Origin of the sequence: Streptomyces sp. NPDC006925 (genome assembly GCF_042869575.1) — a bacterium.
Taxonomy (GTDB): domain Bacteria; phylum Actinomycetota; class Actinomycetes; order Streptomycetales; family Streptomycetaceae; genus Streptomyces.
Genome location: NZ_JBIAGB010000013.1, coordinates 1 through 115,343 on the forward strand (window position 1 = coordinate 1; position 115,343 = coordinate 115,343).

At 72.6% G+C, this 115,343-nt stretch carries 96 protein-coding genes, 3 tRNA genes and 1 pseudogene; 76 read left to right on the forward strand and 24 right to left on the reverse strand.

From position 1 onward, the window contains the following. A partial coding sequence (locus tag ACFYNS_RS18695) for a hypothetical protein (protein ID WP_388603926.1) occupies nt 1-612 on the forward strand: 612 nt, incomplete at its 5' end. Between the two features lie 88 nt (nt 613-700). Here the strand turns inward: ACFYNS_RS18695 and ACFYNS_RS18700 are convergent. From ACFYNS_RS18700 to ACFYNS_RS18710, 3 genes are read right to left on the reverse strand one after another with little or no spacing between them, the layout of a single operon-like run. Beyond that, nucleotides 701-1,453, reverse strand: coding sequence for an AIM24 family protein (locus tag ACFYNS_RS18700; protein ID WP_360295441.1), 753 nt, complete (start codon nt 1,451-1,453; stop codon nt 701-703). Between the two features lie 18 nt (nt 1,454-1,471). Next, nucleotides 1,472-2,158, reverse strand: a complete 687-nt coding sequence (locus ACFYNS_RS18705; protein WP_360295444.1) for an AIM24 family protein — start codon at nt 2,156-2,158, stop codon at nt 1,472-1,474. Between the two features lie 11 nt (nt 2,159-2,169). Continuing rightward, nucleotides 2,170-3,942, reverse strand: coding sequence for a TerD family protein (locus ACFYNS_RS18710; RefSeq protein ID WP_388603928.1), 1,773 nt, complete (start codon nt 3,940-3,942; stop codon nt 2,170-2,172). A gap of 764 nt (nt 3,943-4,706) precedes the next feature. Here ACFYNS_RS18710 and ACFYNS_RS18715 point away from each other — a divergent pair. The 4 genes from ACFYNS_RS18715 (at nt 4,707) to ACFYNS_RS18730 (ending at nt 11,555) form a co-directional block, all read left to right on the forward strand. Next, nucleotides 4,707-7,007: an MMPL family transporter gene (locus ACFYNS_RS18715; RefSeq protein WP_388603930.1), complete on the forward strand. Its 2,301-nt coding sequence runs from the start codon at nt 4,707-4,709 to the stop codon at nt 7,005-7,007. Further along, nucleotides 6,964-7,728, forward strand: coding sequence for a hypothetical protein (locus ACFYNS_RS18720; RefSeq protein WP_388603933.1), 765 nt, complete (start codon nt 6,964-6,966; stop codon nt 7,726-7,728). Before ACFYNS_RS18715 ends, ACFYNS_RS18720 begins: the two co-directional genes overlap by 44 nt. A gap of 268 nt (nt 7,729-7,996) precedes the next feature. After that, the gene (locus ACFYNS_RS18725; protein WP_360295456.1) at nt 7,997-8,191 is read left to right on the forward strand and encodes a hypothetical protein; all 195 of its coding nucleotides are present in this window, start codon (nt 7,997-7,999) and stop codon (nt 8,189-8,191) included. 118 nt (nt 8,192-8,309) lie between these two features. Next, entirely contained in the window at nt 8,310-11,555 is a 3,246-nt protein-coding gene (locus ACFYNS_RS18730; RefSeq protein WP_360295458.1) for an AAA family ATPase, read from the forward strand. Between the two features lie 55 nt (nt 11,556-11,610). Here ACFYNS_RS18730 and ACFYNS_RS18735 read toward each other — a convergent pair. The 3 genes and pseudogenes from ACFYNS_RS18735 to ACFYNS_RS18745 form a co-directional block, all read right to left on the reverse strand. Continuing rightward, a pseudogene (locus tag ACFYNS_RS18735) lies at nt 11,611-11,697 on the reverse strand (DUF6191 domain-containing protein); the annotation flags it as partial. Nucleotides 11,698-11,707: 10 nt separating this feature from the next. Next, on the reverse strand, nt 11,708-12,865 hold the full coding sequence (locus tag ACFYNS_RS18740) for a PQQ-dependent sugar dehydrogenase (RefSeq protein ID WP_388603936.1): 1,158 nt from the start codon (nt 12,863-12,865) through the stop codon (nt 11,708-11,710). 183 nt (nt 12,866-13,048) lie between these two features. Beyond that, nucleotides 13,049-14,044, reverse strand: coding sequence for an aldo/keto reductase (locus tag ACFYNS_RS18745; protein ID WP_360295461.1), 996 nt, complete (start codon nt 14,042-14,044; stop codon nt 13,049-13,051). 237 nt (nt 14,045-14,281) lie between these two features. Between ACFYNS_RS18745 and ACFYNS_RS18750 the strand changes: the two genes are divergently transcribed. From ACFYNS_RS18750 to serA, 6 genes are all read left to right on the forward strand, one after another. Then, nucleotides 14,282-15,259, forward strand: coding sequence for a 2-hydroxyacid dehydrogenase (locus tag ACFYNS_RS18750; protein ID WP_360295464.1), 978 nt, complete (start codon nt 14,282-14,284; stop codon nt 15,257-15,259). A gap of 261 nt (nt 15,260-15,520) precedes the next feature. Continuing rightward, on the forward strand, nt 15,521-18,910 hold the full coding sequence (locus tag ACFYNS_RS18755; protein ID WP_388603939.1) for a putative bifunctional diguanylate cyclase/phosphodiesterase: 3,390 nt from the start codon (nt 15,521-15,523) through the stop codon (nt 18,908-18,910). Nucleotides 18,911-19,174: 264 nt separating this feature from the next. Further along, on the forward strand, nt 19,175-21,037 hold the full coding sequence (locus tag ACFYNS_RS18760) for an acetolactate synthase large subunit (RefSeq protein WP_360299754.1): 1,863 nt from the start codon (nt 19,175-19,177) through the stop codon (nt 21,035-21,037). A 27-nt stretch (nt 21,038-21,064) separates the two neighbouring features. Next, nucleotides 21,065-21,589 carry an acetolactate synthase small subunit gene (gene ilvN, locus ACFYNS_RS18765; protein ID WP_019355759.1) on the forward strand — a complete coding sequence of 175 codons (525 nt, stop codon included), beginning with the start codon at nt 21,065-21,067 and terminating at the stop codon, nt 21,587-21,589. Nucleotides 21,590-21,667: 78 nt separating this feature from the next. After that, nucleotides 21,668-22,666 (forward strand): ketol-acid reductoisomerase, encoded by a 999-nt coding sequence (gene ilvC, locus ACFYNS_RS18770; RefSeq protein WP_360299757.1) that lies wholly within the window; start codon nt 21,668-21,670, stop codon nt 22,664-22,666. 395 nt (nt 22,667-23,061) lie between these two features. Further along, entirely contained in the window at nt 23,062-24,651 is a 1,590-nt protein-coding gene (gene serA, locus ACFYNS_RS18775; RefSeq protein ID WP_075002453.1) for a phosphoglycerate dehydrogenase, read from the forward strand. 221 nt (nt 24,652-24,872) lie between these two features. Here the strand turns inward: serA and ACFYNS_RS18780 are convergent, their stop codons facing one another. After that, entirely contained in the window at nt 24,873-26,105 is a 1,233-nt protein-coding gene (locus tag ACFYNS_RS18780; protein WP_360299759.1) for a helix-turn-helix domain-containing protein, read from the reverse strand. A 252-nt stretch (nt 26,106-26,357) separates the two neighbouring features. On the opposite strand from ACFYNS_RS18780, the gene ACFYNS_RS18785 reads away from it, so the two are divergent. The 3 genes from ACFYNS_RS18785 (at nt 26,358) to ACFYNS_RS18795 (ending at nt 29,471) form a co-directional block, all read left to right on the forward strand. Then, nucleotides 26,358-27,284 carry a proline dehydrogenase family protein gene (locus tag ACFYNS_RS18785; protein WP_360299762.1) on the forward strand — a complete coding sequence of 309 codons (927 nt, stop codon included), beginning with the start codon at nt 26,358-26,360 and terminating at the stop codon, nt 27,282-27,284. 67 nt (nt 27,285-27,351) lie between these two features. Further along, on the forward strand, nt 27,352-28,983 hold the full coding sequence (gene pruA, locus ACFYNS_RS18790) for an L-glutamate gamma-semialdehyde dehydrogenase (RefSeq protein ID WP_360299765.1): 1,632 nt from the start codon (nt 27,352-27,354) through the stop codon (nt 28,981-28,983). A gap of 359 nt (nt 28,984-29,342) precedes the next feature. Then, a complete protein-coding gene (locus ACFYNS_RS18795) occupies nt 29,343-29,471 on the forward strand; it encodes a hypothetical protein (protein WP_019355765.1) in 129 nt (42 codons plus the stop codon). A 107-nt stretch (nt 29,472-29,578) separates the two neighbouring features. On the opposite strand, the gene ACFYNS_RS18800 is transcribed toward ACFYNS_RS18795, so the two are convergent. After that, complete coding sequence (locus ACFYNS_RS18800; protein ID WP_388603942.1) at nt 29,579-31,195, reverse strand: purple acid phosphatase family protein; 1,617 nt, start codon at nt 31,193-31,195, stop codon at nt 29,579-29,581. A 150-nt stretch (nt 31,196-31,345) separates the two neighbouring features. Here ACFYNS_RS18800 and ACFYNS_RS18805 point away from each other — a divergent pair, with 150 nt between their 5' ends. From ACFYNS_RS18805 to cimA, 4 genes are all read left to right on the forward strand, one after another. Further along, nucleotides 31,346-32,413 carry a 3-isopropylmalate dehydrogenase gene (locus ACFYNS_RS18805; protein WP_388603944.1) on the forward strand — a complete coding sequence of 356 codons (1,068 nt, stop codon included), beginning with the start codon at nt 31,346-31,348 and terminating at the stop codon, nt 32,411-32,413. A 371-nt stretch (nt 32,414-32,784) separates the two neighbouring features. Further along, nucleotides 32,785-33,891, forward strand: a complete 1,107-nt coding sequence (locus tag ACFYNS_RS18810; protein WP_075002459.1) for a branched-chain amino acid aminotransferase — start codon at nt 32,785-32,787, stop codon at nt 33,889-33,891. Nucleotides 33,892-34,057: 166 nt separating this feature from the next. Next, the gene (locus ACFYNS_RS18815) at nt 34,058-35,704 is read left to right on the forward strand and encodes an alkaline phosphatase D family protein (protein WP_360301089.1); all 1,647 of its coding nucleotides are present in this window, start codon (nt 34,058-34,060) and stop codon (nt 35,702-35,704) included. Nucleotides 35,705-36,033: 329 nt separating this feature from the next. Beyond that, nucleotides 36,034-37,692: a citramalate synthase gene (cimA, locus tag ACFYNS_RS18820; RefSeq protein ID WP_360301086.1), complete on the forward strand. Its 1,659-nt coding sequence runs from the start codon at nt 36,034-36,036 to the stop codon at nt 37,690-37,692. 18 nt (nt 37,693-37,710) lie between these two features. Here the strand turns inward: cimA and ACFYNS_RS18825 are convergent, their stop codons facing one another. The 4 genes from ACFYNS_RS18825 to ureB all read right to left on the reverse strand — a co-directional run bounded on the left by ACFYNS_RS18825 (nt 37,711) and on the right by ureB (nt 42,175). Further along, a complete protein-coding gene (locus tag ACFYNS_RS18825; protein ID WP_360301083.1) occupies nt 37,711-38,349 on the reverse strand; it encodes a TetR/AcrR family transcriptional regulator in 639 nt (212 codons plus the stop codon). Nucleotides 38,350-38,485: 136 nt separating this feature from the next. After that, on the reverse strand, nt 38,486-39,523 hold the full coding sequence (locus ACFYNS_RS18830; RefSeq protein ID WP_360301080.1) for an agmatine deiminase family protein: 1,038 nt from the start codon (nt 39,521-39,523) through the stop codon (nt 38,486-38,488). A gap of 142 nt (nt 39,524-39,665) precedes the next feature. Further along, nucleotides 39,666-41,381 (reverse strand): urease subunit alpha, encoded by a 1,716-nt coding sequence (locus ACFYNS_RS18835; protein ID WP_360301077.1) that lies wholly within the window; start codon nt 41,379-41,381, stop codon nt 39,666-39,668. Beyond that, entirely contained in the window at nt 41,378-42,175 is a 798-nt protein-coding gene (ureB, locus tag ACFYNS_RS18840; protein WP_388603949.1) for an urease subunit beta, read from the reverse strand. The genes ACFYNS_RS18835 and ureB overlap by 4 nt, the downstream gene beginning before the upstream one ends. A 181-nt stretch (nt 42,176-42,356) precedes the next feature. Here ureB and ACFYNS_RS18845 point away from each other — a divergent pair, with 181 nt between their 5' ends. The 3 genes from ACFYNS_RS18845 to ACFYNS_RS18855 all read left to right on the forward strand — a co-directional run bounded on the left by ACFYNS_RS18845 (nt 42,357) and on the right by ACFYNS_RS18855 (nt 46,052). Next, nucleotides 42,357-43,853 carry a cytosine permease gene (locus ACFYNS_RS18845; protein WP_388603951.1) on the forward strand — a complete coding sequence of 499 codons (1,497 nt, stop codon included), beginning with the start codon at nt 42,357-42,359 and terminating at the stop codon, nt 43,851-43,853. Nucleotides 43,854-44,100: 247 nt separating this feature from the next. Beyond that, nucleotides 44,101-45,723, forward strand: a complete 1,623-nt coding sequence (locus ACFYNS_RS18850) for an acyl-CoA carboxylase subunit beta (protein WP_360297164.1) — start codon at nt 44,101-44,103, stop codon at nt 45,721-45,723. 74 nt (nt 45,724-45,797) lie between these two features. After that, the gene (locus tag ACFYNS_RS18855; protein WP_360297161.1) at nt 45,798-46,052 is read left to right on the forward strand and encodes an acyl-CoA carboxylase epsilon subunit; all 255 of its coding nucleotides are present in this window, start codon (nt 45,798-45,800) and stop codon (nt 46,050-46,052) included. Nucleotides 46,053-46,190: 138 nt separating this feature from the next. Here ACFYNS_RS18855 and ACFYNS_RS18860 read toward each other — a convergent pair whose 3' ends face one another. After that, nucleotides 46,191-46,379 carry a hypothetical protein gene (locus ACFYNS_RS18860; protein ID WP_388603953.1) on the reverse strand — a complete coding sequence of 63 codons (189 nt, stop codon included), beginning with the start codon at nt 46,377-46,379 and terminating at the stop codon, nt 46,191-46,193. Nucleotides 46,380-46,963: 584 nt separating this feature from the next. Here ACFYNS_RS18860 and ACFYNS_RS18865 point away from each other — a divergent pair. The 13 genes from ACFYNS_RS18865 (at nt 46,964) to ACFYNS_RS18925 (ending at nt 60,877) form a co-directional block, all read left to right on the forward strand. Further along, nucleotides 46,964-50,986, forward strand: coding sequence for a nitrate- and nitrite sensing domain-containing protein (locus ACFYNS_RS18865; protein ID WP_388603956.1), 4,023 nt, complete (start codon nt 46,964-46,966; stop codon nt 50,984-50,986). A 9-nt stretch (nt 50,987-50,995) separates the two neighbouring features. Beyond that, the gene (locus ACFYNS_RS18870) at nt 50,996-51,409 is read left to right on the forward strand and encodes a roadblock/LC7 domain-containing protein (protein ID WP_026004490.1); all 414 of its coding nucleotides are present in this window, start codon (nt 50,996-50,998) and stop codon (nt 51,407-51,409) included. Nucleotides 51,410-51,476: 67 nt separating this feature from the next. Then, complete coding sequence (locus ACFYNS_RS18875) at nt 51,477-51,890, forward strand: DUF742 domain-containing protein (protein WP_019355780.1); 414 nt, start codon at nt 51,477-51,479, stop codon at nt 51,888-51,890. A gap of 49 nt (nt 51,891-51,939) precedes the next feature. Further along, a complete protein-coding gene (locus tag ACFYNS_RS18880; RefSeq protein ID WP_388604105.1) occupies nt 51,940-52,542 on the forward strand; it encodes an ATP/GTP-binding protein in 603 nt (200 codons plus the stop codon). Nucleotides 52,543-52,907: 365 nt separating this feature from the next. After that, nucleotides 52,908-56,090, forward strand: a complete 3,183-nt coding sequence (locus ACFYNS_RS18885) for a nitrate- and nitrite sensing domain-containing protein (RefSeq protein ID WP_388603959.1) — start codon at nt 52,908-52,910, stop codon at nt 56,088-56,090. Nucleotides 56,091-56,100: 10 nt separating this feature from the next. Next, nucleotides 56,101-56,514 (forward strand): roadblock/LC7 domain-containing protein, encoded by a 414-nt coding sequence (locus tag ACFYNS_RS18890; protein WP_037785233.1) that lies wholly within the window; start codon nt 56,101-56,103, stop codon nt 56,512-56,514. Between the two features lie 94 nt (nt 56,515-56,608). After that, entirely contained in the window at nt 56,609-57,346 is a 738-nt protein-coding gene (locus ACFYNS_RS18895) for a DUF742 domain-containing protein (RefSeq protein WP_360297148.1), read from the forward strand. Beyond that, nucleotides 57,327-57,923 carry an ATP/GTP-binding protein gene (locus tag ACFYNS_RS18900; protein WP_026004493.1) on the forward strand — a complete coding sequence of 199 codons (597 nt, stop codon included), beginning with the start codon at nt 57,327-57,329 and terminating at the stop codon, nt 57,921-57,923. The genes ACFYNS_RS18895 and ACFYNS_RS18900 overlap by 20 nt, the downstream gene beginning before the upstream one ends. 215 nt (nt 57,924-58,138) lie before the next feature. Then, nucleotides 58,139-58,921: a fumarylacetoacetate hydrolase family protein gene (locus ACFYNS_RS18905; RefSeq protein WP_360297146.1), complete on the forward strand. Its 783-nt coding sequence runs from the start codon at nt 58,139-58,141 to the stop codon at nt 58,919-58,921. Beyond that, complete coding sequence (gene gltX, locus ACFYNS_RS18910; RefSeq protein ID WP_388603961.1) at nt 58,914-60,401, forward strand: glutamate--tRNA ligase; 1,488 nt, start codon at nt 58,914-58,916, stop codon at nt 60,399-60,401. Before ACFYNS_RS18905 ends, gltX begins: the two co-directional genes overlap by 8 nt. A 165-nt stretch (nt 60,402-60,566) precedes the next feature. Beyond that, nucleotides 60,567-60,638: transfer RNA gene (locus tag ACFYNS_RS18915), tRNA-Gln, on the forward strand. A gap of 47 nt (nt 60,639-60,685) precedes the next feature. Then, nucleotides 60,686-60,758 (forward strand) — tRNA-Glu (locus ACFYNS_RS18920). A gap of 46 nt (nt 60,759-60,804) precedes the next feature. Then, nucleotides 60,805-60,877: transfer RNA gene (locus ACFYNS_RS18925), tRNA-Glu, on the forward strand. A 117-nt stretch (nt 60,878-60,994) separates the two neighbouring features. Here ACFYNS_RS18925 and ACFYNS_RS18930 read toward each other — a convergent pair. Both ACFYNS_RS18930 and ndgR read right to left on the reverse strand, forming a co-directional pair. Beyond that, a complete protein-coding gene (locus ACFYNS_RS18930; RefSeq protein ID WP_388603964.1) occupies nt 60,995-61,222 on the reverse strand; it encodes a hypothetical protein in 228 nt (75 codons plus the stop codon). A 343-nt stretch (nt 61,223-61,565) separates the two neighbouring features. After that, nucleotides 61,566-62,288 (reverse strand): IclR family transcriptional regulator NdgR, encoded by a 723-nt coding sequence (gene ndgR / locus ACFYNS_RS18935; RefSeq protein ID WP_075002474.1) that lies wholly within the window; start codon nt 62,286-62,288, stop codon nt 61,566-61,568. 166 nt (nt 62,289-62,454) lie between these two features. On the opposite strand from ndgR, the gene leuC reads away from it, so the two are divergent. The 4 genes from leuC to ACFYNS_RS18955 all read left to right on the forward strand — a co-directional run bounded on the left by leuC (nt 62,455) and on the right by ACFYNS_RS18955 (nt 65,931). After that, a complete protein-coding gene (gene leuC, locus ACFYNS_RS18940; RefSeq protein WP_388603966.1) occupies nt 62,455-63,879 on the forward strand; it encodes a 3-isopropylmalate dehydratase large subunit in 1,425 nt (474 codons plus the stop codon). A 30-nt stretch (nt 63,880-63,909) separates the two neighbouring features. Then, entirely contained in the window at nt 63,910-64,503 is a 594-nt protein-coding gene (gene leuD / locus ACFYNS_RS18945) for a 3-isopropylmalate dehydratase small subunit (RefSeq protein WP_360297137.1), read from the forward strand. 398 nt (nt 64,504-64,901) lie between these two features. Then, nucleotides 64,902-65,156: a hypothetical protein gene (locus tag ACFYNS_RS18950; RefSeq protein WP_388603968.1), complete on the forward strand. Its 255-nt coding sequence runs from the start codon at nt 64,902-64,904 to the stop codon at nt 65,154-65,156. A 124-nt stretch (nt 65,157-65,280) separates the two neighbouring features. Beyond that, nucleotides 65,281-65,931 (forward strand): HU family DNA-binding protein, encoded by a 651-nt coding sequence (locus ACFYNS_RS18955; protein ID WP_360297132.1) that lies wholly within the window; start codon nt 65,281-65,283, stop codon nt 65,929-65,931. A 642-nt stretch (nt 65,932-66,573) separates the two neighbouring features. Here ACFYNS_RS18955 and ACFYNS_RS18960 read toward each other — a convergent pair. Both ACFYNS_RS18960 and cofC read right to left on the reverse strand, forming a co-directional pair. Continuing rightward, the gene (locus tag ACFYNS_RS18960; RefSeq protein ID WP_075002479.1) at nt 66,574-66,777 is read right to left on the reverse strand and encodes a hypothetical protein; all 204 of its coding nucleotides are present in this window, start codon (nt 66,775-66,777) and stop codon (nt 66,574-66,576) included. A gap of 9 nt (nt 66,778-66,786) precedes the next feature. Continuing rightward, complete coding sequence (cofC, locus tag ACFYNS_RS18965; protein WP_388603970.1) at nt 66,787-67,428, reverse strand: 2-phospho-L-lactate guanylyltransferase; 642 nt, start codon at nt 67,426-67,428, stop codon at nt 66,787-66,789. A 280-nt stretch (nt 67,429-67,708) separates the two neighbouring features. On the opposite strand from cofC, the gene ACFYNS_RS18970 reads away from it, so the two are divergent. The 3 genes from ACFYNS_RS18970 to ACFYNS_RS18980 all read left to right on the forward strand — a co-directional run bounded on the left by ACFYNS_RS18970 (nt 67,709) and on the right by ACFYNS_RS18980 (nt 70,828). Beyond that, a complete protein-coding gene (locus ACFYNS_RS18970; protein ID WP_360296047.1) occupies nt 67,709-68,563 on the forward strand; it encodes a lysophospholipid acyltransferase family protein in 855 nt (284 codons plus the stop codon). Then, a complete protein-coding gene (locus ACFYNS_RS18975) occupies nt 68,560-69,594 on the forward strand; it encodes an NAD(P)H-dependent glycerol-3-phosphate dehydrogenase (protein ID WP_388603972.1) in 1,035 nt (344 codons plus the stop codon). The genes ACFYNS_RS18970 and ACFYNS_RS18975 overlap by 4 nt, the downstream gene beginning before the upstream one ends. A 97-nt stretch (nt 69,595-69,691) precedes the next feature. Further along, nucleotides 69,692-70,828, forward strand: a complete 1,137-nt coding sequence (locus tag ACFYNS_RS18980; protein WP_360296042.1) for a D-alanine--D-alanine ligase family protein — start codon at nt 69,692-69,694, stop codon at nt 70,826-70,828. A gap of 144 nt (nt 70,829-70,972) precedes the next feature. Here the strand turns inward: ACFYNS_RS18980 and ACFYNS_RS18985 are convergent, their stop codons facing one another. Together ACFYNS_RS18985 and ACFYNS_RS18990 are read right to left on the reverse strand one after the other, a co-directional pair. Further along, nucleotides 70,973-71,503: a DUF3515 domain-containing protein gene (locus ACFYNS_RS18985; RefSeq protein ID WP_388604108.1), complete on the reverse strand. Its 531-nt coding sequence runs from the start codon at nt 71,501-71,503 to the stop codon at nt 70,973-70,975. Between the two features lie 25 nt (nt 71,504-71,528). Next, nucleotides 71,529-71,762: an Lrp/AsnC family transcriptional regulator gene (locus ACFYNS_RS18990; RefSeq protein WP_019355801.1), complete on the reverse strand. Its 234-nt coding sequence runs from the start codon at nt 71,760-71,762 to the stop codon at nt 71,529-71,531. 304 nt (nt 71,763-72,066) lie between these two features. On the opposite strand from ACFYNS_RS18990, the gene ACFYNS_RS18995 reads away from it, so the two are divergent. Together ACFYNS_RS18995 and thiD are read left to right on the forward strand one after the other, a co-directional pair. Further along, nucleotides 72,067-73,035: a thiamine-phosphate kinase gene (locus ACFYNS_RS18995; RefSeq protein ID WP_360296059.1), complete on the forward strand. Its 969-nt coding sequence runs from the start codon at nt 72,067-72,069 to the stop codon at nt 73,033-73,035. Nucleotides 73,036-73,048: 13 nt separating this feature from the next. After that, nucleotides 73,049-73,867 (forward strand): bifunctional hydroxymethylpyrimidine kinase/phosphomethylpyrimidine kinase, encoded by an 819-nt coding sequence (gene thiD, locus ACFYNS_RS19000; protein WP_360296039.1) that lies wholly within the window; start codon nt 73,049-73,051, stop codon nt 73,865-73,867. 236 nt (nt 73,868-74,103) lie between these two features. Here thiD and rpmB read toward each other — a convergent pair whose 3' ends face one another. Continuing rightward, nucleotides 74,104-74,289, reverse strand: coding sequence for a 50S ribosomal protein L28 (gene rpmB / locus ACFYNS_RS19005; protein WP_016470082.1), 186 nt, complete (start codon nt 74,287-74,289; stop codon nt 74,104-74,106). A gap of 307 nt (nt 74,290-74,596) precedes the next feature. Between rpmB and ACFYNS_RS19010 the strand changes: the two genes are divergently transcribed. The 9 genes from ACFYNS_RS19010 to mutM all read left to right on the forward strand — a co-directional run bounded on the left by ACFYNS_RS19010 (nt 74,597) and on the right by mutM (nt 83,905). Continuing rightward, nucleotides 74,597-76,270 (forward strand): DAK2 domain-containing protein, encoded by a 1,674-nt coding sequence (locus tag ACFYNS_RS19010; RefSeq protein ID WP_388603975.1) that lies wholly within the window; start codon nt 74,597-74,599, stop codon nt 76,268-76,270. A 147-nt stretch (nt 76,271-76,417) separates the two neighbouring features. Further along, entirely contained in the window at nt 76,418-78,622 is a 2,205-nt protein-coding gene (gene recG, locus ACFYNS_RS19015) for an ATP-dependent DNA helicase RecG (RefSeq protein WP_388604111.1), read from the forward strand. 75 nt (nt 78,623-78,697) lie between these two features. Next, the gene (rsmD, locus tag ACFYNS_RS19020) at nt 78,698-79,297 is read left to right on the forward strand and encodes a 16S rRNA (guanine(966)-N(2))-methyltransferase RsmD (RefSeq protein WP_360296029.1); all 600 of its coding nucleotides are present in this window, start codon (nt 78,698-78,700) and stop codon (nt 79,295-79,297) included. A gap of 53 nt (nt 79,298-79,350) precedes the next feature. Then, nucleotides 79,351-79,830 (forward strand): pantetheine-phosphate adenylyltransferase, encoded by a 480-nt coding sequence (coaD, locus tag ACFYNS_RS19025; RefSeq protein ID WP_360296027.1) that lies wholly within the window; start codon nt 79,351-79,353, stop codon nt 79,828-79,830. 158 nt (nt 79,831-79,988) lie between these two features. Then, nucleotides 79,989-81,077 carry a cell division initiation protein gene (locus tag ACFYNS_RS19030; protein ID WP_388603978.1) on the forward strand — a complete coding sequence of 363 codons (1,089 nt, stop codon included), beginning with the start codon at nt 79,989-79,991 and terminating at the stop codon, nt 81,075-81,077. Nucleotides 81,078-81,278: 201 nt separating this feature from the next. Then, nucleotides 81,279-81,836: a YceD family protein gene (locus tag ACFYNS_RS19035; RefSeq protein WP_388603981.1), complete on the forward strand. Its 558-nt coding sequence runs from the start codon at nt 81,279-81,281 to the stop codon at nt 81,834-81,836. A 2-nt stretch (nt 81,837-81,838) separates the two neighbouring features. Next, complete coding sequence (rpmF, locus tag ACFYNS_RS19040; protein ID WP_016470089.1) at nt 81,839-82,012, forward strand: 50S ribosomal protein L32; 174 nt, start codon at nt 81,839-81,841, stop codon at nt 82,010-82,012. Nucleotides 82,013-82,031: 19 nt separating this feature from the next. Further along, nucleotides 82,032-82,919, forward strand: coding sequence for a ribonuclease III (rnc, locus tag ACFYNS_RS19045; RefSeq protein WP_360296021.1), 888 nt, complete (start codon nt 82,032-82,034; stop codon nt 82,917-82,919). A 98-nt stretch (nt 82,920-83,017) separates the two neighbouring features. Next, entirely contained in the window at nt 83,018-83,905 is an 888-nt protein-coding gene (gene mutM / locus ACFYNS_RS19050) for a bifunctional DNA-formamidopyrimidine glycosylase/DNA-(apurinic or apyrimidinic site) lyase (RefSeq protein ID WP_360296018.1), read from the forward strand. A gap of 157 nt (nt 83,906-84,062) precedes the next feature. On the opposite strand, the gene ACFYNS_RS19055 is transcribed toward mutM, so the two are convergent. Beyond that, entirely contained in the window at nt 84,063-84,395 is a 333-nt protein-coding gene (locus ACFYNS_RS19055) for a hypothetical protein (protein ID WP_360296015.1), read from the reverse strand. A 141-nt stretch (nt 84,396-84,536) separates the two neighbouring features. Further along, on the reverse strand, nt 84,537-85,421 hold the full coding sequence (locus ACFYNS_RS19060) for a CAP domain-containing protein (RefSeq protein WP_388603984.1): 885 nt from the start codon (nt 85,419-85,421) through the stop codon (nt 84,537-84,539). 222 nt (nt 85,422-85,643) lie between these two features. Here ACFYNS_RS19060 and ACFYNS_RS19065 point away from each other — a divergent pair, with 222 nt between their 5' ends. The 4 genes from ACFYNS_RS19065 (at nt 85,644) to ACFYNS_RS19080 (ending at nt 92,003) form a co-directional block, all read left to right on the forward strand. Continuing rightward, nucleotides 85,644-85,976: an acylphosphatase gene (locus ACFYNS_RS19065; protein WP_360296053.1), complete on the forward strand. Its 333-nt coding sequence runs from the start codon at nt 85,644-85,646 to the stop codon at nt 85,974-85,976. A 311-nt stretch (nt 85,977-86,287) separates the two neighbouring features. Continuing rightward, a complete protein-coding gene (locus ACFYNS_RS19070; protein WP_019355816.1) occupies nt 86,288-86,494 on the forward strand; it encodes a hypothetical protein in 207 nt (68 codons plus the stop codon). 252 nt (nt 86,495-86,746) lie between these two features. Next, on the forward strand, nt 86,747-90,325 hold the full coding sequence (smc, locus tag ACFYNS_RS19075) for a chromosome segregation protein SMC (RefSeq protein WP_388603986.1): 3,579 nt from the start codon (nt 86,747-86,749) through the stop codon (nt 90,323-90,325). 238 nt (nt 90,326-90,563) lie between these two features. Continuing rightward, nucleotides 90,564-92,003: a sugar porter family MFS transporter gene (locus ACFYNS_RS19080; RefSeq protein WP_360296004.1), complete on the forward strand. Its 1,440-nt coding sequence runs from the start codon at nt 90,564-90,566 to the stop codon at nt 92,001-92,003. A 101-nt stretch (nt 92,004-92,104) separates the two neighbouring features. Here the strand turns inward: ACFYNS_RS19080 and ACFYNS_RS19085 are convergent, their stop codons facing one another. Further along, nucleotides 92,105-93,124, reverse strand: a complete 1,020-nt coding sequence (locus ACFYNS_RS19085; protein WP_388603989.1) for an LLM class flavin-dependent oxidoreductase — start codon at nt 93,122-93,124, stop codon at nt 92,105-92,107. Between the two features lie 108 nt (nt 93,125-93,232). Between ACFYNS_RS19085 and ftsY the strand changes: the two genes are divergently transcribed. Continuing rightward, complete coding sequence (ftsY, locus tag ACFYNS_RS19090) at nt 93,233-94,465, forward strand: signal recognition particle-docking protein FtsY (RefSeq protein WP_388603991.1); 1,233 nt, start codon at nt 93,233-93,235, stop codon at nt 94,463-94,465. Between the two features lie 135 nt (nt 94,466-94,600). On the opposite strand, the gene ACFYNS_RS19095 is transcribed toward ftsY, so the two are convergent. After that, nucleotides 94,601-95,332: a bifunctional DNA primase/polymerase gene (locus tag ACFYNS_RS19095; protein ID WP_360303747.1), complete on the reverse strand. Its 732-nt coding sequence runs from the start codon at nt 95,330-95,332 to the stop codon at nt 94,601-94,603. A gap of 353 nt (nt 95,333-95,685) precedes the next feature. Here ACFYNS_RS19095 and ACFYNS_RS19100 point away from each other — a divergent pair, with 353 nt between their 5' ends. From ACFYNS_RS19100 to ACFYNS_RS19190, 19 genes are all read left to right on the forward strand, one after another. Beyond that, a complete protein-coding gene (locus ACFYNS_RS19100; protein WP_388603994.1) occupies nt 95,686-97,254 on the forward strand; it encodes a hypothetical protein in 1,569 nt (522 codons plus the stop codon). Nucleotides 97,255-97,514: 260 nt separating this feature from the next. Then, nucleotides 97,515-98,840, forward strand: a complete 1,326-nt coding sequence (locus ACFYNS_RS19105; protein WP_360297294.1) for an ammonium transporter — start codon at nt 97,515-97,517, stop codon at nt 98,838-98,840. Continuing rightward, nucleotides 98,837-99,175: a P-II family nitrogen regulator gene (locus ACFYNS_RS19110; protein ID WP_360297291.1), complete on the forward strand. Its 339-nt coding sequence runs from the start codon at nt 98,837-98,839 to the stop codon at nt 99,173-99,175. The genes ACFYNS_RS19105 and ACFYNS_RS19110 overlap by 4 nt, the downstream gene beginning before the upstream one ends. Nucleotides 99,176-99,315: 140 nt before the next feature. Next, nucleotides 99,316-101,919: a [protein-PII] uridylyltransferase gene (locus tag ACFYNS_RS19115; RefSeq protein WP_388604114.1), complete on the forward strand. Its 2,604-nt coding sequence runs from the start codon at nt 99,316-99,318 to the stop codon at nt 101,917-101,919. A gap of 123 nt (nt 101,920-102,042) precedes the next feature. Then, nucleotides 102,043-103,602, forward strand: coding sequence for a signal recognition particle protein (ffh, locus tag ACFYNS_RS19120; protein WP_360297285.1), 1,560 nt, complete (start codon nt 102,043-102,045; stop codon nt 103,600-103,602). 32 nt (nt 103,603-103,634) lie between these two features. Next, nucleotides 103,635-104,156, forward strand: coding sequence for a GNAT family N-acetyltransferase (locus tag ACFYNS_RS19125; protein WP_239502222.1), 522 nt, complete (start codon nt 103,635-103,637; stop codon nt 104,154-104,156). A gap of 356 nt (nt 104,157-104,512) precedes the next feature. Then, complete coding sequence (locus tag ACFYNS_RS19130) at nt 104,513-105,181, forward strand: hypothetical protein (RefSeq protein ID WP_360297280.1); 669 nt, start codon at nt 104,513-104,515, stop codon at nt 105,179-105,181. A 244-nt stretch (nt 105,182-105,425) separates the two neighbouring features. Further along, the gene (rpsP, locus tag ACFYNS_RS19135) at nt 105,426-105,878 is read left to right on the forward strand and encodes a 30S ribosomal protein S16 (RefSeq protein WP_360297278.1); all 453 of its coding nucleotides are present in this window, start codon (nt 105,426-105,428) and stop codon (nt 105,876-105,878) included. Between the two features lie 2 nt (nt 105,879-105,880). Continuing rightward, nucleotides 105,881-106,120, forward strand: coding sequence for an RNA-binding protein (locus tag ACFYNS_RS19140; protein ID WP_276477624.1), 240 nt, complete (start codon nt 105,881-105,883; stop codon nt 106,118-106,120). Nucleotides 106,121-106,262: 142 nt separating this feature from the next. Then, entirely contained in the window at nt 106,263-106,886 is a 624-nt protein-coding gene (gene rimM / locus ACFYNS_RS19145; RefSeq protein ID WP_360297275.1) for a ribosome maturation factor RimM, read from the forward strand. After that, complete coding sequence (gene trmD / locus ACFYNS_RS19150) at nt 106,883-107,785, forward strand: tRNA (guanosine(37)-N1)-methyltransferase TrmD (RefSeq protein ID WP_360297272.1); 903 nt, start codon at nt 106,883-106,885, stop codon at nt 107,783-107,785. The genes rimM and trmD overlap by 4 nt, the downstream gene beginning before the upstream one ends. Before the next feature lie 208 nt (nt 107,786-107,993). Next, nucleotides 107,994-108,344 carry a 50S ribosomal protein L19 gene (rplS, locus tag ACFYNS_RS19155; protein WP_075002508.1) on the forward strand — a complete coding sequence of 117 codons (351 nt, stop codon included), beginning with the start codon at nt 107,994-107,996 and terminating at the stop codon, nt 108,342-108,344. A 44-nt stretch (nt 108,345-108,388) separates the two neighbouring features. Beyond that, complete coding sequence (gene lepB, locus ACFYNS_RS19160) at nt 108,389-109,105, forward strand: signal peptidase I (RefSeq protein WP_388603999.1); 717 nt, start codon at nt 108,389-108,391, stop codon at nt 109,103-109,105. Between the two features lie 472 nt (nt 109,106-109,577). After that, nucleotides 109,578-110,567 (forward strand): signal peptidase I, encoded by a 990-nt coding sequence (lepB, locus tag ACFYNS_RS19165; protein WP_360297306.1) that lies wholly within the window; start codon nt 109,578-109,580, stop codon nt 110,565-110,567. Continuing rightward, entirely contained in the window at nt 110,461-111,528 is a 1,068-nt protein-coding gene (lepB, locus tag ACFYNS_RS19170) for a signal peptidase I (RefSeq protein WP_388604118.1), read from the forward strand. The genes lepB (ACFYNS_RS19165) and lepB (ACFYNS_RS19170) overlap by 107 nt, the downstream gene beginning before the upstream one ends. 86 nt (nt 111,529-111,614) lie before the next feature. Next, nucleotides 111,615-112,352 carry a signal peptidase I gene (gene lepB, locus ACFYNS_RS19175; RefSeq protein WP_360297263.1) on the forward strand — a complete coding sequence of 246 codons (738 nt, stop codon included), beginning with the start codon at nt 111,615-111,617 and terminating at the stop codon, nt 112,350-112,352. A gap of 39 nt (nt 112,353-112,391) precedes the next feature. Next, nucleotides 112,392-112,715 carry a DUF2469 domain-containing protein gene (locus tag ACFYNS_RS19180; RefSeq protein ID WP_019355837.1) on the forward strand — a complete coding sequence of 108 codons (324 nt, stop codon included), beginning with the start codon at nt 112,392-112,394 and terminating at the stop codon, nt 112,713-112,715. Nucleotides 112,716-113,141: 426 nt separating this feature from the next. Continuing rightward, the gene (locus ACFYNS_RS19185) at nt 113,142-113,498 is read left to right on the forward strand and encodes a YraN family protein (protein ID WP_360297303.1); all 357 of its coding nucleotides are present in this window, start codon (nt 113,142-113,144) and stop codon (nt 113,496-113,498) included. Beyond that, a complete protein-coding gene (locus ACFYNS_RS19190; protein ID WP_360297260.1) occupies nt 113,498-115,111 on the forward strand; it encodes a YifB family Mg chelatase-like AAA ATPase in 1,614 nt (537 codons plus the stop codon). Before ACFYNS_RS19185 ends, ACFYNS_RS19190 begins: the two co-directional genes overlap by 1 nt. Nucleotides 115,112-115,343: the final 232 nt, after the last annotated feature.

Consider the following 115,343-nt stretch of genomic DNA (forward strand, 5'->3'; position numbering starts at 1 on the left):
CAGGGATCTCGACAATCCACATTCTCGCTGGTCAGAGGCACTTTCTGCTTATGTGATCACCCATCGGACACCACGCCTCGTGAAAGCCGGAGGCTCATCGACCGACAGGTCGCCGTGCTGGGCTGCGAGGCAGCGGTCGGGTTCGACTACTCGGGGGTGGTCACCGGGGAACGCTTCACTGTGGCTCCTCGCGATTCGGTTGTACGGGAAGTGAGCGACCTGCTCCGTTATTTCGACCTTGTCATGCTCCACCACGACCACAACGAGCGGGGCAAGGTGGAAGCAGTGCGGGAAGAGCTTGCCGGTGACGCGTCTCGAATCGTCCCGCTGGTACCCGTGAGGGAGACCGAGGCATGGATGCTGACCGACCCGGAGGCCCTACGCGAAGCCGCGCCCACGCGCGACACGGCCTGGCAAGTACCGCACGACGTGGAGAAAGTCGCCGATCCCAAAGCCGTTCTGAACGACGCGCTCGGCCGTCGCCGCGACGCTGAACGGGACTTCGACCGGCTGGGACAGACTGTGGCCCTGGAGAGCCTGACCAAGGTCTCCGCGTACCGCCGCTGGGTCTGCGACCTGCGTGCGGCGATGGAGCAGCAGCGCTTCTTGTGAAGGTCGGCCGCCCCGGCGTGCGGGTGCACACGAGGGCGGCCGACGCCGCCGGGCGCGCTTTCGGCGTAGAAGGGCCCGTCCAACACCCTCAGTTGGTGAAGATGTTGCCCTGGTTGTGGCCGCGGGCCCCCTGGGCGCCCATGCCGTACTGGGCGCGCAGCCCGCCGCCGAGTTGCGCGTGCTGCGGCGGAAGCAGCTCGCTGGGCTGCACGAGGGCGTAGCCCTGGCCCATGAAGGAGAGCTCCCAGCCCTCACCGGTGCTGCCGCGGCGGCGCCAGACGCCCTGCGAGGAGGTCTGGGCCTGCATCTGCACCCGCAGCCCGCTGGACCAGGCGACGACCGCGTCCGAGTCGGCGTTGACGTAGGTGTCCGGGGTGACGTTCAGCAGCAGCGGCTGTCCTGAGGTCATCAGCGCCACCTTGCCCTGCCCGGTGATGTTGAGGTTGTAGGCCCCGGTGCCGGAGATACCGAACTGGCTGTCCACCGAGATCACCTCGTGGTGCAGCGTGGAGTCCATGGCCAGGACGTAGGCCGCGTCCACGGTCAGCCCGTCCCGGTCGATGTCCACCACATGGACGTACTGCGCCAGGTTGGCCAGGAAGACCGTCCCCTGGCCGGAGCAGCGCATCAGCGGCACCTGCTCGCGGAAGGAGCCGCGGTGCCCGCCGCGCGCCTGGTACTCGGCGTCGAACTCCAGCAGCCCCTGGTAGGCGACCATGGCGCCCTTGCGGGCCAGCACGTCGTCATGGCCCCCCAGTTGCACCCGCAGCAACTGCGGGTTCTGCACCGCGTAGCGGTCCTCGGTGGCGACCTCGGCGTATCCGAAGAGCGAACTCTGCACGGCTGTTCTCCTTCCCCCTCAGCCCCGGACCCGGATGCGGTCGGTGCTGTCCTCGCTCGGCTGGACCACCACGAAGCCCTGTCCGGAGAAGGCGATCTGGTACGCCTCGCCGCTGCCCCGGCCGATGAGCGCTCCGGCCTTCATGCTGCGCTTGCTCTTCATCTTCAGCCCGCTGGACCAGGCCACCAGTGCGTCCGGGTCGACGTAGGTCTCGTCCTCGCCGCGCCCGCAGTCCACGACCACGGGGGTGCCGCGCGAGGTCAGGGCCGCCCAGCCGGTGCCGCGGACGGAGACGTTGAACAGTCCCTGACCGGCGAACTTGGCGAGCCCCTTGACCCGCTCGACGCCCCACTGGAGGTGCGCGTCGAAGGCGAGCAGGTTGGTGCCGTTGATCGACAGCGCCTCCTCGGCGAGGTTGACGCAGACCACGTCGGCGCCGTAGTCGGCCAGGTAGAGCAGGCCGTCGCCCCGGCAGAGCATGAGTGGGTTCTGCTCGCCGGTCAGCCACTGGGAGGCCATCTGGCGGACGGCGGGCGGATTGGCCTCGTACTGCACGAAGCCCTCGTAGGCGACCATCGAGCCCGGCCGCGCGAACAGGTCCTGGCCCGACTGCATGGCCACCTTGACCATGTGCGAGCCGTGGTTCTCCATGCGTGCTGCCACGGGAGCGGGCGCGAAGCCCGCGAGCGGTGCCGGCTGGTTCATGACGGGCTCCCCTAGACCTCGTACGGCTGGACGACGATGAAGTTGCCGGGTGCCCCGCGGAACTGGAGGTTCACGGTCTCCCCGCTGTGCCCCGGATAGGCGTTGCGGTGCAGCCGCACCTGGCTGGTGACGATGACCTGTGCCGCCGCCGACCACGCCACGACCGCCTGCGCGTCGGCGAAGGTGGTGGGGGTGACGGGGAGGACGACGGGGGTCCCCCGGGTCTTGACGACCACGGTGCCGGTTCCGCTGAACTGCATCGTGAACAGCGCGCCCCCGGGGATGCCGTGGCCCTCGATCCGGCGCACCTCGTGGTGCAGCGACTCGTCGAAGGCGAGCACGTTCTCGGCCGAGACGCACAGTCCGTCGCCCTGCAGCTCGACGGGGTGGACGTGTGCCGCGTCCTCGGCGAAGAAGACCTGCCCGCGACCGGTGCAGCGCATCAGCTGCATCTCCTGGCCGGTCGCGTTGCCCACCACGCGCCCGGTGAAGCCGGCGCCCTTGTAGGAGAAGTCGACCTTCCCCTGGTAGAGCACCATGCTGCCCTGTTTGGCGAGCACGGGCCGGCCGTCGACGCCGATGTCCGCGCGGACGAGGGAGGGGTTCTGCAGGGTCCAGCGCTGGCCGTTGGGCGCCTCGTGGAACTTCTGCAGCACCGCACCGATGCCCGCGGCCGGGCCCTGCGGCACCTGAGGGGCGCCGTAGCCGCCGGGTTGCTGCTGTGCGAACGGGTTGGAGAGCTGCTGTCCGCCGGGCGGCCCCGGCTGCTGCGGGGGCGGCGGCTGGTGCTGCTGGTAGGGCTGAGGTGCTTGAGGTGTCTGTGGGGCCTGAGGTGCCTGGGGCATTCCACCGGGGGCGAACTGCGCTCCGCCGGGCGGCCCCGGCTGCGGGGGTGGCGGCGGCGGACCGCCGTGCTGCTGCTGGAGCGGACCCACCACGGTCGGGGCGCCGTGGATGTCCGGAGCGGACGGCGGGGGTGACTGGGGTTGCTGGGGTGGCTGAGGAGGTTGCGGCTGCTGCGGTGCCTGCTGCTGCGGCAGCTGCGGCTGCTGCGGGACCGCTTGGGGCTGCGGAGCCTGCGCCGACGTGGACGCCGGTGCCGGTGCCGGTGCCGGTGCGGGTGCGGGTGCGGACGCGGGGCCCGCCGGAGGGGCGAACCCCGGAGCGGGCTGCGGCGGCGGAGCGCCTCCGTCCGGCGGCGCGAAGCCCGGCACCGCGCCGGCCCCGGGAGCGCTCTCCTCCTCCTCCTGCTCCTCCAGCACCTCGCCGCCGAAGTGCTGGAGCAGTGCGTCGAGCCCGCCGTCGAACCCCTGGCCGATCGCGGCGAACCGCCAGACGTCGTCCTTCCGGTAGATGTCGCCCAGCATCACGGCGCGCTCGGTGCTGAACTCCGAGCCGTCGAAGGGGTAGCGGGCCACCTCCTCGCCGCCCGCCACCAGGCGGATGTAGCCGGGGCCGATCCCGGACATCTGCCCGGCCCCGTCGAGGGACGCCGTGAACGACAGCCGCTGCACCTGCGCGGGAACCCGCTCCAGCGTCACCCGGAAGGACTCGGTGTCCCCGGCCTGCGCACCCAGCAGCTGCAGGGACTCCTCGGGTGAGGCGGGCTGGTTGAAGAAGACGAAGTAGCGGTCGTCCGAGAGCTGCTCCTGCCCGTCCAGCCCGAAGCAGCTGATGTCGAAGGAGAGACCGGCTCCGGCGATCTGCACTCCCACGTACAGATCCGTACCGGCCGTCAGGTCACTGATCCTGGCCTTGTGGCCGCGTTGGAATTCCCTGGACATACGTAACGACCGTCCCCCATCCCGTGTGGTGCGTGCGCCGGGCCTTCCGGCCTCCTGCGGACCGCCCGACCTCCACGAGGGGATCGCCGGACGGCTCCCACAGGCTAATGGGTACCGACGACGGCGGTACCGGTCGAGTTCCCCCGGCGTTCTCGGCGCGCGGCGCACGCCGGGCTTGCGTGGATTCGTGCCGGGCTCGCGATTCCCGGTGCCGCGCCGCACGCCCCCGCCGCGCCGTCCCCCCGCGCCGGGCCTCGCGCCGTCCCCCCGCGCCGGGCCTCGCGCCGTCCCCCGCGCCGGGCCTCGCGCCGGGCCTCGCAGTACCGGGCGCGGGCGGACGCGTCCGGCACGGCGAGCTCCGGCACGGCCCGGACCGTCGGGCCGGCTGTGAACGAGGTGTTCGGCGGCCCGGCGGATCCCGCGCGGCGACCCGGCGCCTTCCCGGGACCGTGTTCCGGAGCTGTTCCGGTCCGGGCGCCGCCCCTCGGCTCCGGAGCGCCGCGGAGGAGCGGAGGAGGCGCCGACCGAGCGGTGAGGACGCGGCTACGTGCTGAGACAGGGAGCCGGGCCGCTGTGGGTATCGCCACAAACACCGCAATCGATCTCTCCGGGATGGCACGCTGCAGAGCACGGTCCTTGAGGTGAGGTGTTCTGCCGCCTCGGACCGCCGCTCCCGGCCGACGGCCGGGAGGCCCGATGCGGCGGACAGGAGTCGACGCGCTCCGTTCCCCGCCCGTACGACACCCGGGAGCAGGCGACCGCCCGTGACCGCTCTTGCCCGCTGGTGCCTGAGGCGCCGCCTCCTCGTCCTGCTGCTCTGGCTCGCCGCGCTGGCCGGTGCCGTGACGGCCTCCTCGCTTCTCGGCAGCGCCTACTCCGACGACTACGGTGCCCAGGGCACCGAGTCCGGCCGGGCGGCGGAGCGGATGGAGAGCGCGTTCCCCGACCGGGGCGGAGCCGGTGACACGATCGTGTGGCACTCGGAGCAGGGCACGGTGCGCGCCACGGCCGTCCAGGATCGGATGACCGAGGCGCTGCACGAGGTCGAGGGCCTGCCCGGTGTCGAGTCCGTGGAGTCGCCCTACGGCGCCGGGGGCGGTGGCGCGATCAGCCCCGACGGCCACACCGCCTATGCCGCTCTCACCTTCGAGGGGCCCACCGACGAGCTGGGCGGGCAGACCGTGCAGCGCGTCCTGGACACCGTCCAGGAGGCATCCGGGGACGGCCTGCAGGTCGAGGCGGGCGGCTCGGGCGTGGCGGTCGCCGAGGCCCCCACGGCCCACCTCGCCGAGGGCATCGGACTGGCGGCGGCGGCCGTCGTCCTCTTCCTCGCCTTCGGCTCGCTCGCCGCCACGGCGCTCCCGCTGATCACCGCGGTCGTCGCCGTGGGCACCGCGACGGCCGCTACCGGGCTGCTCAGCCGGCTGATGACCGTCGCCGATTTCGCGCCCATGCTGGGCATGCTCATCGGACTGGGCGTCGGCATCGACTACGCACTGTTCATCGTCACGCGGCACCGGCGCGGGCTGCGTGCCGGACTGCCGGTGGTCGAGGCCGCACGCCGCGCGGTGACGGTCTCGGGACGTGCGGTGGTCTTCGCGGGGGCCACGGTCTGCATCGCGTTGCTGGGCATGTTCATCCTGCGGCTCGGCTTCCTCAACGGAGTGGCGATCGCCGCCTGCCTGACCGTGCTGCTGAGCGTGGCCGCCTCCGTCACCCTGCTGCCCGCCCTGCTCGGCTTCATCGGCATGCGCGCCCTCAGCCGCCGGGAGCGCCGTCAGCTCATCGAGCGCGGTCCCCGTCCCGACCGCCCGACGGGCTTCGCCATGCGCTGGTCCGCCTTCGTCGAACGACGACCCAAGCTGCTGGGCGGGGTCGCGGCGCTGCTGATGGCCGTGCTGGCGCTGCCCGCACTCGGACTGCACCTGGGCACCTCGGACCAGGGCAACGATCCGGCGGCCAGCACCACGCGCAAGGCCTACGACATGCTCGCGGACGGATTCGGGCCGGGCACCAACGGTCCGCTGACGCTGGTCGGCGAGCTGGACGGGGCCGGCGACAAACTGGCCTTCGACCACCTGCGCGGCGACATCCAGCACACCCCCGGTGTCGCCCAGGTCAGCGGGCCCGAGTTCAACGGCAGCGGCGACACCGGAGTGATCACGGTGGTGCCCGACAGCTCCCCGCAGTCCCGGTCCACCTCCGACCTGGTGGACCGGCTGCGCGGGGACGTCCTGCCGAAGGCCGAGGAGGGGTCGACGATGGAGGTCCTGGTCGGCGGGTCCACCGCGGGCCACGACGACTTCGCGGACATCATCGTCGGCAAGCTCCCGCTGTTCGGCGGCGTGGTCATCGGCCTCGGCTCGCTGCTGCTGCTGGTGGCCTTCCGGAGCATCGGCATCCCGGTCAAGGCGGCGGTGATGAACATCGCGGCGGTCGCCGGAGCCTTCGGCGTGGTGGTCGCCGTCTTCCAGTGGGGCTGGGGCAGCGAACTGCTCGGGCTGGGCAGCGCGGGCCCCATCGAGCCCTTCCTCCCGGTCATCATGATCTCGGTGCTGTTCGGGTTGTCCATGGACTACCAGGTCTTCCTCGTCAGCCGGATGTACGAGGAATGGCGGCTGACCGGCGACAACCGGCGGGCGGTGCGGGTCGGCCTCTCGGAGACCAGCAAGGTGATCAACTCCGCGGCTGTGATCATGATCTCCGTCTTCGGCGGGTTCGTGCTCAGCGGCGACCGGCTCATCGCCATGTTCGGCATCGCGCTGGCCGCGGCGGTGGCCCTGGACGCGTTCGTCCTGCGCACACTGCTGGTACCGGCGCTGATGCACATGCTCGGGGGCGCCAACTGGTGGCTGCCCAAGTGGCTGGACCGGCGGCTGCCGCGGCTGAGCATCGAGCCGGACATCGAGCCGGACCCGAGTTGCGAGGAGGAGGCGCCCGTGACCACTCCCGTACCGGTGGTCGGGCAGCGTTCCAGCTCTCTCATCGGTCTCTCAGAAACCGCCCCTACCGTGGCCGCCCATGGCTACCGAAAGCACCAGGACCACGCAGAACACGACCGATAGGTCCCCGGACGAGGAACCGGCCGACGAGGCCGCAGCGGCGGAACAGCGCAGTCCGGCGGCCGAGGAGAAGGGCGGGCGCGGCCCGCAGCGCGACGGCAAGAAGTCCCAGCAGGAGGCGCAGGAGGACGCGGCCCTCCCGACCGCCGCCGGGGCCGGGGACGGGAAGGAACCCGACGCCACCGCGGACGCTCCCGACAGCGACACCGACCGTGACGACCTCGGAGGTGGCGACGACGGCGGCAACGGGGAGGACGGCGGCAACGGGGACGACGGCGGCGACCCGCAGGCCGCGGACTCCGCGTCCGGCCGACGCCAGGACTGGGCAGGCGGTGCGGTGGCCGTTCTCAGCGCCGGGCTCGGCCTCGCCTCGCTGACCGGCACCTCGTTCAGCGACATGCTGCGCGAGCGCAAGAGCCTCATCGGCCAGATCGAGAGCAGCGCCCAGGGGTCCGGCGGCTCCGCGTCCGACCAGGTCAACGCCCTCTACGGAGCGCCCTGGCACGCGGCGGCCGTGGTCAACGGGATCTTCGCCGTGCTGGCCGTCGCGGTCGGCGCCCTGCTGCTGGCGGCACTCACCGGCCGGAGCCGGGCGCGCGGCTGGGTCAAGGCCGTAGCGCTGGGCGGGGTGCTGCTCGGCCTGGTCGGGCTCCTCGTCGCCGGAGGCATGTACTTCGACCTGTTCGCCGCGCAGCCCGAGGTCCCCGCTGCGCCCGGCCAGTGAGCCCTGGGTCCTGCGGCCCGGGCCGGTGAGCACTCGGTGTCCCCGTGGTCTCCCTCGCTCCCGGCCGGGGCCCGGACCCCGTTCCCGCCCCGTTCCGGACCGCGGACCCAGTGCGCGGTGCCTCCGTCTAAGGCCCCACGGGCGACCCGCTCCGGGGTCCTAAGGCCCCCGGAGGGTCAGAACCGGGCAGTTGCCCGATGTGCCGGAACCCCCTCAGAGAGGACTGTGGAAGCACAGTTCGCAACCACTCCCCGAGGGGGCCATCGAGATGCTGTACGACCTCAACTACATCCACCACCAGAGCCGGATGGACGACCTGCGCCGCGAGGCCGAGCACGAGCGCCTGGTCCGCGCGGCCAAGGCGGCACGCCGGGAGCGGGGCCGCGCGGGTGCGCGTTCCCGGCTCGGCCGCAGGAGCCGGGACCGGGGCGAGGGCGAGCGGGTGTGGGTCCCGGCCGCGTGAGCGTGTCGCACGCCGCCCGCGGCAGGGGTGCCGCGTGCGGCGGACCGGCGGCCGGCCACCGTGCGGCCGTGCCCTGGGCGTTCGCTAGCGGTGAGGCCGCGCATAAGGCAGATGCCTTATGACGGTGCCGGATGCGATGCTGAGTGACGTGCCCCTGCAAACCGGTGTCAGTCCCGTATTCGTCGGCCGTACCGCCGAACTGACCGCACTCACCACTGCCCTCACCCGCGCCGGTACGGGCGCTCCCCAAGCACTCCTCCTCGGCGGTGAGGCGGGCGTGGGCAAGACCCGGCTGCTGGAGGAATTCCTCACCCGGGTCCGCGCTGCCGACGGGGCCACCACCCTCGGCGGCTGCCTGGAACTGGGCGCGGACGGCCTCCCCTTCGCGCCCTTCACCACGGCGCTGCGCGGACTGCGCAGCGCCGTGCCGCCCACCGCGCTGGCCGCCGCCGTCGAGGGCCGCGAGACCGAACTGGCCCGGCTGCTGCCGGACCTGGCGGTGCCAGGACCGGCTACGTCGCAGCGCGAGGAGTACGACGACGGCGCCGACGGCGGACGCGCCAGGCTCTTCGAGGCCACGGCCCAGCTGCTGGAACGACTGGCCGCCGACCGTACCCTCGTCGTCGCCCTCGAAGACCTTCAGTGGGCCGACCGCTCCACCCGGGAACTGCTCGGCTACCTCTTCCGCTCCGTACGCACCTGCCGGCTCGTGCTGCTGGCCACCTACCGGACGGACGACATCCACCGCCGCCACCCGCTGCGCCCCTTCCTCGCCGAGCAGGACCGGCTGCGGACCGTGCTGCACCTGGAGCTGCCCCGGCTGACCCGCAGCGAGGTGCGCGACCAGATCGCCGGCATCAAGGGCACCGAGCCCGCCGGGGAGCTGGCCGAGGAGATCTTCTGCCGCTCCGAGGGCATTCCCTTCTTCGTCGAGGAGCTGACGGCCACCGAGGCCGCCTGCGCCATCAGCAACTCGCTGCGCGACCTGCTACTCGTCCGCGTCGAGGCACTGCCCGAACCCGCCCAGCGTGTGGTGCGGCTGGCGGCGGGCGGCGGCTCGGCCGTGGAGCACGCCCTGCTGGCCGCGGTCGCCGGGCTCGGCGAGGACACGCTGCTGGAGGCGCTGCGCTCGGCGGTCGGCGCCAACGTGCTGCGCCCCACCGCCGACGGCTCCGGCTACCTGTTCCGGCACGCCCTGCTGCGCGAGGCGGTGCGGGAGGACCTGCTCCCCGGCGAACTGGCCCGGATCAGCCGCCGCTACGCCGAGACGCTGGAGGGCGAGCCGTCCCTGGTCCGGGCCGAGGAGCGGCTGGCGCGCCTGGCGCACTACTGGCACCGCGGCCGGGACGCGGCCAAGGCGCTGCCCGCGGCGCTGTCCGCCGCCTGCGAGGCCCGGGACCGGCACGCGTACGCCGAGGAGCACAGCCTGCTGGAGCGGGTCATCGAGCTGTGGGACGAGGTGCCCGAGGAGGACCGGACCGCCCTGCCCGCGCTGCGGATCCCGCGCACCTTCCCGAGCGCGGACGCCCCGGAGGACCCCGACAGCCACCGGGTTCCCGCCTTCCGGCCGCCCGGCTTCCTCGAAGTGCTGGCCGAAGCGCTCGTCGCCGCCCGGGTCAGCGGTGACGTGGCGCGGGCCAAGGTCCTCGCCCGCCGAGCGCTGGCCCGGCTGGACGAGGCGAAGGACCCGCTGACGGCCGCCTGGTTCCAGCTCAAGAGCGGGCTGCTGCTGGAGGACATGGGCAAGGGCGACGGCTGGGCGCAGATCGCCAAGGCCCAGGAACTGGTCCGCGGGCTGCCGCCGTCGGCGGTCCACGCGGAGGTGCTCTCCAGCGCCGCGAGCTGGGGCATGATCCACCGTCCCGGGCGGGAGGCGCTGGCGACCGCCGTGCGCGCGGTCGAACTGGCCCGGGTGGTGGGCGCCACCACCATCGAGCTGGACGCCAGGGTCACCCTCGGCACCCTGCTCGCCGAGTCGGGCGACCTGGAGGAGGGGCTCGCCGAACTGGCCCGGGCGCGGGACGAGGCGGACGAGGCCGGCGTCACCAGCGTGATGACCTGCGCCGCCATCAACATCGCCGTGGAACTGGAGGCGGTGGGGCGCTCGGCGGAGGCCGCCGAGGAGGCCGCCGGAGCCGCCCGCGTCGCCCGGGACCGCGGGCGCCCCAACTCCTACGCGGGAGCCCTCGCCGGACAGGCCGAGGCGCTGCTCTCGACCGGGGACTGGCAGCGGGCGGAGGATCTGCTCGAACGGGCCGCGGCGGCGGCCCGCGTGGCCGACGTACGCGCCTGGGTGGCGCTGCTCCGCGCCCGGCTGGCGCGCGACCGGGGAGACCTCCCCGGGCTGGAGTCGGCCGTCGAGGAGGCCGCGGCCACCATGGGGTCGTCCCCGGCGGGCGAGCCGCAGCGGATGGTGGCGCTCCGGCTCTTCACGATGGCGCTGGCCGCCGAGCGGGGCGAGGTCGCCGCGGCCCGCCGTGAGCTGGCGACCGCCCTCCAGGAGGGCTTTCCGCCGGGCACTCACCCGTACGCGTGGGCGCTGCTGTACGCGGCCGCGTCGTACGAGGCGGAGCTGCGCGGCCTGCCGGACGCCGAGCGGGGGCGGGGCGAGGTGCTGGCCGAACTGCACCGCGCGGCCCGCAGGCTGCCCCGGCCCGCACCGGTGTGGGAGGCGTACGCGCTGCTGCTGGAGGCCGAGCTGAAGCGGGCGGCGGGGGACGGCGATCCGCGGGCCTGGGAGGCGGCGGTGCTGGCATGGGAGCCGGTGGACCGCCCCGGGCCGCTGGCCCGTGCCCGGCTGCGCTGGGCCGAGGCGCTGCTGGAGGACGCGGACGCGCGGCGTGGCGACTGCCCGGCCCCGCGGGAGCTGCTGGGGCAGGTGCATTCCGCCGCGGTACGACTGGGCGCGGCGCCGCTGCGGGCCGAGGCCGAACAGCTCGCGGCCCGCGCCCGGATCGTGCTCGGCGGCGGCGCGGACTCCGGCCGCCCGGCGGCCGACCGGCCGGCATCCGCGCCCGCCGACCCGGCGGAGGCGTTCGGGCTCACCCGGCGCGAGCGCGGCGTGCTGGAACTCGTCGCCGAGGGCCGCAGCAACCGGCAGATAGCCGAACGCCTCTACATCGCCCCGAAGACGGCGAGCGTGCACGTCTCCAACATCCTCGCCAAGCTGGGCGTGGCCACCCGCGGCGAGGCGGCGGCCATGGCGTTCCGGCTGCGGCTGGTGAGCCCGAAGGGGCTCAGCTCCGCGGCGGCTCCGGACGGGGACGCCACGGCGGACGCTCCGCGGACGGCGGCTGCTCCGGGCGCCGCAGTGTCCCCGAGGGCTCCGGCCGCCGCTCGATCCGTTGCTCGGGTGGACGGATGAGCGCCCGGCCGGAGGACAGGTCGATCGGCCCCTTGCCGGGGTCGCCGACGCCCTCCTGAACCCGGGTGTGCTCCAGCCGCCGCTGCTCGTCGTCCGTGTGCTTGCTGCCCGGTGTGAACAGCTCCTGCATCAGGTTGAACATCTGACCATCCTCAATGCACCTCGAGTCGCAGGATGCGGTCGTCCCCCTTCTCCGGCGAGCCGCGTCCGTCCGTCTCGCTCGTGACCAGCCAGAGTCCGTCGCCGCCACCGCTGCTGCGGTCCGCGACCACCGTCCGGAGCCGTCCGTACTTCCCCTTCAGGAACGCCTGGGGGGCGGCGGCGGGTTCCCCGCCCTTGAGCGGGATCCGCCACAGCCGCTCCCCGCGCAGCCCCGCCATCCACACCGACCCCGCGGCGACGGCCAGTCCGCTGGGGGACGCCTCGTCCGTGCGCCACTGCTCGACGGGGTTCTCGAACCTCTTGTCGTCGCTCCTGCCCTCGGCGTCCGGCCAGCCGTAGTTCCCGCCCGGCTCGATCAGATTGAGTTCGTCCCAGGTGTCCTGCCCGAACTCGGAGGCCCACAGCCGCTTGCCGCGGTCCCAGTCCAGGCCTTGCACATTGCGGTGCCCCCGGGAGTAGACGACCGAGTCCGGGTCGGGGCTGCCGTGCCCCGCGGGTTCGCCCTCGGGCGTCATCCGCAGGATCTTGCCGCCCAGCGACTTCTCGTCCTGGGCGAGTCCGCCGTCGCCGGACTCGCCGGTTCCGGCGTAGAGCATCTTGTCCGGGCCGAACGCGATCCGCCCGCCGTTGTGGATCTGCCCCTTGGGGATGCCCTTGAGGATGGTGTCCGGTGCTCCGAGCTGGTCCCCCGGCTCCTTCGCGGGGTCGTAGAGCATCCGCACGATGCGGTTGTCGGACGCGGAGGTGAAGTAGGCGTAGACCATCTTCCCGGCTTCCGCCCCGTCCGGCGGGACGGCCAGTCCCAGCAGCCCGCCCTCGCCGCCCGGCTCCACCCCGGGAACGGTGCCCACCTCGGTCTTCTTGCCGCTGTCGCCGTCGATGCGCAGGATCTTGCCGGTGTCCCGCGAGGAGACCAGCAGATCCCCCCCGGACAGCGGTGCCAGTCCCCAGGGCGAATCGAGCCCCGTCGTGAGCGTTTCGACCACCTTCACCGAACCCTTGGCGGGGGCGGCGCTCGGCGACGGTGCCGCGGCCGAACCGCTCCGCCCGTCCGAGGGCTCGTCCCCGCCACCGCCCCCGCCGGAACATCCCGCGCTCAGCGCCAGCGCGCAGACCGCAACGATGCGCAAACCTGCCGTACGTCTCACGTTTCGGCTCCTCGTCCTCGACCGGTGTCCTCGACCGGTGTCCTCGGGGAGAGTCCTCGGCCGGCCCTCGGTCAGTCCTCGACTAGCGGACTCCTCAGGGGACCACATCCTCTCCCGGCCGCGCCGCCGGGGCGCGGGTCGTCCCGCCGGATTCTCCGCCCGGCGCCGGAGCGGCCCGACGGGTCAGTCCCAGGAGCCCTGCGCGGCGGGGAGCCCGTCGACCTCGGCCAGGTCCTCGGCGGTCAGCGCCAGTCCGGCGGCGCGTGCGTTCTCGGCGGCCCAGTGCGCCTTCTTGGTGCCCGGCACGGGGATCACGTGCCGGCCCTGCGCGAGCACCCAGGCGAGGCCGACCTGCGCCGGGGTGGCGTTGCCGTGACGCCGGGCCACCCGGCGCAGTCCGGCCACGATGGGCTGGTTGGCGGCCATCATCTCGGCGGTGAAGCGGGGGTGCCGGGCGCGCACGTCGTCCGGCTCGAAGCCGCCCCCGGTGGTGAGCGCGCCGCTCAGGTAGCCGTTGCCCAGCGGCATGGCGGCGAGGAACCCGACACCGCGCGCCTCGCACCAGGGCAGCAGGGTCTCCAGCGCCTCGCGGGACCAGACCGACAGTTCGGCCTGCACCCCGCTCACCGGGAACACCTGCTGGACGCGTTCGAGCTGCCGTATGGTCCCGTCGTGGATACCCGCGTGCGCGCGTCGATCCGCGCGGGCGCCCACGGCGCAGAAGCCCAGCGCGCGTACCTTGCCTGCCGTCACCAGCTCGGCCATCGCACCCCAGGTCTCCTCGATCGGTACCTCGGGATCGGCCCGGTGCAGCTGGTAGAGGTCGATCACGTCGGTCTGCAGCCTGCGCAGCGAGGCATCGCAGGCGCGCCGCACGTAACCGGGGCGGCCGTTGGCGACGATGTGCTGCTCACCCACGAGCAGTCCGCACTTGGTGGAGACGAACGCCTCCGCGCGCCGCTCCTTGAGCGCGCGCCCGATCAGCAGCTCGTTGGTGAAGGGGCCGTACATGTCGGCCGTGTCCAGCAGCGACGTCCCCGCGTCCAGTGCGGTGTGAACCGCCCGCAGCGAGCTGTCGCCGCGCTGCTCGGAAGTGGAATAGGCCCAGCTCATCGGCATGCAGCCGAGGCCGACGGCGCCCACGCCGAGCGCCGCCGCGCCGATTGTCCTGCGCTCCACCTGGTACCCGCTCCCTCCCGGACGGCCCCCAACGTAACGGTTGCCTCCGGCGCCACACACGTTCGCTCCCACCACAGCTTCCCCCGAGCTCCGTCCGTTCCGCCGAGTCCGCCGAGTCCGCCGAGTCCGTCCAGCACCCCGGCGTCTCTCGCCGCTTGCCGGCGTTCCCCGGCGTTCCGCGAACTCCGGACGGGAGGTGCCCCGGATCCGCCGGCGCGGTGCGACTAGTCTCTCCCCATGGTCGATGCGAAGGAGATCTGGCTCGCGCTCCCGCCGGAGAGCGTCGAGGGCCTCCCGGACAACCTGACGTACCGGTACTGGGCCGGGGAGCAGGAGTTCCCGGCGGACCCGGCCGACTGCGCCTTCTACGTCGTGCCCTATTCGGTGCATGCCGAGGTCGCCGTACGGCCGCTCGCGCGGATGACGGGGGTGCGGGTCGTCCAGACCCTCACCGCGGGAATCGACCACATCGCGCCCGCCATCCCGCGCCTCCCCACCGGAACACGCGTGTGCAACGCCCGCGGCGTGCACGACGCGAGCACCGCCGAGCTGGCCCTCGCACTCACCCTCGGATCCTTGCGCGACCTGCCCGGATCCGTCCGCGCGCAGGACCGCGGCGTCTGGCGGTCCGCCTTCCACCCGGCGCTCGCGGACCGCACCGTGCTGATCGTCGGATACGGCGCGGTGGGCGAGGCCGTCGAACGGCGGCTGCTGCCCTTCGAGGTCGCCGCCGTGCACCGGGTCGCCCGCTCCGCGCGGCAGGCGCCGCTGGGGCCGGTACGGCCGCTGCGCGAGATCGGCGAACTACTGCCGCAGGCGGATGTCGTGATACTGGCGACCCCGCTCACCGAGCAGACCCGCGGCCTGGTGGACGCGGACTTCCTCGCCCGGATGAAGGACGGGGCGCTGCTGGTCAACGTCGCGCGCGGGGCCGTGGTCGACACCGCGGCGCTGCTCGCCGAGACCGGCACCCCGGCCTCGGCCCCGGGTGCGGAGGACGGCGTTCCGGGGCGGCTGCGGGCGGCGCTGGACGTGACCGACCCGGAACCCCTCCCGCAGGACCACCCGCTGTGGCGGGTGCCCGGTGTGCTGATCACTCCGCATCTCGGAGGGCCGACTTCCGCCTACTATCCCCGCGCCAGGAGACTCCTCGCCGCGCAACTGAGGCGCTGGGCGGCCGGTGAGGAGCTGGCGAACACGGTGGCCGTGGCGTAGGGCCCGTAAACCCCCCGAGGCCGCGAGAGGCAACGCTACGGATCCGTATGACTGCACCCTGTACCGAGCTTCCCTCTTATGGTTACGTTCCGTATTGGGACTATGTCCCTGAGTGACGAACCTGGTGTATCGTCCCGATCGGGGGGCGAAACCCGGACACGAGGGGGGCGACGGGCGAATGTACGATCAACGGACGAACTGCCGTGCGGGCCGCGGGGACGGCGCCCGCGAACATTCCAACTCTCCAGCGGATTTCCCGCGTTGCGGGGCTCCGGCGCAGGTGTCCCGGAACGGCCGGACGGGCGCGGCAACGCGACCCCCGTCTCCACGGGTGGCGCGATGACCACCCACGAAGCGGCCCCCAGGCGGGGCCCGTGCTGGACCGGCACACCGACCGCCCGCCCCACCGGCACTGCCCGGAGCGAGGCACCGCCGCCCGCGCCGCACCCCGCGTATCCACCGCACCCGCGGCAGCGGCGGCACCCCCGGCCGACCTCGGCGGCCCGCCCGTCGCGGACCGTGCCACGGACCCGAGCGGCGACACCGACGCTGCCGCCCACCGCCCGGCCGCGCGGAGGAGGCTCCGACAGCGGCGGACGCAGCACACTGCTGCCGCAGTTGGCCCTCATCGTGGTCTGCGCCGCCTACGCCGTGGGCGCGGCCTTCGGCTGGGGGTCCGAGACGGTCGCCGTCCTCATGGGCGACTTCGGACTCAGCGTCGCCGCGCTGCTCGCCGGTGGCTCGTGCCTGTGGTACGCGCGCATCCAGCGGCGGGAGGCGGCCGGCCATCTGTCCGCCCCCGCCCGCGCCCGGTTGGAGGCCAGCCGCCCGGCCTGGGTGCTCTTCGGCCTCTCCTCGCTGATGGCGGGGTTCGGCAACGCGGTGTGGGGCTGGTACGAACTGGTGCTGCACCAGGCGGTGCCGCGCCCCTCGCTCGCCGACTTCTGCTTCCTGCTGTTCGCCCCGCCGGCCATCGTCGGGCTGCTGGTGCTCGCCAAGCGCCCGGTGACCCGCGCCGGCTGGGTCTGCCTCAGCCTCGACGCCTGGCTCATCGGCGGCTCGCTGCTGACCCTCTCCTGGTCGCTCGCCCTGGCCCACACGGCCTACTGGGAGGGGGACTCGGTCGCCAGGGCAGCGCTCAACCTGGCCTATCCGCTGCTCGACATCGTGCTGGTCAGCATGGTGCTGGCGCTGCACTTCCGGCGCTCCTCGGCGCACCGCAGCGCCATCAACACCGCCATCGGTGCGCTCGCCCTCACGGTGCTGTGCGACGCGCTGTTCACCTCCCCGATGCTGCGTGAGCACTACTCCTCGGGGCAACTGCTGGACGCCGGGTGGTTCGCGGGCTCGCTGCTGCTGGCCTACGCACCCTGGGTCGGCCGGGCGCGCAGGAGCCGCGGTGCTGCGGCGTCCGACGCCGCCGCGCAGCAGCCCCTGGCCGCCACCGACCGGCAGGCCGAGGCCCGGGCCACCAACCCCAGCCGCCCCATCTCGGGATCGCTCAGCGCGCTGACCCCCTACCTGGCGGCGGCCGTCTGCACCCTGGGCATCCTCTACAACTCGGTGGACGGCCGCGACATCGACCGCGTCGTCCTCTACACCGGCTGCACGGTCGTCCTCGCGCTGGTGCTGCGCCAGGGCATCATGCTGCTGGACAACATCACGCTGACGAAGGAACTGGCGCAGAAGGAGAACCACTTCCGCTCCCTGGTCCAGGGCTCCAGCGACGTCATCATGATCACCGCGGCGGCGGGCGCGCTCCGCTACGTCTCCCCCGCCGCGGCCGGGGTCTACGGGCGCAGCGCCGAGGACATGGTGGGCTGCGAGCTCTCCTCCCTGGTGCACCCCGAGGACCTGGGCCAGGTGAACCACGAGCTGCGCCGCTTCCTGGCCACCTCCGCCGACCGGGAGTCCAGCACCCGCGTCGAGTGCCGGTTCCGGCACGGCGACGGGCACTGGCTCAATGTCGAGTCCACGGTCAACCGCTACCAGGGCGGGCTGATCTTCAACAGCCGGGACGTCACCGAGCGGGTGCGGCTGCAGGCGCAGTTGCAGCACAACGCCTCTCATGACGCCCTCACCGACCTCCCCAACCGGGCGCTGTTCACCGAGCGGGTCCGGCAGGCCATCGGCGGTCGCCGCGGGGGCGACTGCGGTACCGCCGTGCTCTTCATCGACCTGGACGGCTTCAAGGCGGTCAACGACACCGTCGGCCACCAGGCGGGCGACGAACTCCTGGTGCAGGCGGCACGGCGGCTGCACGACTCCGTGCGCTCCGGCGACACCGCGGCCCGGCTGGGCGGCGACGAGTTCGCCGTCCTCATCCGCGGCGACGGCGAGCCGGGGCGGATGCCGGACGCCGAGCGCGAGCTGCGCATCCACGACATCGCCGACCGGCTGCGGGTCACGCTCTCCGACCCGTACCGCGTCGAGGGCACGGAGCTGCGGGTCGCCGCCTCCATCGGCATCGCCTTCGCCGAGCCCGGCATCACGCCCGGTTCCCTGATGCGGAACGCGGACCTGGCGATGTACCGCGCCAAGCAGGCGGGCAAGGGCCGGGTGGAGCTGTACGCGCCGCAGATGCAGGCCGAGGTGGTCAAGCGGGCCGAGCTGGCGGCGCGGCTGCGCAGCGCGCTGCACGACGGCGAGTTCGCGCTGCTGCACCAGCCGATCGTCGAGCTGGCCAGTGGCAAGATCACCGCCATCGCGGCCGAGGCCCGCTGGCGGTCGGCCCAGGGGATCCTGTTCACCCCGGCGGAGTTCCTGCGTACCGAGGGCGCCTCGGCCCGGGAGGCGCGCGGGGCCGGTGGCGAGCGGGCCGCCGAGGTGAGCCGATGGCTGCTGGAGGAGGCGGTGCAGCAGGCCGCCGCCCGCCAGCGCGCCGGGTACGGCGCCCCGGTGACCGTGCGGCTGCCCGCGCGGCGGCTGACCGAGCCGGGTATGGAGCCGCGCAGCATCGGCGCCCTGCTGGCCCGGCACGGGCTCGCGGCAGCACCGGGCCCCACCGGCGGTACCGCCCTGGGCGCACCCGCGGCCAACGCGGGGGTGCCGGGTGCGCCGGGTGCGCTGATCCTGGAGCTGTCGGACAGCGATCCGCGGATCCCGCTGGACGAGCTGGAGCGGCGGCTGACGGCGCTGCGTCGGCTCGGGGTGCTGATCTCGCTGGACGGCTTCGGCAGCGGTTATGCGGCGATCTCCGCGCTGCGCAGGCTGCCGGTGGACATCCTGCGGCTGGACCGGGGGCTGACGGACGGGATCCTGGAGTCCACCCGGCAGCGCAAGATCACCTCCGGGCTGCTGCGGATCGCCGGGGACCTGGGGCTGACCACCGTCGCGGAGGGGGTCGATCTGCCGGAGCAGGCCACGTTGCTGCGCGAGATGGGCTGCACCCACGGCCAGGGGGCGGTCTTCTCCGGTCCGCTGGACGAGCACCGGCTGCGCACCGCGCTGGCCCGCGGGGTCTACGCGGTGCCCGAGTCCACCCGCAGCGGCGGGGTCTCCGGGTACGGCGAGGAGCACCCGGAGGGCCGGGGCGCGGCTGTGACGGTGTCGGCGACGGTGCCCCTGGCGCGCGGCGCGGGGGCACTGCCGGTGGGGCAGGAGGGTGCGTCGGACCCGTTGACGCACTCGCCCGCCTCGCCCAAATGCTGAGACGGCCGTCCCACTCACTTGACACTCGGGGCTTGACGGGGAGAGGGTCAGTGCCATGCGCACCCGAATTCTCGTACTTGGACAGCGCGTCGGCTGACCGCGGGACCCATCCGATCCCGCGTCCACCAGCGGCGCGCTCCCCTCGCTTGCCTCACGGCACGGGGGGTTTTTTGTTGCACCAGCACCTGAGCACGAACCAGCGGTGAACCGAAGAAACCGCCCAAAACGAGCGTCAACCCTCACTCTCCGAGAAGAGATAAGCCGATGACCGATCAGGCCACCGGGGCCCCGAAACCGCAGCCGCGGGCCCGCAACAGCGGACAGTCCAACTCCGTGCCGGCCCAGGCAGCCCCCCGCATCACGGGCGCCCAGTCCCTCATCCGCGCTCTCGAGGAAGTCGGCGCCGACACCGTATTCGGCATCCCCGGCGGCGCCATCCTGCCCGCCTACGACCCGATGATGGACTCCTCCCGGGTCCAGCACGTCCTGGTCCGGCACGAGCAGGGGGCCGGGCACGCGGCCACCGGCTACGCGCAGGCCACCGGCAAGGTCGGCGTCTGCATGGCCACCTCGGGGCCCGGAGCCACCAACCTGGTCACCCCGCTCGCCGACGCCCACATGGACTCCGTGCCGCTGGTCGCCATCACGGGGCAGGTCGCCACCTCCCTGATCGGTACGGACGGCTTCCAGGAGGCCGACATCTGCGGCATCTCGATGCCGGTCACCAAGCACAACTTCCTGGTCAAGGACCCCGACGACATCCCCAGGACGATCGCCGAGGCGTTCCACATCGCCTCCACCGGCCGTCCGGGCCCGGTGCTGGTCGACATCGCCAAGGACGCGCTCCAGGGGGAGACCGCCTTCCAGTGGCCGCCCACCACCGAGCTGCCCGGCTACCGGCCGGTCACCAAGCCGCACGGCAAGCAGATCCGGGAGGCCGCCAAGCTGCTGGCCGAGGCCCGCCGCCCGGTGCTCTACGTCGGCGGCGGCGTCCTGAAGGCCGGCGCCACGGCGGAGCTGAAGGTGCTCGCCGAGCTCACCGGCACCCCGGTGACCACCACGCTGATGGGCATCGGCGCCTTCCCCGACAGCCACCCCCAGCACCTGGGGATGCCGGGGATGCACGGCACCGTCGCGGCGGTCACGGCACTGCAGAAGGCCGACCTGATCATCGCGCTCGGAGCCCGCTTCGACGACCGGGTCACCGGCAAGCTGGACTCCTTCGCCCCGCACGCCAAGATCGTCCACGCGGACATCGACCCCGCCGAGATCGGCAAGAACCGGGCGGCGGACGTGCCGATCGTCGGGGACGCCCGCGAGGTGCTGGCCGACCTCGTCGTCGCCCTCCAGGCCGAGGCGGCCGAGCACCCCGACCGGCGCGGTGACCGCTATGCCGAGTGGTGGACCCTGCTGGACCGCTGGCGCACGACCTACCCGCTGGGCTACGACCTGCCCGAGGACGGTTCGCTGGCTCCGCAGCAGGTCATCCAGCGGATCGGGGAACTGGCACCCGAGGGCACCATCTTCGCCGCGGGCGTCGGCCAGCACCAGATGTGGGCGGCCCACTTCGTCACCTACGACCAGCCCGCCACCTGGCTCAACTCGGGCGGACTGGGCACCATGGGCTACGCGGTCCCGGCGGCGCTGGGCGCCAAGGTCGGGATGCCCGACCGCGCGGTGTGGGCGATCGACGGCGACGGCTGCTTCCAGATGACCAACCAGGAGCTGGTCACCGCCGCCCTCAACGGTGCGCCGATCAAGGTCGCGATCATCAACAACGGAGCGCTGGGCATGGTCCGCCAGTGGCAGACCCTCTTCTACAACCAGCGCTACTCCAACACCGTCCTGCACAGCGGTGAAGAGGGCGAGCCCGGCCGGGGCACCCGCGTGCCCGACTTCGTCAAGCTCGCCGAGGCCATGGGCTGCGTCGGCATCCGCTGCGAGGACCCCGCCCAGCTCGACGCGGTCATCGAGAAGGCCAACGCCATCAACGACCGGCCCGTCGTCGTGGACTTCATCGTCCACGAGGACGCCATGGTCTGGCCGATGGTGGCGGCCGGCACCTCCAACGACGAGGTCATGGCGGCCCGCGGGGTCCGTCCCGACTTCGGCGACAGCGACGACTGACCGGGAAAGAACGGAAGGCACCGAACGATGTCCAAGCACACGCTCTCCGTGCTGGTGGAGAACACCCCCGGCATCCTGGCCAGGATCGCCTCGCTCTTCTCCCGCCGCGGCTTCAACATCGACTCGCTCGCGGTGGGTGTCACCGAGCACCCCGACATCTCGCGCATCACCATCGTGGTGAACGTCGAGGACCTGCCGCTGGAGCAGGTCACCAAGCAGCTCAACAAGCTGGTCAACGTCCTCAAGATCGTCGAGCTGGAACCCGCCTCCGCGGTCCAGCGCGAACTCGTCCTGGTGAAGGTCCGCGCGGAGGGCGAGACCCGCTCCCAGATCGTGGAGATCGTCCAGCTGTTCCGCGCCAAGACCGTCGACGTCTCCCCGGAAGCCGTCACCATCGAGGCCACCGGCAGCGCCGACAAGCTGGAGGCGATGCTGAGGATGCTGGAGCCGTACGGCATCAAGGAACTGGTGCAGTCCGGCACCATCGCCATAGGGCGCGGCGCCCGCTCCATCACCGACCGGAGCCTGCGTGCGCTGGAGCGCACGGCCTGACCCCGCCCCCGACCCCTCCGCCCGCCCGGCCGTCATAGGTTGGGCAGCACCCATCATCAGCACAAGGAGAAACCCCAAGTGGCCGAGCTGTTCTACGACGACGACGCCGATCTGTCCATCATCCAGGGCCGCAAGGTCGCGGTCCTCGGATACGGCAGCCAGGGCCACGCCCACGCGCTGTCCCTGCGCGACTCGGGCGTCGACGTCCGGGTCGGCCTGCACGAGGGCTCGAAGTCGCGTGCCAGGGCCGAGGAGCAGGGCCTGCGGGTGACCACCCCGGACGAGGCGGTCCGGGAAGCGAACGTGGTCATGGTCCTGGTCCCGGACCCGCTCCAGGCCAAGGTCTACGAGGAGTCCATCGCCCCCCACCTCGAGGACGGCGACGCGCTCTTCTTCGGCCACGGCCTGAACATCCGCTACGACTTCATCAAGCCCCCGGCCTCGGTGGACGTCTGCATGGTCGCCCCGAAGGGCCCGGGCCACCTGGTCCGCCGCCAGTACGAGGAGGGCCGCGGCGTGCCGTGCATCGCGGCCGTGGAGCAGGACGCGAGCGGCGGTGCCTTCGCGCTGACGCTGTCCTACGCCAAGGCCATCGGCGGCACCCGCGCGGGCGTCATCAAGACCACCTTCACCGAGGAGACCGAGACCGACCTCTTCGGCGAGCAGGCCGTGCTCTGCGGCGGTACGGCCGCGCTGGTCAAGGCGGGCTTCGACACCCTGGTCGAGGCCGGCTACCAGCCGGAGATCGCCTACTTCGAGTGCCTCCACGAGCTGAAGCTGATCGTGGACCTCATGTACGAGGGCGGCCTGGAGAAGATGCGCTGGTCCGTCTCCGAGACCGCCGAGTGGGGCGACTACGTCTCGGGTCCGCGGGTGATCAACGACCAGACGCGGGCCGAGATGAAGAAGATCCTCGGCGACATCCAGGACGGCTCCTTCGCGAAGAACTGGATGGCCGAGTACAACGCCGGTCTGCCCCGGTACAACGAGTACAAGAAGGCCGACGAGGAAGGCCTGCTGGCCACCACGGGCAAGAACCTGCGCTCCCTGATGAGCTGGGTCGACGAGGAGAAGTGACCCTCGTCCGGCGGTGAGCAGCCGTCCCGGCCGCGCCCGCGCCTCCGCGGAACCGGAGCGCACCCGCGGCCGGGACGGGCACGTCCGCGTCCGGGGTTCCGCACGGACCCCCGGGCGCGGACGCGCAGCGCGACGGGCGGGCGCCGGGTGCGCCCGCCCGGAGCGGAATCCGCCGGAATCCACCCGAACCCGTCCCGCCCCACGCGCCGGGTGTTCCGTTCCGCGGCCCCGAGGGCACGATCAGGGGCGGAGGCCCGCCCCGCAGGCGGTGTGGACCGATCGGCCACATCGGGGCGGTGCCCTCGATAGACTGCGGGTCCACAGGCTCACAGCGTCGTGCGTCTGCTCCTCCCGCCCCGCAGGGAAACGCGCCGTCCCAAGAATTTGGAGACCACGTGAGCAAGCCCGTAGTACTCATCGCCGAAGAGCTGTCGCCCGCGACCGTCGAAGCGCTGGGGCCGGATTTCGAGATCCGGCAGTGTGACGGCGCCGACCGGGGCGAACTCCTCCCCGCTCTCGCCGATGTGGACGCCGTTCTCGTCCGCTCCGCCACCAAGATCGACGCCGAGGCCGTGGCCGCGGCGCACAAGCTCAAGGTGGTCGCCCGCGCCGGAGTCGGACTCGACAACGTGGACGTGCCCGCCGCCACCAAGGCGGGCGTGATGGTGGTCAACGCCCCCACCTCCAACATCGTCACCGCGGCCGAACTGGCCTGCGGCCTGCTCATCGCCACGGCCCGGAACATTCCGCAGGCCAACACGGCGCTCAAGAACGGCGAGTGGAAGCGCAGCAAGTACACCGGCGTGGAGCTGAGCGAGAAGACGCTCGGCGTGGTCGGCCTGGGCCGGATCGGTGTGCTGGTGGCCCAGCGGATGTCCGCTTTCGGGATGAAGGTCGTCGCCTACGACCCGTTCGTGCAGCCGGCGCGGGCCGCGCAGATGGGCGTCAAGCTGCTCTCGCTGGACGAGCTGCTGGCCGTCTCGGACTTCATCACCGTCCACCTGCCCAAGACCCCGGAGACCCTCGGACTCATCGGGGACGAGGCGCTGCACAAGGTCAAGCCGAACGTGCGCGTGGTCAACGCGGCGCGCGGCGGCATCGTCGACGAGGAGGCGCTGGCGGCGGCCATCAAGGAGGGCCGGGTCGCGGGCGCGGGGCTGGACGTGTACGCCTCCGAGCCGTGCACCGACTCCCCGCTCTTCGCCTTCGACCAGGTCGTGTGCACCCCCCACCTGGGGGCCTCCACCGGTGAGGCGCAGGAGAAGGCCGGTATCGCGGTCGCCAAGTCGGTGCGGCTGGCCCTGGCGGGTGAGCTGGTGCCCGACGCGGTCAACGTGCAGGGCGGGGTGATCGCCGAGGACGTGCGCCCGGCGCTGCCGCTCGCCGAGAACCTGGGCCGGATCTTCACCGCGCTGGCCGGCGAGGTCGCCGTCCGGCTGGATGTGGAGGTGTACGGCGAGATCACCCAGCACGATGTCAAGGTGCTGGAGCTGTCCGCGCTCAAGGGCGTGTTCGAGGACGTGGTGGACGACACGGTCAGCTACGTCAACGCGCCCCTGTTCGCCCAGGAGCGCGGGGTCGAGGTGCGGCTGACCACCTCCAGCGAGTCCGCCGAGCACCGCAACGTGGTGACCGTGCGGGGCACCCTCGCCGGCGGCGAGGAGGTCTCGGCGTCGGGCACGCTGTCCGGCCCCAAGCACCTCCAGAAGCTCGTCGCCATCAATGAGCACGGTGTGGACCTCGCGGTCGCCGATCACATGGCGTTCCTGCGCTACAGCGACCGGCCCGGTGTCGTCGGCACCGTCGGCCGCGTCCTGGGCGAGGCGGGCGTCAACATCGCGGGCATGCAGGTCTCCCGCGCCGAGGAGGGCGGCGAGGCGCTCGTCGCGCTGACCGTCGACGGCACCATCGGCGCCGCGGCCCTCTCCGAGATCGCCGACGAGGTGGGCGCCACCCACGCCCGGGCGGTCAACCTGACCGAGTGACGCGGGCCCCGCGCCAGGGGCCCACGCAGGCAGAACGGAAGGGCCGCACGGAGACCGCGTGCGGCCCTCCGTCGCGTCCGGGCCCGCACCCCCTCCGGTGCCCGACCTGCCTTCGCGTCGGGCGCTGTCGCGGGTACGGGCACCGCGAACGCCGGCCGCCGGGGCCCTGGCCCTGTTCCGGTCCCGTCCGGCGCCCTCGTGGCAGCAGGGCCGCGGGGAGGTCACAGCCGGGCGGCCTTGAGCGCCATGTGCAGGAGCAGGCGGTCCTCGCCCTCGTCCAGGTCGAGGCCGGTGAGGCGTTCGACCCGGGAGAGGCGGTAGTAGAGGGTCTGCCGGTGGATGCCGAGCGCTGCGGCGGCGCGGCCCGCCTGGCCCGCGCAGTCGAGGTAGACCTCCGCGGTACGGGCGAGCTCGCGGTGGGTGGCGCGGAGAAGGTCCTGCACAGCGGGATCGGGTGCGGTGCCAGCGGTGCGGGGGATGCCGGTGAGCATCCGATAGGGCCCGATGGCGTCCCACTCGGCCAGGGCGCCCGGCCGGGGTTCGGCCGCCGCGGCGCGGGCCGCGGCACGGGCTTCGTACCAGGCTCCCGACAGGTCCGACAGCCCGCTGCGCGGGCTGCTCAGCCCGGCGGTCGGTGCCGGAGCCCCGGTCTCCGGGTCGGCGCTCCCGGCCCGGCCCGGCGCGCGCAGCAGCCGGTCTGCCGCCGACCGGGCCGCCTCCAGGCCGTGCGGGGTGCGCAGCCGCACGAGCGTGGCCAGCGCCCCGTCCCGCACGCACTGGGCCGCGAGCCGGGGGAGGGTGGCGGGGAGCGGTCCGCGGACCGCGGTCGCGTCCTCCTCCGGCCAGGGCAGCACCGCCACCAGCACCAGTGGCCCGTACGCGGTCTCGCCCAGTGCCGTCCGCAGCCCGGCGACGGCCTCGTCCCGTGCGGCCCCGCCGCGCTCGGCCAGGGCGGCGTGCAGCAGTTCCCCGGTCTGCTCCTCGGCGCGGGAGTCCGCGGCCAACTGGGCGCCGGTGCGCTCTGCGACCGCCATCGCCGCGGCCAGCCGGGGGTCGGTGAGTTCCAGCGTGCCGTCGTCCAGCAGCCAGATGTAGCCGTGCACGACGCCGCGGTCGCGTACCGGCAGGCAGATCCGGCCGTGCACCAGGCCCGCGGCCGGGTCCGGCGGCACCTCCTGGCCGGAGGCCGGGGGAGGGATGCGCACGGGGCCGCTCGCCCGGGCGATGCCGTAGCTCTCGAAGAAGGCGCGCACGGCGGGGGTGGAGCGCCGCTGGAGGATGGTGCGGGTGCGTACCGAGTCGAGCGCGGGGCCGCCGTTCTGCCCCTCGTCGCCGTCGGCACCGCCCTCGTGCGCCCCGAAGGCGATCAGCGAGAAGTCCCGGCTCTCCAGCGTGGCCGGGGTGCCCAGCAACTGGGAGACCTCGTCGATCAGCGCCTGGTAGTCCTCGCGCATGCCGTGGCCTCCTGTGCCTCGCGCCGTGCCGTCTGTCCCTCGCGGCCGTGCCGTACCGCGCCGCCGCAGCGGCCCGCGTGTCCCGTCGGTCCATTCTCATACATCTGTCTGAGAGCCGGGCCACGGACGCGTGACACCTGTCGATGGCCCCGGTGGTGGAGCGATCCTTAACTTCTAGGTGGCTTCCGCGTCACGCCTCCGCTGCGCGTGCGCCATCGAGCCACCCGCAAGAAGACTCCGTGGAGGTGCCCCGTGCTGGGACCCGTGCTCCTCGCCGCCGCGCGCAGCGACAGCATCCGCCGCCTCGTTTCGGCCGCTCCGGTGACCCGCCCGATGGTGGACCGGTTCGTGGCGGGCGAGCGGCTCGATCCGTGTCTGGACTCCGTCGCGGCGCTGGCCGCGCGCGGTATGCAGGTGACCATCGACCACCTGGGCGAGGACATCACCGACCGGTCGGAAGCTCTCCGTAACCGCGACGCCTACCTCGCGCTGACCGACGCGCTGGCCGCCGCCGGGCTCGCCGAGCAGGCCGAGATGTCGGTCAAGCTCTCCGCCTTCGGCCAGGCGCTCCCGGGCGGGCACGACCTGGCGCACGACAACGTGCTGCCCGTCGTCGAGGCCGCTGCCGCCGCCGGTACGACGGTCACGCTCGACATGGAGGACCACACCACCGTCGACTCGACGCTGGCGATCCTCGCGCAGCTGCGCGAGCGCTTCCCCGGTACCGGTGCCGTGGTCCAGTCGTACCTCTTCCGTACCGAGGAGGACTGCCACGCGCTCGCCGGCGAGGGCTCCCGGGTCCGGCTGGTCAAGGGCGCCTACAAGGAGCCCGCCGAGGTCGCCCACCAGGACAAGCACGAGGTCGACCGGGCGTACGTGCGCTGTCTGAAGATCCTGATGGCCGGTGACGGCTACCCGATGGTGGGATCCCACGATCCCCGCATGGTGGCCATCGCCCAGAATCTGGCCGAGCGTTACGGTCGAAAGCGGGACGAGTACGAGTTCCAGATGCTCTACGGCATCCGCGCGGCCGAGCAGGAGCGGCTGGTCGCGGACGGGCATCGGATGCGCGTCTACGTTCCGTACGGCACCGACTGGTACGGATACTTCATGCGGCGGCTGGCGGAGCGCCCCGCGAACATGGGCTTCTTCCTGCGCTCGCTCGTCACCAGCAACTGAGAACACCGCATCCGGGCACCCGACCGGCGCCCCACCGACCGTCCGAACCACGACCCGAGGAGCAACCGTGGACGCTGTGACCCAGGTCCCCGCCCCGTACAACGAGCCGGTGCACACCTACGCGCCCGGCAGCCCCGAGCGCGCGCGCCTGGAGGCCAAACTCAAGGAGCTGGGCGACAGCCCCCGCGAGCTGCCGATGACGATCGACGGCGTCAAGCGGATGGGCGGCGGCGAGCGTGTCGACGTCGTCCAGCCGCACAACCACCGGAAGGTCCTGGGCACCTACGCGACCGCCACCCGGCAGGACGCACAGGACGCCGTCGACGCGGCGCTCGCCGCGGCCCCGGCCTGGCGTGCGCTGTCCTTCGACGACCGGGCCGCGATCATCCTCAAGGCCGCCGAGCTGCTCTCCGGCCCCTGGCGCGAGACGATCGCCGCCTCCACCATGCTGGGCCAGTCCAAGACGGCGCAGCAGGCCGAGATCGACGCGCCCTGCGAGCTGATCGACTTCTGGCGCTTCAACGTGCACTTCGCCCGTGAGCTGATGACCGAGCAGCCGCTGGTCCAGCCCAACGGGATCTGGAACCGCATGGACCACCGCCCGCTGGAAGGCTTCGTCTACGCGATCACGCCGTTCAACTTCACCGCGATCGCGGGCAACCTGCCCACGGCCCCGGCGCTGATGGGCAACGTGGTGGTCTGGAAGCCGTCCCCCACCCAGACGCACTCCGCCGTGCTGCTCATGGAGCTGCTGGAGGAGGCCGGGCTGCCCAAGGGCGTCATCAACCTGGTGACCGGCGACGGCAAGGAGGTGTCCGAGGTCGCGCTGCCGCACCCGGACCTGGCCGGCGTCCACTTCACCGGCTCGACCGCCACCTTCCAGCACCTGTGGAAGTCCGTCGGCGAGAACATCACGAACTACAAGTCCTACCCGCGGATCGTCGGCGAGACCGGCGGCAAGGACTTCATCGTCGCCCACTCCTCGGCCGACCCGGCCGTGCTCAAGACCGCCATCACCCGCGGCGCCTTCGAGTACCAGGGTCAGAAGTGCTCCGCCGCCTCCCGCGCCTACCTGCCCCGCTCCCTGTGGGAGAGCGGCTTCAAGGACGACCTGGCCACCGAGGTGCGGGGGCTGTCCATGGGCGATGTGACGGACCTGTCGCACTTCATCGGCGCCGTCATCGACGACCGGGCCTTCGCCAAGAACAAGGCCGCCATCGACCGCGCCGCGGCCGATCCGTCCTGCGAGATCCTGGTCGGCGGCAGCTGTGACGACAGCACCGGCTACTTCGTCTCGCCGACCGTCATCGTCTGCTCCGACCCGGAGAACGAGGTCTTCAAGGCCGAGTACTTCGGCCCGATCATCGCGATCCACGTCTACGAGGACGAGAACTGGGACGCGATGCTGGACCAGATGGAGTCGGCCTCGGCGTACGCGCTGACCGGCGCCGTCCTGGCCAAGGACCGCGCGGTGCTGGCCGCCGCCTCGGAGAAGCTGCGGTTCGCCGCGGGCAACTTCTACCTCAACGACCGGCCCACCGGGTCCATCGTCGGCCAGCAGCCCTTCGGCGGTGCGCGGGCCTCGGGCACCAACGACAAGGCGGGCTCGAAGTTCAACCTGATCCGCTGGTCCTCGCCGCGTGCGATCAAGGAGACCCAGGTCGCGCCGACCGACTACCGGTACCCGCACATGGGCTGACGCCCCCGTGGTCCCTGTGCGATGAGGGCCCGGCCCCCTTCTCCGCCCGTACGGAGGGGGCCGGGCCCGCCCCTTTTCCGCTCTTCCCCCCGTCTTCCCACCGGCCCGCCGCGACGGGGCCGGTGTGGGGCTCGTCTCAGATAGTAGGAAGCCCAACTATTTGGCGAGACATCACGGGCTCCGGCTCCTATCGTTGTAGGAAGCCGATCGTCCCGCTCGACCGAGCGCTTCGCGGGTGCGACACCGTGCGTCTCCGGCAGGTGATCCCTGCCGCACCGGTTGTCCCCGCACCGTTGGCTGTCCGGCAGATCTCTCCTCGCGTCTTGCGTTCCACGCCGTGCAGAAGGAGTTGCATTCCTATGGCCACGCCCACAGCCACCCACGTCCCCGCCTCCCGCGTCCGCCGCTCCCGTGCGGCGGCCCGTCTCCGCGAGGAGGACCGCCGCAAGGCAGCCGAGGCCCTCCAGCGGGCCTTCGACCGCCGCTGAGCGACCGTCGCCGAGCGGCACCGCCGAGACGCCGCTGTGTCGCCGTCCGGCCGGGTCCGTGCTCCGCGGTCCTCCGCGGGGACGGTGCCCGGCCGCGGCGGAGCGCTTCAGCGGCGGCGCACCGCGAAGTGATCGATGCGCCGCCCCGACTGCGCCAGCGCCGTCACCGAGAGTGCGGGCCGTGGCCCGGGACGGGACTCCACCGCGAGGAAGGAGAACCCGGTGTAGCGAACCCGGGACCACTCCACGCGGTCCTGCTCGGCGCTCCGCTCCCCGGTCCAGCGGATTCCCGGAACGCTGTCCCGGTCCCGGACCTGCCCCTCGTGGCTGTCCGGTGCCCGGAAGTCGTACAGCTTGCGCCCGCCCCCGCCCGCCGTGACGTACACGGTCCCGTCCGCCACCGGGTCGGTGGTCTCGCCGCTCCGCAGTGCGCGGGTGGGCCTGCCGCCGCGCAGCGGGTCGGTGCGCTCGTAGACGTGGTTGTGCCCGTTGACCACGAGGTCGACGTGGTGCCGCTCGAACAGCGCCACCCATCTCTCCCGTACCCCGCCGTCCGAGCCGTGGGTGGCGGTCGAGTACGCGCAGTGGTGGAAGAAGACGACCACGAAGTCGACACCCCGGTGGGCGCGCAGCCGCTGCAGTGTCCGCTCCAGCCACCGCGTCTGCGTCCCGCCGGTGCAGCCGCGGTTGGCCGGGATCTCGTAGGAGACGTCGTTGGCGTCCAGGGCCACCACGCCGACGTTCCCGTACACGAACGAGTAGATGCCGGGCGCCCGCTCCGGGTCGGGCCCGTCGCCGGGCAGTGACCAGCGTGCGGTCTGGCCGCCGTAGCCGTCGGGCGAGTACCAGGCTTCCATGTCGTGGTTGCCGGTGGTCACCATCCACGGCACCCGGCGGGCCACCGGTTCGATCTGGGCGAGGAACCGGTCCCACGTCCGCGCGTCGTAGCGGTCGGTTTCCTCGCCGTGCCCGGTCCCGTCGGCGTAGCAGATGTCGCCCGCGTGCAGATGGAAGGCCGGGTCCCGGTCGAGCAGGAGCCGGCCGGCGGTGCGCGCCTCGGGGCTGACGCCCTGGTCGCCGAAGGCGGTGAAGACGAAGGGCCGGGTGCCGTCGGCCGGGGCCGTGGTGAAGGAGTCCACGGTGTGTGACCGCTCGGGCGCCGCGGGGTCGAAGCCGTCGTGGCCGACGCCGTAGTAGTACGTCGTGCCCGGGCGCAGCCCCTCCAGACCGACGTGCAGGTAGAGCTGCTCGACACTCGGCAGCGCGCTGCTCAGTGCGGGGGTGTGCAGCGCGCGGGCCTCCGCCGCCACCTTGCCGCCCAGGTCCCACGGTGCGGTGCCCACCCGCAGGTAGGGGCGCCGGACCGGGAGCGGTACCTGCCAGGAGATCCGCATCTGCGACGCCGGGTCGGCGCCGAAGGCCAGGTGGCGGCCGGACGGAGCGACCAGCGCGCCGTCCACGGCGGTCCGGGGCAGCAGCGCCGCGCTGCCGCCGGGAGTGCTCACGCCGCCGCGCAGCATCCCGGCGTCCGCGCGCAGCGCCGCGGCGCCCGCCGCCAGCAGTCCGCCGCCGCGCAGCACCCCGCGCCTGGTCGGGCCGTTCGGCAGGACGGGACGGGCGCGTCGGCCGAGCTTCTCGCGCAGGTAGGCGTGCTGCTCGGCCATGCTCATGCGTGCGGCGAGCCGAGCGGGCACACCCAGGTCGGGCAGGTCGTTCGCGGCCATGGGGGAAAGGTCCCCACGGGGTCCAACTGGCGGGCGACAGGGGCGGATACGTCCGCTGAACAGCGTGCGTCAACCGGTGCAACCGCAGGCGTCGTCCGTCATGCGGACAGCTTTATGTCACAGCCTGGGACGGGGAGTAGTCTCTGGCGCATGTCTTCAGGAACGGCCTCCCGCACGGACCGCACCATCGACCTCGCAGTGATCTCCGGAGACGGAATCGGCCCGGAGGTCGTCGCCCAGGGCCTCAAGGTCCTCACCGCCGTCCTCCCGCCGGACGTCGCCCTGGAGACGCACGAGTACGATCTCGGCGCCAAACGCTGGCACGCCACCGGGGAGACGCTCACCGACGAGGAGCTGGAGCGGCTCGCGGGGCATGACGCGATCCTGCTCGGCGCCATCGGCGACCCCGGCGTCCCCTCCGGGGTGCTGGAGCGCGGGCTGCTGCTCAAGCTGCGCTTCGCCTTCGACCACTTCGTCAACCTGCGCCCCTCCACGCTCTTCCCGAACACCGAGTCCCCGCTGGCGGGCCGCCCGGAGATCGACTTCGTCGTCGTCCGCGAGGGGACCGAGGGGCCCTATGTGGGCAACGGCGGCACCATCCGCAAGGGCACCCCGCACGAGGTCGCCAACGAGGTCAGCGTCAACACCGCGTTCGGTGTGGAGCGGGTCGTGCGCGACGCGTTCGCCCGGGCGCAGGCGCGCCCGCGGAAGAAGCTCACCCTGGTGCACAAGAACAACGTGCTGGTGCACGCCGGCCACCTGTGGAAGGACACCTTCGACCGGGTCGGGCGCGAGTACCCCGAGGTGACGACCGACTATCTGCACGTCGACGCGGCCACGATCTTCATGGTGACCGACCCGGCGCGGTTCGACGTGATCGTCACCGACAACCTCTTCGGCGACATCATCACCGACCTCGCCGCCGCCGTCAGCGGCGGGATCGGGCTCGCGGCCTCGGGGAACATCAACCCCACCCGGCAGTTCCCGTCCATGTTCGAGCCGGTGCACGGGTCGGCACCCGACATCGCGGGCAGCGGAAAGGCCGACCCGACCGCCACCGTGCTGTCGGTCGCGCTGCTGCTGCGCCATCTCGGCCACGAGGCCGAGGCCGCCCGGGTCGAGGCGGCCGTCACCGCGGATCTCGCCGAGCGGGACGTCGCTCCGGTCCGCACCACCGACGAGATCGGCGACGCGCTCGCGGCCCGTGTGGCCGGCTGAATCGTCCGCCGGGTCGTCCGCGAGGTCCCCCGCGGAGCGGTCGGCACCGCCGGGGCTCCGCGGTCCGGGCACGGACTGCCACCGGCTGCCGACCCCGTGATCCGGCCCGTCCCGCCGTCGCGGCGGGACGGGCCGCGCGTGCACGCTTCTCGCACCCCTGTCCGAAAGCGTTCGACCGGCGCGCGATAATCGGAGAGTGGACAGCCCCGGGAGGCAGCTCCCGAGCCCCGGTATCGCGCTGTCGAGCGCGGTGGTGCCGGGGCAGCAGCGCGCTCGGAGCGACTGCGCCGCGAGGGCAGCCGCACCGGAGGCCCGTACCGGTGGGGAGCCCGGCCGCGGGGTCCGCAACGACACGAGCTAAGGACGCGGACATGACGACCCCCCGTATCGCATTCGACCTCGAACCGACCGCCGAGCCGCTCGGTGCCGCCGAGCGGGAGGCGGTGCTGGCGAACCCCGGTTTCGGGCGGTACTTCACCGACCACATGGTGACCATCGAGTGGACCGAGGACCGCGGCTGGCACGACGCGCGTCTGCAGCCCTACGCTCCGCTGTCGATCGACCCTGCCAACATGACGCTGCACTACGCGCAGTCGATCTTCGAGGGGCTGAAGGCGTACCGGCAGCCCGACGGCTCGGTGAAGGTCTTCCGGCCGGACGCCAACGCCCGCCGCTTCCAGCGCAGCGCCCGCCGGCTGGCGATGCCCCAGTTGCCCGTGGAGACCTTCGTCGAGGCGTGCGACCTGCTGGTGGGTCAGGACAGTGCGTGGGTGCCCGGCGGGGGCGAGGCGTCCCTCTACCTGCGGCCGTTCCTGTTCGCCACCGAGGTCGGGCTGGGGGTGCGGCCCGCGAACCGGTACACGTTCATGGTCATCGCGTCCCCGGCGGGCGCCTACTTCCCCGGCGGCGTCGAGCCCGTCTCGGTGTGGCTCTCCGAGGAGTACGTGCGTGCGGCGCCGGGCGGGACGGGCGAGGCCAAGTGCGCGGGCAACTACGCCGCCTCGCTGGTCGCCCAGGCGGAGGCCGCCGAGCACGGCTGCGACCAGGTGGTCTGGCTGGACGCGGTGGAGCGCCGCTACGTCGAGGAGATGGGGGGCATGAACCTCTACTTCGTCCAGGGCTCCGGCGCCGGCGCGCGGATCGTGACCCCGGAGCTGACCGGCACGCTGCTCCCGGGCATCACCCGCGACTCGCTGCTGCAGATCGCCGCCGACCTCGGGTACGCGACGGGGGAGGTGCGGCTGACGACCGACGCGTGGCGTGCGGGCAACGCCGACGGCTCGATCAGCGAGGTGTTCGCCTGCGGGACCGCCGCGGTGATCACGCCGGTCGGTCAGGTGAAGTCGGCGCGCGGCGAGTGGAAGGTCGGCGACGGCGGCGCCGGGGAGATCACGATGCGGCTCCGGGAGGCACTGCTGGCGGTCCAGACCGGCCAGGCGGAGGACACGCACGGCTGGATGCACACCCTCGGTTCCTGACGGGTAGGTCCTCGCGGACATCGTGGGGCGTGTCACGGTAAGCCCGGAACCGACCTGACGTACATGTACCTGACATGCAGGGGTCGAACTTCCGTAGCTGAAGGGCCTTTTGGCAGCGCTGTCATGACGATGTCATCGACCGCCTCCAGGGAGGGCCGAGATCCAGATGCCGCGTCCCCAGCCGACCCAGCAGGATCAGGACAGCCAGCAGGAGATCAGACGAGCGGCGGCGGCGCTGGGCCGCCGCCGTTTGCTGACCGTCACGGGCGCCGCCGCGGTGCTCGCCTTCACCACCGACCTGCCCGGCAGCGCGCAGGCGGCCGAGGCGGACGCGCGGACCGCTGTCCGTGCCGACCCCTTCACCCTGGGCGTCGCCTCCGGCGACCCGCAGCCCGGCTCCGTCGTGCTGTGGACGCGCCTCGCGCCGGAGCCCTACGAGCCCGGCAGCGGCCTGCCGAAGGCGCGGATCCCCGTCCGCTGGGAGCTGTCCCACGACCGCCGCTTCCGCCGGGTCGTGCGCCGCGGCACGGCCCTCGCGCACCCCGAGCTGAACCACGCCGTGCACGTGGAGGCCGCGGGCCTGGGCGCCGATCGCGTGTACTACTACCGCTTCCGGGCGGGGAAGTGGCTCAGCCCGGTGGGCCGCACCCGCACCGCACCGGCTCCCGGCGCCGACATCGGCGAACTCAGGCTGGCCGCCGTCTCCTGCCAGGCGTACCACCACGGCTACTTCACCGCCCACCGGCACCTCGCCGAGGAGGACGTGGACCTGGTCTTCCACCTCGGCGACTACCTGTACGAGTACGCCGTCGACGCGCACGGCGGCGCCCGCGGGTACACCGACCGGGAGCTGCCCTCCCGCTTCGACCGCGAGACGGTCTCGCTGGAGGAGTACCGGCTGCGGTACGCGCTCTACAAGTCGGACCCCGACCTGCAGGCGGCACACGCGGCGCACCCCTTCCTGGTCACCTGGGACGACCACGAGACGGAGAACAACTACGCGGACGACGTCCCCGAGGACGGCGGCTCCTCGGAGGAGTTCCTGGTGCGCCGGGCGGCCGCCTACCGCGCCTACTGGGAGAACCTGCCGCTGCGCCGGCCCCAGCGGCCCAGGGGCCCGGACATGCGCCTCTATCGCAGGCTGCGGTTCGGCAGGCTGGCGCAGTTCGACATCCTCGACACCCGGCAGTACCGCTCGGACCAGGCCTACGGCGACGGCTGGCACCACCCGGGCCCGGAGTCGACGGACCCGGCCCGCACCATGGTCGGCGCCGCGCAGGAGCGCTGGCTGCTCGACGGGTGGCGCAGCTCGGACACCGTCTGGAATCTCGTTCCGCAGCAGGTCACCTTCTCCGAGCGGCGCAGCAACAGCACGTCCGCCTACAAGGTCAGCATGGACGCCTGGGACGGTGCCCCGGCCTCCCGTGACCGGCTGCTGGCGGGCGCCGAGGCGGCCGGGGTGGAGAACCTGATGGTGCTCACCGGGGACGTGCACAAGGGGTACGCCTACGACATCAAGCGGGACTTCGGCGACCAGGACTCCCGCACGGTGGGGACCGAGATCGTGGCCACCTCCGTCACCAGCGGCAAGGACGGCGAGGACCGGCCGTCCAACTGGGAGACCTATCTGGCGGCCAACCCGCACATGAAGTTCTACAACGGGCACCGGGGCTATGTGACCGTGCGGCTGGACAAGCGGCAGGCACGGGCGGACTTCCGCACGGTCGCCGTCGTCACCGAGCCGGGATCGCCGGTGCGCACTGCCGCCTCCTTCGTGACCCGGGTCGGCGAGCAGGGCCTGCACGAGGTGTGAGCGGGCGGAGCCGACCGCCTGAGCGGCGGGTTTTCGCATCGTGAGACGGGAGAGGGTGCGGGGGTCGGGTTGTGCGAGACTTCCTCCGTGCCCTCGTTCGTCATGATTATTGGCAGCAGGCGCGCCGGTCCGCAGTGACCGACTGCCGTGGAACGACCCGTACGGCAGCGGACACCGTGCCCCAGACCCGCGCGCAGACCTCTCGCACCCGCGAGGGGTTTTTTCGTTTTCCGGCCCACCTCAGCCGGAGCGGACGGCGCGAGGGATGATGGGGGCAAGTGGAGCGCTTCCTTCCGGAACCACTGAATCCAGCCCAGGAGCCACCAGCCATGACCTCCGACGCGGCAGGCGCCGCAGCAGCCACCGGCAGCCCGACGGGACCGCAGCCCCCGGACGACGGTTTCCACGTCTTCGACACCACTCTGCGCGACGGCGCGCAGCGCGAGGGCATCAACCTGACCGTCGCCGACAAGCTGACCATCGCCCGCCACCTCGACGAGTACGGGGTGGGCTTCATCGAGGGCGGCTGGCCGGGCGCCAACCCGCGCGACACCGAGTTCTTCGCCCGCGCCCCCGAGGAGATCGACTTCCGGCACGCACAGCTCGTCGCCTTCGGCTCCACCCGCAGGGCCGGCGTCCCAGCCCAGATCGATCCCCAGGTCCAGGCGCTGCTGGACGCGAAGGCGCCGGTGGTCACGCTCGTGGCGAAGGCCCACGACCGGCATGTGGAGCTGGCGCTGCGCACCACGCTGGAGGAGAACCTGTCGATGATCGCCGAGACGGTCGGCCATCTGCGGGAGCACGGCCGCCGCGTCTTCGTCGACTGCGAGCACTTCTTCGACGGCTACCAGGCCAACCCCCGCTACGCCGAGCAGGTCGTGCGCACCGCGTACGAGGCGGGCGCCGAGGTGGTCGTCCTCTGCGACACCAACGGCGGCATGATCCCCGCGCAGATCCAGGCAGTCGTCCGCACCGTGGGGGCCGACACCGGGGCCCGGCTGGGCATCCACGCGCAGGACGACACCGGCTGCGCGGTCGCCAACACCCTGGCCGCCGTCGACGGCGGCGCAACCCACGTGCAATGCACCGCCAACGGCTACGGCGAACGCGTCGGAAACGCCAACCTCTTCCCCGTCGTCGCCGCGCTGGAGCTCAAGTACGGCAGGCGCGTGCTGCCCGAGGGCGCGCTCGCCGAGACCACCCGCGTCTCGCACGCCATCGCCGAGGTCGTCAACCTGACCCCCTCCACCCACCAGCCCTACGTCGGCACCTCCGCCTTCGCCCACAAGGGCGGACTGCACGCCTCCGCCATCAAGATCGATCCCGACCTATACCAGCACATCGACCCCGAACTCGTCGGCAACACCATGCGGATGCTCGTCTCCGACATGGCCGGGCGCGCCTCCGTCGAGCTCAAGGGCAAGGAGCTGGGCTACGACCTGAGCGGCGACCGGGAACTGGTCGGCCGGGTGGTCGAGCGGGTCAAGGAGCAGGAACTCAAGGGCTACACCTACGAAGCCGCCGACGCCTCCTTCGAACTGCTGCTCAGGGACGAGGTGCACGGCGGCGCCGCGGGCACCGCGCCGCGGTTCTTCCGGGCCGAGTCCTGGCGCGCCATCGTCGAGCAGCGGCCCGACGGCATGCAGGTCAACGAGGCGACGGTGAAGCTGTGGGCCAAGGGCGAGCGCATCGTCGTCACCGGCGAGGGCAACGGCCCCGTCGACGCGCTGGACCGGGCCCTGCGGGCCGGACTGGAGCGCATCCACCCCGCGCTGGCACGGTTGAACCTGGTCGACTACAAGGTCCGCATCCTGGAGGGCGCGCACGGCACCTCCTCCACCACCCGGGTGCTGCTGTCGATGAGCGACGGCAGCGGGGAGTGGACGACGGTCGGCGTGGGCGACAACGTCATCGCCGCCTCCTGGCAGGCCCTGGACGACGGCTACACCTACGGGCTGCTGCGCGCCGGGGCCGAGGCGCACGACTGACCGCGCCCGACGCCGCCGTCAGCCGGCCGCGGGGGTCAGGGACTGGTCGAAGTGGTCGCGGACGTGGCCCAGGACCAGCTCCCTGTCCACCCCCGGCAGGCCCACCACCAGATGGGTGCCGAAGCCGTCCAGGAGGGCCCGGGTGCGGGTGGCGAAGCGGTCCGCGTCGACCGCGGCGAACTCGCCCCGGCCCGCGCCCTCCACCAGCAGCGCCACCAGGTCCCGATGCCAGCTCAGCTCCAGTTCGAGCTGACGGGCGCGCATCTCGTCGTCACCGGACTGGGATCGGTTCCACACCTCCAGCCACAGCGCCCAGTGCGGGTCGCGGTGGCCCTCGGGCAGATAGAGCGCCACCAGCGCGTCCAGCCGCTCGCGCGCGGGCACCCGGCGGGCGAGAGCGGCCCGCCGCGCCGAGCCCAGCTGCTCCTCGCTCCACTGCAGGGTCTGCAGCAGCAACTCGTCCTTGGTCTTGAAGTAATAGACGAGATGACCGCTGCTCATACCGACCTCGCGGCCGAGCGCGGCCATCGTCAGCCGGTCCAGGCCGCGTTCGGCGATCATCTCCATGGCGGTGGCCAGGAGCTGCTCCCGGGGCTGGGCAGCCCGCCGCCTGCCCCCGTCGGGGCGCTCGCGGTTGCCTCCGGTCCGTGCGACCACCCCGTGCTCCTCCCTCGGACTGTGCGCCCGGCGGCGCCGGTCGGCGCTGCGGCGCCCTCGGCTGCCGACCGTTCAGCCTAACCGGGCCCGACCCCGCCGGTGCCGGGCCCGCGACCCCTGCCGCCGCGCGGCCGGCTCAGACCCGCGGCTGCTGCTGGGTGATGCAGTGCACGCCGCCCCCGGCGGCGAAGACGGTGCGCGCGTCCACCAGCGTGACCGTGCGCCGCGGGAACAGGCGGCGGAAGATCCCGGCGGCGTGCTCGTCGCGCGGATCGCCGAACCCGCACAGCACGACCCCGCCGTTGCACAGATAGTGGTTGACGTAGCTGTAGTCGACCGGTTCGCCGTCCGCCGTGTGCGTCACCGTCGGCGCGGGCAGCTCGACGACCTCCAGCCGCCTGCCCCGCGCGTCGGTGGCCGACCGCAGCAGCTTGACCGTCTCGGCGCACAGCTCGTGGTCGGGGTGCGCCGGGTCGGGCTGGGTGTGGGCCACCACCACGCCCGGCGCGGCGAACGCGGCCACCAGATCCACATGCCCGCGGGTGCCGTAGGTGCCGTAGTCGGCGGTCAGCCCGCGGGGCAGCCAGATCGCCTTGCGGGTGCCCAGCCGCGCGTGCACCTCCGCCTCGACCTCCTCGTGCGTCCAGCCCGGATTGCGCTCGGGGCCCAGTTGCACGGTCTCGGTGAGCAGGACCGTCCCCGCGCCGTCCACGTGGATGCCGCCGCCCTCGTTCACCAGCCGCGAGCTGTGCACCGCGGCGCCCGCGCGCCCGGCCACGGCCGCGCCGATCTGCGCGTCCCGCTCCCACCGGGCCCAGGACTGGGCGCCCCAGCCGTTGAACGTCCAGTCCACGGCTGCCAGCCGGCCGCCCTGGGTGACGAACGTCGGCCCGATGTCCCGCATCCACGCGTCGTCCAGCGGCTCGGCGACCACCTCGATGTCCGGGCCGAGCTGCTGCCGTGCCGCCGTCGCGTCGGCGGGCGAGGCGACCATCGTGACCGGCTCGAAGCGGCGCACGGCGCGGGCCACCGACGCCCAGGCGGCGCGTGCCTCGGCCAGCACCGCCGGGTCCTCGAAGGTCGGGTTGGCGCCCGGCCAGGCCATCCAGGTGCGCTCGTGCGGCGCCCACTCGGGCGGCATGACAGGGGCGGCGGCGGACGTGGGGGTGCTCATGGAGGCAGCTTCCTTGCGGGGGTCGGCGGTCGGTCCCTGCCGCGGGTGCGGCCAGGGCGGCCGGGGCTGTCGGGGTGCTGTCGGGGCGGGGGTGCTGTCGGGAAGGGGCGGACGAGGGACCGGGGGAGGCGCGGCGGGAGGGTCAGAGGAAGTAGAGGCGGTTGAGCGAGACCCGCTCGGCCGGGTCGGAGCGCAGCGGCTCACCGTCCAGCGTCACCAGCCCGCTGTGCTGGTCGACCTCGACCGAGCCCAGTCGCGCGTTGTGCACCAGGTCGGCCGGACCGATCCCGCGGGTGCCCCGCACGGCGACCCGGCGACGGCGGGTCGGCAGGGTGTCCGCGCCGCGTTCGGCCGCGGCCGCGGAGACGAAGGCGACGGACAGCTCGGCGGGCGCCGCGCCGTAGGCCCCGAACTGCGGTCCCAGCACCAGCGGTTCACTGGTGTCGGTCGCCGCGTTGGGGTCGCCGGTGACACCCCAGGCGGGGAAGCCGGACTTGAGGACGAGCTGCGGCTTGGCGCCGAAGTAGGCGGGGTGCCACAGCACGATGTCCGCCATCTTGCCCGGCTCCAGCGAGCCGATCTCGTGCGCGAGGCCGTGCGCCAGGGCCGGGTTGAGGGTGAGCTTGGCGATGTAGCGCAGCACGCGCGCGTTGTCATCGGCGCCATCGGCCTCGCCGGTGCCGGGGATCGCCGCGCAGTCCTCCAGCGGTCCGCGCTCCGCCTTGAGCTTGGCCGCCATCTGGAAGGTGCGCCGCACGGTCTCGCCCGCGCGTCCCATGCCCTGCGCGTCGGAGGAGGTGATGCCGATGGCGCCCAGGTCGTGCAGGACGTCCTCGGCGCCCATGGTGCCCGCGCGGATCCGGTCGCGGGCCATGGCCGCGTCGCCGGGCAGGTCCGTCTTCAGGTCGTGCACCGAGACGATCATGCCGTAGTGCTCGGCGACCGCGTCCCGGCCGAAGGGCAGCGTGGGATTGGTCGAGGAGCCGATGACGTTGGGCACGCCCGCCATCCGCAGCACGTTCGGGACGTGGCCGCCGCCGCAGCCCTCGATGTGGAACGCGTGGATGGTGCGCCCCTCCAGCACGGCGAGGGTGTCCTCGACGGCCAGCGCCTCGTTCAGCCCGTCGCTGTGCAGCGCGACCTGGACGTCGTACTCCTCGGCCACCCGCAGCGCGGTGTCCAGCGCCCGGTGGTGCGCCCCCATGTCCTCGTGCACCTTGAAGCCGCAGGCGCCGCCCTCGGCCAGCGCCTCCACCAGCGGCGCGGGATGCGAGGAGGAGCCGCGGCCCAGGAAGCCGATGTTGACCGGCCAGGCGTCGAACGCGGAGAAGGCGTGCCGCAGCGCCCAGGGCGAGTTGACCCCCACACCCCACACCGGGCCGAACTCCTGGCCGATGACGGTCGTGGTGCCGGAGGACAGGGACGCCTCCATGATGCGCGGGGAGAGCAGGTGGACATGGGTGTCCACGGCGCCCGCCGTGGCGATCAGCCCCTCGCCGGAGACGATCGAGGTGCCGGTGCCCACGACGACGTCCACACCGTCGACGGTGTCCGGGTTGCCCGCCCGTCCGATCGCGTGGATCCGGCCTTCCCGGATCCCGATCGACACCTTCCGGATGCCCTGCACGGCGTCGATCACCAGCACGTTGCTGATCACCACGTCGCAGGTCTCGCGGACGGCGGCCGCCTTGAGATGCAGCCCGTCCCGGGCCGTCTTGCCGAACCCGGCCAGGAACTCGTCCCCCGGCTGCTGGGAGTCGGACTCGACGCGGACGACGAGTCCGGTGTCGCCCAGCCGCACCCGGTCGCCCTTCCGCGGTCCGTGCACCGCCGCGTACTCGCGTGCGTCCCCGCTCATGCCTCTCCCTCCTCGTGGCGCGCGTCCGAGTCGGCCGCGCCCAGATATCCGCAGGCCGCCGCGCGCCGCAGCGCCTCCGCGCGGGCCCCGGGTGCGTCCAGCGGCCCGTCCACCAGGCCGGCGAAACCGATGGCGATCCGGTCACCGCTCAGCGGCACCAGCCCCACCGTGCGGGTGCTGCCCGGATCGAAGCGCACCGAGGAGCCGGCCGGTACCGCGAGCCGCATGCCGTAGGCGGCGGCACGGTCGAACTCCAGCCGGGGGTTGGCTTCGAAGAAGTGGAAGTGCGAGGTCACGCTGACCGGCACCGCCGCGGTGTTGCGCACGGTCAGCGACAGCGTGGCCGGACGCGGCGCGTAGTCCGCGTCGGTGCCCTCGTCCGGCCCGGCGGGCAGTACGGCGCCGGGGCCCGCGTGCGCGTCCGCTGTGTGCGGGGCTCCGGTGCTGTGCCCGGCGACGTCATCGGTGTCACCGGCGTCGCCGGAGCCGGGGGAGCGGAGGGGGAAGGGGAGCACTGCCAGCCGGGAGCCGCCCTCGAAGACGGCCTCCACCTGGATCTCGGTCAGCACGTCGGCCACGCCGGGCAGCACGTCCTCGGGGCCCAGCGCGGCGCGGCCGGCCGCGATGGCCTCGGCGAGCCGGAGCCCGTCGCGGGCCGCCTCGCAGACGGTGTCCGCGATCAGCGCCGTGGCCTCCGGCACGTTCAGCCGCAGCCCTCGGGCCCGTCTGGCCCGCGCCAGCTCGGCCGTGCCGAAGATCAGCAGGCGGTCTCGTTCGGTCGGACCCAGCCGCACGCTCTCCCACCTTCCGGTCGTGGTGCATGACGCCGGTCGTACAGGACGTCACGTGTGTGCAGCCAGCATTTAGAGCAGCACTCAAATAGTCAAGTCTCTGCATCGACCATTGACCGCACGGCTCGCGATGTATCAGATTGAGCGCTGCTCAAACCAATGCCAGGACCCTCCAGGGAGCACCATGCAGATCGAGCAGCACGGCGTCGATGTCATCCCCGAAGCGGAACGCACCAGCAGTCCCCGCGACATCGTGAGCTTCCTCATCGGATCGAATCTGGCGCTCGGCGTCGTCATCTTCGGCTGGCTGCCGGTCTCCTTCGGACTCGGCTTCTGGCCCGCCGTCACCTCGCTGGTGGCCGGAACCCTGGTCGGCACGGTGCTGGTCGCCCCGCTCGCGCTGGTCTCGCTGCGCACCGCGACCAACCTCTCGACCAGCAGCGGCGCCCAGTTCGGGGTGCGCGGCAGACTGCTGGGCTCCGCGATCGGGCTGCTGCTCTCGCTCGGCTACACCGCGCTCACCCTGTGGGTCGGCGGCGACGCCATGGTCGGCTCACTCGCCCGGCTCTTCGGCCTGCCGGACTCGGCGGCCGGATACGCGCTCGTCTACGCAGTGCTCGCCGTGTGCACCGCCGGGTGCGCCGTCTACGGCTACAAGCTGCTGCTGCGGCTGAGCCGCGTCCTCGCCCTCGGCATGACCGCGCTGCTGATCGTCGGGGCGTTCGCCTACGCGCCGCACTTCACCACCCAGGCGCCCGCCGGGACCTCGTACCTGCTCGGCGACTTCTGGACGACCTGGCTGCTGTCGGTCGTGGCGGCCGGACTCAGCGGCCCGATCGCCTTCATCACGCTGCTGGGCGACTACACCCGCTACATGTCGCCGGCCCGGCACTCCTCCCGCCGGGTCTACCTCACCACCTGCGTCGGACTGGTCGCCGGACTGCTGATCCCCCAGCTCTTCGGCACCTTCACCGCGGTCGCCGTCGGTGCGGCCACCGACTACGCGGGACCGCTCGTGCGGGAGGCGCCGTTCTGGTTCCTGGTGCCGCTGCTCCTCGCGGCCTCGTTCGGCTCGGTGGGCAATGCCGGGCTGATGCTCTACTCGATGGGGCTCGACCTGGACGCCATCCTCCCCCGCACCACCCGCACCCGCGCCACCTACACCGTGGCGGCCCTGGCGACCGCCCTCGTCTTCCTCGGCCACTTCGTCTGGGACGCGCAGGACGCGATGACCTCGTTCGTGCTGCTGCTCACCGCCGTGGGTACCCCCTGGGCGGTGATCGTCCTGATCGGGCACGTGCGCTGCCGGGGGAGCTACGACGCGGAGGCGCTGCAGGTCCTCAACCGGCGCTCGGTGGGCGGCCGCTACTGGTACACCGCGGGCTGGCACCTGCGTGCCACGCTGGCCTGGGCCGTCGGTTCCGCTGTCGGACTGCTGGCCGTCGACACGCCTCTCTACACCGGCCCGCTCGTCCCGCACCTGGGCGGGTTCGACCTCAGCTTCCTCCTCTCGGCCGCCGTCTCGGCCACCGCGTTCCTCCTCCTGGCGGGGGGCCGAGCGGCGGCCGGCCCCGGCACCGCGGCCCCCGGCACCGCCGCCCCCGGTGGGCCGTCCGCTGTGGGAGCGCCGGGAGCGACCGCGCGTGGCCGGGCACCCTCGGCGGCCGCGCCGCGGCCCTGACCTGGCCCCGCTGGGCCCGCCGCCGGGCCGCCCGGGCCGCTCGGGGGCGCCCGGCGGCCCGGGAGGGCGCAGAACCGCCGGTCGGAAGCTGTGGAGACCCCACAGCCCGCCACGCCGAGCATGGGAGAGTTCCCTGTTCACCGGCCACGCTCCGGCAAGGTTCTGTCCAGCGCTGCCATGAAAACGCCACGGAGACTGTACGAATCTGACGACGGTGATCGGCGCCCGGGTTTCGTAGGGTCTATACATGACCGATCTGTCCCAGCCGTCGCCCCAGGCCGAACAGGCCCCGCCCGGTTCGCCCGGTTCCGTTCCGGCGCAGGACACGCGGGGCCGTGTCGCCGAGCTGCACGCGATCCGTGCGCAGGTGCACCGAGGCCCCAGCGAGCGGGCGACCGAGGCCCAGCACGCGAAAGGCAAGCTGACCGCCCGCGAGCGGATCGAACTGCTCCTGGACGAGGGCAGCTTCCGCGAGATCGAGCCGCTGCGCCGGCACCGCGCCACCGGCTTCGGCCTGGAGGAGAAGAAGCCCTACACCGACGGTGTGATCACCGGCTGGGGCACGGTGCACGGCCGGACCGTCTTCGTCTACGCGCACGACTTCCGGATCTTCGGCGGCGCGCTGGGCGAGGCCCACGCCACCAAGATCCACAAGCTGATGGACAAGGCCATCGCGGCAGGCGCCCCGCTGGTCTCCCTCAACGACGGTGCCGGGGCCCGCATCCAGGAGGGCGTCGCGGCACTGGCCGGCTACGGCGGCATCTTCCAGCGCAACACCAAGGCGTCCGGGGTCATCCCGCAGATCAGCGTGATGCTCGGCCCGTGTGCGGGTGGCGCCGCCTACAGCCCGGCGCTGACCGACTTCGTCTTCATGGTCCGCGACACCTCGCAGATGTTCATCACCGGGCCCGACGTGGTGCAGGCGGTGACCGGGGCCGAGGTGAGCCAGGACGGCCTGGGCGGCGCCGATGTGCACGCGGCGACCTCCGGCGTGGCGCACTTCGCCTACGACGACGAGGAGACCTGCCTGGAGGAGGTGCGCTACCTCCTCTCGCTGCTGCCGCAGAACAACCGTGAGAACCCGCCCGCCGAGCCCACGGACGACCCCGCCGACCGGCGCGGTGAAGCCCTGCTGGACCTGGTGCCCGCCGACGGCAACCGCCCGTACGACATGCGCAAGGTGATCGAGGAACTCGTCGACGACGGCGACTTCCTGGAGGTGCACGAGCGTTGGGCGACCAACATCATCTGCACCCTGTCGCGGATGGACGGCGAAGTCGTCGGCATCGTCGCCAATCAGCCGCAGTCGCTCGCCGGCGTGCTGGACATCGAGGCCAGTGAGAAGGCCGCCCGCTTCGTGCAGATGTGCGACGCCTTCAACATCCCGATCCTCACCCTGCTGGACGTCCCGGGCTTCCTCCCCGGCGTCGACCAGGAACACGGCGGCATCATCCGGCACGGGGCCAAGCTGCTGTACGCCTACTGCAACGCCACCGTGCCGCGTATCTCCGTCGTCCTGCGCAAGGCGTACGGCGGGGCCTACATCGTGATGGACAGCCAGTCCATCGGCGCGGATCTGACGTTCGCCTGGCCGACCAACGAGATCGCGGTGATGGGCGCCGAGGGCGCCGCCAACGTCATCTTCCGCAAGCAGATCGCCGCGGCCGACGACCCCGAGGCCATGCGCACCCGCATGGTCAAGGAGTACAAGGCCGAGCTGATGCACCCCTACTACGCCGCCGAACGCGGCCTGGTGGACGACGTCATCGACCCGGTCGAGACCCGCGAGGTCCTCGTGCGGTCCCTGGCGATGCTGCGCAGCAAGCACGCAGACCTGCCGTCGCGCAAGCACGGCAACCCCCCGCAGTGACACCGCGGGCGCCGGTGCACACCGCCGCGGCGCCCCGGGAATCGCACAGCAACCCGGCAGTGATGGGAGCACAGATGAACGAGAGCCCGAAGGAGCCTGGTAGTACGGGTCCGCTGACCGCCGAGGCGAACAGCGTCGTGCGCGTGGAGAAGGGGCGGGCCAACGCGGAGGAACTGGCGGCGGTCACCGCGCTGCTGCTCGCCCGCGCCGCCTCGACCCGCGCCGGGGAGCCGCAGCTCGCCGCCCGCCGCGGCCGCCCGAGCAAGGCGGGATGGCGCCGGCTGGAGCGCCAGCACGGCTTCCGCGCCCCGCACAGCTGGCAGGGCTAGCCACCGCTTCGCGCGCTGCTCCGTGAGGAGCCGCCACGCGGGGACGACGAAGGCGCGTGCCGGAATCCCGGGAGGGGATTCCGGCACGCGCCTTCGTCCGGGTGCGCAGACCGTCGTGCGGGTGCGCGGAGCGGCGGATCAACCCGCCGGGGCGTCCACCAGGGTGGTGCGGCGGGGATTGGCGGTCCGCTCGGGCAGCGCGGTGGCCGCCTCCGCCGACTCGGCGAGTCCGCTCACCGAGCCGCCGAGGGCGCCGGTGTCGCCGACGGTGTCGGCGTCATTCAGGTGTGCCAGGGTGGTGCGCCGCGGGTTCGCTATGTTCCGCATGGTCGCTGTGGACTTCACTGGGGCCCTTACCTCGCTCGGCTTGTCATTTCAACGTGGTATGTAAACGCCGAGGGTAGGCCCGCTATTCCCCACCGGAACGTGATCTAGGCAACGTCCGGCCTGTGAGTTTCCTCACGAACCCGTTACCAAAACAGACATAAGTAGTCGTTGAATCCGGATGCACAATCGGACACAGGTGGGCCAAGAGGGCAATGTGCCCGCAGGTCCGAGCGCGCGGGCGTGTCGCGCCCGCACCGGAATCGGCAGGTCCGATCCACAGAAATCCGGCATTTCGCGGCCGGAATTTCACGTTCAGTGTGGCGTCGAACACGCGCCGTAATCGACACCCAAGGGTTATCCACAGACCTTGTTGGAGATCCTGCACTGTGCTGGAATTCCACGGACCGCCGTAGGACGAAACAGACCGGAGCGCGTCGGGCGCACACGCGAGCGGCGCCGCGCGACGGTGATGAAGGGGACGCGCCGGTCATCACGACCGCCATGGGGGCCTCGGACCCCCACGACTCGATACCGTCCCGCCCGTCGCGAGCGGGGGGACGCCTGGTCCAGAGGTTGCGACGCTAGTGCAGGGACGTTTCAAGAGGGATGGCAGCGCTGAGGGAGCCCCGGAGGCGCACGGCTCGGCCGACCACGGGTCCCGGACGCAGCGCGCCGAGGACGGCGGGTCCGCGGGTGGTGAGCAGGGCGCGCCCGTCGGCGGGCAGGTGAGCGCTGCCAAGGGAGCCGGAAAGGCCGGAAAGAAGGAAAAGGCCGGCAAGGCACCCAAGGGCGGCAAGCCGGCCGAGGGCGACGCCGGAAGCGCCGGAAACGTCGAGAGCAAGGCCCAGGGCCCCCTCGAGGGCGGTCCCGACCTCGGCCCCCGGGTCGCTCTGCGCAACTGGCGCATCAGCACCCGCCTGGTCTCCCTCCTCGCGCTCCCCGTCATCGCCGCCACCACGCTCGGCGGGATGCGGATCTCCAGCTCGCTGCAGAACGTCGACCAGCTCGACAACATGAAGCTCCTCACCGAGATGACGGAGCAGGCCACCAACCTGGCGGCGAAGCTCCAGGACGAGCGGGACAAGTCCGCCGGTCCGCTGGTGAGCACCGGGGACGAGAAGGACGACAATGTCGTCGCCCCCCGGGAGCAGACCGACAAGGCGTTCCACTCCTTCCAGAAGGCCACTGCCGACATCGACGGCAGCGACGAGGCGATGGCGGGCATCCAGTCCACCGTCCTGGACATCGTCCGCCAGCTCCAGGCGATCAACACGATCCGCGAGCGCGCCTACGAGAACCCCGACAACGTCTCCCAGACGGTCAACGCCTACAACCAGGTGATCGACTCCCTGCTCTCCCTCTCGCAGGACATGGCGCAGGCGACGAGCAACTCGGAGATGATCCGCAGCACCCGCGCGCTGGCCGCCTTCTCCAGCGCCAAGGAGTACGCCTCCATGCAGCGCGCGATCATCTCCGCCGGACTGGCCCACCAGCCCAGCCCCAAGCTCTCCGAGAACGACCGGCTCTACGCCCGGACAGCGACCGACAGTGAGGACGCCGAGCTGGACAGCTTCGGCAAGGTCTACGGCGACAAGGCCGCCGACACCCTCCTCAAGCCGATCAGCGGCGGCGACGTCAACGTCCGGCTGGCCGACAACTACCGCGACCGGATGCTGCACAGCCCGGATGCGATCAGGAAGCAGAAGCGCACCTACGTCGACTGGATGGACCAGGACGCTTCCAAGATCGTCAGTATGGAGAAGATCGAACGCACGCTGCTGGAGAAGATGGAGCAGCAGGCGCGCGAGCTGCGCTCCGAAGCCCAGCGCGAGGCGTTCATCAGCGGTGCGCTCATCCTGCTCGTGCTGGGTATCTCGCTGGTCGGCGCGTTCGTCGTCGCCCGCTCCATGGTCCGCTCGCTGCGCCGCCTCCAGGACACCGCCCAGGACGTGGCCCGCAAGCGGCTGCCCGAGCTGGTCAAGCAGATGTCCGAGGCCGAGCCGCAGGACGTGGACACCTCCGTCGAGTCGGTCGGCGTGCACAGTCGGGACGAGATCGGCAAGGTGGCCGCGGCCTTCGACGACGTCCACCGGGAGGCCGTCCGCCTCGCCGGTGAGCAGGCGCTGCTGCGGGGGAACGTCAACGCGATGTTCACCAACCTCTCGCGGCGCAGCCAGAGCCTGATTCAGCGTCAGCTCTCGCTCATCTCCGAACTGGAGTCCCGCGAGGCCGACCCGGACCAGCTCTCCTCGCTCTTCAAGCTCGACCACCTCGCCACCCGCATGCGGCGCAACGGCGAGAACCTGCTGGTGCTCGCGGGCGAGGAGCCGGGCCGCCGCTGGACCCGCCCCGTGCCGCTGGTCGACGTGCTCCGCGCCGCCGCCTCGGAGGTGGAGCAGTACGAACGCATCGAGCTGAACGCGGTGCCCGCCACCGAGGTCGCGGGCCGGGTCGTCAACGACCTCGTCCACCTGCTCGCCGAGCTGCTGGAGAACGCCACCTCGTTCTCCTCCCCGCAGACCAAGGTCAAGGTCACCGGTCACGCACTGCCCGACGGCCGGGTCCTCGTCGAGATCCACGACACCGGAATCGGGCTGTCGCCCGAGGACCTGTCCGCGATCAACGAGCGGCTGGCCAACCCGCCGACGGTGGACGTCTCCGTCTCCCGCCGGATGGGTCTGTTCGTGGTCGGCCGGCTGTCCCTGCGGCACGGCATCCGCATCCAGCTCCGGCCCTCCGACTCCGGGGGCACGACCGCGCTGGTCATGCTCCCCGTCGACGTCGCGCAGGGCGGCGGCCAGGGCACCAAGGGCCGCCCGGGAGCCGGCATCCCCGGTGGCCAGGGAGGCCCGCCGCCCCCGCAGACCCGGGGCGGCAGCAAGGGCGGCAACCTCGCGGCGGCGCTCCAGCGCGGGCCGCAGAGCGGCGCCCCCGGTGGCCCGGGTGCTCCCGGCAGCGGCCAGGGCCCCGGCCCGGCCCTCGGCGCCGGTGAGCCGGCGCGGATGGACGCGCTGCCGCCGCGCGGTCAGGACACCGGCGGTGCCCGGCCCGCGCTCCCCGCCCGGGACGCCAACCGTCCCCAGCCCGGCTCCGGTGGCAGCGCCGTCGACTTCTTCGGAGCTCCGCCCGACCCGGGCCGCCCGGGGCAGGCCCCGGGCGGCCCGGACGGCGGCGCCACCCCGTCCGCACCCCGGCGCGGCCAGGGCGGCCCCGCCGCCGAACTCCCCGGCGGCCCCCCGAATCCCCCGTCCGCGCAGGGTTCGGGTACCGGGCAGTTCGCGCTGCCGCAGTCGGGTGATCCGGTCGACACGGGTGGGTTCGCGCGTCCGGGCGGTCCGCAGGACGGTCCGGGGAGCACGAGCGAGATTCCGCGGATCACCCCGGACGGCCCCGTCGGCACCGGTCAGTTCCCGCAGCCCGGCATGCCCCAGGCGGGCCCGGGCAGCACGGGGCAGTTCCCGCAGATCGGCCAGGGTGGCCAGGGCGGTCCCGGCCAGTTCCCGCAGTCGCCCTCGGCGCAGGGTTCGGGTACCGGGCAGTTCGCGCTGCCGCAGTCGGGTGATCCGGTCGACACGGGTGGGTTCGCGCGTCCGGGCGGTCCGCAGGACGGTCCGGGGAGCACGAGCGAGATTCCGCGGATCACCCCGGACGGCCCCGCCGACACCGGTCAGTTCCCGCAGCCCGACATGCCCCAGACGGGTCCCGGCAGCACGGGGCAGTTCCCGCAGCCCGGCGGCCCCGACGGCCCCGGGCACATCGGCCAGTTCGCCCGCCCCCAGACCGGCGGCGGCCCCGTCGGTCCGGCCTCGTTCCCGCAGGCGCCTTTCGGGGACGCTCCGGGCGAGCGCCCCTCGGACGGCGAGCAGAACCGCCCGAGCTGGGCCCGGCCCGAGCAGGGGCCCGGCGACGAGGACACCCCGCGCGGCCACGACGAGCCCGAGGGCACCGGCGAGTACGCCCGCCCCGGATACCCCGGAGCCGCTCCGGGCGCGGCGGGCCAGAACTTCCCCCACGGGCAGTCGGCAGCCGGGTCCGGCGACGGCATACCCTCCGGCCCCCCGGCCCCCGCGGACGCCCCGACGCCGATCTTCGCGTCGATGGAGTCCAACTGGTTCCGCGGCCCCGGCCAGTCCGCGCCGCAGCAGCCGATGCCCCAGCAGGGGCCCGGCGCCGGCCCGGCCGACGGCGGCACCGGCCAGTGGCCGGCCCAGCAGCAGGGCCCCGAGCAGCCCGCCCCGGCGGAATCCCCGGCGCCCCAGCGCCAGAGCGCCCCGAGCGCCCCCGGTGGCGCGGGCCAGAGCGGCCCGGCCGCCGACGAAAGCTGGGGTGCCTCACCCAACGACGAGCGCTGGCGGCGTGCCGAACAGCTCCGCCAGCCCGCAGCCGGCGGGGTCACCACCTCGGGTCTGCCGCGTCGGGTGCCCCGCGCCAACCTGGTCGCGGGCACCGCGCAGCAGCAGTCCTCCGCACAGGCCGGTCCCCAGGTCTCCCGCGCGCCGGACGATGTGCGCGGTCGGCTGACCAATCTCCGCCGCGGTATCCAGCAGGGCCGACAGGCCGGCACGGACCCCCGTGGCGCAGGTCCCACCTATCAGCAGGAGCGTTAGTTGAGTCCGATGAGCCAGGCTGCGCAGAATCTGAACTGGTTGATCACCAACTTCGTGGAGAACACCCCAGGGGTGTCGCACACGGTGGTGGTCTCCGCCGACGGCCTGCTTCTGGCCATGTCGGAGGGCTTCCCGCGGGATCGTGCCGATCAGTTGGCGGCGGTCGCGTCGGGACTCACCTCGCTGACGGCAGGTGCCTCGCGCATCTTCGAGGGCGGCAGCGTCAATCAGACGGTTGTGGAGATGGAGAAGGGTTTCCTCTTCATCATGTCCATCTCCGACGGCTCTTCACTGGCCGTCCTCGCCCACCCGGAGGCGGACATCGGCCTCATCGGCTACGAGATGGCTCTCTTGGTGGACCGTGCTGGAAGCGTACTCACTCCAGACGTGCGCGCGGAACTCCAGGGAAGCATTCTCAACTGATCATCACGCTCCCCCCACCTGAGCACCACAGTCCGTTCGCCGACCCCATGCCTCGCTCGGAGGAGCCATGACCCCGCCGCCCGCTTCGCACGATCCGTACGGTGCGCACAACGCGCATGCGCCGTACGGAGGAGAGGGCGACCAGCCTCTGGTGCGTCCGTACGCCATGACGGGCGGCCGTACCCGGCCGCGCTACCAGCTCGCCATCGAGGCGCTGGTGAGCAGCACGGCGGATCCGATGCAGCTGCAGGGGCTGCTCCCCGAGCACCAGCGGATCTGCCACCTGTGCCGGGAGGTCAAATCGGTCGCGGAGATCTCCGCGCTGCTCGCCATCCCGCTGGGAGTGGCCCGCATTCTTGTCGCCGACCTCGCCGAGGCCGGGATGGTGGCCATCCACCAGCCCGGCAGCTCCTCGGACCCGGGCGGTGCCCCCGATGTGACGTTGCTGGAAAGGGTGCTCAGTGGACTTCGTAAGCTCTAGCCCGCAGATGGACCCCGCCGGGCGGCAGCCGGCCCCGCCGGTCGGGCCGATGGGCTCCATGGGACAGGCCGGCCAGCAGGGGTACGGGGTGCCCGCCTCCGGGCGGTCGACGACCTCCGCGAAGATCGTGGTGGCCGGCGGTTTCGGCGTGGGCAAGACGACCTTCGTCGGTGCGGTCTCGGAGATCAACCCGCTGCGCACCGAGGCCGTGATGACCTCCGCCTCGGCCGGTATCGATGATCTGACCCATACCGGGGGGAAGACCACCACGACGGTGGCCATGGACTTCGGCCGGATCACCCTCGACGACGACCTGATCCTGTACCTGTTCGGTACGCCGGGCCAGGACCGGTTCTGGTTCATGTGGGACGACCTGGTGCGGGGTGCGATCGGTGCGGTGGTGCTGGTGGACACCCGCCGGCTGGCGGACTGCTTCCCGGCGGTGGACTACTTCGAGAACAGCGGGCTGCCGTTCGTGATCGCGCTCAACGGGTTCGACGGGCATCAGCCCTACGCGCCCGAAGAGGTCCGCGAAGCCCTCCAGATCGGCCCCGACGCCCCGATCATCACCACCGACGCGCGGCACCGCGCCGAGGCGAAGAGCGGGCTGATCACCCTGGTGGAGCACGCGCTGCTCGCCCGTCTCAAGTAGCGCGCCGCACCCGCCCGAACGGGGTGGGGCATCGTACGACCGGTGTCCCGGGAAGGCTGTGTTTTTCGCCATGCCCGGGAACCGTGCCGGCCTCACGTTCATAACGTTTCGACAGAGAATTACGACCGCGTGAACACGCCGGGCGCGCGAAGCGTCTCACTCTGCGTACGAATCCCGGGCCATTTGGCGCCGCACGGCCCCAATGCCCGTTTTTCCGCGGGCCGGAATCCTCGTCTTCCCTTGCCCTCCGTAATGCGCCAACTGTTTGGAGGGAGCGGTCGTGACGTGCTGGAATTCCCTGAACTCAGCAGTAGCGCAGGCGCAGGCTGTCAGGGGGCGCCGCGCACCGAGAGGTGAGAAGTCGAGTGAGGCGAACGACCAGGGGTACGTCGGGACCGGCACAGGGTTCCGCACGGCAGGGCACTGCGGAATCGCGGGGTAACTTCACCCCGCCGCAGCGCTCCGCCACGTCGCGCGGCCCGGATGCCTCGGCCTCCAAGCCGCCGCCCGCCACCGGGAGCGGCAGCAGATGGCAGGCGCGGAACTGGCGCGTTCCCACCCGGCTGAACGCGATCCTGCTCATACCCGTGCTCGTGGCGCTCGTTTTCGGCGGCTTCAAGGTCGAATCCGACATCTCCGCCTGGCAGGACGCCAAGGAGGCCCAGCGTACGGCGGAGCTGGTGGAGGCGGCGGCGAATTACGGCAACGCCCTCATCGACGAGCGGGACCGCACCGCCGAGCCGCTGCTGCGGGGGGACCGGGACGACCCCGCGGTCCGCAAGGCCCGTGCCGCGACGGACCGGGCCGCCGGGGAGTTCAAGAAGGCGGCCTCCCATCTCCCCGACAACCCGGGTCTCAAGCGTCGGCTCGCCGCGTTCGAGAAGGTGGAGCCGCGGCTGCCGGTGCTGCGCGAGTCCGCGTACTCCAAGGACATGAGCGGCGTGGAGACCGAAGAGGGCTACGTCACCATCCAGCACCCCTTGATGGAGTTCGCCAACGAACTGGGGCTGGGCACCGGCAATGTCACCTCCTTCGGCCGGACGGTCTATGCCATCTCGCTGGCCAAGGCGGCCGAGTCGCTGCAGCGCGGCCTGGGCACCCATCTGATGGTCAAGCCCGGCCCCACCCGTGCGGACAAGGAGGCCCAGACGACCGCGCTGGCCTCGTACCGCTACCTGGAGCGCATCGCGCTGGGCGAGTACACCTCCGGTGGCCGTCCGGAGGATGTGAAGCTGCTCAAGCAGGAGGCCGCCAAGGCGGAGGAGGCGGGCCGCAGGCAGGTGGAGGCGGCGCGCGAACACGCCGCGGCCAAGGGCGAGAAGTTCGTGGCCCCGCCCTCCATGGCCAAGATGGTCAAGGCCATCGGCTCCGGCGCCGGCCCGCGCGAACTGCGCACCAAGGGCATCACCACCGAAAGCTATTTCGAAACCGCCACCGGCACCTTCGACGCCTACCGCGCCGTCGAGTCGAAGCTGACCCGCGACGCGGTCGCCGACACTCAGGAGATCGCCTCCGACGCGCGTCGGAACGCGCTGGTGAACTCGGCGATCGTGCTGGTCGCGCTGCTGTTCGCGTTCATCATCGCCGGGCGGATGGCCCGTTCGATGAGCCAGAGCATGCGGACGCTGCGCACCGCGGCCTTCGACGTGGCCCAGCAGCGGCTGCCGATGCTGGTCGACCAGCTCTCGCGTACCGAACCGGGCCGCGTGGACACCCGTGTGCAGCCGATTCCGATCACCAGCCGCGACGAGATCGGCGAGGTGGCCCGCGCCTTCGACCAGGTGCACCGGGAGGCCGTGCGACTGGCCGCCGAGCAGGCGCTGCTGCGCGGCAACGTCAACGCGATCTTCACCAACCTCTCCCGCCGCAACCAGGGCCTCATCGAACGCCAGCTCGAGCTGGTGACGGAGATGGAGAACAGCGAGGCGGACCCGGACCAGCTCGAGAAGCTGTTCCGGATGGACCACCTGTCCACCCGTATGCGGCGCAACGGTGAGAACCTGCTGGTCCTGGCCGGCGAGGAGCCCGGCCGCCGGTGGACGGAGCCGGTGCCGCTGGTCGACATCCTGCGTGCCGCCTCCTCCGAGGTGGAGCACTACGAACGCATCGAGATCAGCGGCATCCCGGAGACGGAGATCCACGGGCAGGTCGTCAACGACCTGGTGCACCTGCTCGCCGAGCTGCTGGAGAACGCCGCGTCGTTCTCCTCGCCGCAGAGCAAGGTACGGGTGACCGCCACCCGGCTGCCGGACGGCCGGATGATGATCGAGATCCACGACAAGGGCATCGGCCTGACCGCGGAGGACTTCGCGGACCTCAACCACAAGCTGGCCAACCCGCCGACGGTCGATGCCGCCGTCTCCCAGCGCATGGGCCTGTTCGTGGTCGGCCGCCTCGCGGACCGGCACGGCATCCGTGTTCAGCTGCGCCCCTCCGGCGAGCAGGCGGGCACCACCTCGCTGGTGATGCTTCCCGACGCCATCACGCACGGCGGCGGTGGGGAGGAGGGCCCCGAGGAGGACTTCACCGTCTCCCGGATCGTTCCCGAGCATTCGCGCGGCCCGAACAGTGTGGAAGGCGCCCGCTCGGCTGCCGAACTCGGCTTCGACGATTCGCGCTACGGCTCCGGGAACCAGGCCCGGCTGCCGGGCGCAGACGACCGCCCAGGGCTCCACGAGGAGCGCCGGTCGGCCATCGAGGCGCCGCAGCAGCACCAGCAGCCCCGACAGGACACCTATCCGCAGGGGCAGCCCGGTGGCCAGGGGCAGTACGACCCGTATCAGCAGCAGGGCGGCTCCCCGTACCAGCCCGGGTACGAGCAGACCGGCGAGATCGCCGCGCAGCAGTACACCGGCGGCTATCCGGAGGCGTACGGCCAGGGGTACGCGCAGCCCTACGCGCCGCCTGCCGCGGGGCGTCCCCACGAGTCCGCCCAGGACGGCACCGGAGCCTATGCGGATCAGCAGCTTCCGGCTCAACAGCCAGGCCACGGTGGTCAGTACCTCTCCCACCGGCCAGAAGCGGAATCCGCACCTGGCGTTCCCCACGGGGATGTTGACCGTGTAGGTTTCGACCGTCCGGGTTCCCTCCCCGACAACTGGAGCACCACGACCGACGCGGGCCTCCCGCGCCGGGACGCGGGGCGGCAGCAGGACGGAGCGCCGGCGGCCCAGCAGCAGGCTCCCGCCCAGGGCTGGGAAGCCCCGGCCGAGGAGTCGGCCGGGCAGCCGTCGCAGGAGGAAACCGGAACCCACCGGTGGAGCGAGAACGACGAACACTGGAGCAGGGCGGGCCAGTTGCGCGCCCCGCAGTCCGGCGGCGTCACCTCCTCCGGACTGCCGCGCAGGGTGCCCAGGGCCAACCTGGTCGCGGGCGCGGCGGAGGAGCACTCGCAGGGTACTCCCGCGGTCTCCCGGGCGCCCGAGGACGTGCGCGGAAGACTGAGCAACCTGCACCGCGGCGTCCGCCAGGGACGTACCGCGGGCGACGGCAACCAGAATGACCGACAGGGCTTCGGCCCCGGCAGCACCTACGATCAGGAGCGTTAGTGTGAGCCCGATGAGCCAGGCGGCGCAGAACCTGAACTGGTTGATCACCAACTTCGTGGACAACACCCCCGGGGTGTCCCACACAGTGGTGGTCTCCGCCGACGGACTCCTGCTCGCGATGTCCGAGGGCTTCCCGCGCGACCGCGCCGACCAGTTGGCGGCGGTCGCATCGGGGCTCACCTCGCTGACCGCGGGCGCGTCCCGGATCTTCGAGGGCGGTGGGGTCAACCAGACGGTTGTGGAGATGGAGCGGGGATTCCTGTTCATCATGTCCATCTCCGACGGTTCCTCGCTGGCCGTCCTCGCCCACCCCGAGGCCGACATCGGTCTGGTGGGGTACGAGATGGCACTGCTGGTCGACCGCGCCGGCGGGGTCCTCACCCCGGATCTGCGCGCGGAGCTGCAGGGCAGTCTTCTCAACTAGGGCACAACTGGCCCACGGCAGTGCGGAACGCCGCCGGGCGCCATAAGGTGCCGTGAGCGCAACGGTCGTATGTCCGTGAGTCGGAGGAGGAATCGTGGCAACGCCCCCAGGAGGTCCGTCGTCGTACGGCAGTGGTCGTTCCGACCAGCCGGAGGACGTCCGATCGGCCGCGGCCCCGGGCGGGGACGCGCCCTTCCTCAACCGTTTCAACTTCCCCTCCGCGCCCAGCGAGTACGTCCAGCGGCCGTCCGACCAGCAGCAACCGCCCCAGGGCGGGCAGCCGCCGCAGCATGGGCGACCGCCGCAGCACGGCCGCCCGCCGCAGTACGCGGGGCCGCCGCCCTACGGTGCGCAGCCCCCGCAGCGGCACCCGCAGCAGCAGGAACCGCAGCAGCAGAACCCGCAGACTCGCATCCAGCCGGTGCAGCCCGGTCACGCGGACAGGACGGCCGGCACCCAGCGCGCCGCCGACCAGCCCCCGCCGCCGCCGCAGCCGCTGGTGCGCCCCTACGCGATGACGGGGGGCCGGACCCGTCCCCGCTACCAGCTCGCCATCGAGGCGCTGGTGCACACCACGGCGGAGAACGCTCAGCTCCAGGGCCAGCTCCCGGAGCACCAGCGGATCTGCCGCCTGTGCTACGAGATCAAGTCGGTCGCCGAGATCTCGGCACTTCTGACCATTCCGCTCGGCGTCGCCCGGATCCTCGTCGCCGACCTGGCCGAGGCCGGACTCGTCGCCATCCACCAGCCGGGCGGTGACGAGACCACCGCCGACGGTCAACCAGACGTGACACTGCTCGAAAGGGTGCTCAGTGGACTTCGGAAGCTCTAGCGCCGGGCCCGTCGGGGGTACGACAGCCCGCTCGACGACCTCCGCGAAGATCGTGGTGGCCGGCGGTTTCGGCGTGGGCAAGACGACCTTCGTCGGTGCGGTCTCGGAGATCAACCCGCTGCGCACCGAGGCCGTGATGACCTCCGCCTCGGCCGGTATCGACGACCTGACCCACACGGCGGACAAGACCACCACGACGGTGGCCATGGACTTCGGCCGGATCACCCTGGACCAGGACCTGATCCTGTATCTGTTCGGTACGCCGGGCCAGGACCGGTTCTGGTTCATGTGGGACGACCTGGTGCGGGGTGCGATCGGTGCGGTGGTGCTGGTGGACACCCGCCGGCTGGCGGACTGCTTCCCGGCGGTGGACTACTTCGAGAACAGCGGGCTGCCGTTCGTGATCGCGCTCAACGGGTTCGACGGGCATCAGCCCTACGCGCCCGAAGAGGTCCGCGAAGCCCTCCAGATCGGCCCCGACGCCCCGATCATCACCACCGACGCGCGGCACCGCGCGGACGCCAAGAGCGCGCTGATCACCCTGGTGGAGCACGCCCTGATGGCGCGCCTGCGCTGAGCACCGCGCTCCGCGGCGGGCTTGCGCCCGGCGGGACGCCGTGGCGTCCCGCGGGCCGGTCCCTGCGGCGGAGCCCTCCGGCGCCGGGGAGCAGCGGCCCCGCGGTGGGGTCGGAGCCGAAGGCGGCCGGGAGCCGGGAGAACCCGTCCCCGGGCCCTGCGACCGGTGGAATACGCTGGGGGTCTCAGCCATCGGACCCGCAGCGAAGGACCCCTGTGCGCATCGCAAGATTCTCCCTGGACGGAACCGTAGGGTTCGGCGTCGTCGAGGGCGAGCCCTCCAGCCCGGAGGGCCCCGTCCTGGACATCATCAAGGGCCACCCCTTCGCCGAGTTCGAGCGCACGGGCCAGAAGCTGCCCCTGAGCAAGGTCCGGATCCTCCCGCCGACCCTGCCCAACAAGGTCGTCGCGATCGGCAGGAACTATGCCGAGCACGCGAAAGAACTGGGCAACGAGGTCCCCGAGACCCCGGTCACCTTCCTCAAGCCGTCCACGTCGGTGATCGGCCCGAACGACCCCATCGGCTACCCGTCCTTCTCGAACGAGGTGCACCACGAGGCGGAGCTTGCGGTGGTCATCGGCCGGCTGTGCAAGGACGTGCCGCGCGAGCGGGCCAAGGACGTCATCCTCGGCTACACCTGCGCCAACGACATCACCGCGCGCGACGTGCAGCGCACGGAGAGCCAGTGGGCCCGCGCCAAGGGCTTCGACGGCTCCTGCCCGCTGGGCCCCTGGACGGAGACCGAGCTGGACGCCGCCGACGTCGGCATCATGTGCACGGTCAACGGCGAGCAGCGCCAGCTGGGCCGCACCAGCGAGATGATCAGGCCCGTCGAGGACCTGATCGTGCACATCACCCAGGCCATGACCCTGCTGCCGGGCGATGTCATCCTCACCGGCACCCCCGCGGGGGTCGGACCCGTGAACGTCGGCGACGAGGTCGCCGTCACCATCGAAGGAATCGGCACTCTCACCAATAAGGTGATCAAGCGTGACTAACGCGACCGCGGGCACGGACGTCCGCGTACGTTTCTGTCCCTCCCCGACCGGCAACCCCCACGTGGGGCTGGTCCGTACCGCCCTGTTCAACTGGGCGTACGCCCGGCACACCGGCGGCACCCTGGTCTTCCGCATCGAGGACACCGACGCGGCGCGGGACTCCGAGGAGTCCTACGAGCAGCTGCTGGACGCGATGCGCTGGCTGGGCCTCGACTGGGACGAGGGCCCCGAGGTCGGCGGCCCGCACGGTCCCTACCGGCAGTCCCAGCGGACGGACAGCTACGCGGACATCGCGCGCAAGCTGCTGGAGGGCGGCTACGCCTACCCGTGCTACTGCACGGCGGAGGAGCTCGACCAGCGCCGCGAGCAGGCCCGCAAGGACGGGCGTCCCTCCGGGTACGACGGCCGCTGCCGCGAGCTGACCGGTGAGCAGATCGCCGACTACGAGGCCGAGGGGCGCAGCCACGTCGTCCGCTTCCGGATGCCGGACGAGCCGATCACCTTCACGGACCTGGTCCGCGGCGAGATCACCTTCCAGCCGGAGAACGTCACCGACTACGGCATCCTGCGCACCAACGGCGCCCCGTTGTACACGCTGGTCAACCCGGTGGACGACGCCCTGATGGACATCACGCACGTGCTGCGCGGCGAGGACCTGCTCTCCTCCACGCCGCGGCAGATCGCGCTCTACCGGGCCCTGATCGAGCTGGGCGTGGCGCGGCGCGTCCCGGAGTTCGGGCACCTGCCGTATGTGATGGGCGAGGGCAACAAGAAGCTCTCCAAGCGCGACCCGCAGTCCTCCCTCAACCTCTACCGCGAGCGCGGATTCCTGCGCGAGGGCCTGCTCAACTACCTTTCCCTCCTCGGCTGGTCGATCTCCGAGGACCGGGACATCTTCTCGATGGAGGAGATGGTCGCCGCCTTCGACATCCGGGACGTCAACGCCAATCCGGCGCGCTTCGACCTGAAGAAGTGCGAGGCCATCAACGCCACGCACCTGCGGGAGATGCCGCTGAAGGACTTCATCGCCGCCTGCGAGCCCTGGCTGAAGGCCCCGCACGCGCCCTGGGGCGAGGCGGACTTCTCCCAGCAGGCATTCGAGGAGCTGGCCCCGCTGGCCCAGACCCGGCTGACGGTCCTCTCGGACATCACCGACAACGTCGACTTCCTCTTCCTGGAGCGGCCGGTCGAGGACGAGAAGTCCTGGCAGAAGGCGATGAAGGAGGGCTCGGCCGACCTCCTGCGCACGGCCCGCGCCCGGCTGGACACCGCCGACTGGCGGTCCGCCGAGTCGCTCAAGGAGGCCGTCCTGGCCGCGGGGGAGGAGCACGGGCTGAAACTGGGCAAGGCGCAGGCCCCGGTGCGGGTGGCCGTCACCGGACGTACCGTCGGCCTGCCGCTGTTCGAGTCCCTCCAGGTGCTCGGCAAGGACCGCACCCTGGAGCGCGTCGACGCGGCCCTGGCCAAGCTCGGTTCGTAGCAGCCGAGGTGGGGACGGTGCCCCGGAGCGGGCGCCGGTATCTCGTTTTGGAGCACCGTCCTCGATCAGGTAATGTTCTCTCTGTCGCCGAACGGGGCAGGCCGAAAAGGCCGGAAACCGGACGGCGGCCACCCAGACAAAATCCCCCAGGGGGTTGCGTTTCGGTGGGCTATGGTGTAATTGGCAGCACGACTGATTCTGGTTCAGTTAGTCTAGGTTCGAGTCCTGGTAGCCCAGCAAGATCCGCGTTCTGTTCGGAAGCGTTCACGTTCTGCGAGATCGAGGCCCCCGTTGTGTAGCGGCCTAGCACGCCGCCCTCTCAAGGCGGTAGCGCCGGTTCGAATCCGGTCGGGGGTACGGATTCCGTCCGGAGTCGGCAGACCCGGGTGGGATCACAGATAGGGCCCCCGTTGTGTAGCGGCCTAGCACGCCGCCCTCTCAAGGCGGTAGCGCCGGTTCGAATCCGGTCGGGGGTACTCGATCACGAAGGCCCCGCACCTCACGGTGCGGGGCCTTCGTCATGCTGCCTCCGCTCCGATCCGCTCCGCCCCCGGCCTTCCGCGGCCCGTCAGCACCGGTTCGTAACAGCACGGTCAGCGCCACGCTCGCCTCCACCTGGGCCGCCTGTCCGGAAAGCTCTCCAGCAGGTCCAGTTCGGCCGCCGCCGCGCGCGGCAGCCCGTGCGAACAGCGCGCCAGATGCGCCGCGTCGCCGGGGTGGCCGAGCCGGGTCAGCGCGGCGACGGCCTGGGTCGGCGCCTGTCCGGGCGGGGAGTCGGGGCCGGCCTGCTGCCCGCCGAGCCCGTCGAGCCGCGTGGTCACCTCGCGCGGTGCGCTGCCCGCGCCCGCGGCGCCGGCGCGGCCTGCCCCGCGGCGGCACGGGGCGGGGGAGCGCCCAGGCGGTCGTGCCCAGCCGCTCGTACCGGGAGAGCGACTCGTCGTCCACGGCCTCCAGCACCTCGCGGGGGGTTCCCGGTGTTCACGGCGATGCCGCGGATGCTGCACGAGCTGCGGACCGGGCCGGCGGCCGCCCATGGAAGCGCGCCCGTAGGACGGCAGCGGGACCGTGCCGCTCAGCGGCTGTCGGCCGCCTCCGGCAGAGCCCGACCCACCGGTGGCCGCGGACGGTGCGGTGGACCGGGACGCCGCACGGCGGTCCGGCGGATCAGATCCCGCCCGGCCGCCGCAGCGACTCGCTGAGCCGGGTCGCCGCGTCCACGATGGCCTGGGCGTGCATCCGGCCGGGGTGGCGGGTGAGCCGCTCGATGGGCCCGGAGACGGAGACGGCGGCCACCACCCGGTTCGACGGGCCGCGCACGGGCGCCGAGACGGACGCCACACCCGGTTCCCGCTCGCCGATCGACTGGGCCCAGCCCCGGCGCCGCACGCCGGACAGCGCGGTGGCGGTGAAGCGGGCGCCCTGCAGTCCGCGGTGCAGCCGCTCGGGCTCCTCCCAGGCCATCAGGATCTGCGCGGCCGACCCCGCCTTCATGGGCAGGGTGGAGCCGACCGGCACGGTGTCCCGCAGTCCGGAGAGGCGTTCCGCCGCGGCCACGCAGATGCGCATGTCGCCCTGGCGGCGGTAGAGCTGCGCGCTCTCGCCGGTCACATCGCGCAGGTGGGTGAGTACCGGGCCCGCTGCCGCCAGGAGCCGGTCCTCGCCCGCCGCCGCGGCCAGCTCGCCCAGCCGGGGACCGAGGATGAACCGGCCCTGCATGTCGCGGGCCACCATGCGGTGGTGCTCGAGAGCCACCGCGAGCCGGTGCGCCGTGGGGCGCGCGAGACCGGTCGCGGAGACCAGCCCGGCGAGGGTGGCCGGACCGGACTCCAGAGCGCTCAGTACCAGAGCCGCCTTGTCGAGAACGCCGACGCCGCTAGAGTTGTCCATGCGTCGATACTCACGTCTCAAACTGTGAAACGCAAGTTCAATTTTCCCGGCGAACCGCCAATCTTGAGGGACGGGCCGCCGCTGCGCGGGGGTCCCCCGGCCGCAGGCCGGGGGAGGTACTGATCTCGACATGTGGTCGGCGGCGCTGCCGACCGAAGGGAATGCGATGGGACGCACACTCGCGGAGAAGGTCTGGGACGACCATGTCGTCAGGCGCGCGGAAGGCGAGCCGGACCTTCTCTTCATCGATCTGCACCTGCTCCACGAGGTGACCAGCCCGCAGGCCTTCGACGGACTCCGCAAGGCGGGCCGTGCCGTGCGGCGGACGGATCTGACCATCGCGACCGAGGACCACAACACCCCCACCCTCGACATCGACAAGCCGATCGCCGACCCGGTCTCCCGGGTCCAGTTGGAGACCCTGCGGAAGAACTGCGCGGACTTCGGGGTGCGGCTGCACCCGCTGGGCGACGTCGAACAGGGTGTCGTGCACGTGGTCGGGCCGCAGCTCGGCCTGACCCAGCCCGGCACGACCGTGGTCTGCGGGGACAGCCACACCTCGACCCACGGCGCGTTCGGCGCGCTGGCCTTCGGTATCGGCACCTCCCAGGTCGAGCACGTGCTCGCGACCCAGACGCTGCCCATGGCGCCGTTCCGCACCATGGCGGTCACCGTGAACGGCGAGCTGCCCGAGGACGTCACCGCCAAGGACCTGATCCTGGCCGTCATCGCCAGGATCGGTACCGGCGGGGGACAGGGATATGTGATCGAGTACCGGGGCGAGGCCATCGAGAAGCTGTCGATGGAAGCCCGCATGACCATCTGCAACATGTCCATCGAGGCGGGCGCCCGGGCCGGGATGATCGCCCCGGACGAGACCACCTTCGCCTACGTCCAAGGCCGCGAGCACGCCCCCCGCGGCGCGGACTGGGACGAGGCGGTCGCCTACTGGAAGACGCTGCGCACCGACCAGGACGCGGTCTTCGACCACGAGGTGGTCATCGAGGCGTCCGAGCTCGCGCCGTTCGTCACCTGGGGCACCAATCCCGGACAGGGCGCGCCGCTGTCGCACGCGGTGCCGGACCCTGCCTCCTTCGAGGACGCCAGCGAGCGCTACGCGGCGGAGAAGGCCCTGGACTACATGGGGCTGAGCGCCGGGCAGCCGCTGCGGGAGGTCGCCGTCGACACCGTCTTCGTCGGCTCGTGCACCAACGGCCGGATCGAGGACCTGCGTTCGGCCGCCGCCGTGCTGCAGGGGCGCACGGTGGCCGACGGGGTCCGGATGCTGGTCGTGCCCGGCTCCGTACGGGTCGCGCTGCAGGCCGTCGAGGAGGGGCTGGACGCGGTGTTCACCGCCGCCGGAGCCGAGTGGCGGCACGCCGGGTGCTCGATGTGCCTGGGGATGAACCCCGACCAGCTCCAGCCCGGTGAGCGCGCAGCCTCCACCTCGAACCGCAACTTCGAGGGCCGCCAGGGCAAGGGCGGACGCACCCATCTGGTCTCACCCCAGGTGGCGGCGGCGACGGCGGTACTGGGCCACCTGGCCTCGCCCGCCGACCTGGCCGATGTACGCGAGCCGGCCGCGGTCTGACGGTCCGGGAAGCTCAAGGGAGACGCACTGATGGAAGCCTTCACCACGCACACCGGCCGGGCCGTCCCGCTGCGCCGCAGCAATGTCGACACCGACCAGATCATCCCGGCCCACTGGCTCAAGAAGGTCACCCGCGACGGCTTCGAGGACGGTCTCTTCGAGGCCTGGCGCAAGGACCCGGAGTTCGTCCTCAACCAGCCCGCCCACCAGGGGGGCACGGTGCTGGTCGCCGGTCCCGACTTCGGTACCGGCTCCTCCCGGGAACACGCGGTCTGGGCGCTGCAGAACTACGGCTTCAAGGCCGTCGTCTCCTCCCGGTTCGCCGACATCTTCCGGGGCAACTCGCTCAAGAACGGCCTGCTCACGGTGGTGCTGCCGCAGGAGACGGTGGAGGAGCTGTGGCGGCTGGCGGAGGCCGATCCGGCCACCGAGGTGACCGTCGACCTGGTGCGGCGCAAGGTGCTGGCGCCCGGCGTCGACGCGGACTTCGAACTGGACGAGAACGCCCGCTGGCGCCTGCTGGAGGGGCTTGACGACATCAGCCTCACCCTGAAGAACGAGGAGGCCATCGCGGAGTTCGAGACCACCCGGGCCGCCTTCAAGCCGCGCACGACGGCTGCCTGACCGGCCACGGCCCTGTCCGGGCACCGCAGGGCTGAGCACCCCTCAAAAAGCGCTCTTCGCGCCCCCGCCGCACCCGGCGGGGGCGCCTTGCTGTGGTGTGGCGGATGTACGCAGGCAGGGGCGCCGACCTCCCGGCCGGGGCGGCGCGGCCGTCCCGGCGCGCCGCCGCCGTGTGCCAGCTGTGCGCACACGCGTGCGCTGACGAATGACGTGAATTAGTCTTGACGCAGGCTCCTGTCGCACTACGAAAGAGTGCTGTTCGCGACTCGCCCGCACGCTTCGCCGGGAGGTGCCAACACGGCTCCTTCCCGGCGGAGTTGGGGCCCACACCTGCTACGTCCCCGCCGCACGCTGACCCGCTGGAAGCGACAACTCACCCCAGATGGCACAATCACCGCATGAAACGCGACGGTCAACTGGAGCTCTACGACCGACTCGCCGCCCGACTGAAGGAGGCGCACTCGCGGGTGCGCTCCCCGCACATCCCGCAGAGCGCACGGGTGCCGCTGGCCCGGAAGCTGCTCGTCATCACCGCGGCTTCCAAGCACGATCTCGCCGGTGCCGAACGGCGTCTGGAGCGCCTGATGACCGACATCGACGAGGGGCGGTACGGCGCCGCGGCAGGGGACGTACGCACGGACGGAACTCCGTGACGGGCGAGTTCGTTGCGGCACAAGGGTGATTCGCCCGTTTCGTGTTTGATTTGCGGTATATATCTGCCTAGCGTGCGAAAAAGCTGAACACATTCGTTCCGGCAATGTCTCCGAAGGGGAAGACGTGAACAAGGCGCAGCTCGTTGAAGCTATCCAAGATGACCTCGGTGGACGCCAGCAGGCCGCAGACGCGGTCGATGTGGTCCTGGACGCGATCGTTCGTGCGGTCGTCGCCGGTGAGCGAGTTTCGGTCACCGGCTTCGGCTCTTTCGAGAAGGTCGACCGCCCGGCCCGGTACGCCCGCAACCCGCAGACCGGTGAACGTGTCCGGGTGAAGAAGACCTCCGTGCCGCGCTTCCGCGCCGGTGCCGGATTCAAGGACCTGGTGAGCGGCGCGAAGAAGCTCCCCAAGAACGATGTCGCGGTCAAGAAGGCACCCAAGGGCAGCCTCTCCGGCGGCACGACCACCAAGAAGGCCACGGCCAAGAAGGCAGGTGCCAAGAAGGCGGCGGCGAAGAAGACCACGGCCAAGAAGGCCACGCCGGCGAAGAAGGCGGCACCGGCGAAGAAGGCCGCCACGGCCAAGAAGGCGGCGGCCAAGAAGGCCCCGGCGAAGACCGCCGCGGCCAAGAAGACCACCGCCAAGAAGGCTCCGGCCAAGGCCACCACGGCCAAGAAGGCCCCGGCGCGCAAGAGCACCGCCAAGAAGGCTCCCGCGCGCAAGACCGCCGCCCGCAAGACCACGGCCAAGAAGACCACCTCGCGTCGGCGGTGAGCCGCGTACCGCGGTTCGTCCGTACGCGACTCGCCCCCCGCGGTTGAGCGGGGGAAACGATCCCTCCCGCCGGCGGCGCACGCCACCAGCGGTGAGCGGACCACGCGGCCGCGCGCCGCGACGCCAGCGCCGGGCCGGGCTCCCTCGGGGGAGCCCGGCCCGCGGCGTGTCCGCGGCCTGCCGGACCCTGGCCTGCGCCTTCCCGGCCCCTGGCCTGCCGTTCCCGGCCATCGGCCCGGCGGTTCCGGCTGCGGGCTCCTGGCCCGCCGGTCTTTCCGGGCCCTGGCCGCGCCCTCCCGGCTCCGGTCCACGGCCCGGGTTCACACCCTCTTCTGCCCCCGGCTCCACGGCCTCCGGCCCCCTTACCCCTCCGGCCCCGCCGGACAGCGAGCGGATGGCGACCGGCTGGCGAGCGGTCCCGGGGCGACGGGACGCGCACGCTCTCAGGCACGCCCCCGAGGCTCCGAATGCGCCCGCAGCGGCGTACAGGGCGTACGAGAGCGCCGCAGCGCCCGGCGAGCACTCCGCGTGGGCGCCCCGGGCGCCCCTCGCCGGATCCCCCGCCGGGCAGCGCCCGCGGGACGCGGCGCCCCGCGGGCACTCCGCGCGGCATTCGGGGATTCCGTTGCCGGGCAGTACCGGCTACAGGGTCTGCAGGGTCACCACGGTGATCCGTCGTGCGTCGCCCTCGCCCTCGGTCTCGATCCGCACCCGTTGGCCGGGGCGGAGCAGCAGCAGCCCGCCCGCGTCGAACGCGGGGGCCTCGAAGGGGAGCGGTGTGCCGTCGTCCAGCAGCACACTGCCGGACCGGGACGCCGGATCGTAGGTGTACGCCGTGGCCTGCATACCCGCAGCCTAGCGGCCCGGGTCCGGGACGGGTCCGGCGAGCAGCGCGGCGGTGAAGCCGCCCACCCCCAGGGCGTTCGCCGCGGCCAGGTCGGCGGGCGTGTCCACGTCCTGCCGCACGCTGGGCACCCCCGCCACCGGCAGTTCCGCCGCCCCCGAAGCCCGGTGCCGGGCCCGGGAGAGGCCGCCGAAAGCCGGGGAAAGCGGGGTCCGGGGGAGAGCGGTGAGCAGCGTGGTGCCGATTTCCGCGGCGTCGGGAAGAAAAGCGCGCGGAAATCCGGTGGCCGTATTCAGGGCCCGTTCCAATTCCGCGGGCCGCAGTGCCGGCAGGTCGGCGTTGAGCGCGGCGACGGCCGTGCCGGGGTCCGCGGCGCGGGCTGCGGACGCTCCGTGCGCGAGCGCGGCGTTGAGCCCCCCGCCCGGTGGGTCGGGCACCGGGCTGGCGCCCAGGGTGCGCAGTTCGGCGGCGGCCAGCGGATCGTCCGTGACAACCACCACACCGCACACCGCCCGGCAGGCGAGCGCTGCCGTGACCGTGTCCTGCGCGAACGCCAGCGCGAGCGCGGGCAGGGCCGGGCCGCCCCGGACGCCCGCCAGCCGGCTCTTGGCCCGGGGAAGAGGCTTCAGCGGCACCACGAGAGTCCACGTCACGGGCGTCACATGTGGCTTCATCGGTCCCATTCTCACCTGCTGCCCGAGCGGCCCGGGAAGGGCGGGGTTACCGTGTGCCCTGCGGCCGGGCACGGACAGTGTGCTCGACAGCGAGGCAGTCCGCGGCGACACTTGTGCGGTTGTCGATGTGCCCCCAGAGGAAGGGCCCCACAAGGAGCCCCCTAAGGAGATGGTGTCCGGGTGTCCCGCCAAACCGTGTCCGCGCCGGGAGCGACCCCGCGACCACCTGCCGGAGAGGCCGGGCCGAAGGGGGCGCGCAGTGCCGGGGAGTGACGGCAAACCCAGGAAGATCGGCTTCTGGTACCGCCTGGCCGCGGTTCTGGCGAAACCGCCGCTCATCCTGCTCTTCAAACGGGACTGGCGCGGAATGGAGCACATTCCGCAGGACGGCGGCTTCATCACCGTCGTCAACCACAACTCGTACCTCGACCCGCTCTCCTACGCGCATTACCAGTACAACACCGGCCGGGTCCCCCGGTTCCTCGCCAAGGTGGGCCTGTTCAAGGGCGGCTTCGTGGGCGCCGTGATGCGCGGAACCGGGCAGATTCCCGTATACCGCGAGTCCGCGGACGCGGTGGGCGCCTTCCGGGCCGCCGTGGAGGCCATCGAGAAGGGCGAGTGCGTCGCCTTCTACCCCGAGGGCACCCTCACCCGCGACCCGGAGATGTGGCCGATGGCCGGCAAGACCGGGGCCGCCAGGGTCGCGCTGCTGACCAGAGCGCCTGTCGTCCCGGTCGCACAGTGGGGCGCCAACCTGGCGATGCCGCCGTACGCCAAGGAGAAGAAGCTGCGGCTCTTCCCCCGCAAGACGCTCACCGTGCAGGCCGGCCCGCCGCTGGACCTCTCGGCGTTCTACGACCGGGAGCCCACCGCCGAGGTGCTCCGCGAGGTCACCGACGTCATGATGGACGCCGTCAGCGAGCAGCTCGCCGTCGTCCGCGGCGAGCCGGTGCCCGCCGAGCGGTACGACATGCGCAAGGCGGCGGCCCGCAGGCGCGAGCAGCGCGCCGTCCGGAAGGACGCGCAGGAGACGCGCACCGCGGACGGACAGCACGAACCGGCCGGTGGAGCACCGGCCGCGGCCGAGGCGGCAGAGGGAGAGACGAACGCGTGAGCCGGCACGACGGGCGGCAGCAGGAACGCCGGAGGAAGGCCGCCGTGTTCGGCACCGGCTCCTGGGGGACCGCCTTCGCGATGGTGCTCGCCGACGCCGGGATCGAGGTGGCCCTGTGGGGCCGCCGGGCCGAGGTCGTCGAGGCGATCAACACCACGCGCCGCAACCCCGGGTACCACCCCGAGACGGAACTCCCCGCCGGGGTACGGGCCACCACCGACCCGGCCGAGGCCGCCCGGGACGCGGAGTTCACCGTTCTGTCCGTCCCCGCCCAGACGCTCCGCTCCAACCTCGAGTCCTGGCGGGAGCTGCTGCACCCCGGCACGGTGCTCGTCTCCCTGATGAAGGGCGTCGAACTCGGCACCGCCAAGCGGATGAGCGAGGTCGTCCAGGAGGTCGCCGGCGTCCCCGCCGAACGGGTCGCCGTGCTGACCGGTCCCAACCTCGCCCGGGAGATCGCCGCCCGGCAGCCGGCGGCCGCCGTCGCGGCCTGCGCGGACGAGGAGGCGGCTCGGGCCCTGCAGAGCGCCTGCCACACCCCGTACTTCCGGCCCTACACCAGCACCGACGTGGTCGGCTGCGAACTGGGAGGGGCTGTCAAGAACGTCATCGCGCTGGCCGTGGGCATCGCCGACGGGATGGGCCTGGGAGACAACTCCAAAGCGTCGCTGATCACCCGGGGCCTGGCCGAGACCACCCGGCTCGGCCTGGCGATGGGCGCCGAGGCGCACACCTTCGCCGGCCTCGCGGGCATGGGTGACCTGGTGGCCACCTGCTCCTCGCCGCTGTCGCGCAACCACACCTTCGGCACCAACCTCGGCCGGGGTATGACCCTCCAGGAGACCATCGCGGTCACCGAGCAGACCGCGGAGGGCGTCAAGTCCTGCCAGTCCGTGCTGGACCTCGCCCGGCGGCACGGGGTGGAGATGCCGATCACCGAGACGGTCGTGGAGATCGTCCACGAGGGCAAGCCCCCGCACGTGGCGCTCAAGGAGCTGATGTCCCGCAGCGCCAAGGCCGAACGGAGCTGACCGCACCGCAGCGGTCCCGTGCGGGCACGTCCGGCACCCGGCGCCACGAGGGGCCACCGCCTCGGCGCCGGGGGCACGACGCGGTAAAGTCCCAGCGATGAGCAGCCAGAGCCCCGCCCCCAAGCCCCGAGTCGCCGTCGTCTTCGGCGGACGCAACTCAGAGCACCAGATCTCCGTCCTCACGGCCGGCGCGGTGCTCGACGCCATCGACCGCGACAAGTACGAGGTGCTGCCCATCGGCATCACGGCGGACGGCCGCTGGGCCCTGACGGCGGACGACCCGGCCCGGATGGCCGTCGAGGGCCGCGAGCTGCCCACCGTGGAGCGGGTCGCCGACTCGGACACCGGCGCCGTGCTGCTGCCGGTCTCGCCCGGCAGCCGGGAGGTCGTCCACACCGAGCCCGGCCAGGTGCCCAAGGCCCTGGGCGAGATCGACGTCGTCTTCCCGGTCCTGCACGGCCCCTACGGCGAGGACGGCACCCTGCAGGGGATGCTGGAGCTGGCCGGGGTGCCCTATGTCGGCTCGGGCGTGCTGTCCTCCGCCGTCGGCATGGACAAGGACTACATGAAGCGGATCTTCGCCTCCTTCGGGCTGCCGGTGGGCCCCTACGTCACCGTCCGGCCCCGGGAGTGGGAACGCGACCCCGCCGCGGCGCGCAAGAAGATCGTCGACTTCGCCTCCGAACAGGGCTGGCCGGTGTTCGTCAAGCCCGCGCGGGCCGGCTCGTCCGTGGGGATCACCAAGGTCGCCGACCTGGGAGGACTGGAGGAGGCCGTGGAGACCGCCCGACGCCACGACCCGAAGATCATCGTGGAGTCGCTGCTGCGCGGCCGGGAGATCGAGTGCGGTGTCCTGGAGTTCGAGGACGGCCCGCGGGCCAGTGTCCCGGCCGAGATCCCGCCGGTCAGCAACCACGACTTCTACGACTTCGAGGCCAAGTACATCGACTCCGCCTCCGGCATCGTCCCCGCCCCGCTGAGCGCGGAGGAGACCGAGCGGGTGCGGGAGCTGGCGGTCCGGGCCTTCGAGGCCGCCTCCTGCGAGGGGCTGGTGCGGGCCGACTTCTTCCTGTGCGAGGACGGCGAGTTCGTCATCAACGAGATCAACACCATGCCGGGCTTCACCCCCATCTCGATGTACCCCCGGATGTGGCAGGAGGCCGGGGTCAGCTATCCCGAACTGGTCGACCGCCTCATCCAGGGAGCCCTCAACCGCCCCACCGGCCTGCGCTAGCCGTCGGGGGCGTCCGCACGGTCCCGGGAGGGCCGCGGCGCGCCCGCCGGGTGCGGCGCCGGCCGGGACCCGCCCCCCCCGGCGAGCCCGCAGGAGAGGCACTCGCCCGCAGGAGAGGCACTCAGGGGCCGGGTATCCGGGTGGTCAGTTCCCGGCGCCGTCCTCCGTCTCCCGCACCGTGGGCACCGTGCGCTTGACGGCGTCCGCGAGATCGGGGAGCACCTCGGCCTCGGGCCCGTAGTCGCCGGGTACCGTCAACTCGACGTAGGCGACGCGGTCCGTCGTGACGAAGCGGTAGCCGTCGTCCCGCTTCTCCACCAGCCAGGAGACCCCGTTCACCTCGGCCACCTCGGCGGTGGGGTTGTACTCTTCGGTGCCGGGGGTGAACACGGGGGGTTCGGGTACTCCGCAGCGCAGTGCGATGGCCGGATCGCCCCAGACGGCTGTGAAGTCGGAGACCTGGTCGGTCCGGCCGCGCCGCTGGTCGTAAACCCTTTCCGGCAGCGCGCCGTGCAGTGACCGGCACACCTTCGCCGCCCTGCCGGACGGGCTGGGCGGGGTGGGGCCGGCCTCGTCGGTGACCGAGCAGGCTGCCGTGGCCAGGGACGCCAGCGCGGCCACCGCCGCGAGCGGGGCGATGGAGACGGAACGAGAGGAAGCAGTCCGGCGTCGCATACTCACCGGGCGAGCATACGGGGGACTAGAGATGGACGATGGGGCAGGTCAGGGTGCGGGTGATGCCCTCAACCTGCTGGACCTTCGCGACCACCATGCGTCCGAGATCGTCCATCGTCTCCGCGCGGGCACGCACGATCACGTCGTACGGACCCGTTACATCCTCGGCCTGGATCACGCCCGGGATCTTGGAGACGATCTCTGCGACGGTCGAAGCCTTGCCGACCTCGGTCTGGATCAAGACGTACGCCTGTACCACGGAACCTCCTCGGGGGCTACGAGGATCATGCGGGGCGAGAGAGAACCGCCACCGTACCGCGTCACCTGCCCCTCCGGGAGACCACCGGGCCGCCCTCGTGGCGCCGGGTACCCGGGAACCGGCGGGAACCGGGGGGCCGCCGCGGCGCGTGAGGAGACTCGCGCCCCGGGCGGGTGGGCGGGGCACGGGAGTGCACGATGAGCGATGTGAGTGAAGGGGCAGAACAATGCGGGATGTGAACGGCAGTACCGCGTCGGAACCCGCACCCGCGGTGGAGGCCCCCCACGGCCCCGCGCGGGGGCGGATGCCGGGCACCGTGGGCGCACTGGGGGAGTTCGGGCTGATCCGGGAGCTGACCTCCCGGCTGACCACCACCCCTGCCGTCCGGATCGGCCCCGGGGACGACGCCGCCGTGGTGGCCGCGCCGGACCGGCGGGTCGTGGCCAGCACCGACATCCTGCTGGAGGGGCGGCACTTCCGGCGCGACTGGTCGACGGCGTACGACGTGGGCCGCAAGGCCGCAGCGCAGAACCTCGCCGACATCGCCGCCATGGGCGCCGTCCCCACCGCACTGCTGCTCGGGCTGATCGTCCCCGTGGACCTCCCGGCCAACTGGCCCACCGAACTGATGGACGGCATCCGCGACGAGGCCCAGGTCGCCGCCTCCGCCGTGGTCGGCGGCGACGTGGTGCGGGGCGAGAGCATCGCCGTCTCCATCACCGCGCTGGGCGACCTGCGCAACCGGGAGCCGGTCACCCGCTCCGGAGCCCGGGCCGGGGACGTCGTCGCCGTCACCGGATGGCTGGGCTGGTCCGCGGCCGGGCACGCGGTGCTCTCCCGGGGCTTCCGCTCGCCCCGCGCCTTCGTGGAGGCGCACCGCAGGCCCGAGCCGCCCTACCACGCGGGGCCCGCGGCCGCCGGACTCGGCGCGACCGCGATGACCGACGTCAGCGACGGCCTGGTGGCCGACCTCGGGCACATCGCCGAGGCCAGCAAGGTACGCATCGACATCCGCTCGGCCGACCTGGACGTCCCCGCGCAGATGGCCGACATCGGACAGGCCGTCGGCGTCGATCCGCTCCAGTGGGTGCTCACCGGGGGAGAGGACCACGCCATCGTCGCGACCTTCCCGCGCGACCAGAAGCTGCCCGCGCGCTGGCGGGTCATCGGCGCGGTGCAGGGCGCCTCCGCGCGGCCCCGGGTCACCGTGGACGGCGCCCCCTGGGCGAAGGCGGGCGGCTGGGACCACTTCTCGCCCGACGCGGACGGCTGAGTACCGTCGCACCATGGACGATGTGAACCCCACCGGTGTCGCGCCGCCCCGGGTGCTGACCGTCGCCGGGTCCGACTCCGGCGGCGGCGCCGGCATCCAGGCCGACCTGAAGACCATGCTGGCGCTCGGTACTCACGGCATGAGCGTGATCGCCGCCGTCACCGCGCAGAACTCGCTCGGCGTGCAGGGAAGTTGGGAGCTGCCCCTGGAGGCGGTACGGGCCCAGTACCGCAGTGTGGCCGACGACATCGGGGTGCAGGCGGTCAAGACCGGCATGCTGGCCTCGGCGCCCCTCGTGGAGACCGTCGCCGAGCTGCTGGCCGACACCGCGGCGCCGGTGGTCGTCGACCCGGTCGGGGTCTCCAAACACGGGGACCCGCTGCTGGCCGCGGACGCGGTGGGCGCACTGCGCGGCAGGCTGCTGCCCGTCGCCACCGTCGTCACCCCCAACCTGGACGAGGTCGCGCAGTTGACGGGCGTCGAGGTCACCGGCGAGGCGGGGCTGCGCGACGCCGCGGCCGCCCTGCTGGAGCACGGACCGCGCTGGGCGCTGATCAAGGGCGGCCATCTGCCCGGCGAAGCCGTCGACCTGCTGACCGACGGCACCGAGGAGCACTGGCTGCGCGCCCCCCGGTACGACAACCGGCACACGCACGGCACCGGCTGCACGCTGGCCAGCGCGCTCGCCTCGTACCTGGCCCGGGGGCTGCCGGTGCCGGAGGCCGCACGGGCGGCCAAGGAGTACACGACCGGCGCCATCGCGGCGGGCTTCGCGCTGGGCGCCGGACTGGGACCGGTGGACCACGGGTGGCGGCTGAGCGGACGGGGCTGAGCCCCCGGCGCCGCCCGGCATCCGGCGCCCGCCCCCGTGTCGCACCCCCGGTCCGTCCGGTGTGACGCCGGGAGCCGGGAGCCGGGAGCCGGGAGCCGGGAGCCGGTCCCGGAGCCGATGCCGGAACCCGGACGCCCGGACCGCGACAGGAGAGCAAAGGGAACCGGCCCGCACGAGGCGGGCCGGTTCCTGTGTTCGGCTGTCGGCGTGAGCCGCGCTGCGTTACGTCGAGGACGTCAGCGCGACACCTTGCCGGCCTTGATGCACGAGGTGCAGGCGTTGAGGCGCTTCGGCGTCCCGCCGACCACGGCACGCACGCGCTGGATGTTCGGGTTCCAGCGACGGCGGGTGCGGCGGTGCGAGTGGGAGATGTTGTTGCCGAACTCCGGCCCCTTGCCGCAGACGTCGCAGTTCGCAGCCACGGGTCACTCCAAAGACTTCAGATGCACGTACGGTGAATCCCGGCGACGCAGACCAAGATGACCGGCTGTGCCAGGGGGATCGTCGCCCGCCGGAGAGAAACGTCCGGACCAGGCAACCGGAGCAGCATACAACGGCCGGTCTCGAACAGCGAAACCCAGGCCCCCGCTCCGGTCCCGACCTGGGATTCCGTCCGGACTCCCACTAGCCTTCCGGCAGCGCCGCCGCCCGGCGTACCGGCGCCGGACACCGGCCGCCCGGCCCCGGCCGAAGCACCCCGGCCGCAGCACTCTGGAGGAGGTCCCGCACGTGCCGCAACCGCTCGACGCCGCCGCGGTACGCCGCTGGTGCGCCCTGGGCCGGGAGGCGCTGCGCGCCCACTGCGCACGCATGGACGCCATCAACGTCTTCCCGGTCGCGGACGGCGACACCGGCACCAACCTGTGCCTCACCTTCGAAGCGGCCTGCGAGGCGCTCCCGGCCCGCGACGCGGCGGACGGGGATCCGGGCGCCGGGGCCGTGCTGCGCAGCATGGCGCGGGCCGCCCTCCTGGCGGCCAGGGGCAACTCCGGGGCGATCCTCGCCGAGTATCTGCGCGGCATGGCACAGGGACTCGACGAGGGGACCGGTGTCCCCGCCGAATGGCTGCCCGGGGCGCTCCGGGGCGGCACGTACGCCGCGTACGCCGCCGTCGCGCACCCCGTGGAGGGGACGATGCTGACGGTGGCCGAGGCCGCCGCCGCGGCGGCCGAGGCGGGGGACGACCCCGCGGCCGCGGCGCGGCGCACGCTGGACGCCACCCCGGACCGGCTGGCGGCGCTGGCCCGGGCCGGCGTGGTGGACGCGGGCGGACTCGGGCTGACCGTGCTGCTGACCGCGCTGTGGGCGGCACTGGGCGAGCGGGTACCCGACGAGGAACCCGCCGCGGCCACCGGAGCGGAGTCCGCGGACGCTGCGGTGCCGGCGGCTCCGGCGGCCACTCCGGTCGCTCCTGCGGCGCTTCCGGCCGACGGCTCGCCGCAGGCGCCCTTCCGCCCCGAGTTCGAGGTGATGTACCTGCTGGCGGCCGAGGACCCCGCGGCCGTCGACACGCTCCGGGCCCGGCTGGACCCGCTCGGCGACTCCCTGGTCGTCGGCGGCGGGGAGGGGCTGTGGAGCGTCCACGTCCACGTCGCCGACGCCGGTGCCGCCGTGGAGGCGGGCCTGGCCGCGGGGCGTCCGCACCGCATCCGGATCACCCACCTGCCGACGGCGGGGGACGGTGCACCCTGCGGTCAGCGGCGCCCCGCTGACGGGCCCGGGCAGGCGCCGGACCCGGGGGCGCGGGTCGTCGTCGCCGTCGTGCCGGGCGAGGGGCTGGCCGCGCTCTGCCGGCAGGCCGGCGCCGTGGTGCTGTCCGCCGCCGACGCCGTGGCCGCGGTTGACGCGGATGCTCTGGTGGCGGCGGTAAGGGCAACCGGAGCCGGCGAGGTCGCCCTGCTGCCCAACGGCAGCGGACTCCACTCCGTGGCCGCCCGGGCCGCCGACGCCGTACGCGCGGCCGGCATCCGGTGCGCCGTCATCCCCACCCGCGCCGCCGTCCAGGGGCTGGCGGCGCTGGCCGTGCACCAGCCGGACCGCCGCTTCGACGAGGACGTCGTCACCATGACCTCGGCGGCCGGAGCCACCCGGTACGGGGAGGTGGCCGTCGCCGAACGCCGTTCATGGACCAGCGCCGGGATCTGCCAGCAGGGCGACGTGCTCGGCCTGGTGGACGGCGACATCGCGCTGATCGGCAGCGGGACCCGGCAGGTCGCCGCCGAGGTGCTCGACCGGATGCTGGCGGCGGGCGGCGAACTGGTCACCCTCGTTCTCGGCGCGGACGCCCCCGCGGGGCTCGCCGCGGCGCTGGAGCGCCATGTACGCGCGCGCCACCTGGCCGTCGACACCGTCGTCCACGAGGGCCGCCAGCATGAGGCGCAGCTGCTCATCGGGGTCGAATAGCCGCCGCTGCCCGCGCGCCTGGCGCGTGGCACCGGCCCTGTCACCCCCGTCCGGCAGGATGGAGCGGTGCCCTCGACAGAAACCAGGCGAAGCGAACCCCTCCAGGAGCCGCTGAAGGCGCTGCTCGGCGGAAACACCGCGAAGGCGATGTCCGAGCACCTCGGGCTGCGCACGGTCGGCGACCTGCTGCACCACTACCCGCGCCGGTACGCCGAGCGCGGCGAGCTGACGCGGCTGTCCGAGCTGCCGCTGGACGAGCACGTCACCGTCGTCGCCCGGATCCACGACGCACGCGTGCACAAGTTCAACCACGGCCGGGGCCAGCGCCTGGAGGTCACGCTGACCGACGGCAGCGGCCGGCTCCAGCTCGTCTTCTTCGGCCGCTCGGTCCACTACCACCAGGGGCAGCTGCTGCCCGGCAAGCGCGGCCTGTTCGCCGGGAAGGTCGGGGTCTTCAACCGCAAGCTCCAGCTCTCCCATCCGGACTACAAGCTGCTGGACGAGGAGAGCGACGAGCAGACCGTCGCGCAGTTCGCGGGCGCCGTGCTGCCGCTGTATCCGGCGTGCAAGCAGCTCTCCTCCTGGAACATCGAGCAGTCCGTCGGCACCGTGCTCGACGCACTGGAGGCCACCGCCTGGCAGGGCCTGGCCGACCCGCTGCCCGAGCCGCTGCGTGCGCAGCGCGGCCTCGTCCCGCTCTCCGAGGCGCTGGAGAAGATCCACCGGCCGCGCGGCCGGACGGACATCGCCGAGGCCCGCTCCCGGCTCAAGTGGGACGAGGCGTTCGTCCTGCAGGTCGCCCTCGCCCGGCGCCGTGCCAAGGAGACCGAACTGCCCGCCGTGCCACGCCGGCCGGCCGCCGGCGGGCTGCTGGACGCCTTCGACGCGCGGCTGCCGTTCACGCTCACCGACGGGCAGCACGAGGTCAGCCGGGAGATCTTCGCCGATCTGGCCACCGTGCATCCCATGCACCGGCTCCTGCAGGGCGAGGTCGGCTCCGGCAAGACGCTGGTGGCGCTGCGGGCGATGCTCGCCACCGTCGACGCGGGCGGCCAGGCGGCGATGCTGGCGCCCACCGAGGTGCTGGCCCAGCAGCACCACCGGTCCATCACCGAGATGATGGGCGAACTCGCGGAGGGCGGCATGCTCGGCGGCGCCGAGCAGGGCACCAAGGTGGTGCTGCTGACCGGCTCGATGAGCGCAGCGGCCCGGCGCCGGGCCCTGCTGGACCTGACGACCGGCGAGGCGGGCGTCGTGGTGGGCACCCACGCGCTGATCGAGGACAAGGTCGCCTTCCACGACCTGGGGCTGGTGGTCGTGGACGAGCAGCACCGCTTCGGCGTCGAACAGCGGGACGCGCTGCGCTCCAAGGGCGGCCACGCCCAGGGGGAGAAGCGCACTCCGCATCTGCTGGTCATGACGGCGACCCCCATCCCCCGGACCGTCGCCATGACCGTCTTCGGCGACCTGGAGACCTCCGTACTGGACCAACTCCCCGCCGGACGGTCCCCGATCGCCACCCACGTCGTCCCGGTCAGGGACAAGCCGCACTTCCTCGCCCGCGCCTGGGAGCGGGTGCGCGAGGAGGCGGAGGCGGGCCACCAGACCTATGTGGTCTGCCCCCGGATCGGCGACGACGAGGACGCGGGAGGAAAGGGCGGCGGCCGCAAGCGGGCCGCCGACGAGGAGGAGCCGGGCGGTCCCGCGGAGGACGAGGGCGCCGACAGCGAGGAGAAACGTCCGCCGCTGGCCGTCCTGGACGTCGCCGAGCAACTCGCCTCCGGTCCGCTGGCCGGACTCCGGGTGGCGGCCCTGCACGGGCGGATGCAGCCGGAGGCCAAGGACGAGGTGATGCGGCGGTTCGCCGCGGGCGAGGTCGACGTGCTGGTCGCCACCACCGTCATCGAGGTCGGGGTGAACGTGCCCAACGCGACCGGCATGGTGGTCATGGACGCGGACCGGTTCGGCGTCTCGCAACTGCACCAGCTGCGCGGCCGGGTCGGCCGGGGCGCGGCACCGGGACTGTGCCTGCTGGTGACGGACATGCCGCAGGAGTCCCCCGCACGGACCCGGCTGGAGGCCGTCGCGGCCACCCTCGACGGCTTCGAGCTCTCCCGCATCGACCTCGAACAACGCCGCGAGGGCGATGTCCTGGGCCAGGCGCAGTCCGGCGTGCGCTCCTCGCTGCGGATGCTCGCCGTCATCGACGACGAGGAGATCATCGCCGCGGCCCGCGACGAGGCCACCGCGCTGGTCGCGGCCGACCCGGAGCTGGAGCGCCACCCCGAGCTGCGCACGGCGCTGGAGGCGCTGCTGGACGAGGAGCGGGAGGAGTACCTCGACAAGGGCTGACCGAGGCCACGCGGGGCCGGACCCCGCATGGGATCCTGATGCCGAGCACGCACCCCACACAGAGGATCCGCACCCATGACCCGCGTCATCGCCGGAGCCGCAGGCGGGCGACGGCTGGCCGTCCCGCCGGGCACCGGTACCCGCCCCACCTCCGACCGGGCCCGCGAGGGCCTGTTCTCCAGCTGGGAGTCCCAGCTCGGCGGCGCCGCGGGCTGGCAGGGCCTGCGGGTGCTGGACCTGTTCGCCGGCTCGGGCGCCGTCGGCCTGGAGGCGCTGTCCCGGGGAGCCGGGCAGGTGCTGCTCGTCGAGGCGGATCCGCGTGCCGTGCGCACCGTCAGGGAGAACGTGCGGGCACTGGGGCTGCCCGGAGCCGAGGTGCGCTCCGCAAAGGCAGCCCAGGTGCTCGCCGGTGAACCGCCCTCGACGCCGTTCGACCTGGTTTTTCTCGATCCGCCGTATGCGTTCTCCGACGACGAGCTGCGGGAGACACTCCTCACACTCCGGGTCAGGGGCTGGCTGGCGCCCGCCGCGCTGGCCACCGTGGAGCGCAGCACCAGGGGCGGCGATTTCCGCTGGCCGGAGGGTTTCGAGGGACTCAGATCCCGTCGCTACGGCGAGGGAACGCTTTGGTACGGTCGCGCCGCCGCGCGGGAAGTTACTCCCGCGTCATGCTGAGATCACCTGAGGCAGGGCCCCGCGCCCGCCGTGAGGAGAGCGAGGAAGTGCCAGTGCGCCGCGCAGTCTGCCCGGGGTCGTTCGACCCCATCACCAATGGCCACCTCGACATCATCGAGCGCGCTTCCCGGCTGTACGACACGGTGCACGTCGCCGTGATGATCAACAAGTCCAAGAAGGGGCTCTTCGCGGTCGACGAGCGCATCGACCTGATCCGCCAGGTCACCGAAGCCTTCGGGAACGTGGAGGTCGAGGCGTTCCACGGGCTGCTGGTCGACTTCTGCAAGGATCGGGAGATCCCCGCCATCGTCAAAGGGCTGCGCGCGGTCAGCGACTTCGACTACGAGCTGCAGATGGCCCAGATGAACAACGGCCTCTCCGGGGTCGAGACGCTCTTCGTCCCGACCAACCCCACCTACAGCTTCCTCTCCTCCAGCCTCGTCAAGGAGGTCGCCACCTGGGGCGGCGACGTCTCCCACCTGGTTCCGGAGGCCGTCGACCGGGCGCTGGCCGAACGCCTCACCAAGCCCTGACGAGCTCCGGACCGCGACCCCGGGCCATGGCTCCGGGCCATGGCCCCGTGCCCGGCCGGGAGCGGACGGCCCGGGACGGACGGCGCTGACCTGCCCGGATCGGCCGGCTTCCGGGAAGGAGTAACAGGCCCGCGCCCACGGGTCGTACAGTCACCTGCGTGGACGTACAGCAGAAACTCGACGAGATCGTGGCGACCGTCGACGGCGCGCGCTCGATGCCCATGTCCGCCTCCTGCGTGGTCAACCGGGCCGAGTTGCTCGCCATGCTCGAGGAGGTGCGCCAGGCGCTGCCCGGCTCCCTGGCCGAGGCGCGCGAGGTGATCGGCGGCCGCGAGCAGGTGGTGGCCGAGGCCCACCAGCAGGCCCAGCGCGTCATCGAGGCGGCCCAGGGCGAGCGCGCGGCGCTGGTGGCCGGCACGGAAGTGGCCCGGCGCGCGCAGGAGGAGGCCGACCGCATCCTGGCCGAGGCCCGCCGGGAGGCGGGCGAGATCCGGGTCGAGGCCGACGACTACGTCGACAGCAAGCTCGCCAACTTCGAAGCCGTGCTCTCCAAGACCATCGGTTCCGTCGAGCGCGGCCGGGAGAAGCTGCTGGGCAGCGGGCCCGGCGCCGAGGAGTGGCACGAGGAGTACGCGCACGAGGCACCCGAACGCACCGGAGACCCCCGCGAGCTGCAGCGCCGGGCCGACAGCTATGTCGAGGCGCGGCTCGGGTCGGTCTCGGCGGTGCTCACCAAGACGCTGGAGGCCGTGGGGCGCGGCCGACTCAAGCTGCACGGCCACGAGCCCATCGACGAGCTGGCCGCGCACATGGCGGCGCAGGACGGTGCCGAGGGCTTCGCGCAGCACACCAGCGACGCCGACTACCTGGCCGGGCTCGCGCACTCCGGCCCCGCGGCGCAGGACGAGCAGCCCCAGCCGCCGCCCGCGCAGCCGCCCCAGCCCCCCTACAGTCCGGCGCAGCCGCAGGACCCCTACTACGCACAGCAGCCGATGCCCTACGACGCCGGGCAGCAGCCCGATCCCTACGCCTACGCCCAGCAGGCGCCCCAGGACCCCTACTACGCGCAGCAGCACGACCCCTACGGCTACGGACAGCAGCAGGATGGCTACTACCAGCAGCCCCAGCAACAGCACTACCAGCAGCAGTCGCAACAGCAGCTCGACGAGACCAGCCTCTTCGACACCAGCATGATCGACATCGATCAGCTCCGGGCCTACGAGCAGCGCCACGGCCACGGGGGCTGATCCCCGCGGCCCGCGGAACGCGGCGCCACCGGGATGCGGATTGGGTCATGGGGGAGCCGTCAAGTATCCTGTCTCTTCGGCCGTGAGTACGTGCGCGGCCCCAGCCCCACCCGTAGAAAGCAGGAAGCCCTGAACTCCCCCCTCGACCACCGCGCGCCCCTCGTGTTCGACACACGTGAGCTGGGGCGGCGACCTGGTGCGATGAAGCGGCTCTCCCGCGAGGTGGAGTCCCCCGGCGACCTGGGTGTCGAGTTCATCAAGGTTCCCGACGGGGCGACGATCGAGCTGGACCTCCGCCTGGAGTCGGTCATGGAGGGGGTACTCGTCACGGGTACCGCCCGTGCGCCGCTGACCGGGGAGTGCGTAAAGTGTCTGGAGCCGCTCGACCAGCAGGTCGAAGCGGACTTCCAGGAGATGTTCTCCTATCCCGACGCCGACGACCGGGGCCGCCCTGTTGCGGAGCCCGGCGAGGACGAGGAGGACGAGGACACACTCTTCCTCGAGGGCGATCTGTTCGACCTCGAACCCGTGCTGCGGGACGCGGTGGTGCTCGCACTGCCGCTGCAGCCGGTGTGCCGCGAGGACTGCCCCGGCCTGTGCCCCGAATGCGGGGCCCGGCTGGCGGACGACCCCGACCACAGGCACGAAGAAGCCGTCGACATCAGGTGGGCGGCACTGCAGGGACTCGCCGAGACCATGCCGGACGGCGAGAAGGACAACGAGCCCCGCACCGACGGGGATGACTCACAGGAGAAGTAGCCGTGGCTGTTCCGAAGCGGAAGATGTCGCGCAGCAACACGCGCCACCGCCGGTCGCAGTGGAAGGCTGCGGTCCCCACCCTGGTGAAGTGCGAGCGCTGCCGCGAGCCGAAGCAGCAGCACATCGCGTGCCCGAGCTGCGGCACCTACAACAAGCGTCAGGTCCTCGAGGTCTGATCGGCGGGTGACAGGCTCCATGTCCGACGCCGGAACTCCGCAGAGTCCCGTCCCCGGGAAGGGGGGAGACTCCGCGGAGCTGGTGGACTCGGCCTCGTCGCACGCGATTCTGGAAGGGCGGCTCGGTTACCGACTGGAGTCCGCCCTTCTGGTGCGTGCGCTGACGCACCGCAGCTACGCCTACGAGAACGGCGGGCTGCCCACCAACGAGCGCTTGGAATTCCTCGGTGACTCCGTCCTCGGACTCGTGGTCACCGACACTCTCTACCGGATGCATCCGGACCTGCCGGAGGGCCAGCTCGCCAAGCTGCGGGCCGCGGTGGTCAACTCGCGTGCCCTCGCGGGGGTCGCCCGCGGGCTCGACCTGGGCGCCTTCATCCGCCTCGGCAGAGGCGAGGAGGGCACCGGCGGCCGGGACAAGGCGTCGATCCTCGCGGACACGCTGGAAGCGGTCATCGGCGCCGTCTACCTCGACCAGGAGCTGGAAGCGGCCTCCGAACTGGTGCACCGGCTCTTCGACCCGCTCATCGAGCGGTCCTCCAACCTGGGCGCCGGGCTCGACTGGAAGACCAGCCTGCAGGAGCTGACGGCCGCCGAGGGACTCGGCGTCCCGGAGTACCTGGTCTCCGAGACGGGCCCCGACCACGAGAAGACCTTCACGGCTGCTGCCCGCGTCGGTGGTGTCGCGTACGGCACCGGCACAGGACGCAGCAAGAAGGAGGCCGAGCAGCAGGCCGCCGAGGCCGCCTGGCGCGCCATCTCGGCCCGCGCCGAGGCCGCCGCGGAGGGCGACGGCGACGGTCCGCGAAGCGGCAAGGCCGCAGCCGTCGGCAAGGGCGCCGCGGCGCCGTCCGTCCCGGACGGCCAGCGCAGCGAGCCCACCGAGGGCAGCGCCGCATCGCGCTGACCCCGCGCACACCGCACCGTCCGTCACGGCCGCCCTCTTCGGGGCGGCCGTGGTGTTTCCGGCCCCGAGCAGGCGGGGCCCTGCCCGTGAGGAGTCCCGTGCCCGAGCTTCCGGAAGTCGAGGTCGTCCGCCGCGGCCTGGAACGCTGGACGGGTGGCCGCACCATCAGCGCCACCGAGGTGCTCCACCCGCGGGCCGTCCGCCGCCACACCGCCGGTGCGCCGGACTTCATCGCGCGACTGGCCGGCCGGCGCCTGGGACCGGCCCAGCGCCGGGGCAAGTACCTGTGGCTGCCCCTCGAGGACGGTTCCCACGCGCTCCTGGCCCACCTGGGGATGAGCGGCCAGCTCCTCATCCAACCGCCGGGCACCGCCGACGAGCGGCATCTGCGGGTCCGCGTCACCTTCGCGGACGCTGCGGGCGGTGAGCTGCGCTTCGTCGACCAGCGCACCTTCGGCGGGCTCTCGCTCCACGCGACCGCCGAGGACGGGCTGCCCGACGTGATCGCGCACATCGCCCGTGACCCGCTGGACCCCGCCTTCGACGAGGCGGCCCTGCACACGGCCCTGCGCCGTCGGCGTACCACCGTCAAACGCGCCCTGCTGGACCAGTCGCTGATCAGCGGTGTCGGCAACATCTACGCCGATGAGGCGCTGTGGCGCTCCCGGCTGCACTACGACCGCCCCACGGCCACCCTGACCCGGGCGCAGACCGCCGAGCTGGTCGGACATGTGCGGGAGGTGATGACGGCCGCGCTGGCCCAGGGCGGCACCAGCTTCGACAGCCTCTATGTGAACGTCAACGGCGAGTCCGGCTACTTCGACCGCTCGCTGGACGCCTACGGCCGCGAGGACGAGCCCTGCCGCCGCTGCGGCACCCCGATGCGGCGCAGCGCCTGGATGAACCGCTCCAGCTACTTCTGCCCCCGCTGCCAGCGGCCCCCGCGCCCGCGCGGCGACGGCCGCCCGCGTCCGGCACGGGCCTAGCTCTGCCGGTCGCGCAGGCCGACCGGCGCATCGGCCACCTGGCGGTGCTCCGGCCAGGGCCGCCACGACCGTGTGGCAGCGGGGAAGCAGCGGGGAAGCCGTTCACGCCGCATCCGCGGCCACCCCGGCCCTGCGCAGGACCAGCGCCCGGGTATGGCTAGTCGCCCATGAACCACAGGTAGCTGCCCGGCGTCGCCGCACACGCCTCCAGCAGCTCGGCGAGGTCGAGCAGGGCCGCCCTCTGCCGCTCGTCGGGACACCGCTCGGTCAGAGCGATGGCCTCCTGGCGGGCGACGTGGGCTTCCTGTTCGTCGAACAGCGTGTCGCCATACGGATCCACCCAGCCGAGCTTGCCGGACCCGAACCGGTCGAGCGTGCTCAGCGCCCTGGCCAATGCTTCACCGTGTTCGTAGGACCCCCGCAGCAAGGTCTCCCGGGACGCCTTCTTGCGCGGGGGCCGCCCCGAGTGCAGCTCCAGTTCGATTCCCATGCCTCTCCTCTGCCTCGGACACCGAAGCTTCGCAGAGCTCATTCGTCAGACACCCCTGCGAAGAGTCCCCGCGAACCGGAGCGCGCCCGGTCCGGCCCGGAGGGGGCTCATACCCGGGGCCGGGTCCGCACGGGGCAGGGCTCAGAAGCCGAAGTCCTGGGTCCACCAGGGGCCGCCCTCGGCGAAGTGCGCGCCGACGCCCAGGGTGCGGTAGTCGCAGTTGAGGATGTTGGCCCGGTGGCCGGGGCTGTTCATCCAGGAGTCCATCACGGAGCGGGCGTTGGCCTGGCCGCGGGCGATGTTCTCGCCGCCCAGATCGCCGACCCCGGCGGCCTCGGCCCGGTCCCAGGGGCTCTTGCCGTCGGGCGAGGTGTGCGAGAAGAACCCGCGCCGCGCCATGTCCTCGCTGTAGCCCCCGGCCAGCGCGGCCAGCTTGGCGTCCGCCGTCAGCGGCTTGCAGCCGGCCTTGGCCCGCTCCTGGTTGACGAGCGCGAGGACCTCGCTCTCCGCGGCCGTCTCCTGGTCGGCCGCGGCGGTGCTGCCGCCGCCCGACCCTCCGGGGGCCGGCCTGGAGCTGCCGGTGCGGGAGCCGTGCTCCTCCTCGCGGGTGGGCTCCGGGGTCTTCGACGCCTGCTTCGAGGGGGAGGCGTCCGGCTTTCCGGTGGGGCGCTCGCTCTTCCGCGAGGGGGCGGGAGTGGGGCTGGGACTCTTGTCCCCCTCGCCGGGGGGCGCCGTGGAATCGCGGTCGGTGGGGGTGGCGGAGACCGGTGGGACTGCGGGGCCGGTGCCGTCGGCCTGCACCCGGCTGTCCCGCGGCCCGCCGAGCCCGCCCGGCGCGGGTATCAGGCCGGACGCCACGGCGACGGTGCCCATCGCGAGCGCGGCGGAGGCGCCCAGCACCCCGGTCCGGACGGGGGCGCCTGCGCGTCTGCGGCGCCTGCCGCCCCGGTGGTGGTGTACGGCCGGCGGCTCGGAGGACTCCGGCGGGACGGCTGGAGTGGGGGTAGCGCGTCGATGGCGGCCCATCTGTGCTGTCCTCACATTGCTCGGCGATACGGCGTCAAGGTTCCGTCTCCCCTCACTCCCGGGTGTGAGCGGGAGGTGAAGAGAGTTGCCGGGCAATGTACGGCATCCCCACGGGGGCTGATGTATCCGCTCGGGAATTGTCCGGATAGCGTGCACCCCATGGCTGCCATCAATCCGACCGACGACGCGGACGGAACGCCGCGCGAACAGCTGAGTGAACAGATGAGCGAGCAGTTCGCCGAGCAGTTCGCCGAAGAGCCCGATCGGGCACGCCCCGAGGAGCCCGCGCGGCTGACCGCCTGGGTGCGCGGGGAGGTGCAGGGTGTCGGCTTCCGCTGGTTCACCCGTGCGGCGGCGCTGCGGATCGGCCGGCTCGTCGGCTTCGCGCTGAACCTCGGTGACGGCCGGGTGCAGATCGTCGCGGAGGGCACCCGCGCCGACTGCGGGCACCTGCTGGAGTGGCTGCGGAGCGGGGACACGCCCGGGCGCGTCGACGGGGTCACCGAGATCTGGGACACACCCCGCGGGGGGTACCGCGGCTTCGCGATCCGGTGATCCACAACAGTTGCCAATCGCGCTCCACCATGCAAAGCTTCCGCAACGAGTGAGCGACGTGGATCTTCCATTCGCCCCGCGGGACAGCCGCCTCCGGCGCCGGACGCCGTCGAGCCGAAGCAGGCCCGGGGGTAGCTACGTGTGATCGTGTTGACCGTCAAACCATTTGGTGAGATCCTGAAACCCCGCGCACCTGAGCTGTTTGATCCAGAGAACCTTTAGTAAAAGTCCAGAGCAGACCCTCAACGGTGCGATTCCCTCACGACCCACCACATCCACGGTCGGTCACTCAGTGTGGAGGACCATCCATCATGGCAAAGGCGCTTCTCGGTCACGTCGGCGGCTACGACCCCCGGGTGCTCGCCGAGATGCGACGGCTGCAGCAGCGTGTCCAGGACCTGGAATCCGAGCTCGTTCGGATGCAGGCTGAGAACGACGCTCTGTCCGCCGCCGCTCGGCACCACGACTCGGTGTTCGAAGACCTCGACGTGAAGACGGCCGAGCCTGCGCTGACCTGATCCTCGCCCGCCGGGCAGGACGGGCTGAGCAGGACAGCCGTAGTCGGAAATTCTCAAGGGACGCTTCGGCGTCCCTTAGTTTTTTCTCCTGGTGATCCGCTGGTGTGTGGAGTGTGTGCTCATCGTGGCGCGATGCGTTACGTCTGATCTGCCCCCGCCCCCTCCAGGCGAAACCCCCGCGCGAAACCCTTCCCTTCGCTTCGGCGCCGTCGGCGCGACATCTCCCGGCCTCCCTCGGTAAGGTCCGGACGCGTGCACCTCAAGAGCCTGACACTGCGGGGGTTCAAGTCCTTCGCCTCCGCCACGACGCTGCGCTTCGAGCCCGGCATCACCTGCGTCGTCGGCCCCAACGGCTCGGGCAAGTCCAACGTGGTCGACGCACTCTCCTGGGTGATGGGGGAGCAGGGCGCCAAGTCGCTGCGCGGCGGCAAGATGGAGGACGTCATCTTCGCCGGGACCACGGGCCGCCCACCACTGGGCCGTGCCGAGGTCTCGCTGACCATCGACAACGCCGACGGCGCGCTGCCCATCGACTACTCCGAAGTCACCCTCACCCGGATCATGTTCCGCAACGGGGGCAGCGAATACCAGATCAACGGCGACACCTGCCGACTGCTGGACATGCAGGAGCTGCTCTCCGACTCCGGCATCGGCCGCGAGATGCACGTCATCGTCGGCCAGGGCCAGCTCGACGGGGTGCTGCACGCCGACCCGACCGGGCGGCGTGCCTTCATCGAGGAGGCGGCGGGCGTCCTCAAGCACCGCAAGCGCAAGGAGAAGGCGCTGCGGAAGCTGGACGCCATGCAGGCCAACCTCTCCCGCGTCCAGGACCTCACCGACGAGCTGCGCCGCCAGCTCAAGCCGCTCGGGCGGCAGGCGGCCGTGGCCCGCAAAGCCCAGGTCATCCAGGCGGATCTGCGTGACGCACGGCTGCGCCTGCTGGCCGACGACCTGGTCGCGCTGCGCGAGGCGCTGCGGACGGAGGTCGCCGACGAGGCCGAGCTCAAGCAGCGCAAGCAGGCCGCGGAGGCCGAGCTGCGGGAGGCCCAGCGCCGCGAGGCAGACCTGGAGCAGCAGGTCCGCACCCTGGCGCCCCGGCTGGAGCGGGCCCAGCAGACCTGGTACGAACTCTCCCGGCTGGCCGAGCGGGTGCGGGGCACCATCGGCCTGGCCGATCAGCGCGTCCAGCACGCGGCCGCGCCCCAGGCGGAGGAGCGCAGGGGCCGGGACCCGGAGGAGATGGAGCGCGAGGCGGCCCGGATCCGGGAGCAGGAAGCCGAGCTGGAGGCCGCGTTGGAGGCCGCGAGCACCGCGCTGGAGGACACGGTCGCGCACCGTGCCGAGCTGGAGCGGCGGCTGGAGCAGGAGGAGCGCCGGCTCCGGGACGCGGCACGCGCGCTCGCCGACCGCCGAGAGGGCCTCGAGCGGCTGCGCGGGAAGGCGGGGGCGGCGCGCAGCCGCGCCGCCTCGGCCGAGTCCGAGATCGAGCGCCTCGCCGCCGCCCGCAACGAGGCCCTCCACCGCGCCGAGCAGGCCCAGAGCGCGTACGAGGAGCTGCGTGGCGAGGCCGACGGCCTCGACGAGGGTGACGTGCAGCTGGCGGACCGGCACGAGGAGGCCAAGCGCGAACTGGCCGAGGCCGAGCGGGCCCTCGGCTCGGCCCGCGACGCGCTGACCGCGGCGGAGCGCGAACGCGCCGCGACCTCCGCCCGCCACGACACGCTGGCGCTGAATCTGCGCCGCAAGGACGGCACCGCGGCGCTGCTGGCGGCCAAGGACCGGCTCACCGGCCTGCTGGGCCCCGCGGCCGAACTGCTGACCGTGACCGCGGGCCACGAATTGCCGATAGCGGCCGCCCTCGGCGCGGCCGCCGACGCGGTGGCCGTGGCGGACGTGTCGACGGCGGCCGAGGCGCTGCGGCTGCTGCGCAAGGAGGACGCCGGCCGCGCGACGCTGCTGGTGGCCGGCGACCGGGGGACTGGCGCCGGGGACCCCCGGGGGCATCCCGGCGTCCCCTCCGCGGGCACCCCGGCCGTCTCCCTGGTGACCGCGCCGGAGCGGCTCCGCCCGGCCGTGGAGCGACTGCTCGACCACACCGTCGTGGTCGACACCCTGGAGGCAGCGGAGGCGGTCGTCAGGGCGCACCCGGACCACACCGCGGTCACCGCGCAGGGCGACCTCCTCTCCGCCCACCGCGCCGGCGGCGGATCGGAGGGTGCACCCTCCCTGCTGGAGGCCCAGGCCGCGGTGGACGAGGCGGCCGCGCAGCTCACCGAGCTCGAGGACCGTTGCGAGCGACTCGCCCGGGAGCAGGACGGGGCCGCCGCGGAGCGCCGGGCGCGCGCGGCGGAACTGGAGGAGATCGCGGCCCGCAGGAGCAGCGCGGAGCGGGAGAAGTCCCGGGTCGCCGGCCGGGTGGGCACCCTCGCGGGGCAGGCCAGGGCGGCTCGGGGCGAGGCCGAGCGCGCGGCGGCCGCGGTGGCCAAGGCGCAGGAGGCGCTGGCCGCGGCCCGGCAGGAGGCCGAGGAGCTGGCCGAGGGTCTGGCCTCGGCCGAGGAGGCGCAGGAGGCGGAGGGCGCCGAGGACCCCGACACCTCGGTCCGCGACCGGCTCGCGGCCGACGGCGCCAACGCGCGCCAGACCGAGATGGAGGCCCGCCTCCAGGTCCGTACGCACGAGGAGCGGGTCAAGGCGATCGCCGGCCGGGCCGACTCCCTGGACCGGGGCGCCCGCGCCGAGCGCGAGGCCCGGGCCCGGGCCGAGGAGCGCCGGGCGCGGCTGCGCCACGAGGCGGAGGTCGCACGGGCCGTCGCGGACGGGGCCCGGCAGCTGCTCGCCCATGTCGAGGCGTCGCTGGAGCGGGCCGGACAGGAGCGTGAGGAGGTCGAGCGGACCAAGGCGGAGCGCGAACGGACGCTGACCGACGAGCGGGGCCGGGGCCGGGGGCTCAAGGAGGAGTTGGACAAGCTCACCGACTCGGTGCACCGCGGCGAGGTGCTCGGCGCCGAGAAGCGGATGCGCATCGAGCAGCTGGAGGCCAAGGCGCTGGAGGAGCTGGGCGTCGAGCCGGCGGGGCTGGTCCGCGACTACGGCCCCGACCAGCCGGTGCCGCCGTCTCCGCCGGCGGAGGGCGAGGAGCTGCCCGAGGACCCGGAGCATCCGCGGAACACGCCGGTGCCGTTCGTCCGGGCCGAGCAGGAGAAGCGGCTCAAGGCGGCCGAGCGGGCCTACCAGAAGCTGGGGAAGGTCAACCCGCTGGCGCTGGAGGAGTTCGCGGCGCTCGAGGAGCGGCACCAGTTCCTGAGCGAGCAGCTGGAGGACCTGAAGAAGACGCGCGCGGACCTGCTGCAGGTCGTCAAGGAGGTGGACGAGCGGGTCGAGCAGGTCTTCACGGAGGCGTACCACGACACCGCGCGCGAGTTCGAGGGGGTCTTCGCGCGGCTGTTTCCCGGCGGTGAGGGCCGGCTGGTGCTCACCGACCCGGGCGACATGCTGTCCACGGGCGTGGACGTGGAGGCCCGGCCGCCGGGCAAGAGGGTCAAGCGGCTCTCGCTGCTCTCGGGCGGCGAGCGGTCCCTGACGGCGGTCGCGCTGCTGGTGTCGATCTTCAAGGCCCGGCCCAGCCCGTTCTATGTGATGGACGAGGTCGAGGCGGCGCTGGACGACACCAATCTGCAGCGGCTGATCCGGATCATGGAGGAGCTCAAGGACAGCTCCCAACTGATCGTGATCACCCATCAGAAGCGCACGATGGAGGTCGCCGACGCGCTCTACGGGGTCTCCATGCAGGGCGACGGCGTCTCCAAGGTGATCAGCCAGCGGCTGTCCTGACCGGGCGGTGCGGCGACCGGAGGTGGCTGCTTCCCTTCATGAGTCGAACGATGATCTCGCTTTGTGTGCTCTGAGTCGCAGAAGCTGACCTATTGACTTCATGAATTGAACATTTACAGTCTGAGAAGCCGCCGTTAAGCCGGAGGCCAGCGCGATTCCCCTGCGCGGGCCCGTCTTCGTTCCTTGCACGGTGGTGTCCCCACCCGGCACCGGCGCCGGGGAACCTCAGGAGAAGAACGTGACCAGCACAGCGCAGGAAGCGCAGACGCCGCAGCCGCGGCCAGGCACCGGAGCGCACACCGCGCCCCTCGGCCGTGTCGTCTTCATCACCGCAGCAGCCGCCATGGGCGGCTTCCTCTTCGGCTACGACAGCTCAGTGATCAACGGGGCGGTGGAGGCGATCCGCGGCCGCTTCGACGTCGGCTCCGCGATGCTGGCGCAGGTCATCGCCGCCGCCCTGATCGGCAGCGCGATCGGCGCCGCCGTCGCCGGACGGACCGCCGACCGAATAGGCCGCATCAAGGTCATGCGGCTGGCCGCCGTCCTCTTCGTCGTCAGCGCCGTCGGCTCGGCGCTGCCCTTCGCCCTGTGGGACCTGGCCATGTGGCGGGTGCTGGGCGGCATCGCCATCGGTATGGCCTCCGTCATCGGCCCGGCCTACATCGCCGAGGTCTCCCCGCCCGCCTACCGGGGCCGCCTCGCCTCCTTCCAGCAGGGCGCGATCGTGCTCGGCATCGCCGTCTCGCAGCTCATCAACTGGGGCATCCTCAACCTCGCCGACGGCAAGCAGCGCGGTGACGTCGCCGGGCTGGAGGCCTGGCAGTGGATGCTCGGCATCATGGTGATCCCCGCGGTCGGCTACTTCCTGCTCTCCTTCGCCATCCCGGAGTCCCCGCGCTTCCTGATCTCCGCCGGCCGCCAGGACAAGGCCCGCGAGGTGCTGGCCGCCGTCGAGGGCGAGCACGGCGGCCTCGACACCCGGATCGGCGAGATCGAGACCGCGATGCGCAGCGAGCACAGGTCCACCTTCCGGGACCTGCTCGGCGGGCGCTTCGGCCTGCTGCCCATCGTCTGGGTCGGCATCGGGCTCTCCGTCTTCCAGCAGCTCGTCGGCATCAACGTCGTCTTCTACTACTCCTCGACGCTGTGGCAGTCGGTGGGCATCAACCCCGAGAGCTCGTTCTTCTACTCCTTCACGACCTCGATCGTGAACATCATCGGCACCGCCATCGCCATGGTCTTCGTCGACCGGGTCGGCCGGAAGCCGCTCGCACTGATCGGCTCCGTCGGCATGGCCCTCTCACTGGGCTCGGTCGCCTGGGCGTTCTCCGCCAAGACCGGCTCCGGCGACAACGTCTCGCTGCCGGACGCGCAGGGCGTCGTCGCGCTGGTCGGCGCGCACACCTTCACCCTGTTCTTCGCCCTCTCCTGGGGCGTGGTCGTCTGGGTGCTGCTCGGCGAGATCTTCCCGAACAAGATCCGCGCGGCCGCGCTCGGTGTCGCCGCCTCCGCGCAGTGGGTGGCCAACTGGGCCATCACCGCCAGCTTCCCGAGCCTCTCGGAGTGGAACCTGTCCGCCACCTACGTCGGCTACACGGTCTTCGCCCTGCTCTCGATCCCGTTCATCCTCAAGTGGGTGCCGGAGCCGAAGGGCAAGGCGTTGGAGGAGATGGGCTAGCCCCCCGCCGCCCACTCCTCGCACGGCGCTGCCCCGGTTCCTTCGCCAGGAGCCGGGGCAGCGGGCTGTCCGACGCCGCTGCCCGCCGCCGCGGCAGGCCCTCAGGGCTCGATCTCCGGCAGCCGGGGCATGACCTCCTCCACCAGCAGCCGCAGCGACCGCCGGCCCTCCTCGACGGGCATCCCGCCGCACAGCGGATGCAGCAGGATCTGCCGCGACCCCTCCGGCTGCCGCGCCGCCAGCTCCAGGCACTCCTGCGGAGTGACGAAACGGTAGACGCCCTCGGCCCGCAGCTCCGCCACCGTGCCCGCCTCGGCGCGCATCGCCGAGTGCAGGCCAGGCGTCTGCCAGGAGGCATAGCGACGCGCCTCGTGCAGGAAGTGCTCCCCCAGCTCGGCCCACGCCCGGTCCGGGTCCCGGGTCAGATGCAGCGCCGGCAACTCAGGCGGCGGCATCAGGCACAGCGGGGTGCCGCCCGCTGCCGTGCAGCGCTCCGCGTAGTAGCCCGCCGACTCGGGCAGGTGCGCGGGGAGGAACAGCGGCAGCCCCAGCCGCGCCGCGCGGCGGGCGGCCGGCCGCGATCCGCCGCCGACGAACAGCGGCGGGTGCGGCCGGCTGCCGGGGCGCGGGGTGACGCGCACCGTACGGCCCCGGTAGCGGAAGGGCTCGCCCGTCCAGGCCGCCAGCAGCGTCTCCAGCACCTCGTCCTGCAGCGCCCCGCGGCGGGCGAAGTCCAGCCCCAGCGCGGCGTACTCCGGTGGCCGGTATCCGATCCCCGCCACCGTGACCAGCCGCCCGCCGCCGACGAGATCGAGCACCGCGATGTCCTCGGCCAGCCGCAGCGGGTCGTACAGCGGCGCCAGGATCGCGCAGGCCGTCACCAGCGTGTGCCGCGTACGCCCCAGAAACGCGCCCGCCAGGGCGAGCGGCGCGGGGAGCCAGCCGTCCGGCGAGCCGTGGTGCTCCTCGACGATGAGAGAGGTCACACCGTGCGCGTCGGCGTAGCCGGCCATCTCCAGCGCCGCCCGGTAGCGCTCCCCGGGCTGCTCGCCCGCCGCCCGTGCACCCGGGGGCTGTTCGGGCTGGACGAGATTGAAGCGGACGCTGGTCGTCACGGTCACGGGGTACCCCCACCCGGTGGACGGCGATGCGGGTGCTGGACCGTAGTGGAGCACGCGCGAAGAGGGAATGGCCGTGCAGCCTTGCCGGTGGTCGATACTGGAGCCGCTATGGAAATCGTCATCCTTGTAGTAGTCATCGCCGTGGTCGCACTCGCCGCGATCAGCGGGCTCGTGGTCAGCGGCCGGAGGAAGAAGGCGGCCGAGGCCCAGCAGTCCGACACCGCCGGGAGCACCACCGAGACCCCCGCCCGCACAGCCGAGCCCAAGGTCGGAGAGGAGGCGGAGGCTCCGCCTGAAGGCGCTCGCCGCACCGTCGAGGAGGTCGGCCTTCCCGAGGCCGAGGAGGCGGCGGCCGAGGCGCCCGCCACCGCCGCGGAGGCCGCCGCCGCGCCCGAGGTCGAGACCCCGGCACCGACGGCCGGACGGTTGGTGCGGCTGCGCGACCGGCTCTCCCGCTCCCAGAACTCCCTCGGCAAGGGGCTGCTGACCCTGCTGTCCCGGGAGCACCTGGACGAGGAGACCTGGGAGGAGGTCGAGGACACCCTGCTGACCGCCGATGTCGGGGTCGGCCCCACCCAGGAGCTGGTCGAGCGGCTGCGGGAACGCGTCAAGGTGCTCGGCACCCGCACCCCCGATGAGCTGCGCGGCCTGCTGCGCGAGGAGCTCCTCGCGCTGGTCGGCACCGACCTGGACCGCACGGTGCACACGGAGGTGGAGGGTGCCGTCGACCGCCCGGGCGTGGTGCTCGTCGTCGGCGTCAACGGCACCGGCAAGACCACCACCACCGGCAAGCTCGCCCGGGTGCTGGTGGCGGACGGCAAGTCGGTGGTGCTCGGCGCGGCCGACACCTTCCGCGCCGCCGCGGCCGACCAGCTGGAGACCTGGGGCACCCGGGTGGGCGCCCGTACGGTCCGGGGCCCGGAGGGCGGCGACCCCGCCTCCGTCGCCTTCGACGCGGTCAAGCAGGGCACCGAGGCGAGCGCCGACGTGGTGCTCATCGACACGGCGGGCCGGCTGCACACCAAGACGGGGCTCATGGACGAGCTCGGCAAGGTCAAGCGCGTCGTGGAGAAGCAGGCCCCGGTGGACGAGGTGCTGCTGGTGCTGGACGCCACGACGGGCCAGAACGGCCTGGTGCAGGCGCGGGTGTTCGCCGAGGTCGTGGACATCACCGGCATCGTCCTCACCAAGCTGGACGGTACGGCCAAGGGCGGCATCGTGGTGGCGGTCCAGCGTGAGCTGGGCGTCCCGGTCAAGCTCGTCGGTCTCGGCGAGGGCGCCGACGACCTGGCGCCCTTCGAGCCGGAGGCGTTCGTGGACGCCCTGGTCCAGGAGGGCTGACCGGCCGGTACCAGCGTGCGCACCGCCGAGCGGCGCCGTCGCGACGTCCCCCGGGGCGTCGTGGCGGCGCCGCTCGCATTCCTGGGGGCCGCCGCTCGCGCCGTGCGCCGCCGTGGTGCGTCGTGAGCGGGCGGGCTAGCGCACGGCCGCGGGCCCGTCCGGGGTGCGCGGCCGCACCGCGGACGAGCGGTGGCAGACGTAGGCGAGGGTGCCCAGCAGCAGACGGGCCTGCGGCGGACGGCCGGCGCGTTCCAGGGTGGGCGGCCGGAGCCAGCGGACGGGGCCGCCGCCGGCCAGATCGGAGGGCGGTGCCGTGATGTGCTGGCCCTCCCCTCTGCCGCGCAGGTCGAGATCGGCGTCGTCCCAGCCCATCCGGTAGAGGAGTTCGGGCAGTTCGGCGGCCGCGCCCGGCGCGACCAGGAACCAGGCGCGTCCGGCCGGGGTCGCGGCCACCGGGCCCAGCGGGACGCCCATCCGCTCCAGCCGCGCCAGCGCGCACAGCGCGGCGTGCTCGGCGACCTCGATCACGTCGAAGGCGCGGCCCGTCGGCAGCAGCATGGTGGCGCCCGGAACCGCCGCCCAGGCGCGGGACGCCTCCTCCACGGTGGCGCCCGCCGGTACCTCCAGCGAGGCGTCGAGCGGATGGTCGCCGGGGGAGGGGCAGGCCCGCGCGCCGCAGGAACAGACGACCCGGCCGCCCGAGCGGGCGGCGCGGGCGCCGGGGATCAGGTCCCAGCCCCACAGGCTCGTGTACTCCGCGACACGGGTGCACACCTGGGCGCGTTCGCGCCGGCGTGCGCCGGGCCGCAGTTCGCGGATCTCGCGGATGCCGCTGAGACCGCTGATGGCACCGATCGTGAAGCCCATGCTCACTCCAACGGTTCCCGAATGCTTATGGTTACGAATGCATTGCGCACAGTGACGACAGGGCTCCTGGGGTCTCCTGGGGCGAGGCAGGACGCGGTGGGGGCGGCTTCCCGCGGAGTTGATTCCCTGGTGTCAAGTCAAGCGCCTCCGTGCGCCTCAGGGTTCATTCGAAGGGGTGGCGAATGGTGGCGATTCTGCAATTACACTCGCCCCGCTCGTGATCGTAGGATTACTTTCGGTACACACAGTGGAGAGCGCGGCGACCGACTATGCCGGAGGCATGGCGGGGTCGAGGGTGCGGCGGGTGCGGAGGAGCGCCGACCGGTCCGGCCCGGAGCGCGTCACCGAAGCGGATGGGGGCGTTACCAGTGGCTGAGCGAGGCCAGGCGGGCAAGAGCCCGAACGAGCGGCTGGGCTCGTGGTTCATGCGCAGCGGCTGGTCCAAGGGTGAACTGGCACGCCAGGTCAACCGCCGCGCACGGCGGATGGGCGCGCATCACATCAGCACCGACACCTCCCGGGTGCGCCGGTGGCTGGACGGTGAGCAGCCCCGCGAGCCCATCCCCCGCATCCTCTCCGAACTGTTCTCCGAGCGGTTCGGCTGCGTCGTGGCGGTCGAGGACCTCGGGCTGCGCCCCGCCCGGCAGTCCCCCGCGGCCTCCGGCGTGGACCTGCCCTGGGCCGGACCGCAGACCGTGGCGCTGATCAGCGACTTCACCCGCAGCGATCTGATGCTGGCCCACCGCGGCTTCCTGGGTGCCTCACTCTCCGTGTCCGCCGGCCCCGCGCTGATCGAGCCCATGCAGCGGTGGCTGGTGCCGGGCACCGGCGCCGAGGCCGGACCGCCGGGGGAGCAGCCGACGGTCCCCGGGCTCACCGTCCCCGCCCCCCGCGACGGGCAGCGCCGCGGGGCGAGCTGCGGCGAGGACGGCGCGCCGCGGCGCGGTCCGCAGCTGTCCGCACCCGAACTGGAGCTGCTGGAGCAGACGACCGAGATGTTCCGCGGCTGGGACGCCCAGTGCGGAGGCGGGCTGCGCCGCAAGGCCGTCGTCGGCCAGCTCCACGAGGTCACCGACCTGCTGCAGGAACGGCACTCCGAACCCGTCCGCCGCCGGCTCTTCCGCGTCACTGCCGAACTGTCCGAGCTGGCCGGCTGGATGAGCTACGACGTCGGGCTCCAGCCCACCGCGCAGAAGTACTTCGTGCTGGCGCTGCACGCGGCCAAGGAGGCCGGTGACCGCCCCCTGGGCTCGTACGTCCTGAGCAAGATGAGCCGCCAGATGATCCATCTGGGCCGTCCCGCGGACGCCCTGGAGCTGGTCCACCTGGCGCAGTACGGCAGCCGGGAGGGCGCCACCGCCCGCACCCAGGCCATGCTGCACGCCATGGAGGCCCGCGCCTACGCGAACATGGGGCAGCCCGGCAAGTGCAAGCGCGCGGTGCGGATGGCGGAAGAAACGTTCACGGACATCGACCGCTCGGACCCGGACCCCGACTGGATCCGGTTCTTCTCCGAGGCCGAGCTGTGCGCGGAGACCGCGCACTCCTTCCGGGACCTGGCCTACTCCTCCGGCCGCAGCTCCACCTACGCCTCGCTCGCACGGCCCGCGATGGAGCGGGCCGTCGAGCTGTTCGCCAGGGAGGCCCGGGAGACGCAGGGCGGCGGCCACCGGCGCTCCTACGCGCTCAACCTGATCGGCATGGCCAGTGTGCACCTGCTCCAGCGGGAGCCCGAAGGCTGTGTGGCCCGGGCCAGCGAGGCCCTCGGTGTCGCCAAGCGGCTGCGCTCGGAGCGGGTCAACAACCGGCTGCGCCGCACCACGGCCGGCGCCGTCCGCGAGTTCGGGGAACTGGCGGACGTGGTGCAGCTCAGCGAGCGGCTCCAGGCGGAGCTGGCCGAGAGCGAGGCCGCCGCGGGCTGACCCTCCCGGGCGGCGACGGGTACCCACGGCGGACCGCCACCGGGGAGCGCAGCGTACGCGCGTTCCCGCACGGAAAGCCGCGCTTCATCTCCTCGTAACAGCGGCGGGCCGGTTTTCACGGCCTGGAAACACCCGGGGGCGACGGCGGAAACCGGGCTTCGGAAACCTGGCATTCAGTCCGCCCTCCCTTCCTTCTTCGGCCGGGAGGCGCCCCTACGATCCGGCCCCCGCAGGACCGCGACCCCGAGGAGACGCCCACAGTGAACGGCGCGGATACCACTTTCGTCTTGGTCAGTGCGTTTCTCGTGATGGTGATGACGCCTGGCCTCGCCTTCTTCTACGGCGGCATGGTCCGGGTGAAGAGCGCCCTGAACATGCTGATGATGTCCTTCATCTCGCTGGCGATCGTCAGCGTGCTGTGGGTGCTCTACGGCTACTCGCTGGCCTTCGGCCCGGACACCGGCGGAGTCGTCGGCAATCTGGACTTCGTCGGCCTCAAGGGCATCTCCGCCGACTCCCTCACCGGGAAAGGCGGCATTCCGGTCTTCGCCTTCGTCCTCTTCCAGATGATGTTCGCGATCATCACGCCCGCACTGATGAGCGGCGCCCTAGCGGACCGGGTGAAATTCAGCGCCTGGGCGGTGTTCCTCACCCTCTGGGTGACGCTCGTCTACTTCCCCGTCGCACACTGGGTGTGGGCCGAGGGCGGCTGGCTCTACGACCTCGAGGTCATCGACTTCGCGGGCGGCACCGCCGTGCACATCAACGCCGGTGTCGGCGCGCTGGCCGCCGTACTCGTCGTCGGCAAGCGCATCGGCTTCAAGAAGGACCCGATGCGCCCGCACAGCCTGCCGCTGGTGATGCTCGGTGCCGCACTGCTGTGGTTCGGCTGGTTCGGCTTCAACGCAGGCTCGGAGCTCGCCGCCGACGGCACCGCCGCCAACATGGCGCTCAACACCCAGCTCGCCACCGCGGCCGCCATGCTCGGCTGGCTGGTCTACGAGCGGGTGAAGCACGGCGCGTTCACCACGCTGGGCGCCGCCTCCGGTGCCGTGGCCGGGCTGGTGGCGATCACCCCCTCCGGCGCCGCGGTCAACGCCATGGGCGCGCTGCTGATCGGTGTCGTCGCGGGCGCGGTCTGCTCGTGGGCGGTCAGCCTCAAGTACAAGCTCGGCTTCGACGACTCGCTGGACGTGGTCGGCGTGCACCTGGTCGGCGGCGTCATCGGCACCCTGCTGGTCGGCTTCCTGGCCGTGGACGGCGTAGGCGGCCTCACCCAGTTCGGCAAGCAGGCGCTCGGTGCCGGCTCCGTGATGGCCTTCTCCTTCGTGGTCTCCTGGCTGCTGGCCAAGCTCGTGCACGCCACGATGGGCTTCCGCGCCGACCCGGACGACGAGGCGGCCGGTGTCGACCAGGCGTTCCACGCCGAGACCGCGTACGACTTCAGCGCCGTCGGCGGCTCCTCGGTCCGCGACCGGGGCGGCCCCGCGGCCGCCGGATCCGCCGCCGCAGGGAGCGCGGCCGCGCAGGCCCCGCGTGCGGACAGCGCCCGTCACGACAGCCACGACAGCAAGGTGGACGCATGAAGCTCATCACCGCCGTGATCAAGCCCTACCAGCTCGACGAGGTGAAGGAGGCGCTGCGGGCCTTCGGCGTCCAGGGCCTCACCGTCACCGAGGCCAGCGGCTACGGGCGGCAGCGCGGGCACACCGAGGTCTACCGGGGAGCCGAGTACACCGTCGACCTCGTCCCCAAGGTGCGCATCGAGGTCCTGGCGGAGGACGAGGAGGCCGAACAGCTCCTGGAGATCGTCGTCAAGGCCGCACGCACCGGCAAGATCGGCGACGGGAAGGCGTGGACGGTGCCCGTCGAGACCGCCGTCCGGGTGCGCACGGGCGAGCGGGGACCGGACGCGCTGTGAGGGACGCGGCGACGGCCCCGGCGGCGGGAGCACCAGTACCGGACGGCACCGGACGATCCGCGGGAGGCGGCCTCCCGGGCACGTGGGCGTGCCCGGGAGCGGACCCCGGCGGCGCGGACGAGGGCTACGCGGCGGCCCGGGTGCGGCTCCTGCAGGACGCCGAACTCTCCGGACCCGACCGGCGCCGCGCCCTGTCCGCACTGACCGACCGGTGGCTCGCCGAGCTCTTCGGCCCCGACGCGCCCACCGGCACCGCGCTGGTGGCCGTCGGCGGATACGGGCACGGCGAGCTCTCCCCGCGCAGCGACCTCGATCTGCTCCTGCTGCACGACGGCAGCACCGACGCCACCGCCCTGGCCGCCCTCGCCGACCGCCTCTGGTACCCCGTCTGGGACCTCGGCCTCGCCCTCGACCACTCCGTCCGCACCCCGGACCAGGCGCGCACCGCCGCGGCCGACGACCTCAAGGTGCAGCTCGGCCTGCTGGAGGCCCGCCACCTGGCCGGGGACGCGGACCTCACGGCGCAGCTGCGCACCGCCGCACTCGGCAGGTGGCGCGCCCAGGCCCGCACCAGGCTGCCGGAGCTGCGCGAGTACGCCACCGAACGGGCCCGGCGCCACGGCGAGCTGCGGTTCCTGCTGGAGCCCGACCTGAAGGAGGCGCGCGGCGGACTGCGGGACCTCACGGCACTGCGCGCCGTGGCCGCCTCCTGGCTCGCCGACGCCCCGCGGGAGGGACTCCAGCAGGCCCGGGACACCCTCCTCGACGCCCGTGACGCGCTGCATGTGACCACCGGACGCGCCACCGACCGGCTCGCGCTCCAGGACCAGGACCAGGTGGCCGAGGCGCTCGGTCTGCTGGACGCCGACACCCTGCTGCGCCGCGTCTACGAGGCGGCGGGTGCGGTCTCCTACGCGAGCGACGTCACCTGGCGCGAGGTCGAGCGCGTCCTGCGGCCCCGCACCGTGGCCCCGCGTGCTGCCCGGCTGCGCGGGCTGCTGGGCGGCGGCAGGCGCTCCGCGGTGCGCCCCTCCGGCGAGGCCGTACCGGAGCGGACCCCGCTGGCCGAGGGCGTCGTGGAGCACGAGGGCGAGGCGGCGCTGGCCCTGCACGCCCGTCCCGACCGCGATCCCGTGCTGCCGCTGCGCGCAGCGGCAGCGGCGGCGCAGGCCGGTCTCCCGCTCGCGCTGCCCGCCGTCCGCAAGCTCGCGCGCACCGCACCGGACCTTCCCGTGCCGTGGCCCGCCGAGGCCCGCGAGGAGTTCGTCACCCTGCTCGGCGCCGGGGAGACCACCGTCCCGGTGTGGGAGGCCATGGACGCGGCCGGTCTGATCGCCCGCCTGCTGCCCGACTGGGAACGGGTCCGCTGCCGTCCCCAGCGCAACCCCGTGCACCGCTACACCGTCGACCGGCACCTGGTCGAGACGGCCGTACGGGCGGCGGCGCTCACCCGGCGCGTGCACCGTCCCGATCTGCTGCTGACCGGTGCGCTGCTGCACGACATCGGCAAGGGATGGCCCGGTGACCACTCGCTCACCGGCGAGACCATCGCCCGGGACCTGGCGGCCCGCATCGGCTTCGACGCCGCCGACACCCGGACGCTGGCCGGTCTGGTCCGCCACCACCTGCTGCTCGTCGAGACGGCGACCCGGCGCAACCTGGACGATCCGGCCACCATCCGGTCCGTCGCCGACGCCGTGGGCTCCCACGGCACCCTGGAGCTGCTGCACGCCCTGACGGAGGCCGACGCGCTGGCCACCGGCCCGGCCGCCTGGTCCGCCTGGCGCGCGGCGCTCGTCGACGACCTGGTCTCCCGGGTGGCGGCGGTGCTCTCCGGCGCCGCCGTCGCCGACCAGACCGGCGGGCAGGAGCTGACGGCGGAGGGGGAGCGCCTGGCGATGGAGGCCTGGCGCACCGGCGGTCCCGTCCTCGCGCTGCGGCCCCAGCAGGGGGCCGGCTCCGGCGGCGGCCGGGTGGCGGCGGAACCCCGTACGGACGGGGAAGCGGCCTCCGGCGGTACCGGACCCGAACCCGTCGGCGTGGAGCTGCGCGTGGCGCTGCCCGAGCAGCCGGGGGTGCTGCCCGCGGTCGCCGGGGTGCTGGCGCTGCACAAGCTCACCGTCCGGGCCGCCGATCTGCGGCTGGTGGAGCTGTCCGCCCTGGTCGAGTGCGCACCGGAGGGACGCGCGGACAGCCCGGACGGGGACAGCCCGGACGGGGACGGCCCGGTCGGGCAGGGCCCGGAGGGTGACGCCCCGGACGGGCGCGGCGCGACGGTGTCGAGCGGTGCGACCGCATCCGGGGAGGCCCCGCGGGTCCTGCTGCTCACCTGGCGCGTCGCCGCGCAGTACGGTTCGCTGCCGCAGCCGGCCAGACTGCGCGAGGACCTGGTGCGCGCGCTCGACGGCTCCCTGCGGCTGGCCGCCCGGCTGGCCGAGCGGGAGGCCGCCTACCGGCCGCGCCGCAGCACCGTGGCGCAGCCCCCGCCGCCGCGCGCCACCGTCGCCCCGGGCGACTCCGCGGCCGCCACCGTCCTGGAGGTGCGGGCCCAGGACGCCCCCGGGCTGCTGCACCGCATCGGCAGGGCGTTGGAGGAGGCCGGGGTGCGGGTCCGCAGCGCCCATGTGAGCACCCTGGGCGCCAATGCCGTCGACGCGTTCTACGTGACGGACGCCGCCGGATCCCCGCTCTCCGAGGTCGCGGCCGCCCGGCTCGCCCAGCGGCTGGAGTCCGAGCTGCGCTGAGCCGGAGTGCCCGCGCGGGCCGGGAGGAGTCCCGGATCCGGACAGGCGGGCCGGTCCCGCCCGCGAGGCGGCTACCCTTGGCAGAGATTGCCTCCGCCACCGACCCGAGGACCGACGAGCGCTGTGTTCGATACCCTTTCCGACCGCCTGAGTGCGACGTTCAAGAACCTCCGGGGCAAAGGGCGCCTCAGCGAGGCGGACATCGACGCCACCGCCCGCGAGATCCGTATCGCCCTGCTCGAGGCGGATGTCGCGCTCACCGTGGTGCGCGCCTTCATCAAGCAGGTCAAGGAACGCGCGCTGGGGGCCGAGGTCTCCCAGGCGCTGAATCCCGCCCAGCAGGTCATCAAGATCGTCAACGAGGAACTGATCGGCATCCTCGGTGGCGAGACGCGCCGGCTGAGGTTCGCCAAGAACCCGCCGACCGTCATCATGCTCGCCGGTCTCCAGGGCGCGGGCAAGACGACCCTGGCGGGCAAGCTGGGCCGCTGGCTGCAGCAGCAGGGGCACACGCCGATGCTCGTCGCGGCCGACCTCCAGCGCCCCAACGCGGTCAACCAGCTCTCCGTCGTCGCCGAACGCGCGGGCGTGGCCGTCTTCGCGCCCGAGCCGGGCAACGGCGTCGGTGACCCGGTCAAGGTCGCCAAGGACTCGATCACCTACGCGCGTGACAAGCAGCACGACGTGGTCATCGTGGACACCGCCGGACGCCTGGGCATCGACCAGGAGCTGATGCAGCAGGCCGCCGACATCCGGGACGCGGTCAGCCCGGACGAGGTCCTCTTCGTCGTCGACGCCATGATCGGTCAGGACGCGGTCACCACGGCGGAGGCGTTCCAGGAGGGCGTCGGCTTCGACGGTGTCGTGCTCTCCAAGCTGGACGGCGACGCGCGCGGCGGTGCGGCCCTCTCGGTCGCCCAGGTCACCGGCAAGCAGATCATGTTCGCCTCGAACGGCGAGAAGCTCGACGACTTCGACGCCTTCCATCCCGACCGGATGGCCTCCCGCATCCTCGGCATGGGCGACATGCTCACGCTGATCGAGAAGGCGGAGCAGACCTTCAGCCAGCAAGAGGCCGAGAAGATGGCCGCCAAGCTGGCGAAGGGGCCCAAGGAGTTCACGCTCGACGACTTCCTGGCCCAGATGGAGCAGGTCCGCAAGATGGGCTCGATCTCCAAGCTGCTCGGCATGATGCCGGGGATGGGCCAGATGAAGGACCAGATCAACAACCTGGACGAGCGCGAGGTGGACCGCACCGCCGCCATCATCAAGTCGATGACCCCGGCGGAGCGGGCCGAGCCGACGATCATCAACGGCTCGCGGCGGGCCCGTATCGCGCGGGGCTCCGGAGTGGACGTCAGCGCGGTCAAGGGCCTGGTGGAGCGCTTCTTCGACGCCCGCAAGATGATGTCCCGCATGGCCCAGGGCGGCGGCATGCCCGGGATGCCGGGTATGCCGGGCATGCCCGGTGGCGGCGGGAGCAAGAAGAAGGGCAAGCAGAAGAAGGTCAAGGGCAAGCGCCAGTCGGGCAACCCGATGAAGCGCCAGCAGGAGGAGCAGGCCGCCGCCGCGCGTCGCGCCCAGGGCGGCCAGGGCGGCGCCCTCGGCATCCCGGGTCCCGGCCAGGACCCCGGCGACTTCGAGCTCCCGCAGGAGTTCAAGGACATGCTGCCCCCAAAGTGAGCGTGCCGCGGCAAAGGCGGATGATGTCGTCCATGCGCGTATACATCCGCCCCCCGCGGCCCGCCGACGAGCAGCTCTACAGCGAGGCCGTCGTCCGCTCGGCAGACCACCTCCACCCGTGGAACCCCGTCGAGCCGGACGGCTTCCCCGACCTGCTCCGCCGTCAGGGGCCCGCGCTGCGCACCTTCCTCATCCTCGACCGCGAGGACGAGGGGCTCGTCGGCCGGGTGAACGTGGCCAACATCGTCCGCGCGCGCTTCCGCAACGGCTCCCTCGGCTACGACAGTTACGTCCCCTACGCGGGCACCGGCCGGATGACCGAGGGCATGCGGCTGGTCGTGGACCGCTGTTTCCAGTCGGGCCCCGACGGGCTCGGGCTGCACCGGCTGGAGATCAACGTCCAGCCGGAGAACGACCGCTCCCTGGCCCTGGCCAAACGGCTCGGCTTCCGGCACGAGGGCTTCTCGCCGCGGATGCTCTACATCGACGACGCGTGGCGGGACCACGAGCGCTTCGCGCTCACCGTCGAGGAGTGGCCCGGCCTGGAGGGCTGACGGCCGCGCCGACCGGGCGGAAGGCCCGGCCCGGGGCGGGTGCCCTGCGGAGCCGGCGGCTTCCGCGGGGCCGCTCGTACCGACGCCTGTGCGGGGCGGCTGCGCGGGGTCGTGCGGGGTGCGGCGGGCCGGGGCTCCGTACCATCGGGCGGGCCCGGTGCGGCGACGGCCTCGCGGCCGCGGCGCCGGTCCGGCGGGGGTGTCCCGCCGGCACCCGGGCGGCGGCGACCGCTTGCGGATCTCCGGTGATACGTCCGGCTTGCGGGGGGTGCGCGGCTTGGGCGTACATCTGCGTACCCGCACCCATCTCCCCGGGCATCACCGAGAACTGACTGGTACGTGCAAAATATTTTGCGATGCCCCGTAATCGGAACACCGGGGCACTCCCGCTCGTTGGGCACGACGTGAGCACGACACCACCAGTTCTCGCCGCCGAGCTGGCAGCCGCCTGGGCCGACATTCAACGGCACCACCCCGAGCTGCCGGATCTGGCCGCGCCCGAATCACTCATCGGAGAGTCCTCGTCCGCCTGCGGTACCGGACTCTCCTTCGAACGGCTGCTCCACGAGGCGGTCCACGGCATCGCGGCGGCCCGCGGTGTCCGGGACACCTCGCGGGCCGGCCGCTACCACAACCGCCGCTTCCTGGCGATCGCCGTGGAGCTCGGTCTCGACCACCCCGAGGAACCGCATCCCAGCAGCGGCTTCTCCCTCGTGGTGCTCACGCCCGAGACACGGCGGCGCTACCGCCCCACCGCCGACCGCCTCCAGCGGGCACTGAAGGCCTACAGCGCGGCCACCGAGACGGACACCGGACGCAGCTTCCGCGGTCCGGCCGCCCGGCACGGCTCCTCCGGGGGCGGGGTCCGCGTCAAGGCCGTCTGCGACTGCGGGCGCAACGTCCGGGTCGTCCCCTCCGTGCTGGCGCAGGCGCCGATCATGTGCGGGGCCTGCGGCAAGCAGTTCCGCATCCCCGTCGACCCGACGCCGGTCCAGGAGCCGGAGCAGATGGCTGCCGTGGGCTGACCGCCCGCGGTACCGCGCGCCACACCGCCCCCGTCCCGGCCGCGGGCCCAGGGGGCGGCCCGCGGCCGGGACGGGGGCGGTTTCTGCCGGGCTCCGCAGTGTGGCATCATGGTCGGCTGAACTCGACAGTCGCACAGGACCCCTCTCTCCTCCGGCTGACGCGTCCATTCGGGCACCCGGCGCTACAACCCCACGTGGCAGTCCGCCGTGTCCACCCACGTCAAGACCAGGAGACACCACACCCGTGGCAGTCAAGATCAAGCTGAAGCGTCTGGGCAAGATCCGTTCGCCTCACTACCGCATCATCGTCGCCGACTCCCGTACCCGCCGCGACGGCCGGGCCATCGAGGAGATCGGCCTGTACCACCCGGTGCAGAACCCCTCGCGCATCGAGGTCGACTCGGAGCGTGCGCAGTACTGGCTCAGCGTCGGCGCCCAGCCGACCGAGCCCGTCGAGGCCATCCTCAAGGTCACCGGCGACTGGCAGAAGTTCAAGGGTCTGCCCGCCCCGGAGCCGATGAAGGTCGCCGAGCCCAAGGCCGACAAGCGCGCCCTGTTCGAGGCCGCCGCCAAGGAGTCCGCCGACGAGCCCAAGGGTGAGGCCATCACCCCCAAGGCCAAGAAGGCTGACAAGGCCGACAAGAAGGCGGACGGGGCCGACACCTCGGCCACCGCCACCGAGTCGACCGAGGCCTGAGGATGCTCGAGGAGGCCCTCGAGCACCTGGTGAAGGGCATCGTCGACCACCCCGACGAGGTGCAGATCGCGTCCCGCAATCTGCGTCGCGGACGTGTGCTCGAGGTCCGGGTGCACCCCGACGATCTCGGCAAGGTGATCGGCCGCAACGGCCGCACCGCGCGTGCTCTGCGCACCGTCGTGGGAGCGCTCGGCGGCCGGGGCATCCGCGTCGACCTCGTCGACGTGGACCAGGTCCACTGAAGCGCAGCATGCAGCACCGGCACGGGCCGGGGACGGCAGCCAAGCCGTCCCCGGCCCGTTGTCGCGCCCGGACCCCCGGTCAGCGGACCGTCCCGGGGCCGCGGACACCCACCGAGTACGGAACCGAGCACGGAGAAGCACAGTGCAGCTAGTCGTCGCGCGGATCGGCCGCGCCCACGGCATCAAGGGCGAGGTCACGGTCGAGGTCAGGACCGACGAGCCGGAACTGCGGCTCGGCCCCGGCGCCGTGCTGGCCACCGAACCGGCCGCCGCCGGGCCGCTCACCGTGGCCGCCGGGCGGGTGCACAGCGGACGGCTGCTGCTGCGCTTCGAGGGCGTGGGGGACCGCACCGCCGCCGAGGCCCTGCGCAACACGCTGCTCGTCGCCGAGGTCGACCCGGACGAGACCCCCGAGGACCCGGAGGAGTTCTACGACCACCAGTTGGTCGATCTGGAGGTCGTCACGGTGGACGGCACGGTCGTCGGACGGATCGAGAGCGTCGCGCATCTGCCGGCCCAGGATCTGCTCGTGGTGCGGCGCGCGGACGGCGGTGAGGCCCTGATCCCGTTCGTCGCCGAGATCGTCCCGGAGATCGACCTGGAGGCCCAGCGCGCCCTCGTCGACCCGCCCCCCGGGCTGCTCGGCGAGGAGGTCGCGGAGGCGGGGCCGGGGAACGAGGGGCCCGCGGGCGGCGAGTCGTCCGGCGGTCCGGCCACGCGCTCGGCACCGGACGCCGAGGACCCGGGCCAGGGGAGCCCCCGGTGAGGCTCGACATCGTCACGATCTTCCCCGAGTACCTGGAGCCGCTGGACGTCTCGCTGGTCGGCAAGGCGCGGACGCGCGGAGTGCTCGACGTCCGCGTCCACGACCTGCGTGCCTGGACACACGACCGACACCACACCGTCGACGACACCCCGTACGGCGGCGGCCCCGGCATGGTCATGAAGCCCGAGCCCTGGGGCGAGGCACTGGACGAAGTGCTGGCCACGGGCGAGCCGGACCAGGGCTCCCCGGTACTCGTCGTCCCCACCCCCAGCGGGCAGCCCTTCACCCAGGAGTTGGCGGTCGAGCTGGCGGGCAAGCCGTGGCTCGTCTTCACACCAGCGCGGTACGAGGGCATCGACCGCCGCGTCATCGAGGAGTACGCGGAGCGGCTCGACGTGCGCGAGGTCTCCATCGGCGACTACGTCCTCGCCGGTGGAGAGGCACCCGTGCTCGTCATGGTCGAGGCCGTCGCGCGGCTGCTGCCCGGTGTGCTCGGCAACGCCGCCTCCCACCAGGACGACTCCTTCGCGCCGGGCACCATGGCGAATCTGCTGGAGGGCCCCGTCTACACCAAGCCGCCCGAGTGGCGCGGACGGGGCATCCCCGAGGTGCTGCTGAGCGGTCACCACGGCAGGATCGCCCGCTGGCGCCGCGACCAGGCGTTCGCGCGGACGGTCGGCAACCGGCCCGAGCTGGTGGAGCGGTGCGCCCCCGAAGCCCTCGACAAGCACGACAGGGCTGCCCTGGCGGCTCTGGGCTGGGAACCGGGCGCCGACGGCCACTGGCGGCCGGGCCCCGGGGCGGCGCCGCACGCCGGCGCCCGGCAGCGCGCCGACGCCGAGGAGCAAGCGCCCCCCGACCGGGAGTACGGCCCCGAGCAGGACGGGTCCGGGCCCTAGGGCCCGGTGCGGAGCGGGCACCGATTTGGGCCGGGTGGGGAGCCCGTGGAAGAATGGGCCGACCCCGGCCTCCGGCTGGGATCTTCCGCTTCGTCTCCGGCGCGCGACCCTGCCACAGGGGGACCGACGCCCGCCGAGGACGCAGCCTTCGGACCATCACCACGATTCCGCTGATGACCTGTGGCATCGGCGAAGAAAGCAGACGGACATGTCCCACCTCCTCGACAGTGTCGACTCCGCCTCCCTGCGTACGGACGTACCGGCCTTCCGGCCCGGCGACACGGTCAACGTGCACGTCCGCGTCATCGAGGGCAACCGCTCCCGTGTCCAGCAGTTCAAGGGCGTCTGCATCCGCCGCCAGGGCTCGGGCGTGCGGGAGACCTTCACCGTCCGCAAGGTCAGCTTCAGCGTCGGCGTCGAGCGCACCTTCCCGGTGCACACGCCGATCGTCGAGAAGATCGAGGTCGTGACCCGCGGTGACGTGCGCCGCGCCAAGCTGTACTACCTGCGCGAGCTGCGCGGCAAGGCCGCGAAGATCAAGGAGAAGCGCGCGAGCTGAGCGCGCGTCCTCGGTGCCCGGCGGGCCGGTTAGGCTTCCGCTCGATGGAGACCGAGGAACAGCACGAGACACCGGGGCGCGGCCGCTCTTCGGTTCCCGATCAGGGGACGAAGGGCAGGTCGCGCTCCGTGCGTCTGGGCCTGGCCGCGGCATCGGTCCTGGCGGTGCTCTTGCTGACAAGTGCATTCATCGTGCAACCTTTTCTGATTCCGAGTTCCTCGATGGATCCGACCCTGCGCGTCGGGGACCGGGTGCTGGTGAACAAGCTGGTCTACCGTTTCGGAGACGGTCCGCGACGCGGGGACGTCGTGGTCTTCGACGGCACCGACTCCTTCTCGGGGGAGGCCGATCCCGACGCGAACCCGGTGGTGGTCGCGCTGCGTGAGGCGGGCGCTGCGACCGGGCTGGTGCGGCCCTCCGAGACGGACTACGTGAAGCGGGTGATCGGGGTCGGCGGCGATCGGGTGCGCTGCTGCGACAGGCGGGGGAGGATCGAGGTGAACGGCCGGCCCGTGGACGAGGAGTATCTGCACCCCGGAAACGCCCCTTCGGTCGTGCCCTTCGACATCCGGGTGCCCGAGGGGCGCCTGTGGGTGATGGGGGACTTCCGTTCCCGGTCCAGCGACTCCCGCGACCACCTCGGCGAACCCGGCGGCGGTACCGTCCCCGTCGAGCGCGTGATCGGGCGGGCCGACTGGATCGGCTGGCCGCCGAGCCGCATCGGATCGGTACCGTCCGGCGCGGGCAGCGGCCATGACTGATCCCGAGGGCTCCCCGGGCGACGCCGGGTTCGGCGCGCCGGGCGCCGGAGCGCGCGGCGCGGACAGCGCCTACGGCGGCCATCGCGGTCCCGGCGGCCAGGGTGGACCCGGCGGTCGCGGTGCGTACGGCGGACCCGGCGGGTATGGCGGGAGGCAGGGCCGGCCCCCCGGCCCGGGACCCGGTGCTACCGGCGGCGCTTCCCCGCACGATGTCGGCTACCCGTACACGGAGCCCTACGACTACACGGCGCCCGACGACCGGGCGGAGCCCTGGGGCCGCTCCGAACCGTCCGGCGCCCCGGGTCCCGCCGCCCCGCCCGAGCCCCCGCCCGGACAGAGTCCGCCCGGTGGGCCGGCGTCCGGCTCCCGGTACGCCGGGACCGCCGATGCCGAGGGGACCGCTCACGCCGCACTCCGCGAAGAGCCCGCTGACGCCGCCGAGCCGTCGGATCCGGCGCGAGAGGCGCCGCCGCTGCGCCGCCCCGGTCAGGGCAGGGCCGACCGCAGACGCGCCGCCAAGCGCATCCAGCGCCGCCGCAGGCTCTCCGCGACCAAGGAGCTCCCGATCCTGGTCTGTGTCGCGCTGCTGATCGCGTGGGTGCTCAAGACCTTTCTCGTGCAGGCCTTCGTGATCCCCTCGGGCTCCATGGAGCAGACCATCCGGATCGGGGACCGGGTGCTGGTGGACAAGTTCACGCCGTGGTTCGGTGCCCAGCCGCACCGCGGGGACGTGGTCGTCTTCCAGGACCCGGGCGGCTGGCTGGAGAACGAGGAGAAGGAGCCGGACAACGCACCCGTCGGGATCAAGCAGGGCGAGGAACTCCTCACGTTCATCGGACTGCTGCCCTCGGACGACGAGCAGGATCTGATCAAACGGGTCGTCGCCGTCGGTGGGGACACCGTGCGCTGCTGCGACAAGCAGGGGCGCGTCACCGTCAACGGCACGCCGCTGAACGAGCCCTATCTTCACCCGGGCAACAAACCCTCCCGGATGAAGTTCACGGTCAACGTCCCCGCGGGACGCGTCTTCGTGATGGGTGATCATCGGGCCAACTCCGCCGACTCGCGCTATCACTTGAAGGATCCGAATCGAGGAACGATCGGAGAAGACCGAATCGTTGGTAAAGCTGTCGTCATTGCTTGGCCGTTCGACCACTGGAGGCGGCTCGAGGAGCCGGGAGCGTATGCCTCCGTCCCCGACCCCGGCGGCGGAGCCGTCTCCCTGCAGATGAACCGGGACAATCGGGTGGCGCAACTGCCGTTCTCCGCGGAACTTCCGCTCGTTATGGGAACGGTGGGCCTGTACCGCTGGCGGGACAGGCGAATGCGCAGCGTGAGGAGTGGATGTGGGGGACTTGGCGGTCGGTACGCGGTCCGGTTCCGGGTACCCGGAGGACGGAGGTCCGGGTGCGGACGGCAGGACAGGCGACGCAGAACCACCGGCCGTGGAAAGAGGGAGTGACAGCGTGACGGCGGAGACCGACGGGACGGCAGCCGGCTCAGGGGCGGACGGGGACAGCCCGTGGATCTCCTCCGGGGCGAAGCCGCAGCACGAGGCACCCGACCCGGACGGAGCGGCCGAGGTGGCGAACCCGGACGGAGGATCCGGGGAGCCGGACGACAAGAAGGCGGCGAAGAAGCAGCGCCCGTTCTGGAAAGAGCTGCCGATGCTCATCGGCATCGCGCTCATCCTCGCCCTGATCATCAAGACGTTCCTGGTCCAGGCGTTCTCCATTCCCTCCGACTCGATGCAGGACACGCTCCAGCGCGGGGACCGGGTGCTGGTGGACAAGCTGACGCCGTGGTTCGGAGCGACCCCGGAGCGCGGCGAGGTCGTCGTCTTCCACGACCCGGGCGGCTGGCTCCCCGAGGCGCACGTCGAGGAGAACTTCCTGCAGACCGCGCTCAGCTTCATCGGCCTGATGCCCTCGGCCAACGAGAAGGACCTGATCAAGCGGGTCATCGCGGTCGGCGGGGACACGGTGGAGTGCAAGAAGGGCGGCAAGATCCAGGTCAACGGCACGGCTCTGGACGAGTCCTCGTACATCTATCCGGGCAACACTCCGTGCGACGACAAGCCGTTCGGGCCGCTGAAGGTCCCCAAGGGCAAGCTGTGGGTGATGGGCGACCACCGCCAGGACTCCCTCGACTCCCGCTACCACCAGAACCAGCCCGGCGACGGCTTCGTCCCGGAGAAGCAGGTGGTGGGACGGGCCATCGTCAAGGCGTGGCCGATCGACCGCTGGGGCACTCTGCCGGTCCCCGAGACCTACGACCAGAAGGGCGTGCAGTCACGTGCGCTGAGCGCCGCACCGGGTGCCGTCGGACTCGCGGGCGCTGTCCCGCTGGTGCTCTGGCGGCGTCGGCGGACGCAGCTGCAGCAGTCGCGCCCAGTCGCGCAGTCCGCATCCCACGAGGGCTGACGACTCCGAGTACCGCCCGGTAGGGTCAGCGGTCTGCGCCGACGCAGGCTGTCGGGTCCGTTGCGCAAGAGCCGGGGAGTACGGAAGTGAGCAAGGCAGAACGTACCGACGAGGGCCGCGGCCGCCTGGGTGACCGAATCTCCGGGGTGGCTGTGGCCCTCGGGTGTGTGCTCTTCCTCGGCGGCTTCGTCTGGGGCGCCGTGCTCTACAAGCCCTACACGGTGCCCACCGACTCCATGGATCCCACGGTGCAGGCCGGTGCCCGAGTGCTGGCCGAGCGGGTGGACGGCGACGAGGTGCGGCGGGGCGACGTCGTCGTCTTCCAGGACTCGGTATGGGGCACGGTGCCCATGGTCAAGCGGGTCGTGGGTGTCGGCGGGGACAAAGTCGCGTGCTGCGACCGGGAGGGCCGACTCACCGTCAACGGCCGGCCTGTCGAGGAACCGTATCTGCATGCCCGGGGCGACGACGCGCAGCGGGCCTTCGAACCCACCCGGGTCTCTGCGGGGAAGCTCTTCCTGCTGGGGGACAACAGGCAGGCGTCCCTCGACTCCCGGGTGCACCTGGAGGACGCCGACCACGGTGCCGTGCCGCGCTCCGCCGTCCAGGCCCGGGTCGCCGCCATAGCCTGGCCCAGCAGTGCGGCCGGGATGCTCCCGGAGCCGAGCGGCTTCGCCGACATGCCCGGCGGAACCTCCGATCGCGGGCCGCTTCCGCTGGCACTGACCGCTGTGCTCGTGGGGGCCGTCCTGGTACTGGGCGGGGCGGCGTACGGACCGCTCGCGCGGCGCCGAGCGACTTCGGCCCGACGCCGCTCGGGGTGACGCACAATGGGGGGACGCACGGCTGAAGGGGAACATGCCATGAGCGCCGAGGACCTCGAGAAGTACGAGACCGAGATGGAGCTCAAGCTCTACAGGGAGTACAGAGACGTCGTCGGACTGTTCAAATACGTGATCGAGACCGACCGGCGCTTCTATCTCACCAACGACTACGAGATGCAGGTCCACTCGGTGCAGGGTGAGGTCTTCTTCGAGGTGTCGATGGCGGACGCCTGGGTCTGGGACATGTACAGACCGGCCCGGTTCGTCAAGCAGGTACGCGTTCTGACGTTCAAGGACGTGAACATCGAGGAGCTCAACAAGAGCGAACTCGATCTGCCGGAGGACTCCGGCTTCAAGAGCTGAACCGCTGTGTGCCCCCGCGGCACACGGTGCGGCGGCCCGGCGACGCGCCTCTCCGTCCCACGACGTCCCCGTGGCACGCGACCCGCAACGGGTCCGGTGCCACGGGGACGCCGTGCTGAGGGCTCAGCTGAAGACCGGCTGAAGGCTCAGCTGGAGGCTCACTCGTGCAGGTGACGGAGATACCCACAATCACCGGGTTCTCCACAGGAATCGAGCAAGATCCCCGAACTGCCCCAGGCGCCGTCACAGTCGGTGTCCGGAGGTGGTGCCGTGATGAACACCGGCGAGACACACAGCGGAGCTGACACCGCACGTCCCCGCACCCGGCGGCCGGACGGGGAACGACCGGGCGGCCCGAGCGCGCGGGGAGGCCAGGACCCCGGTCGGCGCGACGCCCAGCGGAGGCCCGCCTGCGCGAGGGGCGCCCTGGGCCGGTACGGAGAGGACCTGGCAGCGCGTCGGTTGCGCGAAGCGGGCATGGCGGTCCTGGAACGCAACTGGCGCTGCGCCGAGGGCGAGATCGACATCGTCGCGCGGGATGCCGACGCTGTCGTGATCTGCGAGGTCAAGACCCGCAGGGCCGTCCCGTTCCAGACCCCCATGGGCAGCCTGCCCCCGGCACGGACGGCCCGACTGCGGCGGCTGGCGGGGCGCTGGCTCACCGAGCGCTGGATCGCACGCTACGGCCGCCCGCCCACCGGCGGAGTGCGCATCGACCTCGTCGGCATCGTCCTGCCCGGCCGGGGCGCGCCCGTCGTGGAGCACGTCCGGGGGATCGGCTGATGGCCTTCGCCCGTACCTGTGCGGTCGCACTCGTGGGAGTCGAGGGCGTGCTGGTCGAGGTCCAGGCCGACCTGGAACCGGGCGTCGCGGCCTTCACTCTCGTGGGACTGCCGGACAAGAGCCTCACCGAGAGCCGGGACCGAGTCCGGGCCGCGGTGGTGAACTCCGGAGTGCCCTGGCCGCAGAAGAAGCTCACCGTCGGCCTCAGCCCCGCCTCGGTGCCCAAGGGCGGCAGCGGCTTCGACATCGCCGTCGCCTGCGCCGTCCTCGCCGCGGCCGAACGCCTCGACCCGCGCCAGACCGCCGAGGTGGTGATGATCGGGGAACTGGGTCTCGACGGCCGGGTGCTGCCGGTCCGCGGAGTCCTCCCCGCCGTGCTCGCCGCCGCCGACGCGGGGTACCAACAGGTGGTCGTGGCCGAGCAGAACGCGGCGGAGGCCGCGCTGGTCCCCGACGTCTCCGTGCTCGGGGTGCGCAGCCTGCGACGGCTCATCGCCGTGCTGGCCGACGAACCGGTCCCCGAGGAACCGGAGGGCACCGACGGAGGACTGCCCGGCGCCGCCCGCGCCGGGCTCACCGGACTCCCCGCGGCACCGGGACTCACCGGCCTGCTCGGCGAAGAGCGCCCCGTCGACCTCGCCGACGTGGCGGGGCAGCACCGTGCCCGGCACGCACTGGAGATCTCCGCCGCGGGCCGGCACCACCTCTACTTCAAAGGCCCGCCCGGTGCCGGGAAGACGATGCTCGCGGAACGGCTGCCCGGACTGCTGCCTCCGCTCAGCAGAAAGGAGTCGCTCGAGGTCACCGCCGTGCACTCGGTCGCCGGCGCCCTGCCCGGCGAACAGCCGCTGGTCGCCAGGCCGCCCTACTGCGCCCCGCACCACTCGGCCACCATGGCCGCACTCGTCGGCGGCGGCTCCGGCCTGCCCCGACCCGGCGCCGTCTCCCTCGCCCACAACGGGGTGCTCTTCTTGGACGAAGCAGCTGAATGCGGAGCACAGGTCCTGGACGCCCTGCGGCAGCCGCTGGAGTCGGGGCACGTCGTGGTGGCCCGGGCCGCCGGGATGATGCGGATGCCCGCCCGCTTCCTGCTGGCGCTGGCCGCCAACCCGTGTCCCTGCGGGCGGCACGGCAGCGCCGGGGGCGGGTGCGAGTGCAGGCCTTCCGCGGTACGCCGCTACCGGGCGCGGCTCTCCGGGCCGCTGCTGGACCGCGTCGATCTGCGGGTCGCCGTGGCGCCGCTGGCCCGCTCCGAGTTGGCCGCGGTGGACGGCCGCGCGGAGTCCACCCGCGTGGTGGCCGCCCGGGTCCAGGAGGCGCGGGAGCGCGCCGCGGTGCGGTACGCGGAGACGCCGTGGCAGACCAACAGCGAGGTCCCTGGGCACGAACTGCGCACCCGCCACCCAGCGCTCCCCGGAGCGCTCGCCGACGCAGAGGACGATCTGGAGCGCGGACTGCTCACCGCGCGCGGCCTCGACCGGGTGCTGCGGGTCGCCTGGACCGTTGCCGACCTCGCGGGGCACTCCCGGCCCACCCGTGACGACGTCCATGCCGCCCTGGAGCTGAGGACCGGCATCCGCCGGGGCTCCCCGACCGCGGAGGTACCCGTATGACCGCCGAGCATCCGCGGCCGGGAGCAGGCCGTTCCGGCCCCCGGAACACCCCGCCCCCGGCCGCCACGGAGTGCGGGCAGCCCGCCGGGCCGGACTGCCGCGCGGAGCCCCGTACGGCCGCCGCTCCGGGGCCCGGGCCGCCTCGACCACCTGACGGCGCCGGGCCGGTCGATGCCGGCGAACAGGTCGAAGGAGTCGGGCTGTCCGAGGCGCCCGGCCGGTCCGAGGGTGC

What these genes read in the sequence shown, in the direction of transcription:
- ACFYNS_RS18705 (WP_360295444.1), bottom strand. Translation starts at nt 2,158, where the DNA reads ATGAACCAGCCGGCACCGCTCGCGGGCTTCGCGCCCGCTCCCGTGGCA.
- ACFYNS_RS18710 (WP_388603928.1), bottom strand. Translation starts at nt 3,942, where the DNA reads ATGTCCAGGGAATTCCAACGCGGCCACAAGGCCAGGATCAGTGACCTG.
- ACFYNS_RS18720 (WP_388603933.1), top strand. Translation starts at nt 6,964, where the DNA reads ATGGCTACCGAAAGCACCAGGACCACGCAGAACACGACCGATAGGTCC.
- ACFYNS_RS18725 (WP_360295456.1), top strand. Translation starts at nt 7,997, where the DNA reads ATGCTGTACGACCTCAACTACATCCACCACCAGAGCCGGATGGACGAC.
- ACFYNS_RS18730 (WP_360295458.1), top strand. Translation starts at nt 8,310, where the DNA reads ATGACGGTGCCGGATGCGATGCTGAGTGACGTGCCCCTGCAAACCGGT.
- ACFYNS_RS18750 (WP_360295464.1), top strand. Translation starts at nt 14,282, where the DNA reads ATGGTCGATGCGAAGGAGATCTGGCTCGCGCTCCCGCCGGAGAGCGTC.
- ACFYNS_RS18760 (WP_360299754.1), top strand. Translation starts at nt 19,175, where the DNA reads ATGACCGATCAGGCCACCGGGGCCCCGAAACCGCAGCCGCGGGCCCGC.
- ilvN (WP_019355759.1), top strand. Translation starts at nt 21,065, where the DNA reads ATGTCCAAGCACACGCTCTCCGTGCTGGTGGAGAACACCCCCGGCATC.
- ACFYNS_RS18780 (WP_360299759.1), bottom strand. Translation starts at nt 26,105, where the DNA reads ATGCGCGAGGACTACCAGGCGCTGATCGACGAGGTCTCCCAGTTGCTG.
- ACFYNS_RS18795 (WP_019355765.1), top strand. Translation starts at nt 29,343, where the DNA reads ATGGCCACGCCCACAGCCACCCACGTCCCCGCCTCCCGCGTCCGCCGC.
- ACFYNS_RS18800 (WP_388603942.1), bottom strand. Translation starts at nt 31,195, where the DNA reads ATGGCCGCGAACGACCTGCCCGACCTGGGTGTGCCCGCTCGGCTCGCC.
- ACFYNS_RS18805 (WP_388603944.1), top strand. Translation starts at nt 31,346, where the DNA reads ATGTCTTCAGGAACGGCCTCCCGCACGGACCGCACCATCGACCTCGCA.
- ACFYNS_RS18810 (WP_075002459.1), top strand. Translation starts at nt 32,785, where the DNA reads ATGACGACCCCCCGTATCGCATTCGACCTCGAACCGACCGCCGAGCCG.
- ACFYNS_RS18815 (WP_360301089.1), top strand. Translation starts at nt 34,058, where the DNA reads ATGCCGCGTCCCCAGCCGACCCAGCAGGATCAGGACAGCCAGCAGGAG.
- cimA (WP_360301086.1), top strand. Translation starts at nt 36,034, where the DNA reads ATGACCTCCGACGCGGCAGGCGCCGCAGCAGCCACCGGCAGCCCGACG.
- ACFYNS_RS18830 (WP_360301080.1), bottom strand. Translation starts at nt 39,523, where the DNA reads ATGAGCACCCCCACGTCCGCCGCCGCCCCTGTCATGCCGCCCGAGTGG.
- ACFYNS_RS18835 (WP_360301077.1), bottom strand. Translation starts at nt 41,381, where the DNA reads ATGAGCGGGGACGCACGCGAGTACGCGGCGGTGCACGGACCGCGGAAG.
- ACFYNS_RS18845 (WP_388603951.1), top strand. Translation starts at nt 42,357, where the DNA reads ATGCAGATCGAGCAGCACGGCGTCGATGTCATCCCCGAAGCGGAACGC.
- ACFYNS_RS18850 (WP_360297164.1), top strand. Translation starts at nt 44,101, where the DNA reads ATGACCGATCTGTCCCAGCCGTCGCCCCAGGCCGAACAGGCCCCGCCC.
- ACFYNS_RS18855 (WP_360297161.1), top strand. Translation starts at nt 45,798, where the DNA reads ATGAACGAGAGCCCGAAGGAGCCTGGTAGTACGGGTCCGCTGACCGCC.
- ACFYNS_RS18860 (WP_388603953.1), bottom strand. Translation starts at nt 46,379, where the DNA reads ATGCGGAACATAGCGAACCCGCGGCGCACCACCCTGGCACACCTGAAT.
- ACFYNS_RS18870 (WP_026004490.1), top strand. Translation starts at nt 50,996, where the DNA reads ATGAGCCAGGCTGCGCAGAATCTGAACTGGTTGATCACCAACTTCGTG.
- ACFYNS_RS18875 (WP_019355780.1), top strand. Translation starts at nt 51,477, where the DNA reads ATGACCCCGCCGCCCGCTTCGCACGATCCGTACGGTGCGCACAACGCG.
- ACFYNS_RS18880 (WP_388604105.1), top strand. Translation starts at nt 51,940, where the DNA reads ATGGGCTCCATGGGACAGGCCGGCCAGCAGGGGTACGGGGTGCCCGCC.
- ACFYNS_RS18890 (WP_037785233.1), top strand. Translation starts at nt 56,101, where the DNA reads ATGAGCCAGGCGGCGCAGAACCTGAACTGGTTGATCACCAACTTCGTG.
- ndgR (WP_075002474.1), bottom strand. Translation starts at nt 62,288, where the DNA reads ATGGACAACTCTAGCGGCGTCGGCGTTCTCGACAAGGCGGCTCTGGTA.
- leuC (WP_388603966.1), top strand. Translation starts at nt 62,455, where the DNA reads ATGGGACGCACACTCGCGGAGAAGGTCTGGGACGACCATGTCGTCAGG.
- leuD (WP_360297137.1), top strand. Translation starts at nt 63,910, where the DNA reads ATGGAAGCCTTCACCACGCACACCGGCCGGGCCGTCCCGCTGCGCCGC.
- ACFYNS_RS18950 (WP_388603968.1), top strand. Translation starts at nt 64,902, where the DNA reads ATGAAACGCGACGGTCAACTGGAGCTCTACGACCGACTCGCCGCCCGA.
- ACFYNS_RS18960 (WP_075002479.1), bottom strand. Translation starts at nt 66,777, where the DNA reads ATGCAGGCCACGGCGTACACCTACGATCCGGCGTCCCGGTCCGGCAGT.
- ACFYNS_RS18980 (WP_360296042.1), top strand. Translation starts at nt 69,692, where the DNA reads ATGAGCAGCCAGAGCCCCGCCCCCAAGCCCCGAGTCGCCGTCGTCTTC.
- ACFYNS_RS18985 (WP_388604108.1), bottom strand. Translation starts at nt 71,503, where the DNA reads ATGCGACGCCGGACTGCTTCCTCTCGTTCCGTCTCCATCGCCCCGCTC.
- ACFYNS_RS18995 (WP_360296059.1), top strand. Translation starts at nt 72,067, where the DNA reads ATGCCGGGCACCGTGGGCGCACTGGGGGAGTTCGGGCTGATCCGGGAG.
- thiD (WP_360296039.1), top strand. Translation starts at nt 73,049, where the DNA reads ATGGACGATGTGAACCCCACCGGTGTCGCGCCGCCCCGGGTGCTGACC.
- recG (WP_388604111.1), top strand. Translation starts at nt 76,418, where the DNA reads ATGTCCGAGCACCTCGGGCTGCGCACGGTCGGCGACCTGCTGCACCAC.
- rsmD (WP_360296029.1), top strand. Translation starts at nt 78,698, where the DNA reads ATGACCCGCGTCATCGCCGGAGCCGCAGGCGGGCGACGGCTGGCCGTC.
- ACFYNS_RS19035 (WP_388603981.1), top strand. Translation starts at nt 81,279, where the DNA reads ATGAAGCGGCTCTCCCGCGAGGTGGAGTCCCCCGGCGACCTGGGTGTC.
- rnc (WP_360296021.1), top strand. Translation starts at nt 82,032, where the DNA reads ATGTCCGACGCCGGAACTCCGCAGAGTCCCGTCCCCGGGAAGGGGGGA.
- ACFYNS_RS19055 (WP_360296015.1), bottom strand. Translation starts at nt 84,395, where the DNA reads ATGGGAATCGAACTGGAGCTGCACTCGGGGCGGCCCCCGCGCAAGAAG.
- ACFYNS_RS19060 (WP_388603984.1), bottom strand. Translation starts at nt 85,421, where the DNA reads ATGGGCCGCCATCGACGCGCTACCCCCACTCCAGCCGTCCCGCCGGAG.
- ACFYNS_RS19065 (WP_360296053.1), top strand. Translation starts at nt 85,644, where the DNA reads ATGAGCGAGCAGTTCGCCGAGCAGTTCGCCGAAGAGCCCGATCGGGCA.
- ACFYNS_RS19070 (WP_019355816.1), top strand. Translation starts at nt 86,288, where the DNA reads ATGGCAAAGGCGCTTCTCGGTCACGTCGGCGGCTACGACCCCCGGGTG.
- ftsY (WP_388603991.1), top strand. Translation starts at nt 93,233, where the DNA reads ATGGAAATCGTCATCCTTGTAGTAGTCATCGCCGTGGTCGCACTCGCC.
- ACFYNS_RS19095 (WP_360303747.1), bottom strand. Translation starts at nt 95,332, where the DNA reads ATGGGCTTCACGATCGGTGCCATCAGCGGTCTCAGCGGCATCCGCGAG.
- ACFYNS_RS19100 (WP_388603994.1), top strand. Translation starts at nt 95,686, where the DNA reads ATGGGGGCGTTACCAGTGGCTGAGCGAGGCCAGGCGGGCAAGAGCCCG.
- ACFYNS_RS19110 (WP_360297291.1), top strand. Translation starts at nt 98,837, where the DNA reads ATGAAGCTCATCACCGCCGTGATCAAGCCCTACCAGCTCGACGAGGTG.
- ACFYNS_RS19125 (WP_239502222.1), top strand. Translation starts at nt 103,635, where the DNA reads ATGCGCGTATACATCCGCCCCCCGCGGCCCGCCGACGAGCAGCTCTAC.
- ACFYNS_RS19130 (WP_360297280.1), top strand. Translation starts at nt 104,513, where the DNA reads ATGCCCCGTAATCGGAACACCGGGGCACTCCCGCTCGTTGGGCACGAC.
- ACFYNS_RS19140 (WP_276477624.1), top strand. Translation starts at nt 105,881, where the DNA reads ATGCTCGAGGAGGCCCTCGAGCACCTGGTGAAGGGCATCGTCGACCAC.
- rplS (WP_075002508.1), top strand. Translation starts at nt 107,994, where the DNA reads ATGTCCCACCTCCTCGACAGTGTCGACTCCGCCTCCCTGCGTACGGAC.
- lepB (WP_388603999.1), top strand. Translation starts at nt 108,389, where the DNA reads ATGGAGACCGAGGAACAGCACGAGACACCGGGGCGCGGCCGCTCTTCG.
- ACFYNS_RS19180 (WP_019355837.1), top strand. Translation starts at nt 112,392, where the DNA reads ATGAGCGCCGAGGACCTCGAGAAGTACGAGACCGAGATGGAGCTCAAG.
- ACFYNS_RS19190 (WP_360297260.1), top strand. Translation starts at nt 113,498, where the DNA reads ATGGCCTTCGCCCGTACCTGTGCGGTCGCACTCGTGGGAGTCGAGGGC.